This is a genomic window from Streptomyces sp. NPDC046915 (assembly GCF_040644935.1).
In the GTDB taxonomy this organism is placed as follows: Bacteria; Actinomycetota; Actinomycetes; order Streptomycetales; family Streptomycetaceae; genus Streptomyces.
The window spans coordinates 1-112,057 of sequence record NZ_JBEYXB010000009.1 but is presented as its reverse complement, the minus strand read 5'-3'; the positions used below and the strand labels follow the sequence as shown (position 1 = coordinate 112,057).

The window sequence follows — 112,057 nt, the reverse complement described above, 5'->3', positions numbered from 1 at the left end:
GCGGCATGGGCGTCCTGGACCTGCCCGTCGCCTGATCCGCCGGACCAGGCGGACCGGCACAGCCCGAAGAGGAAGGAAGACGGATGACCGACATCGAGCACGTGGGGATCGTCGGCTGCGGCCTGATGGGCGCCGGCATCGCCGAGGTCTGCGCCCGTGCCGACGTGCCGGTGACGGTCGTGGAACGCGACGCCGGGGCGGCCCGGGCGGGCCTGAGGCGCATCACCCGCTCGCTCGACCGGGCCGCCGCGCACGGCAGGCTCGGGGCCGAGCACCGGGAGGCCGCCGCGGCACTGATCACGGTCACCGACCAGATCGAGGCCCTGCGCGACAGCCCCCTGGTGATCGAGGCGGTGGCGGAGGAGGAACGCCTCAAGCTCGACGTCTTCACCCGCCTCGACTCCGTGATCACCGACGACCGCACCGTCATCGCGACCAACACCTCGTCCATCCCGGTCATCCGGCTCGCCACCGCGACCGCCCGGCCCGATTGCGTCGTCGGCGTGCACTTCTTCAATCCCGTACCGGTGCTGCGGCTGGTCGAACTCGTCCCGTCGCTGCTCACCTCGGCCGAGACCACGGCACGGGCCGAGGCCTTCGTGACCGGCAGGCTCGGCAAGGAGGTCGTCCGGACCCGGGACCGGGCCGGATTCGTCGTCAACGCGCTGCTCGTCCCCTACCTGCTGGCCGCCATCCGCATGGTCGAGTCGGGCAGCGCGACCGTCGAGGACATCGACCGGGGCATGGTCCTCGGCTGCGCCCACCCCCTCGGCCCGCTGGCCCTGACGGACCTGATCGGCCTGGACACCACGCGCGCCATCGCCGAATCGCTGTACGCGGAGTTCCGCGAGCCGCTGTACTCACCCCCGCCCCTGCTGTCCCGCATGGTGGAGGCGGGCCTGCTGGGACGGAAGTCGGGACGCGGCTTCCACACGTACGCACAGCCGCGCCACGAGGCGCCGGTCCCCGCGGAGCGGCCGTGAGGGAAGATGGGCACGACGTACGACCACCGAACGAGGGGAGCCGCAGGGTGTCGACCAAGGTGCGCACGGCAGACACGCGCGAGCGCATCCTGACCGCGGCGTGCGAGGTCATCGCCGAGATCGGCTTCGAGAAGATCCGGATGCGCATGGTGGCCGAGCGGGCCGGTGTGTCGACCGCGCTGCTGCACTACCACTTCGACACCCGGGAGAAGCTGTTCACGGAGGCGATGACCCACTCCTTCGCCAACACCGCCGTGGACGTCGACCGCGACGCGGAGACGGCGCCCGCGGCGGTCATCCTGGGCCGCATCATCCGCAACCTGCTGCCGACCGATCCCGTACTGCACCAGGACTGGCGGCTCTGGCAGGAACTGTGGGCCAGGGCGCTGCGTGACGAGACGACCCGCGCCTTCGCCGTGGACCTGTACGCGCAACTGCACGCCTGGGTGGCCGGCGCGGTGCGGCGGGGCATCGCCTCGGGCGAGTTCACCCCGACCGACGTGGACGACCTCAGCACCCTCGTGCTGTCCCTCAGCGACGGCTACGGCATCCGCCTGATGCTGCGCGACCCCACCGTCGACCTCGACACGGCGCTCACCTCGATCTGGCGACACGTGTCCACCGCGCTCGGCCTGCCGGGGACGATGCCGGCCGGGTGAGGTCACGGGGCCCGGGTTCGTTCGCCGACGACGGATCCCGCGCCACCGCTTCCGCGTCACCCAGCGGCAGCCCCCCCATGCGCCCGGTGGCGGAACTCTCGGCAGCCAGGCCCTCACCGAGGACTTCTTCGGTCTGATCACCGACGGTTGCAGAGACGACGACCTGTCCACGGTCCACTCCCAGGGCGTCGACACCGCGCCGGTCGTCACCGCGGCGAAGGCGTTCCTGCGAGATCCGAAGCCGTCTGGACCACACCCACGCTGCCTGGACAGGCTGCACCGGCGACGGCGACCCCGTCCATATGCGGGCCCCGCCGACGCACGCAGCACCACCCGGCACGACACGGCTGTCCTGAGGCTTTCACCCGTAAGGGTGATACGTATGTCCGGCCCGAACCACGGGGAGGAGAGCCACGTCATCGGTCACGACAGCCTGAGCCGGCGAATGGCGTCGGTTGCTTGTCCCGGGGGGAAGGGAACTGCATGTCGCGGTGGCAGGTGACGGGACCACAGTTCTTCGGTCGGGCTGACGAAATGGACCGTATGCGCGCACGCTGGGAGCGGGCCGCCGCCCGCTCCGAACCGCAGACCGTCCTGGTCGAGGGCCCCGCGGGCATCGGAAAGACGTCACTCGTACGGCATTTCGTCGGCGGTGTGGGCGCGGCCTGCAGCCTCCTCCAGGCCGGCGGTGAGGAGAGCGAGATCCACCTGCCGTACGGGGTCGTCGCGCAGTTGCTGTCCCATGCGCCGCTGCCTTGCGGATCACCGCTGAGGGAACTGGGCGGCTGCGGGCATCCCGGCGCCGTGCTGCCCGACCCCCTCTTCGTGGGCGCGTGCCTGATCGACGTCCTCGGCGACATGCAGGAGCGCACCCCGGTGCTCATGGTGATCGACGACGCCCACTGGGCCGACACTCCATCTCTGCACGCGCTGTCGTTCGCGCTGCGCCGCCTGAGCGTCGACCGCGTGCTGACGGTGATCGTCACCCGCGAGGCCGCCCACCCGCGGTTGCCTCCAGGACTGCGCCGGATCCTCGACGACGACGCCACCCTTCGGCTACCACTGGACGGCCTGGGCATAACGGAACTGAGCGCCCTCAACGCGGCGTTGGGGCCGGAGCCGCTGCCACGCGCGGCCCTGGCCCGGCTGAGGAGGCACACCCACGGCAACCCGCTGCACACCAAGGCGCTGCTCGAGCAGTATCCCGCCGACGTACTCGCGGCCGGTACCAACTCCCTGCCCGCGCCCCGCGGCTACGAGCGGCTGATCGCCGCACGGCTCCGCGAGTGCGCGCCGGACACACGGCGGCTCGTGGGCGCCGTCAGCATCATCGGCATGTCCAGTCCGCTCCATGTGGCCGCGCGGGTGGGGCCCGTACAGGAACCTCTGGAGGCGATGACGGAGGCGATCGGCCGGCAACTGCTGGAGGAGGGCCCGCCCGGTACGCTGCTACGAGCTGTCTTCCCGCACCCCCTGCTGCGTGCCGCTGTGTACCGCAGTGTGGAACCGGCCGAGCGCTCACGCATGCACACGCGTGCGGTAGCCCTTGCCGACAATGCGGGCACGGCACTGCAACACCGGGTACGCGCCGCCATCGGACCGGACGCGGGCCTGGCGCACGAACTCGCCGTCTTCGCAGCGCAGCAGGCGGACGAGGGGGCCTGGTCGGCGGCGGCCTCCGCCTCCCTGTCGGCGGCTCGGCTGTCCGTCGGAGGGGCAGAGCGCGCTCAGCACACACTGCGCACGGTGGAATGGCTGTTGCTCGCCGGAGACGTGAGCCAGGCGACGGAACTCGCCGAAGATGTCCGGCAGACGGCACCGACAGCCGAACAGCACTATGTGCTGGGCCACCTCGCCCTGGCCGCCGGTCGGCTGGACGAGGCGCGCCGGGAGCTCATCGCCTGCTGGGACACCGCCGACGTTGCGACCACGACGGAAACCCTCCGCTGTGCCGCGGAACAGTTGGCCTGGCTGGATCTCATTCAGGGAAACGCGAGAGGCATCGTCGACTGGGCCCGACGCGGGCTGGAGATGCCGCCTGGCAAGCGATCGTCCTTTCTGCGGGACTCCCTCGCGATCGGTCTGGCCCTCTCGGACGACCACGAGCAGGGCATGGCCTGCCTCGCGCACCTGCCCGACACGGGACCGCGTAAGACCCCCGAACAACTGGACGGCCTGCTCGGGCGTGGCATGCTGCGGTTGTGGAACGGCCAACTGGGCCAGGCCAGAAGTGACCTGCGTGACGCCGCAGCCTCCCACCGGCAAGGCGGACTGCCGTACGTAGCACTCGTAGCACTCGGGTTCCTCACCGACGCCGAGTACCGCGCCGGTCTGTGGGACGACGCCGTCGCTCACGGGACCCAGGCCGTGTCCCTGGCCGAGGACACCGACCAGGTGTCGATCCTTGCCGTGGTGCACGCCTGTGCGGCGTTCCCGCTGGCCGGCCGGGGCGACTTCCACATGGCACAGGTGCACGCCGCGGCCGCCGCCGAGCACGCCGGCGTCCTGGGTGATGTCAACGACATGGCGTTCGCCTTGACCGCGCTGGCCATGGTGCATGCGGCGCGCAGCGACCACGACGGCGTGATCTCCGCGCTGGACCCACTTCTCGCGAAGGACATCGCCTACCGCAGCGGTCTCGACGAGGTCACCGTCGTGCCGTGGCGTCCGCTGCTGGTCGAGGCACTGGCCCGCGCGGACCGGACGGAGGAGGCGGAAGAAGTCCTGGCGCCGTACGAGCGCCGGGCCACCGAGCGCGGCCGGTGGCTCGACCAGGCCGCGGCCGCCCGCTGCCGAGGGATCCTGGAAAGCGTCCGCGGCGACATACGGGCCGCCGAACAGGCCTTCCAGGAAGGGCTCGCCCACTGCGAGCGAGGCGAACCGTGCTGGGAGGAAGCCCTCTTGCGGCTCGCCCACGGAACCTTCCTGCGCCGCGTCAACAAGCGCGCACGAGCGGCGCCCGAACTGGAGGCCGCCCGGCGCGCCTGCCACCGATTGCGAGCCGCGCCGTACCTGGAGCGGTGTGAGGCGGAACTGGCTGCCTGCGGTCGCGTGTACGCGCGCCCGCAGGACGCCCGTCATCCGCAACTGACCGCCCAGGAGCTGACGGTGGCCACCTTCGCGGCCCAGGGCAGGACCAACCGCCAGATCGCGACGGAACTCGTCCTCAGCATCAAGACCATCGAGTACCACCTCCGAAACGTCTACACCAAGCTCGGAACCTCCAGGAGGGGCCTGAGGGACAAACTCGCCCCCGACCGTGACCGGCCACCCCAGGACTAGGGCCAACCCTGGGGCAGTTGTCGAGGCGGCGTTCCGGGATGCGTCCGTAGCGTGCCGAACACCAAAGGCAACGCCCGAACCGACCGGGCGGACCTCAACGGGAGGCATGCAGTGATCACCCACACCCGTAGGGAATCAGGCCCGCCGAGCACGCGGTGGGGCCGGGCTCGCGGCGCCCTGCGCGCGACACTTGTCTGCGTCCTGCTCATAGCGGCCGCCGGGGCCTGTTCACAGGACCTACCACCGGACCATGAAGTAACGAGCACCGCTCCGACTCCCGTTGACCCCGACTCTGGACCCGCTTCGTCACCTGGCACCCCGGACTCGCAGACGGACGCGGCCTCCACGACAGACTCGGTCATTCCGCAGGCCCTCGTCGGCACCTGGGAAAGCGACGCCCAGGGTGATGACGCCACCTTGGCCTACCGGTTCCTGCCGGACGGCCGCTACCGGTTCATGGGACTGCTGTCCTACTCCGGCCCGTCCGGAGTCGTCCAGTTCAGCCAACTCGCGGACGGGACCGCATCGGTCGACGGGAACGTGCTGTACCTGCGGCCGACCAGCGTGACCAGGACGCGCCAGGATCCCGGGGATCCGGCCGGCGACTACACCGACCAGCCGGGCGACCCGACGCCCGAGACCCGTGCCTGGGAGGTCCAGGGCGACACCCTCACACTCACCGGCGACGACGGGCTGAGCGTCACCTACCAGCGGCAGTCGACGTGAGCGGCACCAGCGTGCGGGTCAGCGTCCGCATCCGCGTGCAGCTTGTGCTGATCGCAGTGGTCGCCGCAGCGACCCTGCTGGCCACCTGGCAGTTCAGCGAGGCGTCCGGCAGCTACCAGGACGCGGTCCGGCAGGACGTCAAACGCCAGGCGGCCGTGCTGGAGGACATCAGATATGTGTACGGCGACGAGGCACCGACCGCGTTCCGGGTCGCCGTCGAGCAGGCACGCGCGGACGGGCTGCGAGCCGTGAAGGACCAGGGACGCATCGGCGCGTCCGAATACGCCCTCGCCGCACAGACCGCCTTCAGCCTGCGACGCGCCGCGGAACCCGGCAGTCTGCTCGCCACCGACAGCTACCGCCACCAGGACCTCGGCTACGACCTGCCGCGCAGGCTGGCCGACGTACAGCGACGCACGCCCGAGCTGTATGACATCGACCCCGGCGCGACACGGCGGGCCGGCGACCGTCAGGCGACCTGGGGACTGGCATGGGCCGCCGTCGCGCTCTTGGCTGTCCTGGTGGCCGTGGCCGCGGCCAACGTCGTTCGGCCCCGCAGCTGGCGCCGCAGCCCGGTGCCCTGCGGCCCCCGCGTACTGAGAGGGGCGGAGATCATCCCTCAACCCGCCGTCGCGACCCGCAATCGCTGGGCCGCTCGGCTCCACCTCGTCGTCTTCGCCCTGCTGATCCTGTTGCCCTTGGTGCAGATCTTCGTGGCGGGCATTGAACAGCGCGCCCAGGCGGAATCGGCGCGCCGGGCGGTCCAGCTCAGTACCTCGATCTCCGCGCACGGCCAGCGCACCGCGTTCCTCACGGAAGGCCTCCGTGCCGCTCAGACCGCGGCCCTACAGGCCACAGCGCGGGAATTCGCATCCTGGGAGACCGGGATCGCCCCGCGGGACGCCCGCCACGAGCGCCTGGTGGCCGGTGCGGAGAACATGATCGCGCAACAGATACGGAAGATCGTCGACTACATGGGCCGACCGCCCACCAGCGAGGACAGCGTTGACCCGGCGGCGGTCACGGCCCTGAACAAGCCGCCGGAGCGGTTGTCGGACGCGCAGGCACAACAGGTACACCAGGTGGAACTGGCGCAACAGGCCAGTCGACGGGGACTTCTCCTGACGGGTGCCACAGCTGTCGCCGTAGTGGCCGAAGCCCTCGCCGCCACAGCCCTCACGGTGAGGCGCCGCACATGGTGGGCGTGGCTCATCGGCACGTCCGGGGTGACGCTGCTCCTGATGGGTCTTGCCCTGATCTGACCCGGTGACGTACGAATGCGCGGTGTGCAGGCCGAGCGCGCGGGCCCGGCCGGCCGGCGTCAGGCCGGCCGGTCCGCTGTCGGAAGCGGTGGTGTGGCTGGATACGCCGCGTGATCACTCGTCCGGCGGAGGGTACAGCCACCGCCGTAGCAGACGGCTCAGCCGCGGCATCACCAGGTACGTCAGCGTCGGCAGCAGCACCACCGGGAACACGGCGGCCCGCAGCGGCAGGGGCCAGGCACCCGTGAGGGGCGTCACCAGCGCCTGGATCAGCAGCGTGAACGGATAGGCGCCGAGGAACGTGGTGAGCACCATCTTCCAGCGAGGCGGGGACTGCACGGTGGTGCCGGGCAAGCTGAACCAGGTCTCCATCCCGGTCGTCGACTGCCGCTCGCCGCCGATCTCCGTGGCGACCCCCTTGATCCGCGCGTGCCATGCCGCCCGTTCGTCCGACTCCAGCCACGCGGTGAGCCGCTGCGCATCGGACCAGCGCAGGACCGTGTGGAAGCGGTGCCCCTCCTCGGGGCGCAGCCACGAGACGCCCTCGTTGCCCGGGAACTGTCTGGCGCAGTGGGCGATCCCGTGCGTCCAGTCCTCGAACTCCTGCTCCCGGCCGGGGCGCACCTCCCAGGTGAGGACCGTGGTGACCGGCTCGCCCCGTACTTCGGTGGTGCTCATGCTCATCAGGTGTGCCACGTACGGCGCGAGTCATGCGCGACCGCCGTCATGCGGCGGACCCGGCGGTGGCGGCGTCTTCCCGTCGAGCCGGGCGCGTGCCCTTACGTGTGGCCCCGGCGCGGGTACCTGTACGGGACCAGACACGAAAGGGGCATGACGATGCAGATCGACCTGAAAGGCCGCACGGCACTGGTCACCGGCTCCACACAGGGCATCGGCGCGGCGATCGCCGCCGGTCTGGCGCGTGCCGGGGCCCGGGTGGGCGTCAACGGCCGCGCTCCGCAGCGCGTGGACGAGAGCGTCGGCCGACTGGCACGTGAGGTGCCCGGGGCCGACTTCGTCCCGGTCGCGGCGGACGTGACGAGCGAAGAGGGCGCCCGCCAGGCCGCCGAGGCACTGCCGGAGGTGGACATCCTCGTCAACAATCTGGGGATCTTCGGCGCCCAGGACCCCCTGCAGATCACCGACGAGGAGTGGCGGCGCTACTTCGAGGTGAACGTACTGGCCGCCGTACGGCTCACCCGTCTGTACCTGCCGGGCATGACCGAACGGGGCTGGGGGCGCATCCAGTACATCGCCAGCGACTCGGCGGTCGTCATCCCCGCAGAGATGATCCACTACGGCATGTCGAAGACCGCGCTGCTCGCGGTGAGCCGGGGTTTCGCCAAGCAGGCGGCCGGCACCGGCGTCACGGTGAACTCCGTGATCGCCGGCCCCACCCACACCGGAGGCGTCGAGGACTTCGTCTACGAACTCGTCGACCGCGACCTGCCCTGGGACGAAGCCCAGCGAGCCTTCATGCGCGAGCACCGGCCGCAGTCGCTGCTCCAGCGCCTGATCGAGCCGGAGGAGATCGCCAACATGGTGGTCTACCTCAGCTCCGACCAGGCGTCCGCCACCACCGGCGGCGCACTTCGGGTGGACGGCGGATACGTCGACTCCGTCCTGCCGTAGCCACTTTCCCTACGGATTTCCCTACGAAGGATGATGGTCATGACTTCTGTTGATCTGGCCGGACGTGTGGCGCTGGTGACAGGAGCCACCAGCGGTATCGGCGCCGCGACCGCGGCGCTGCTCGCCGAGCGGGGCGCGCACGTCCTGGTCGCGGGCCGCGACGCCGCCCGCGGTGCGCACGTCGTCGCGGCCATCCGGACCCGCGGCGGCAAGGCTGACTTCGTCGCCGCCGATCTGCGCACGGCGGACTCCGTACGGCAGCTGGCGCGAGAGGCCACCGGGCTGGGTGGCGGTCATGTGGACATCCTCGTCAACAACGCGGGCATCTACCCGCTCGGCCCTACCGAGCGGGCGTCGCGGAGCGACGTGGACACCGTCTACGACGTCAACGTGAAGGCCCCGTTCTACCTGGTCGCGGAGCTGGCTCCGGAGATGGCCGAGCGCGGCCGAGGGGCGATCGTGAACGTCAGCACCCAGGCCGCCCAGAAGGGGATGGCCGGGGCGGCCCTGTACGGATCGAGCAAGGCGGCCCTGGACCAGCTCACCCGGTCGTGGGTCGCCGAGTACGGTCCGCGCGGGGTGCGCGTCAACACCGTCTCCCCGGGGCCGACCCGGACCCAGGGCACCGCCGCCATGGGCGACGACCTCGATGCCCTGGCCGCGGAGGCCCCGGCCGGCAGACCCGCCGAGCCGGAGGAGATCGCCGAGGCCATCGCCTACCTGGCCGGCGACTCGGCGAGCTTCGTCCAGGGCGCGCTCCTGGCCGTCGACGGCGGACGCACGGCCATCTGACCCCTGCCCCCGAAGCTCCCGTATCCGGTTACCGGCCGACGGGGCCGAGGACTCCTGTCACGAGCCGACGGGCGTATGCGGCATCGAGTCCGTCCGGGCGGAAGAGAATGCGGTACATCAGGGGAGCGACGACGCCGTCCATGACCGTCTCGACGTCGGGTGCTCTCTCCCCGCGTTCGGCCGCGCGGGCGAGGATGACGTCGACCTGTTCGGCGGCGTAGGCGGAGCACTGGCCGGCGTTGCTGCCGTCCGGGTCGCCGAGGAGGGCGTCGCGGATGTAGGACCGGCCGGTGGGGGAGGCCATCTCGTCGAGGAACTGCTCGGCCCAGGCCGCCAGGTCGGACGGCAGGGCGCCATGGTCCCCGGGCGCGGTCTCGGGCCGCAGACGCTCGACCGCCACGTCCGACAACAGCTCTTGCAGGTCCCCCCAGCGGCGGTAGATCGTCGACGGCGTCACCCCCGCGCGTTGGGCGACCATCGGTACCGTCAGGGCGTCCCGGCCCACCTCCGAGGCGAGTTCGCGCACCGCCGCGTGCACCGATGCCTGGACCCGGGCGCTGCGCCCACCGGGACGCACCATCTGCCTGCTCATAAAGCCCAGCTTAAAGCAAAATCATTGCGTCTAGCGATCTCGTGCGGCGTGCGCGAGTTCGCGGGCGGGCTGGGGCTGCTCGCCGTGGCCGACCGGTACGGACAGGGGCGGCACTCCGGTGATCGTCTCCTGGCCGGCCTCGACGGCGGTCGCCGGGGTGGCGATCGCGTCGGCCTCCCGCGGTATCCGGGCCCATGATGGTCCCCGGCGGGCCGTGGCGCGGGCGAACTCGTGGGCGTGGGTCTTGCCGACTTCAAAAGCTAATTACTTGCCTTAAGGTGCCGTAGAACCTACGGTGACTTAAGGCAAATCTGTAGCGTTTAGTGCGCTTCGGCCTGACAAGCTCGAAGGGAAACTGATCGTGAGCACTCCACTGGCCACCGACCCGACGGCCCCCTCCTGGACCGTGGGCGACGTCGTCGTCCACCGCATCGACGAGGTCCTCCTGCCGCCCGCCACCGGACCGTGGCTGCTCCCCGACGCCACCCCGGAAGTCGTCACCGGCCAGGACTGGCTGCGGCCCCACTTCGCCGACGACGAGGGCATCCTGCACCTCCACAGCCACAGCTTCGCGTTCGCCCTCGGTGGCCTGCGCGTCCTGGTGGACACCGGCATCGGCAACGGCAAGGAGCGGGCCAACCCCGCCTGGCACAAGCTGAACACCGACTACCTCCAGCGCCTCACCGCCGCCGGATTCCCCCCGGACATGATCGACCTGGTGATCCTCACCCACCTGCACGCCGACCATGTCGGCTGGAACACCCGGGAGGTGAACGGTGAGTGGGTGCCCACCTTCCCCAACGCCCGCCATCTGACCTCACGCACCGAGAGGGAGTTCTGGGCCGGGTACGACATGGAGGAGGCGCGCAGGCAGATGTTCCGCGACTCCGTGATCCCGGTCGAGCAGGCGGGACTGCTCGACCTCGTCGACGTACCCGCCGAGGGCGTCGATGTCGTGCCGGGTCTGCGCCTGCTCCCCACCCCCGGCCATACTCCCGGCCACATCGCCGTCGAACTGGCCGACCGCGGACAGGCGGCGCTGATCACCGGCGACTGCATCCACCACCCCGTCCAGCTCGCTCACCCCTCCATCGGCGCCTGCGTCGACATCGACCCCGAACGGTCCGAGGCCTCGCGCCGCCACCTGCTCGACTCACTGGCCGACACGGACACCCTCGTCCTGGGCACCCACTTCGCACCGCCCACCGCCGGCCGCGTCATCACCCACGAGGGCGCCTACCGCCTCTCACCCGTCCCCGCCGACTCGCACTGACCCGAGGAATCCGTGCTGGGCGACAGAGGCGAAGGCCTTGTGGTGGACGGGCACAGGGTGATCCGGTCGTCGGTCGGCAGTGAGGGCAGGAGCAGCAGCAACGCGCAGAGTCTCACCCCCTCTCGTTGGGCCGATCGCGAGGCGTGCTTCATCGCCGTGCGGGTCCCATTAATCCCATTAGGATTCTTTTTGTGATCAGATCGGGACGGCTCCGGCGTCGCCGCCCTCCGTACGGCGGCCGACGGGAAGTCGTACTGCTGTCACCGGTGGTCCTCACCGTCCTCATCACCGGCCTGGCGTTCGCCACTCCCAGAGAGATCGCCTTCAGCCGCCTCCTGCCCGCGGCCCCCGCCCTCGCCGCCGCGATGTGGTCCGTCATCCCCACGATCATGCTGGGGGCGCTCTGCCTGGTGGTCATGATCGGGCTCAGCTTCGTGTACTCCGATCTGGGGACGCCGTACACGGCCGCCGCCATCATCGCGGTCACTCTGGCGGCGGCCTACGCCAGCCATCTGCGACTCCAGCGGGAGGAGATGCTCTTCCAGGTCCGGCTCGTCGCCGACGCGGCCCAGAAGGTGCTGCTCCGCCCGCTGCCGCGCCGCATCCAGGACGTCGAGATCGAATCGCTGTACCTGGCGGCCCAGGAGCAGGCCCGGATCGGTGGCGACTTCTACGAGGCGGCCGACACGCCGTACGGGGTACGGCTGCTCATCGGTGACGTGCGCGGCAAGGGACTTCCTGCGGTGGGAGCGGCCTCGGCGGTGATCAACTGCTTCCGGGAGAACGCGTACGACCAGCCCGATCTGAGGGGCGTGATCCATCGCCTGGAGACCAGTATGGCGCGCTTCAGCCTCGCGTCCCTCGCCACGGATCAGCTGGAGCACTTCGCGACCGCGCTGATCGTGGAGATCCCGTACGGCGGCGGGCAGGTCAGAATCCTCAACTGCGGGCACCCACCGCCACTGCTCGTGGAGCGCGGGGAGGTCCGCGTCCTCGAGTCCGCCGTGCCCTCGCCGCCCCTCAACCTGGGGACGCTCCTCGGAGACCAGTACACCGTCGACTACGTCACCTTCGGCGCGGGTGACCAGATGCTGCTCTACACCGACGGTGTGACGGAGACCCGGGACCGCGAGGGCACGTTCTTCCCGCTGCCGGACTGGATGCGGCAGCTCGGTCCGGCGCCGCCCCGTGAGCTGCTGGACAGGCTTCACCGGGACCTGCTCCGGTACAGCGGCGGAAGGCTCGAGGACGACATCGCGGCGCTCGCCGTCCGCTGCCGGGACTCGCCGGGTGAGGAGCGCTTCACGAAGTCGGTCGGCAAGCGCTGCGAATGACTTCGGTGCCAGGTCCGTCAGTGGCAGGCGTAGGTGAGGCGGACGGTCGCCGTGCGGGTGGCGGGGGAGAGGACGTGCAGCGTGGCCGTGGCGGGAAAGCGGCCTCGGCCCTGGAACGTCCACCGAAGATTCAGCCGTGCGAGCCGCTGTCCTGGGCTGACGGTGGCGTGCAGCAGACCGGAGGACGTGCCGTCGTTGCGTTCCCAGCGGTAGGCCAGCGTGCCCTTGCGCCCGTTGGTGCGCACGACACCGGCGATGTCCGCGGTCCGGCCGCACCCCAGCGCCCGGTCGGCGGAGCTGACGGTGACCCGGTCCACGGCCAGGTCCGGGGCCGTGTGCTCCTGCCACCAGAGAAACAGCAGCACGGCGCTCACGATGAGCGCGGGCAGGGCATGCCGGCGCAGCCGTCGGCCCCGTGGCGGGTGCGCGGCGGGCGCCGCGAGGGCGGACGGGGCCGGGCGCGGGCGATGGGCCAGAGCGGCGGTCACCCCGGGGCCGAAGCGCAGCACGGTCGGGTCGAGGCCGTCCGGCCGTGCGGGCGTCCCTGGTACGTCCACGAGCGTGGCCGCGGCGAGGGTCTCGGGCCCTTGGATCCAGTGGCTGCCCAGTACGGTCGCGCTGTAGTCGTCGCTGTCCTCGCCCCGGGAGGGGGACGGGTGCTCTTCGGGAGTGGTCATCGGATCTCGCACCGCCGGGTCAGGAGTTGCTGTGACGCGCCGCCGTCGGCGGCGGTGGGAGCGGTCGTGGCCTGCACGGTCCAGTAGCAGCCGGTGCCCTGGAAGGTGTGGTCGACGGTGAGCGTGTACTGCGTGGCGCCGCTGCGCTGGTACGACGTGGGCCGACCGTCCTGCGCGCCGGGCTGTCCGCCGGTGTCGCCCGAGAACCAGCCGACGGTGATGGTGAGGGGGCCGGTGCCGTCCGTGGTGACGGTGATGGTGGCCGTCGCCGTCGCCGGGCCCGTCTGCCGGAACTCGGACAGGGTGACGTCCTTGACCCCGGGTGCGGTCGGCGCGGAGGTGCTGGGCGTGGCGGTGGGGGAGTCCGATGGGGTGCTGGTCGTGGTCGTCGGACCGGTGCTCACCGTGGGCCCGGGGGAGTCCGCCGGGGTGGTACCGAGGGCCGTGGGCGACGCCGTGGCTCCGGTGCCCGAGGCGGAAGGGAAGGCGCCGGGCGTCGCGGAGTCCGTCGCGGTCGGGGGCGTGGCCGTGCCCGGCGGGTGCGGGCTCACGCCGGAGACCGCGGCGGCGCTCGAGGTGGCCAGGACCTGCGCCGCCTGCCCGGCGTCCGCCGCGGAGCCCTGGCCGATGCCCTGGGAGAGCAGGACCGCCGCCAGCAGGGCAGCCCCGGCCACGACGATCCCGGGCCACGAGGGCCGCCACTCGTGGAGTCGGCCCGTCCCCGGCGCCCGGCTGAGCACCGTACGGGCCGAGTCGGTGGCCGCGGAGGGCGGTTGGGGTACGGAGGGGCGAAGCAGCAGGGCGACGAGTGCGGCGAGCAGGCCGCGCCCGCGCTCCTCCCAGTCGTCCCCGTAGCCGGTGACGGCGCTCTGTTCGAGGTCGGCGACGAACGCCCTCGCGTCCGTGGGGCGGTCCGCCGCCGCCTTGGCCAGCCCCCGGCGGACCAGCGAACGCACCGCCTCGGGTACGTCCTCGACCGGGACGGGCCCCTCCACATGCTGCAACGCCAGCTCGGCCAGGCTGTCCCCCGTGTAGGGCTTGCGGCCCGTCAGACACTCGAAGAACGTGGCGGTGGCCGCGTACACGTCGCCGGCGAAAGAGGCGGGGGCCCCGGTCCACTGCTCCGGAGCCATGTAGGCGGGGGTGCCGGCGATGCCGGCGCTCACGCCGGCGTCCACCGCGATGCCGAAGTCGACGAGCTTGGACACTCCGTCCGGAGTGACCAGGACGTTCTCCGGCTTGTAGTCCCGGTGGACCACACCGACCCCGTGCGCGTCGGCCAGACCGAGCAGCGACCCCTTGAGCACGGTCAGCGCGGCCTCGGGGGCCAGGGGTCCCTGCCTGGCAAGCAGCGTCCGCAGAGAGACCCCGTCCACGAGTTCCATGACGATGGCGGCGCCCTCCGTCGCCTCGACGTACTCGTAGAGACAGGTGACGTACGGGCTCTCCAGCCCGCCGAGCAACTGCGCCTCGGCGCGGAACCCGTGCACGAAGCCCGGCCGGGTCCGCAGCGACTCGCTCAGGTACTTCACGGCGACCGGTACACCGGTCTCCTCGTGCACGGCGCAGACCACGCGCCCACTGGCTCCGGAGCCGAGTTCGAGCGACTCGGAGTACCCCGGTACCGCCCAAGCGTTCATCGCCATCCCCCCAGGGACCGTGGCACCCCCGCGGTTCCTGGGCGTCCCAGGAGCATCCGGCCACGCGCACAAAGACACGATTCCGGCCACTCTGGTTCCAGCCATCGGCTCCGGTTGCGCTGTCCGGTGCCGACGATCGCCTCTGTGGGCCTCAGTTGCCCGTCGCGCAGCAGTCGTCCGTGTCGGCGGCGTTCGACACGGCTTCCAGGCGGCAGAAGCAGGACGCCTCGACCGGTACGTCCGCCACGGCGGCGGCGATCTTGAGCTGCTGGGCCACGAGATGCGCCTCGCCGGTCTTTCCCAGGCGGAGGAGACATTCGTGGAGCCCGTGCAGGGACCAGACGTTCCCGGGGTGCTGCAACGGGCGGGCAAGCGTGTCGTCGAGTCCCAGATCGGCCCGGTAGACCGCTTCGGCCTCCGCGACGCGCCCCTGCTCCAGGAGCAGGGCTCCATAGGCGTGCCGGGTCGGCTGCATCCACCCCCACGGCTCGTCGTAGGGAAGGTTGTCGTCCAGCTCGATCGACCGCTCCAGCGCCGCGAAGGCGGCGTCGTGGTCACCCTTGCGGTACTCGAGTTCACCGTCGAGCATCGCCGACGCGACGGCGAGGATGTCGGTGCAGGTGTTGTTGAACAGCATGCGGGTCCCCTGGACCCGGGTGACCGCCGCACGGAACAGTCCGCGTTCGGTCTCGGCCTCGGCGATCCGGCCGGTCGCCGAAAGGGCGACGCCGCGCGCGTAGTGCAGCATGGCCGTGGTCACGCTGTAGAGCTCAGGGTCGGCGGGCATGGGCGTGCGCAGGATGTCGGCCCAGCGGCCGAAGCGGATCAGCGCGTGGACCCGCATCGCGAGGAAGCCCTCCAGCCAGTCGGCCATGGGCGGGCTCTGCACGCGCAGCAGTTCCTCCGGGACGGACGCCTCGAGCTGGGCGACGGTCTCCAGGGCTGTGCGGGCCTGCCCGAGGAACATCGCCCCGTAGATCTTGAAGTGGTAGTTGTGCGACCGGTACAGGGTGTAGAAGTTCATCGCCCCGGCCCGCGCATGGAACTTCTCGTCGGCGACGATGGCCGCGCTGTTGTCCGCCACCACGCGACGGTAGTCGCCGCAGAGCACCTCCAGGTGCGAGGGCATGTGCTGAAGGTGCCCGGCGTCCGGCACCAGGCCGCGCAGCCGGTCGGCGACGCGCAGTGCAGCCTCGGGCGTCGGGGACATCTCCATCAGATGCACGTACAGGTGCAGGAGGCCCGGGTGCGCCGCGCCACCGTCCATGGCGAGCGCACGGTCGAGGACGGCCTTGGCCTCGCGTGTGCGGGCGCCTTTCGCGGGCTCGCCGGTGCGCAGGTCCCACAGTTGCCAGGGCGTGAGGTTCATCAGCGCGTCGGCGTAGAGGGTGGCGACGTCCAGGTCGTCCGGGGCGAGCTCGTGGACGGCACGCATCCTGTCCGCGTACGGCGCGTTCCACACCGAGCAGTCCTCGACCGCCCGCGCCTTCGGGTAGCGGGCGCGCAGCGCGTCGATCAGGGCACGTTCGACGGCCGTGGCGGCGGCCGCCTTCTCCTGGGCCAGCTCGACGGCGGCGTGGGTGCGCTCGACGGTCCGCGCGAGATCCTGCTCGTCGAAGAAGTCCCACGGCTTGTTGTAGTTGGGGCCGAGCGCGTATGCGATGCCCCAGTACGCCATGGCGCAGTCGGGGTCTGCCGCGACGGCGGCCTCGTAGCAGGAGACGGCCTCCTCGTGGTTGAACGCGTACGTCCACACAAGTCCGCGGTCGAACCACGTCTGGGCCTCGGGGGACGAGGTCGTCACCGGACGCCCATGGGTGCCGAGGTCGTAGTACTCCATGGTGCCTCCCGGTTCCACGACCGCTCGGGTCCCCTGAGCGGCAGCCTAGCCGTGACCTCACGGGTGTGGGCATCCCCCGATCAGGGCTCATGGCCCCCGCTCAGCGGGTCGCCAGCAGGCTGTACAGCAGCGGGATCCGGGGCTCGGGCAGTCGCCACCAGCCGGACGGCGTACGGACCATCTGCGGCCAGCGCGGCCAGGGCAGTTCGTCGCACTCGCGCAGTCGCCGTACGGTCATCCCCGCTTCCGTCGCCGCGTTGACGACCTCGTCGATTCCGTGCATCCACTCGTAGCTGTCCGTCGCGCCCTCGACCGCCGGGCCGTCGGTGTACGTGTACGTCGCATCGCGGTGAACCGGTCCACGGCCGCCGAGATAGTCGTGGCGCAGCAGCAGCTCGGGACCCTCACCCGGAGCGGGCTTCGGGCCGAGGGCGTTGAGCAGCGGGTGGAATTCGACGACGTACAGCCGGCCGCCGGGACGCAGCAGGCGGCTCACGGTCCGCGCCCACCGCGGAAGATCGGGGAGGTAGCACAGGGCTCCCTTGCCGGTGTAGACGACGTCGAAACGCCGCTGGCCGAGGGCTTCGACGGCGTCGTACACATTCGCCCGTACATAGCTCACGTCGAGTCCCGCCCGGTCCGCGACGTCGCGGGCCGCCGCCACGGACGCGGCGGAGAAGTCGAGGCCCACGGCCCGCGCCCCGCGCTGGGCGAAAGCGATCGTCTCGGTGCCGAGATGACACTGGAGGTGCAGTACGTCGCGTCCGCCGAGGTCCCCGAGGTCGTCCCATTCGAAGGGGGCGAACCAGCGCGCGGGGTCGGGGGCCTGATCGAGCCCGTAGAACCGGCTGGCCACGTGCACCGGTGTGCGCGCGTCCCAGTTCTCCTGGTTGGTCCGCATCAGCCGCTCGTGCTCATCGATGCTCATGGACACCCATCCAAGCGTGAACAGGCGGTGGGCGACAGACCGCAGGCGTTCGTGTCGCGACCAAATTCCTATAGGATTCTAGCTCCAATCCCTGGTTTGCGTCTGGTGTCCGCAAGGGATTGACTGCAAGCGCCCCGTGGCTGAGCATCGCCCTACCCGATTTCCTATTTGATTCTGGGGAGTGGTGGAGATGCGTCCCCCGAGCCGTTCCATTCTGTCAGGAGTCGTCGCCGTCGCCGTGCTCATGGCGGGCTCGGCGGCCTGCACCATCAAGTCCTCCGGCGCGTCTTCCGGCGACCGGGCCCAGGCTCCCGCGTCCGGCAGGTCCGGCACGGGAACAGCCGACTTGACCGACGGGGCGGGCACGAAGGTGGCCCTCGTGCCCGGTGGCGCCCACCCGTATTTCCAGCCGTGGAAGGCGGCTGGGGCCGCGGCGAAGAGACAGTACGGCCTCGGCGACGTGACCTTCGACGAGACCTCCGAGTGGGACCAGCAGAAGCAGGACAACCTGGTCTCCACGCTGGCGGCTCGCGGTTACGACGCGTTCGGGATCTTCGGGGTGTCGCCCACCGACATCAACACCACCTTCGCGGACCTCAAGTCACAGGGCTTCGCCGTGGCTTCGCTCGCCTCCTGCCCGGCCGGCGGCACCGACAAGGCCGACTTCTGCCTGTCCACCGACGTGGAGGTCGCCGCCTACAAGGCGGCCAAGGCCGCGATCGGCGCAATGGGCGGCAAGGGCACGCTCGTTCACCTCACCGGCAACAACGTGGACGCCAACACACAGCTGAGTATCAGGGGTGTGGCCGAGGCGGTGAAGGAGTCCGGCGGGAAGGTGAAGCTGCTCCAGACCATCACCGACGTCGACAAGGACCTGCAGACCGCGCAGAAGGCGGTCTCCGACCTGCTCGCGGCCAAGGGCGACCGGATCCAGGGCATCGTCACCACCGCCTACAACCCCGCCGTCGCCGCCGCCGACGCGGTCGAGAGCTCCGGGTTTAAGGCCAAGGTCGTGGCCATCGACGACGACGCCAAGATCCTCGGTGCCATCAAGGACGGCTCGGTCGCCGCCACCGTGGTGCAGAATCCGGTGGGGCAGGCCGAGGTGGGGACCTGGGCGCTGGCACTGCTGGAGACGAAGCAGTGCGCCATGCGCCAACCGGGCCGGACCATCGACTCCGGTTCGTTCGTGGTCACCAAGGCGAACGCCGGCACCTACGACTCGGCCAGGAAGGCGAAGACCGAGCAGCTCAAGAAGCAGTTCGCGGACACGTACCTGGTCTGCAAGTGACCGCCGACGGCACTTCGGAAAGCGGGCCCCGCACGATGACCATCATCACGACCACCACGGCGCTGCTCGCCGACATCGCGGTGGAGAAGGACCGCACGGACGCGGTGCAGGCCTTCGTCAAGCAGGAGACGATCCTCGTCGACGTCACCACCGCGGACGGCCTCCACGGAACCGGCTACGCCTACACGATCGGCACCGGCGGGTCCTCCGTCCTGGCGCTGCTCCGGGAGCACCTGCTGCCTCTCCTCGTCGGAACGGATGCCCGCGACATCGAAGCGGTGTGGCAGCGGCCGTTCGCCGCGACGCGGGCCACCACCGGAGCCATCACCTCCCTCGCCCTCGCCGCCGTGGACACCGCCCTGTGGGACCTGCGGTGCAAGCGCGCCGGTGAACCGCGTCCGTGCTGGAGTCCGCACCGCTCACCGACCACACGCACGACGACATCGTGAACCTGATGGTGGGCCGTGCGCACACGGCGGCCGAGATGCGGCCGCGCACCCCGGACCGGGCGGCCGCCCCGGTCCTCGCACTCGACGGGATCTCCACCGCCGACGGCCACCAGGACGTCTCCCTCCAGGTGCGGCCCGGTGAGATCGTCGGTCTCTACGGGCTCGTCGGCGCCGGACGCAGCGAACTGGTCAGGGCGGTTCTGGGCCTGGACCGGGTCACGGGCGGCGAGATCAGGGTGCACGGCAAGCCGGTCCGGATCACCTCCCCCCGCCAGGCGCTGCACGAGTTCGGCATCGGCTACCTGACCGAGAACCGCAAGGAAGAGGGCGTCTTCCTCGAAAAGCCCATCCACCGCAACATCACGGTCACCGTGTGGAAGAAGCTGGCCAAGGCCCTCGGGTTCGTCTCCGCTTCCGAAGAGCGGAACGTGGCGCAGGATCTGGTCGACCGTCTCGGTATCCGCGTCGCGGGGCTCGAGCAGAGCGCCGGTGAACTGTCCGGCGGCAACCAGCAGAAGGTCAGTCTGGCGAAGTGGCTCGCGGCCGACACGCGGCTGCTGATCGTCGACGAGCCGACCGTGGGCGTGGATGTCCGTACCAAACACGGCTTCCACGAGCTTCTGTGGGAGCTGGCCCGCGAAGGTCTGCCGATCCTGCTGATCAGCAGCGACCTCACCGAGATGATCACGCTGGCGGACCGTGTCCTCGTCATGGCCGACCATCGTGTGCGCGGCGAGGTCGTCAACGACCGCGACTACGAAGGGATGAGCGGCCGGATCATCCGCATCATCCACGACCGTGCGCTCTCCGCGGTGACCGCCGAGGAGGGCCCGGAATGAAGCGCGTGGCACAGGTGGTCCGGGTCCGCCCGGAACAGCTGGAGAAGTACCGCGAGTTGCACCGCGAGGTGCCCCAGCCGGTGCTGGACACCCTGCGGGACTGCCACATCAGGAACTACTCGATCCACCTGCTCGGCGATCTGCTGCTCGGCTACTTCGAGTACCACGGTGACGATCTGGCCGCGGACACGGCCCGCATGGCCGCCGACGAGGCGACACAGGCCTGGTGGCGGCTCACCGCACCCTGCCAGCAGCCGGTGGCGGAGGCGGCACCGGGGGAGTGGTGGGCCTCGATGGAAGAGGTGTTCCTCATGCCGTGAGCCCCCGAGATGCTGGCGCAGGCGGCCCGCGACCCGCTGGGCGCCGGGGTGGTCGGATGGACCGACCTGGTGCTCGATACGGCCCGGACGCTGACACTCGGGCTCAGCGTGGACGAACGGGGTGACGTCCTCGGCGGCACGGTCCTGGACGCCTACCGGCGGCCGGTGCCCTCACCTCGGTAAACTGCTCCCGTGTCCGAGGGAAGAAGCCAGTCCGCCGGTCCTGGTCGCCAGGTCCTCTCGGACAGCGTCTACGAGCAGATCAAGGCCATGGTCATGGACCATGAGATCGCCCCCGGCGCACGCGTGGGGATCGAGGCGCTGTCGCGTGCTCTCGGTGTCTCGCCCACGCCCGTCCGCGAGGCACTGGCCAGGCTCGAGTCCGACGGGCTCGTGGTGAAGAGGTCGCTCTCCGGGTACCGGGCGACCGAGTTGCTGACCCGCGAGGGCCTCGAGGAACTCTTCGAAATGCGGCTCCTGCTGGAACCGAGAGCGGCGGCTCTCGCCGCCGTCAACGCCAGCGAGGAGCAACTCGACGTCATCGAACGGCTCGTGGAGGACATGCAGACCCATCCCGGGCCGACGGGGCGGTACGCGGACTACCGCGACTTCGCCGCTCTCGACCAGCGCTTTCACGACGCGATCGCGGTGGCCTCGCAACGTGCGCTGCTCGCCGACGCGGTGGAGCGGCTCCACTCCCATCTGCATGTGTTCCGGCTCAGAAGTGCCGGGAGCGCCGACGACCCGACGCTCACGGAACACGAACGTGTCGTACGCGCGATACTGCGCCGCAATCCCGACCGTGCCGCGGAAGCCATGGCGGACCACCTCACACGCAGCCTGCAGCGCCAGCTCGGTCAGAACCCCGGGGCGGCGGTCTGAGTCCTGACCGGCGTCCAGCAGGTCCGGCGCGCGGCCGGGGTCAGTCCGCGGCCGTCGTCGGCTGCTCCGGCCCGTCCAGCTTGAACCGTCGTCGGACGTCCGGACGCGCGAGCAGCTTGCCCGGGTAGCCGGGGCCGGGGCGCGCGGTCACGTCCTCCCAGGCCAGCGGCTCCTTGCAGTGCGAGCAGACCACCTCGCCGTGGGCGTCGTGGCCGCAGGTCTCGTGGCGGGTGACCACCGGCGGCCCGGCCTCGTCCGCCAGCCACCGGTCGCCCCAGCTGGTCATGGCGAGGATGACGCCGTAGAAGTCGCGCCCCGACTCGGTCAGCAGGTACTCGTGGCGGACCGGCTGCGTCTCGTACACGCGTTTCTCGATCAGCCCCGCCTCCAGCGCCAGCTCGGTCAGAACCCCGGGGCGGCGGTCTGAGTCCTGACCGGAGTCCAGCAGGTCCGGCGCGCGGCCGGGGTCAGTCCGCGGCCGTCGTCGCCTGCTCCGACTCGTCCAGCTTGAACCGTCGTCGGACGTCCGGACGCGCGAGCAGCTTGCCCGGGTAGCCGGGGCCGGGGCGCGCGGTCACGTCCTCCCAGGCCAGCGGCTCCTTGCAGTGCGAGCAGACCACCTCGCCGTGGGCGTCGTGGCCGCAGGTCTCGTGGCGGGTGACCACCGGCGGCCCGGCCTCGTCCGCCAGCCACCGGTCGCCCCAGCTGGTCATGGCGAGGATGACGCCGTAGAAGTCGCGCCCCGACTCGGTCAGCAGGTACTCGTGGCGGACCGGCTGCGTCTCGTACACGCGTTTCTCGATCAGCCCCGCCTCCACCAGCCTGCGCAGCCGTTCGGACAGTGTGTTGCGGGCGATGCCCAGTTCCTGCTGGAACTCGTCGAACCGGCGGATCCCGTAGAACGCCTCCCGCAGCACCAGGGGGGTCCACGAGTCGCCCAGCAGATCCATGGTCCGGGCCACCGAGCAGGGCCAGTTCGCGAACGACGTACGCCTCATACGTCGATGATACGAGTCTCTCGACGAAACTCAGCAGGCAGTGGAGCCGCTCGGTCTTGCGCGAGTGAGTCTTGTTACGCAACTATGCAGGTCATCGGCGGAGGGTCGAGAGAGGGGTAAGACGTCATGGAGTGGACGGGACAGGTGTACGCGGACACCCCGACGGTGTCCGCCAAGGCCTACATCGACGTGACCCCCGAGCGGTTGTGGGGGTACGTGAGCGACATCCATCTGATGCCCGAGCTCAGCGTCGAGTTGCAGGGCGTCGAATGGCTCGACGGGGTGACCGGTCCCCGTGTGGGCAACCGGTTCCGCGGGCGCAGCGCCCATCACGCCCTGGGCGAGTGGGAGACGGTCAGCACGATCGTCGACTGCGAGGAGCCGCGCCGGTTCGCCTGGGCGGTGGGCGACCCGGACCACCCGACGAGCGTGTGGCGGTTCACGCTGCGCCCGCGGGACGCCGGCACGGTGCTGGAGCAGTGGGCCCAGCTCGGACCGGCCCCGTCCGGGCTGAGCGCCGCGATCGAGGCCATGCCCGACAAGGAGCAGAAGATCGTGTTCGTCCGGCTGCGCGAGTTCGAGACCGGCATCAAGTCCAACCTCGCCGCCATCAAGAACCTCGCCGAACGGGAGAAGTGATGCGCACCGCGACCACCATCGAGGGCTCCGGCGGAAACTGGCGCGAGACCGCCGAGTTCGTCGTGGAAGCCGAGAAGCTCGGCCTGGACATGTGCTGGGTGGCCGAGGCCTGGGGGAGCGACGCCCCCTCGCCGCTGGGCTATCTGGCGGCCCGTACCGAGACACTCCTGCTCGGCTCCGGGGTCATCCAGCTCGGCACCCGCTCCCCGGTCACCATCGCGCAGACCGCGATGACCCTCGCGCATCTCTCCGACGGCCGGTTCCGCCTCGGCCTCGGCGCCTCCGGGCCGCAGGTCATCGAAGGCCTGCACGGCGTCCCCTTCGCGCGGCCGCTGACCCGGATGCGGGAGACCGTCGAGATCATCCGCTCGGCCTTCACCGGGGAGAAGATCACCTTTCAGGGCCGCCGGCACACCATCCCCCTGCCCGGGGGCGAGGGCCGCCCGATGCGGCTCAGCCTGAAGCCGGTACAGGTGCCGATCTATCTGGCCACCCTGTCGCCGAAGATGCTCGAACTCACCGGCGAGATCGCCGACGGCTGGCTGGGCACCAGCTTCGTCCCCGAAGGCGCCGACGCCTACTTCACCCACCTCGACACCGGGCTGGCCCGAAACGGCCGTACCCGCACCGACCTCGACATCTGCCAGGGCGCCGAGATCGACATCGTGCCGGACGAAGGCCGGCTGGCCGGCGTCGTCGGCAGCCGCAAGAAGGAACTGGCGTTCTCGCTGGGCGGGATGGGCTCCGGCTCGACCAACTTCTACAACAACGCCTACAGCCGCCAGGGCTGGGCCGATGTCGCCGCCCGGGTCCGCGAACGCTGGCAGGCCGGAGACCGCGACGGCGCCACCGGCCTCATCACCGACGAGATGGTCCTGGCCACCACCCTGATCGGGACGGAGGAGATGGTCCGCACCCGGCTCGCGGACTGGCGCGCCAAGGGCGTGGACACCGTCCGCCTCTACCCGGCGGGCGACACCCTCGCGGCGCGCCTGGACAACCTCGGACACGGCATCGACCTCGTCCGCGCCCTCGACCCCAGGTAGCGGCCCGGTTCCCGGCCGTCCCCGCCCGCCGGTCCGTCGAGCCGTCTCCCCCGGAAAACGTGCGTGCGTACGGGTTCTCGGCCGTGCCAGGATGGCGTCGGGAAGCGAGGTCTCGTGGACGAGTTGAGGCGATTCCGCCGGGCGCTGGTCGCGTGGGCGGCCGGCGGGGCGCGGGCGGGCGCGGCCGCCGCGGTGGCGCGGGAGCTGGCCGGCGGCGGTGTGCGGACGATCGTACTCGTCGAGGGAAGCAGCGATCAGATCGCGCTCGAAGCGCTGGCCACGCGCCACGGGCGTGACCTCGGTGCGGAGGGCGTCGCGGTGGTACCGCTCGGCGGCGCGACGAACATCGGGCGTTTCCTGGACGTGTGCGGCCCTCCGGGGCTCGGCCTGCCGCTGGCCGGTCTCTGCGACATCGGCGAGGAGCGGCATTTCCGGCGTCATCTGGAGCGGGTCGGGCTCGGGTCCGGCCTCACGCACACCGGACTGGAGACACTCGGGTTCCACATGTGCGTCGCCGACCTGGAGGACGAGCTGATCCGCGCCGTCGGCGCCGAGGGCGTGCAGCAGGTGATCGACGCCCAGGGCGAGACGCGCCCCTTCCACACCTTCCAGGGCCAGCCGGCACAGCGGGAACGGCCCGTGGAGCACCAGCTGCGGCGCTTCATGGGCACGCACAGCGGTCGCAAGGCGCTCTACGCACAGGCGCTGGTGGCGCACCTGGACCTCGGGCACGTTCCCCGGCCGCTGGAGCGCCTCCTCACGCACGTCTGACCCGGCCGACGCTCCCGGCTACTTGAGGCCGCTGAGCATGACGCCGCGGATGTAGTACTTCTGAAGCAGCAGGAAGAGGATCAGGACCGGCAGGACGCTCAGGACGAGGCCGGCCATCACGATGGGCATCGTGCGGGCCGGGTCGACGTAGTCCTGGAGCAGCTGGATGCCGACGGGCAGGGTCATCACGTCCGGGTCCGCGGTCGAGACGAGGAGCGCCCAGATGTACTCGTTCCAGGCGTCGACGAAGGTCAGCAGCCCGAGCGTCACCACGACCGGCTTGGTCTGCGGCACCACGATCCGCCACCACACGGCGAACTCGCCGGCCCCGTCGATGCGCGCGGCCTCCAGGACCTCGTCCGGGATCGAGACCATGAACTGCCGCATCAGGAAGATCCCGAAGCTGCTGACGAGGAACGGCATGGCGAGCGCCACGATGCTCACGGTCAGGCCGGCGCCGCCGCGCCCGAGCAGGTCGTTGCCGCCCGCCAGCGGCCAGTGCACCAGGATCAGGAAGTGCGGGACGAAGAAGAGGAACGGCGGGAACATCATCGTCGACAGCACGAGCCGGAAGATGAAGTCCCGTCCCGGGAACCGGAGTTTGGCGAGCGCGTAGCCGGCGAGCGACGAGGTGAGCAGCACCGATCCGGTGATCACGGCGGTGGCGACCACGCTGTTGCGGAAGAGCACCGGCAGGTCGAGCTGGTGGACCGCCGCCCGGTAGTTGGACAGGTCGAACGCCTCGGGCAGGAACCGGTACGGCAGCGTGCCGGACTCGCCGGGCCCCTTGAAGGACGTCATCACCATGTCGAGGAACGGCACCACCGTGAGCACGGCGCCGGTCACGACCACCGCATACGACAGCCACGGGAAACGGCGGCGGCTCATGCGTCCTCCCCCTTGCGCCGGAAGATCCACAACTGCGCCAGGGTGACCACGAGGACCACCACGAACAACACGAAGGCGGCGGCGCTCGCGGTGCCCCAGTCGCCGTACGAGAAGGCCTGCCGGTACATCTCCAGCGCGGCCACGTCGGTCGCGTCGCCCGGCCCGCCCCTGGTCATCACGATGATCAGCGCGAACGACTGAAGGCCGGTGAGGAACTGGGTGATGCACACGAACAGCAGGGACGGCCGCAGCAGCGGCAGAGTGATCCTCCAGAAGACGGTGACCGGCCCGGCGCCGTCGAGCGCGGCGGCCTCGTAGTACGACTCGGGAACGGACTTCAGTCCGGCGGTCAGGATGAGGATCGCCGAGCCGACCGACGCCCAGGCCTGTACGACCACGACCGAGGGCAGCGCGGTGTCCGGGTCCTGGAGGAACGCCACCGAGTCGAGTCCGAGGGCGTTGAGGACGCCGTTGACGAGGCCGCCCGGCTCGTACATGTACTTCCATACGTTGCCGACGGCGACGACCGTCGTGACGATCGGCAGGAAGTACAGGGTGCGCCACAGCCCCTGGTACCGCAGCTTGTCGATGCAGGTGGCGACGAGCACGGAGCCGGCGAGCGCGAGCGCCACGGTGCCCAGGGCGAACAGCAGCGTGTTGGTGAGGATCGGCGCCAGGAACGTCGATCCGTCCGCGAACAGGCGGGCGAAGTTGTCCACGCCGACCGGATCGATGTCGCCGAGGTCGAACCCGGTCCAGCGGGACATCGACAGCAGCAGCGCGAAGCCCAGCGGCAGGAGGAGGAAGACGGCGTGGAACAGCAGTGTCGGCGCCAGGAAGAGGTAGGCGACGACGGACTGACGGCGCCGGTGCCGATCACGGCCGCGGACGCCGACGGCGGGCTTGCCGTGCGCCGCACTCTCGGTCGTCTCCGGTGCGAGGGTGGCGTTCACCATGAGCGCGACACCTCCTGGTCGACCTGACGGCGGGTGGTGCGCAGCGCCTCGTCGACCGACTGCTGACCGGTCCACAGGGCCTCGATGTTCTTGCGCAGCAGCGACTTGGCCTGCTGCGCGCCCGGCACGTTCGGCTCCGGCACGGCGTACGCCAGCGCGTCCAGGAACGGCCGCAGATTCGGATCGCCGCCCGTGCCGAGGAGCGTGCGCATGTCGTCGGCACGGCCGGTCAGGGAGCCGACCGACACCTGTAGGGCGCTCATCCGGGTGGCACCGCTCACCTTCTCGGTGTTGAGCCAGCGCAGGAACTCCCAGGCCTCGCGCGGGCGTTCGCCGGCCGTGTTGACGCCGAGCATGAAGCCGGTGGAGAGGGTGGCGCGCCGGGCGTCCGCCTCGGGGAGCGGTACCGGCGCCACGCCGACATCGCGGTAGCCCTTGCCCATCAGTGCCTTCAGGTTCGCGGTCCACCAGCCGGCGCTGATCACCATGGCCACCCGTCCGGACGCGAACGCGCTGTAGACGTTGACCCCGGGGTCGCTGGCGCCCTTGGCGACCAGGCGGTGCTCCAGATCGAACACGGCCCGGCCGGCCGGCGAGTCGATGGCGGTGCTCCTGCCGTCCGCCGAGACGAACCGGCCGCCTGCGGCGTTGAGCAGTGCGAGGGTCTGGCCGACGGTGGTGGAGTCGTCGTAGGCCGACAGCCCGAACCCCTGGACCAGCGTGTTGCCGTACCGGTCCCGCTCGGCGGTGCGGTACGCCGTCTCCTCCAGTTCCCGCCAGGTGCGCGGAGGGCCGTCGATGCCGGCCTCGCGCAGCAGCCGCTTGTTGTAGTAGAGGGCGTACGTCTGCATCTCGGTGGGATAGCCGTACACCTTGCCGTCGACCGACGCGGCGCCGACCGCGGCCTCGCCGTAGCCGCGCCTGATCTCCTCGGCGTACTCGGGCGGAGCGGGCCGCAGGACGCCGGCCCGGACGAGCTGGCCGTTCCACAGGCAGTACGGGTGGAGGAGGTCGGCGCCCTGGCCCGCGGCCTGCCGGACCATGAACGTGGTCAGCAGGTCGGTGAACTCGACCGCCTTCGTCCGCACCTTGACCCGGTCGTGCGTGGCGTTCCATTCGTCGACCGGACCCTGTAGGGCCTTCTTGAGTTCCCCGCTCGCGTAGTGGGAGAGCAGGGTGAGGACGATCGGATCCCCGGGCCGCCCGGTGCCCCGGTGCGGCGCCGCACATCCGGAGGCGAGCAGCGCCGAGGGGAGCACGAGCGCGAAGTGACGGCGGCTCGGGCCGCGGGCGGGGTGAGCCGGTGTCATCGGGCGGCCTCCCGGCGCATCACCCGAAACACCCGGGTCGTGGTGAAACCGGCCTTGCGGTACAGGTGGCCCGCGGCGGACTGCTCACCGGTCCACAGGAACCACGCCGAGTGCGCGCCGCGCGCCCGCATCCGCTCCAGCACCAGATGGAGCAGGACCTTGCCGAGTCCGGTGCCGCGCATCTCCTCCAGCACACCGAACGGGCCGAACCGCTCGTCCACCGACTCGTACGCGCCGTGCATCGCCCAGCCGACCAGGCGGCCCGAAGGGTCCCGGGCGACGACGATCCGGTCGAGCGGCGTGCCCGCGGCAAGACACTCCCGGATCGCGCGCGCCCAGTCCGGATTGAAACGACTCCCCGCGAGCGCGACCAGATGCACCAGGTCGTCGTCGGACGGGGTGGCGAACCGGTAGCCCTGCGCCGTCAGTTCGCCCGAGCGGCAGCCGACATCCTCCGGGAAGCGATAGCCGACCAGACCGCGGTCCATCGCCGCCGCCTCGTACAGGGTGCGGAAGCCCAGGGACCCAAGGAGCCGGGCCGCTTCCGGGTACGCCTCGGCGTCCAGGCCGGGGAGGATGTAGTTCGGCGTGTACGAGGAGAAGTCCACCCGGGTGCGGCCGTGGCCGTGCAGCCAGTTGAGGGCGTCGGTCAGCAGCCGGCGGCCGAGTCCGTGCCCACGGGCGGCGGGGTCGACGAAGAAGAACGGGATCCACCCCTGCTCCGGCTCCAGGTCGGCGCCGGCCGGCGGCGTCAGACGGCGCACCGCGTAGGCCGCGCCGACGACACGGTCACCGTCGACGGCGACCCGCAGCCCCTCCGGATCGAAGTTGGCGTCGAGCAGCACCAGGGAACGGAAGCGGTCCGGGGCGATCGGGTCGGCCGGCGCACTTAGGCGCCACGCCTCCACCAGCCGCGGGCCGTCGCCCACGCGAAAGCCACGAATCCCGGCCCGGGATGTCGTCGTGCGATCGGTCATCGACGGGGTCGTCCTTCCATACGCGCACCACCTGGCGGGGTTGATGCCCAGTAAGTTCGTAATTGTCCACCAGTCGTTCGCGCCAAGGGCGGCCGCCGCGCTGGGCGCCGCGACGCAGGTCCTAGTACCGGCGAAGGGGGCGCATCTCGATCCCTGGCCCGATGGGGGCGGATCGGCGGGCGACTAGCGTCAGATGGCATGAACATCGACGGCACGCTCGACGAGGCGTACGAACGGCTGCATCGGACGGGACCGGAGTTCGAAGGCTGGTTTGAGCAACCACGGTCCCATGGCCGCGGAATCCATGGTCAGACGGGGACACGCGCGACAGGTCCACCGCTGGTTGGACCGGTACATGCGTCGACTGGACGACCGGCCACGCGGTACCTCGCCCATTGCCGCCGACGGATGGCGTACGGCGCTGGGGGACCCCCGTCGGCTCGGTGACTGGCTGGTGTTCTTCGAACGCGAGGTGACCGAACAGCCCTGGCGTGCGGTGCTGGAAACATGGTGGCCACGGCTTCTGCCCGGCATCGCGGCCGGCGCCACCCACGGCGTGATCCGCACCGGCCACGCGGTCCACGCCCTGCTGGACCACGAGGACGACCCGCGCCTGGCCGAGCTCGGCCAGGCTCTCGGTTACTGGGCGGCGCGCTGGCAGCAGGTCCCGTTCGCTCCTCCCTCCGGAACCGCCGGCCCGGCGTCCGCTCTCGCCGGCGTTCCGCGTGTGCCCGACCAGACCGCGGGCATCAACCACCGGCTCGACCAGCTCACCACCCTGACGGGCTGGCCGACCGCGCTGACCGCGCTGAGGCCCGCCACGGACGCCGGGCAGGCCCGGCAGCTGCTGGCCGATCTGACGACCGCGGCCGGCGCGCACTACCTCCCGAACGCGCACGGCTCGCCCGTGATGCTGGTCCACGCCGTGACCGCGCCCATGGCCGTGCTGCGCACCCTGCCCGCACTTCCCAGCGCCCAGTGGGTCATGAGCCTGAACGCGGCCTGGGCGGCCGGCGCCGCCGTGACCGCGGCCTACGCCCCTGCCGCACCGGCACCTCGGCACAGCCTTCCCTCCGCCCCCGGGCCGGCGGACGAGGTGTTCGCCTTTGCCGTCCGTCACCAGGACGAACACGTCATCAAGCTCGCCGACACCTGCCTCGACGTGCACCACCGCACGGGACACCCCGACGTGCTCGCGGCAGTGGTCCGGGCGGCCGACCTGATCGACGAGTTCTGACGACACGGGCGGCCCAGCGCCACCCGCGGCCGTGGTCCGGACGGGCAGAACGGCCAGGCCGGGTAGAACGGCTGGAGCCGGCGGCTGCCGCCGACGAGCATCGACGGACGACTACGGGTTGAATGTCTTGTGGGGCCACCCGGCCGCGGTCCGGCTCTCCGCACAGGCCGCCGCGCGCCCACTGCTACCGCCGTCGGCAGGAGGAACCCGACATGCCTGTAGCCAACGCCGAGGTGGAGGTACTGATCGTCGGTGGCGGGCCGGTCGGACTGACGGCCAGAGCGCTCCTGGAACGCTGGGGCGTGCGGACGTCACTGGTCGAGAAGCGCGACGAACTGTCACCCTTTCCGCGCTCCCGGCTGGTCAACGTACGCTCGATGGAGATCTTCCGTCGGCTCGGGCTGACCGCCACGATCACCGCCATGGCGTTCGCACCGGAGTACGGCCGCGTCCGCTTCCGGGACACCCTGTACGACCCCGACTTCGCCACGGCGGCGATGGTCGGGATCGACGCGCCGGTGCCCGAGAGCCCCGTGACCGGCGTGGTCACCTCGCAGGACCGGCTGGAACCCACTTTGCTCGCCGCGGCGGCCACACCCGTGCGGTTCGGGGTCGAACTCGTCGACCTGGCCGAGGAAGCCGAAGGTGTCGTGGCCCTGCTCGTCGACCACCGAAGCGGTGCGGAGGCTCGCGTCCGGGCCCGTCACGTACTCGCGGCCGACGGCGCGAACTCCACCGTCCGGCAGCGGTCGGGAACCGGCACCACCGGCCCCGGAGCGGTCGGACGTGTCACCACCGTCGTGTTCGACGCCGACCTCGACCACTGGCGCGCCCGGCAGCCCGCCGGCGTCTACTTCACGTCCGACGGGTATTTCCTCCCGCTGTACCCGGAAGGAGGCTGGGCCTGGATCGTTCCCACGCCCGACGACGTGCCGGGCACCGACTGGTCCGGCCTCGTCCAGCGCGCTCTCGGCTCCGGTGCCGACGTACGGGTCGACGTGTTGCGTGTTCAGCACTGGGTGGTGAACGCCTTCGTCGCCGAACGCTTCCGCCACGGCTCCATCCTGCTGGCCGGCGATGCCGCGCACGCGATCCCGCCCGCCGGCGGTATGGGCATGAACCTCGGTGTCGCCGATGTGCACAACCTCTGCTGGAAACTGGCGGGAGTCCTCCAAGGGTGGGCCGGACCCGGCCTCTTGGAGACCTACGAGACGGAACGGCAACCCGTCGCACACCAGACGCTCCGCGAAGCGGTGGTCAACACCGAGCTCATGTTCCGCGTACAGAACACTCGCCACGAACAGCTCCGAACCGGCGCCGCAGCGCCGGCCGAGGTCGAACTGCCCTGGTCCGAACGGTACTCCGCGCAGCTCGGTCTCGTCCTCGGCGTCACCTACGACTCCGGCGCCGTCCTCACCGACGGCAGTGCACCGGCCGAGCCGCCCGGCACCGGCACGGACTATGTCCCCACGGCACTGCCGGGCCACCGCATGCCACACCTCTGGCTGACCCACGACCGCTCCACGCTCGACGCCTTCGGCGAATGGTTCACCCTGCTCACCCCGGACCCCACCCGCTGGGAACAACGAACCGCCACACCCTGGCCGCTGCACATCGAGCGCCTTCCCCACGAGCACACCGACCTCTGCGGCCTGCGCCCCCACGGAGCACTGCTCATCCGGCCCGACGGCCATATCGCCGCCCGCTGGCCCGACCACCCACCCGGCGACTCTGCCCTCCACCACGCTCTCGCCGCGATCACCGGCTCCACACCCCCGAGCAACCCGCCCCCCAATGACCAACCGCTGCCGATTCCATGACACCCAGGAACACGCCAGATCCCGGACGTACGGACGCCACACATACGGCCCCCGCACATACGGACCCGCGACGCATCGACGTCCACCAGCACGTGATCCCGCCCGCCCGCGCCCGCGCCGTCACCGGCCGGGCCGCGGCCATCGGGTGGCCCGCCCCCGCGTGGGACGAGCGAAGCGCGATCGCCATGATGGACCGGCGGTCGATCGCCACCGGCGTGCTGTCCTACGCCGCGCCGCTCGCCGCCCCGGACGACCCCGGTGAAGCGCGTGAAGTGGCCCGGAGCGTCAACGAATTCACCGCCGAGCTGGTCAAGAACCGGCCGGACCGCTTCGGTCACTTCGCCGCCCTCCCACTGCCCGACGTGGACGGCGCTCTCGCCGAGGCGGCCCACGCGCTGGACCAACTGCACGCGGACGGCGTCATCGTCCTGTCCAACGCCCACGGCCGCTATCTCGGCGACCCGGCGTTCGAGCCGCTGTGGGCCGAGCTCGACGCCCGGTCCGCCGTCGTCCTCGTCCATCCGACCGCGCCCCCCGGCACCCCCGTCCCGGAGGTACCCGCTCCACTGGCGGACTTCCCCTACGACACGACCCGCACCGCCCTGCACATGACCGTACGGGGCGTTCCACGCCGGCACCGCCGGATGCGGCTGGTCCTCCCGCACGCGGGCGGCTTCCTGCCGTACGCCGCCCACCGCTTCGCCCTCGCCGCCCGCCTCCCCACCGGCGCGACCGCCGACGACCCCGGCGGAACCCCCGAGGACTTCATCGCCGACCTGCGGCGTTTCTACTTCGACACGGCCTTCTCCGCCGGTCCCGCCGCCCTGCCCTCGCTGCTCGCCTTCGCGGCGCCCGAGCGCATCCTGTACGGCAGCGACTTCCCGATGGTCCCCGCGGACTGGGGCACCGGCTTCGACACCGCACTGGACGAGTACCCGCACTGGGAACCCGGCCGGCTGCACGCCGTCAACCGCGGCAACGCCGAACTCCTCATCCCACGGCTCGGCACGCACCCGCGTACACCTCAGGAGATCGTGCGGCCTGATCGGTGATCGAGGTCCGCATACGAGGAGAGATCTCACTGACCCGCACGGACGAGGCCGCGGCGGTCCTCGCAGCGGCGGCCTACTCCGCCCCCACGATGCGGTCCACCGCGGCCGTCACCAGTTGTTCGCGCTCCGCCTCCGTGAAGACGTCCGGCAGCGTGAGCTGTTCGACGATCAGCCAGTTCAGCGCCAGGATGAGCAGTTTGACGGCCATGGCGTCGCCGGGCAGGCCCGAGGCCTCGTGGTACGCGACGTTGGCGTCGATGTCGGCCCGGACCCGCTCGGTGAGGACCTTGCGCAGTTCGGGGCGGCGGGTGGCCTCCAGGCGGAGTTCGAGCAGGGCCAGATAGCCGGTGCGGAAAGAGGCGACGCGGCCGACGAGTTCACGCATCAGCTCCGCGTAGGTCTCCCGGTCGCGGCCGGCCGTCCGCTGGCGGGCGATCGTGGCCTCGTCCGGCTGGAGCCGCTCATAGACACGGGCGCCGGCCTGGGTGAGCAGATCGTCGCGGCTGGTGAAGTAGTTGGACGCGGTCCCGGCGGGTACGCCGGCCTCGGCGTCCACCGCCCGGAACGTCAGGCCCCGTGCGCCTTCCCTGGCCAGCACCTCGATCGCGGCGTCGACGAGGGCGGCGCGTCGCTGGTCGTTTCGTCTCACCATTGACACCACTCCAACTGTAGTACTAAGTTCAAATCACTTCAGTCAGAGTACTACGTATGGAGTCATCAAAGATGCGAAGGCTCGTGTACTACGTCGGTGTCACGCTCGACGGCCGCATCGCCGGCCCCGGCGGCGAGTACGACTTCTTCCCCGGCGGCGACGAACAGCAGGCCGCCGCCTACTCCGCCTGGACCAACACACTCTTCCCCGAGACGGTCCCGACCGCCTACCGTGCCGCGGTCGGCCTGGCCGACACGCCCAACCGCCGCTTCGACACCGTCGTCATGGGCCTCGGCACCTACCGCCCCGCCCTCGACGCGGGGATCACCAACCCGTACGCGCACCTGCGCCAGTACGTGGTGTCCAGCACCCTCAAGCCCGACACCGACCCGTCCGTCACCGTCGTTCCGGGCGAACCGCTGGCGCTCGTTCGCGAACTCAAGGGGGAGGAGGGGGGACTGGACGTCTGGCTCTGCGGCGGCGGCAAGCTCGCGGGCGCCCTCCTGCCCGAGATCGACGAACTGGTGATCAAGAACTACCCCGTGGTCGCCGGCGCGGGAATCCCGGCCTTCGACGGCGCCTTCGACCCGACCGTCTTCGATGTCGCCGAGCGCACCGCCTTCCCCAACGGCGTCACCCTCACCCGCCTCACCCGCGGCTAGTCGCCCGCCCGCCCGGACATGGCCGGGCCCCGCCGAAGCCGGAACAGCTGAGCTTCGACGGGGCCTGACAGCAACGGGCCTACTGGTAGCGAGCGGCGAGACGACGCCTGGCGGGCGCGAAGGCGTCGATCGACCCGGCGCCCTCACCAGGCGTGTCGTTCCACCCCCGGATGCGGGCGGCGAGACGCTTCAGGCGCGGATCCCCGGGCTTGACGTCGATGTGGAAGTGGGACTGTTTGACCGGCTTCAGGTCCCCGCCCCACGCCACGACGCCTTCGCAGTCGGCGAGGATGTCCGCGACGACGATCCGTTCGCTCTCGCTCATGCCGGTGTACTTGACGTCGGCGCCGAGCGGGTAGTGCAGGGGACGGATCGCGATGGCAGTGCCCGACAGATGATTCGACTCGAACGAGGCACCGATCGCCCGATGGGTGGTGTGGCCGTGGAGGTCACCGGCCCTGAGCATGTCGATCTCGTACGCGAACCGGCGGGCCACGTGCAGCAGTACCGTCGCCGCGTCGCCCTTCGCCAGTGAGACCTCGACGTTCGTGCCCTCCACCTGGTACTTCGTGGCGTGGTCAAGCACGGGCCAGCCGTTCGCGGACCGCGGCTGCTGCCATGTGTGCCCACTGGCAGCGGGGGCGGCCTGCGCAGGTCCGGCAGTCGTCAGGGCTATTGCCGCCCCGGCCCCTATGCCGAGTCCGAGAGCCCGTCTACGCGTCAAGCTCGATGTCACGAGGAGCCTTTCTGTACTTGTGGCGGTTGATGAGGAGCAGGGCGCAGCAGACGATGAAGCAGGCCAGCCCTGCGTACAGCAGAGGCGGGGCCCAGAACCACACCTCTTCGGTGCTGTGGCCGCTGGTCCAGTGGCAGGTGATGGACGGAGGGAAGCTGTCCACGTTCACCGACGTCAGGCTGTAGTCCCGTCCGGCATCCATGTACACGCCGTCGCCGGTCTTGTCCCCGCATATGTCGAGCGGGTTGGTATAGGCGAGTCCGTAGACGGTTCCGGCCCCATAGGCGGCGATCGCCGCCGCGATCCCGATCACGGCCCAGCGGGCCGGCCGCGAGGGCTTCCTCCTGGCCACCCAGAACGCGTACGGGATCGCCCCGACGGCGAAGAGGAGGAGTGTGATCGCGGGAGGGCCGAACAATGTGAACAGAGACACCATGCACCCTGACGTTACTTCGAGCGGAGGAAGCGCTGCTGGTTCGCCCGGTACTCGGCTCGTCGGATCGTTTCCGTGGAGGCGTGCTGCACCAGGTTGTCGCCGAAGGCGTTGCACCAGTCGTCGAGCTGACTGCCGGGGAGAAGGTGCGGCATCAGAGTGCCGATGCCGCCGAACTTCTGGATCAGCAGGATGCGGCCACCCACCAGGATCGCTCCGTCAGTGGAGGTGGGAGTGTCGGTCAGGATCTTCTTCGCCTGCGCGGCCGCCTCGCTGATGGTGCCGCCGAACCGCTGCTTCACGTAGTCCCGGAACCGGGTCAGACCGCCGTTGCCCTGGTAGTGGTTGCGGACGGCCTCGACGATGGTCTTGCCACCGCGCACGGCCTGGGCGATGAGGTAGCCGTCGGCGTCTTCGACGAGGTCGGTGAATCCGAATGAGGACGCGACGCCGATCTTGCCCATCTTGTCGTTGATGTAGGTCACACCGGAGGCGTAGGTGTCGTGGTCGCGCCGCCATTCGCCGTACAGGGTCATCAGGTCACCGCCCCAGCCGGCGACGTCGCCGAGGCTGATGTCTCCCTTGGGGTTCGGCTTGACGTACTGGCCGTTCGCCGTGGCCATCATGTGCTCCGGCCCGAGGAACTGGCCGGTGAACGGGTCCTTGAACTCGGTCCAGACACTCATGTTGTGGCTGTTCGCATATGAGACGAAGCCGGCGTCCACCTTGCCGATCATGCCCCGCCACGTCGCGTCGTCGTAGCTGTCGCTACGGATGTACTCCATGACGAGCCGGTTCGGGTCGCCCTTGCCGTAGGCCTTCGCCAGGTCGTACAGCGACGCGATGTAGTTGACGAAGTCGTCCGCGGGCGATGCCGGCCTGTTGACGCTGTCCTGGCCGGGGTCGTAACCGAGGTGGTGGGCGTCACGGTCCAGTCCGAACGTGTCCGTTCCGTTCGTGACCTTGTATTCCTTGACCTGGTTGAACGACCAGTTCGGCGGCAGGGGATAGCCCAGGTTGCCGGAGAAACCCCAGGACATGCCGGACACGAACGAGTAGCGCGCGTAGGTCTCCTTGGTGACCTCGGCGCACACGTTCCGCGACCCGTACACGCCGTGCACGTACCGCTTCCCCTTGCTTCCGAGGCCCGACGCGACGCCCCGGAAGTACTCCAGGATCTGCGACATGTCGGCGTCGGTGGCGTCGTAGTCGACGGCGAAGTAGATGACCGTGCCGCGGTTGAACCCGAAGTGCACGGCTTGGTCGTGTGCCTTCTGGCCGTGCTTGTACCCGTTGCCCCAGTAGTACTCCGCCAGGGTCCTGCCGTTGTCCTGGAAGATCGGGAACACGCGCAGGCCGCCGGCGAAGATGTCGGCGAGTTCGCCTTCTTCGAGCATCTTCGAACCGCCGCCGGAGGAGGCCTCGTTGAGGTACCTGCCGACGTACCGGTAGCCGTCGCTGTACATCTTCTTCGCCCGCGACGGCGTGATGGTGTAGGCGGTGTCGGAGGCGGTGACCGGTCGGTCCGGGTCGCCCATCGACACCAGAAGCTGAGCCCACGTCGGGTAGTCGCCCTGACCGTTGGCAGTCAGCTCCGAGAATCGCTGGAAGGTGGTGACGAACGCCGCCAGATTGCTGTCGAACGTCGTCTTGAACACCGTGTTCGTCTGGATGGTGTCGCCGTCCGCATTGACGGTGACGACCGGCTGGTTGAAGACGCACGCGGCGGAGAACAGCTGGACGAAGATCCCGGAAGAGCCCTGGGACACGACGGCCTTGGACTTGATTCCGGCCTGCGTTCCGGAGCCGAAGTTGCCGGTGGCGTCGGCTTCGGCGATTCCGATCTCCAGCTGGACGGCCTTCATCAGGTTCTGCTGGACGTTGCGGGAGTAGTGCCCGTCGGCCGGGCCTATGTCGACCGTCTTCTTCGTCCAGTAACGCCCGTTCAACCACTGCTGGATGGAGCGGACCTCGTCCGACCCGCCGGCGGTGACCACGTAGGCATCCATGTTGAGGAGCGCCTTGAACACCTTCGCCTGGAGCGTGCCGGTCTGGGAGAGGCCCATGTCTCCCTGCATGTGCTTGACGGCCAGGGTGATGTCCGGGTCGAAGAAGCCGGTGTCGCTGTAGCCGCCGGTGTAGCCCTTGCAGAACAGACCGTACCGGATGATCTTGATGATGTTGTTGTTCTTCGCCCAGCCACTGCCGAGCTCACCGAGTGCGGCGAGCTTGGCGACGGTGCCGTCGCCGAAGTTCGCGACCACGGGGCTGATGCCGAGTTCCTTCTGCAAGCCCATCGTGAGGGCGTACATGGTGGACCAGCCGGTCTTGCCGTCCTCCGGGCACTTCTGGTAGCCGGGCACACTGCCGTAGGTCTGATTGACCCACTTCTGCCCTTCGAGGACTTTCGCGTCGGCCATGCCGAGACTCCTGAGCTGCTTGACGAGTGAGGGGAAAGAGGCAGGCTGCCCCAACTCGTCGTCAGCCGGGGCAGCCTGACCTGCCAGACCGGCACGCGCCGTGGCGGCGGGTGCCGTTGATCAGCCGGCGCGGTCCCGGGTTCGCGGGAGGCGTGTGGCCGGGGTCCCTCGCGGCCGACTCGGTCGGCCGCGAGGTTCCGGGACACAGGCCTACGAGCTCACCGAGGCGCTTGCGGCAGAAGGCGCGCTTGTTGCGCGCCTGGCCGCCTCCGGCCTGTCAGGCCCTGCCGGGGCAGCGGTCGGCGAGGTTGCGAAGCCGGCGGCGAAGACGGGGCCGCCGCGGCAGAGGGACAGGCGACGGTCGGTCGCGTCAGTCGCAGGCGGAGACGTGGGTCTGCCGGTCGATGATCGCGACATTGTCCGACCACATCAGGGCGTTCACCACGGCGCAGCCGGGGTCGAAGTTGCGGTCGCTGCTCTCGTACTTGACCGGACCCGCGTACTCCGAGTACGAGCCGTCATCGACCTTGCACGTGGTCCAGCACAGCTTCAGCTTCATGTGCTTCTTGACGCCGAGGTTGTTGTCGAAGACGGCACATGCCCCGTCCGTCCCGCCCGTCACGTACTTGGTGTACGTGAAGAGGGTTCCGAACCGGCGGGAATCCGGAAGCTGTTCTGCGAACGACAGCTTGTATCCGCTTCCGCACAGCGTGGCGGCGGCCTGTACCGCTTCGGGATGGGCCGCCGCGAGGGCACGCGTCTGCGCATCGTGTGCCGCGCTCGGTGCGAGCGTCACATGGGTGCCGGGCACCTTCTCGGAAACCGGCTTCGAGTCCTGGGCCAGGGCTTGCGGAGCCGCCAGGACCGAAGAGATGAAAGCAGTGGACAGGGCGAGAGTAGGCAGCCACTTGCGCATGGCAGTGATCCCCCGTGTTGAGGCACAGGGAGACCGGCCCGTGGCAGCACGCGCCTGAGGTCCCCGATGTGCTGAGTGTGTAGTGGTCGTCCGCTCCCGTCCCACCCGGACGTGACGGGTGGGCAGTTCCCCAACTGAACCGAGAGCAGGCGGTCACTCTAGTCACACGGTCAGCAGCAGACGCAAGGACATGACAATGCACATGGCGAAAAAACGATGTGCGTCTACGCGTAAGCGGAATCATCAGACATGCGCTGAACCATGCGTCTGCCGTGAGAAACGGAGTCAGAAGATGCCTGTATGAATCATGGCTGAAATGTGCCTCACCGTTCCATCGCTCCGCCCTTCCGAGGGTCAGGACAGGGGTAGCCGCATGATCGTCAGGTCGAGCCATCGGCCGAACTTGGTGCCGACCTCCGGCACCGTGCCGACGTGGTGGAACCCGAACCGTTCGTGCAGCCGGACCGAAGCGGTGTTCTCGGCTTCGATCCCGGCGATCACCACGTGGTGGCCGGCCTCGCGCGCCGAGGTGATCAGGGCGCCCAGCAGTGCGGAGCCCACGCCGAGCCCGTGCCGGCCCTCGCGGACGTAGACGGAGTCCTCCACCGTGTGCCGGTATCCGTCCAGCTCCCGCCACGGACCGTAGACCGCGAATCCGACCACCTCGCCTTCCACCTCCGCCACGAACGCCGATCCGCGCTCCAGGTGGGCGGCCAGCCAGGCCGTCCCCTCGGCGGGGGACTGCGGGGTCCGTGTCCACAGGGCCGTCGAGTGCTCGATCGCGTGGTTGCGGATCGCGCGGATGACGTCCGCGTCCTCGGAGCGTGCCGGGCGTACCGTCACAGCCTCGCTTCTCTCGTATATTGGATTCATGTCCAACATAGTAGATCCTCTGGTGGGGCAGATCGCGGCTCGGGTCCGTACCGAACGGGAGCGTCGCCGATGGACCCTGGCGCAGCTCGCGGACGCCTCCGGTGTCTCCCAGGCCATGATCAGCCGGATCGAGCGCGGCGAGAGCAGCCCCACCGCCGTCGTCCTCGGCAAGCTGTCCGCCGCGTTCCAGCTCAGCGTCGCCTCCCTGCTCGCCCTGGCCGAAGGCACACAGCAGGACACGGAAGCCACCGCGGGAGTGCGCCGCCGGGCCGACGCGGCCGAATGGCGCGACCCCGACACCGGCTACCGGCGCCGGCAGATCGCCGGCCCGGAGTTCCCCGCGGAAATCGCCGAGATCCATCTGCCGGCCGGAGCCCGTGTCCCGTATCCGGCCGCGGCCTTCGCGTTCATTCGGCAGATCGTCTGGGTCCTCGACGGCCGCCTGACCTTCCACGACGGCGACACGGTCCACCAACTCGACGCGGGCGACACCATCGAACTCGGCGAACCGGCCCCGCGGGTCTTCGTCAACGCCACCGACGCCGAATGCCGTTACGCCGTCATCCTCACCCGCGGCACACAACCATGAGCCGCCCCCTTCCCCGAAGCGGCACCTTGCTGCTGGCCTGCACGGCCGGGACGGCGATAGCGAACAACTACGCCATCCAGCCCGCGCTCACCTCGGTCGCCGCCGAACTGGACGTCCCCGTCTCCCTGATCGGCTTCATACCGACGGCCGCGCTCGCCGGCTGCATGACAGGCTTCGCGCTCCTGCTTCCCCTCGCCGACCGCCTCGCCCCCAACCGCCTGGTCGCCGTACAGCTCACCGCCCTGGCCGCCGCCCTCACGCTCGCCGCGGCCGCACCCGGCGCGAGCGTGCTGCTGGCGGCCTACCTGCTCATCGGCGCGGCCGCCAGTGTCGCCGGCCAGGCCGGCACCATCGCGGGCCGGCATGCCTCGCCCGGGCGCCGCGCGACCGGCGTCGCCACGGTGGCCGCAGGGATGTCGGCAGGCATCCTGCTCAGCCGCCTGGCTGGCGGAGCCCTCACCGACATCCTCGGCTGGCGGAGGATGCTCCTCGTCTTCGCCGCCCTGGCCCTGCTCGGCGCGGTCGCCGCCGGCACGCGCCTGCCCCGGCAGCGCCCGCACTCCGGCCACAGCTACCGCGCCGTCCTCACCTCCCTTCCTCCGCTGCTCCGCGAGTTCCCGCAACTGCGACGCGCGGTGGTCGTCGGCGGGTTGTGGTACTTCGCCTTCAACCTGATATGGGTCGCTCTCGCGCTCGCCCTGGCCGAACCGCCCCACTCCCTCGACCCGACCGCCATCGGCCTGTACAGCCTGGCCGGACTCCTCGGTCTCGCCGTACTCCCGCTCACCGGACGCCTCGCCGACCGGCACACCCCGGCCACGGTGATCACCACCTGTGTGCTGGCCGCCGCGGCCGGAACCATCCTGCTGGCCACCGGTATGAACACCCCGCCGGCCATCGTTCTCGGCCTCGCCCTCGTCGACGCCGGCTGCTTCGCCGCCCAAGCCGCCAACATGAGCCGGATCATCGCCCTCGACCCGCACCGCTCCGGCAGCCTCACCAGCGTCTACCTCGTGCTGTACTTCACCATCGGCGCCGTCGGCACCGCCCTCGCCGCACCCCTGCTCGACTCCTTCGGCTGGCAGGGCGTCACCCTCGCCGCCCTCGCCGCACTGCTCCTCGCCGTCCCTCTCGTCAGCAGGCCGAGTTGGTCTGGGTGAGCAGGCCAAGCCGCCACGGGAGGCTGTTGTAGTCGCCGCTCGCGTTGGGGTTCAGGCCCTGGTAGACGTACTGGAGCTTGCAGGAGGGGATCGTCAGGGTCTGGTCGTAGCCCGCGCGGAGCATCTCGCCGTGACTGATGTCCTTGGTCCAGGAACCGGCCGGGAAGCCGACGTTGTTCGCCCGCGCGAACGGGTTGCTCTCGGTGGCGGCCAGCGGTGTCCACGACCCGGCGATACCGCCTGAGGTCCAGGAGCGGAAGTAGCGCTTCCCGTCCGAGCCGATCGCCTCGACGATCAGCAGGTACTGATTGGTGCCCTGCACCTTGTAGACGTTGCTCGCCTCGAACAGGGCGTACTTGTTGGAGTCCTGGGCCGCGATGACCGTGTTGGTGAACCCGTTCGGGAACTGGGACACGGTCGTCTGCGAGCGGTACAGGTGTCCGTTGTCGTCGGAGGAGAACAGGTAGCAGTTGGCGCTGTCGCAGATCACCCACATGTCGACCCAGTAGCCGCTGCCGATGTTCTGCTTGATGACGTCCGGCATCGACGCGTAGAAGTTGCGGGGCGCGCTCCAGCCGTTCGGGTTGCTGATGTCGGTGTTGGTGGAGTACGAGGCGTTGCCGGTCTGGTAGACGAGGTACCACAGCTTCTGCGGCGCGTAGTAGAACACCTGCGGGGCGGCCCGGTATCCGGTGCCGATGGCGCTCCGGTCCAGGTAGTAGTGCGTGGCCGAGCCGGCCTGCGACCAGTCGCTGAAGCTCAGGTACACCAGTCCGTAGCCGGAGGAGCCGGCGACGCTGGCGAACACGTGGTACTTGCCGTTGTAGTAGACGACCGACGGGTCCTTGATCCCGGCGATGTTGTGCGTCGAGTCCGGTTTGGGAGCGATCAGCGTGCCGCTGGAGGTCCAGCTGTAGCTGGACGGAAGCGCGGCGGCGGACGCGCGGGCAGCCTTCGCCGGGGTGCCGCCTACAGTGCGGTCAGTACCGCGCTGTAGGCGGACTTCTTGTTGCCGCCTGCGTCGAACAGCAGCGGGTTCTGCCCGGTGCGCCAGGAGTCGCTGTCCCGGATGCCCCACACGGTGATGCCGGTGCAGCGTGACACGTTCATGCAGGCTTTGACGGTGTTCGCATACGCAGTCGTCGGCGCCTGGGCGATGTCCAGTTCCGTGATCTGTACGTCCACGCCGAGGGCGGCGAAGTTCGCCAGCGTGGTCTGGAAGCTCGCGGGCGGGCCGCTGGAGCCGAAGTGGGCCTGGAAGCCGACGCAGTCGATGGGCACGCCCCGGGACTTGAAGTCGCGCACCATGTTGTAGACGCCCTGCGTCTTCGCGTCGCTCCAGTTCTCGATGTTGTAGTCGTTGTAGCAGAGCTTCGCCGAGGCGTCGGCGGCCCGCGCGGTGCGGAACGCCTGCTCGATGAAGCCGTTGCCGAGCACGTTCTGGAAGACCGAACTGCGGTGCTGGCCGCTGCCGTCGGCGAACGCCTCGTTGACCACGTCCCAGGCGTAGATCTTGCCTTTGAAGTGGTTCATCTCCGTGGTGATGTGATTGTTCATCACGCTGCGCAGCGTGTTCGCGTCGGTGATGCCACTGACCCAGCCGGGCAGTTGGGAGTGCCAGACCAGCGTATGGCCGCGCACGCGCTGACCGTGTGCCGTGGCGTGGTTGACGATCTGGTCGGCGGGAGCGAAGTTGAACGAGCCGCGGGAACGCTCCGTGGTGTCCCACTTCATCTCGTTCTCGGGCGTGACCATGTTGAACTCGCGGTCCAGGATGGTCGCGTACGTGCCGTCACCGAGCTTGCCGGACGCGACGGCCGTGCCGAAGTAGCGTCCGGACTGTGCCGCTTGGGCGCCCAGAGTGGAGGCCTTCACGGCATCGGGCACCGCGGCAGCGGTACCGGGCACCGCCAGTACGGCGGCGGCCAGCAGGCTCAGCGCCGCGGCGTGGCGTCGCTTGGTGCGGGTGAGCTGATGCATGTGTCTCCTCGTACGGTCGGGTGCGGGTGAAGTCCCGTTCAAATGTCGTGGGAGCGCTCCCATTTCAACTCTGCCTGGATGATAGGAGCCTCAGAGGGCGCGTCAATCCCCTGCGTGGCACTCGGTTCTCGCCGTCGCACCGAACGCGCCAGGTCCCTCCTGCCGGCGGGAACACGAACGTTGCTTCACGAGAGCGCGAGCTGTCAGCGACGCCGGCGGGAGTTGAGCCGGGCGGCCTGGCGCGTCAGGTGGTCGCGCTCGGCGAGGTTGGATGCCTTCAGGGCCGCCTCGGCGTACAGCCGTGCCGCCGTCACCAGGTCGCCGTCGCGCTCGTGGAGGTATGCCGCCACCGCCGTGTGGCGGGGCAGCGAGTCGTCCAGTGCAGCGAGCGCGGCCAGGCCGGCGCGCGGTCCGTCGGCCTCGCCGACGGCGACCGCGCGGTTGAGCCGGACGACCGGGCTGTCGGTCAGGTGCGCGAGCTCGTCGTACCACTCGACGATCTGCACCCAGTCGGTCTCCTCGGCGGTGGGCGCGTCGGCGTGGAGTGCCGCGATGGCGGCCTGGGCCTGGAACTCGCCCAGCCGGTCGCGGGCGAGGGCCGCCTGGAGGATCGCGACGCCCTCGGCGATCGACTCGGTGTCCCACCGGCCGCGGTCCTGCTCGGCGAGCGGCACCAGGCTGCCGTCGGGCGCGGTCCGGGCGGCACGCCGGGCATGGTGGAGCAGCATGAGCGCGAGCAGCCCCGCCACCTCGGGGTGGTCGACCGAGGCCGCGAGCCGCCGGGTGAGCCGGATGGCCTCGGCGGCGAGGTCGACGTCGCCGGAGTAGCCCTCGTTGAACACCAGGTAGAGGACGCGCAGCACGGTGGCGACGTCGCCGGGCTGGTCGAACCGCACACCGGAGACGGTGCGCTTGGCCCGGCTGATCCGCTGCGCCATGGTCGCCTCGGGCACCAGACAGGCCTGGGCGATCTGACGGGTGGTCAGCCCGCCGACGGCGCGCAGCGTCAGCGCCACCGCGGACGCCGGCGTCAGCGACGGGTGGGCGCACAGGAAATAGAGCTGAAGCGTGTCGTCCACCGCGGTCGCGGGCCCCGGCGCCGGCTCCTCGTCCACGAGGTCCTCACGCCGGCGGCGGGCGGCGTCCGCCCGGGTCGCGTCGAGGAACCGGCGCCAGGCCACGGTGACCAGCCAGCCCTTCGGGTCACGCGGCGGGTCGGCCGGCCAGACGCGGACCGCCTCGACCAGCGCGTCCTGCACGGCGTCCTCGGCCGCCGCGAAGCCGGCTCCGCGGCGGACGAGGATCCCGAGCACGCTCGGTGTGAGGCTCCGGAGCAGGGCCTCGTTCATCGATGAGGGCACTCCGTGATGGTGGGCGACGCGGCCAGGAACGGGCGCAGCTCGAGCCACTCGTGGATCGGCTTCCCGCCCGCGCCCGGGGCGGCCGACAGCTCCCCGGCCAGCTCGACGGCGCGCTCGTAGCTGTCGACGTCGATCACCATCCAGCCGGCGATGAGGTCCTTGGTCTCGGCGAACGGGCCGTCGGTGACCGGCGGGCGCCCCTCACCGTCGTACCGGACGAACGTCCCCTCGAGGGCCAGCGCCTGACCGTCGACGAACTCGCCGGTCTTCTCGAGCCGGTCCGCGAAGTCCCGCATGTACTGCACGTGCGCCGAGATCTCCTCCGGCGTCCACTGGTCCATCGGCACGTCGTTCACCGCGGCCGGGGCGCCGCGGTAGTGCTTGAGCAGCAAGTACTTCGCCATCGTGTTTCTCCTCGGTGCTGGTGCGACCCATTGTCGTCGCGTTCACCTCGGGGACGGAGCCGGCCACGGGTTCTCGACATCGCCGTCCGATTTTCTTTGAGGCTCTCGGAAATCTACGAGATAGCGGCGGAAAGTCGCGATTCACTCACCGAGTGTGACGACTGCGCCGAGGGGGCGATCCATCTGTCAACTCCTCAGGACGCTCGGCGCACGAAACACTTTCGGAAGCGTGCCGGTGACACGGCGGTACCGCGTCCCAATACTGACTCCAGCCGCCTCAGGGCCCATTGAGCCGCCTTCGTATTCCCTGAGCAGCGGGGCGCGAAAGGGTTTCCGTATTCATGAACACATGGGCAAGAAAGGCTCTCGCCGCCGCGACAGCCGCAAGCATCGGCGTGGCATTCGCCATCGCCTCCGCATCGAACGCGTCGGCATATCAGCCGAGCCCGTCGAACCTGTATGCCGCCACCAATACGGCCGCCTGCAACAAAAGCCCGTGCGTCCTCTACCCCAAGTCCGCCCAGCTTCCGAGCGGCCGGATCGTGGCGACGTTCGAGGACAGTGAGAGCGCTCCGGTGGGGCAGACGCTGCCCCTCTACAAGAGCGACGACGACGGCACGACGTGGTCGAAGCTCGCCGCTGTCAAAGCTCCCGCCTACCTGTCGAGCGACTCCACGTACGCGAAGTACACGAGCAACTGGACGAACCCGTACCTCTACGTCCTCCCACAGGACGTCGGAAACCTGAGAGCCGGCACGTTCCTCCTCGCCAGTGTCGTCTCGGGCGACGACTCCTACTACGAGGAGCAGAAGGCCGCCGACCCCAACTGGACGCCGACCAGCGACGGCGACCGCAAGGACGTAGCGCTCGCCCTGTACGCCAGTGACGATGACGGCGCGACGTGGAACTTCGAGAACATCATCGCAGCCGGCGGCTGGCAGGGCGGCAGCGCGGGCAGTGTCGGCCGTGTCTCCAGCGCCAACACCCACAAGCAGGTCGACCCCGTCTGGGAACCGCACCTGCTCGCCCACGACGGCAAGCTCATCGCCTACTACTCCGACGAGAACGACTACACCGGTTACGACACCGGCACCGGCGCCCTGACCCTCGACCCTGACAACGGCACGGCGACGGACTCCGGCGGCCAGGTCCTGGTGCACCGGACCTGGGACGGCGGCAGCGGCACCTCCTGGAGCGCCCCGGTCGTCGACGTCCCGGGTGCCACTGTGAGCATGGGAGGCGGCAAGACGGAGATCGGCGGCGGCCGCCCGGGGATGACGACCATCGCGCCGACGACCGACGGCAAGTGGCTGCTGACGTACGAGTACTGGGGCGGCGGCACCAACGTCCGCTACCGCGTCTCCGACGACCCGGCGAAGTTCTTCTCGGCCGGTGACGCCCCGATCACCTCGCTGCCCGTGCCCTCGGGCGGGAACGCGCTGGCCACCGGCGGCAGCCCGGTCCTCCTGCCGATGCCGGACGGCCGGATCGTCTACAACGCCTCCGGCAGCGGCGACGTCTGGGTGAACGAGTCCGGGCTGAGCACCGGCACATGGAAGGAGTACAAGACGCCCGCCGCCGCCGGCTACAGCCGCAACCTCCAGTACGTCACCGGCACCGGACGCGTCCTGATCCTCCAGGCGTCCTGGAGCGGCGGAAGCGTCGGCCCCGTGAAGTACGCCGAGGTCGATCTCGGCCGCTCCGACGGCGCCTACTACAGCCTCGTCAACCGGCTGACCGGCCAGGTCCTCGCCACCGTTTCCGGGAAGACACAGGACGCGAACCTCACCGGGAACACCCCCGACCTCGTCCTGGGTGCGGCGTCCACCGCCGACACTCAGCGCTGGCACCTGACGTCCAGGGGCGCCGACATCACCCTGCTCAACAAGGCCGGGGGCCGCGCGGTCGCCATCTGGACCGGCAGCGCGACGGCCGGGCAGAAGCTGGCCCAGTGGGTCGACGACGGCGCCACCGACAAACAGTGGACCCTCGTCCCGTCGTCCAACGGGTACTACAAGCTGCGCTCGGTCCGTAACACCAGCCTGTACATGACCGGAGCGACCACGGACGGCTCCGTCACGGTGGCGGCGTCGACCGCCGACGGCTCACAGGACTGGCAGCTGGTCCATGACCCGCTGCCCACCGACTCGGCCTTCACCCTCAAGGGCACCTACTCCGGCCGCTGCCTCGACGTCCCGAACGGCCAGACAGGCGTCCAGGTCCAGATCTACGACTGCTCGGGCAACGCCAACCAGACGATCACCCAGACCGCGGCAGGCGAACTCCGCGTCTCGGGCAAGTGCCTGGCCGCCTACGGCGACGGGACCACCGCGACGGGGACAAGGAGGGTTAATTCGTCGGTTACGAAATATTTTCGCGACCTGTCGCGTCCCGCCGTGGTTCCCGCCGGCCGGCAGTCACGGGGCGGGGTGGGGCAGCGCACGGTGTGCCGAGTCCGGTGTTCGCTGGGCCATCAGGGTGAATCCGGGGCCGGAGTGGATATCCACAACGGGGTATGGATTTATACATAATGTGATATTCGGCCCCAATGGGAGAACGCTTACTCAGGAGTGGAGTTGCCATGCCCGACCACACGCGGCCGCGGCGGGCGACAGCCTGGATGGGGGCGACCGGCCTGGAGGAGGCCGATGCCGCCCGCGCACCCGGCCCCACAGCGCTGGAGCCGGGACGGCTGTACCGCGGGATCACCGGCAGGGACGACCGGGCGCGGCCCGTCACCGAGGAAGAGCTTGCGGCGCTGGGCGACCCCATGGCGGTCGAGTTCTTCCGCGCGGGCATGTTTCCCACCACCGTGCAGGACCTGCTGTCCGGACTCCCTCCGACAGCCGCCCCCTCCCGCAAGGTGTATCTGATCAGCGAGGCCGGGCAGATCCCGCCGGACGCCATCGGCGAACGCGACATGCGGTTCGCGATCACCACCGCCGTGGGAGGCGGCCAGGTGGACCTTCTGGTCAGCACCCAGGCTGGTGGCGACCCCGAGGAGGGATTCCTTCAGGTCGCGGCATGGGATCCCGGAGCGAAGGTCTTCAACTTCTATGCCCGGCTCGACTCCAGCTGGGTGTGGTCGGGCAACTCCTGGCACGCGTTGGAGCCGGAATCCCGCGGCAAGGGCTGCTTCGACAGCCACATCAACGGCGGCGTCGTGATGAAGGAGTTGAGGATTCCCTGGATCAACTGGCAGTCCGAGCGGGCCACGATCCGGCTCGCCGACGACGACCCGCTGCGCGATGACCAGCTGTTCCAGCAGGTCATCGGAGCCCAGCAGCTGGAACTGACCGTCAGGTCCCTCGTCACCCGCTGGACGGCGGCCCGCCTGGCCGCGGTCACCGCGAACGGCGTCGTGGACCATCCTGACCGGCTGCTGCGCCACCTGTTCACCAGCACCACGGTCAACCTGGCCAGCACCGACAGACAGAGCAGCAATGTCACGGCGGACAGTCCCGACCTGACGCTGCCCACGGGCTTCTGGCTGAACCAGGACGTCCTGTTCGACGACCTTCGCCTGTTCACGCAAGCCGTCCCGCCCAGGGCACCGGCCGCCCGGTACCTGGCCGCCCTGAGCCGGTTCGGGTTCCGGCTGGAGGAGAAGCTCAGCGCGTTCTCCCAGGCAGGCGACACGTTCTTCGCCTTCGTGGTGCCCGAGGCCGCCCACGAGGACAACGAAGTGGTCCGGCAGCTGGTCCGCAAGCAGCTTGTCTCGGCCAGGTTCGCCGCCTGCGTGCTGATGGTGGACTTTCCCAACCCGGTCTTCAGCCCGGCCCGCAGTCACCTCATGCGGTACGTGCCGACCACGCCCACCAAAGCGGTGGAGTTGTGCGACAAGGTCGCCCAGGCCGTCTCGGAGGCCGCGCGAACCCTGCCCGCCGACAGTCCCGAGGGCCGCTTCGCCGGGCACTGGCAGGTACCCGAGGACGACTGGCGGACGGTGTTCGGACAGCGGGTGGATGCCTATCTGCGCAAGGTCACCGAGCAGATCGGCACCGAATCCGGCTTCGACGACTACGTCCGGCTCGCCGAGTACCGCCGTCGGCAGTTCCGCCTCATGAAGCTGAACGAGTTCGAACTCACTCTGCCGGTCACCGATATCGCCCCCGGTGCCCCGCCGCTGGCGATGCGCGAGGACGCCACCGTCGCAGAGATGATCTGACGCCGCCCTCCGCCCTCACGAGCAAGGAGAACGCCATGGCCGGACTGGAAGCCTACGGACCTCCCGGCAACCTCGACGATCTGGACGACTTCGGCCGCAAGGCCTGGAACACGTTCATCTCCGACACGGTCGACGAGGCCATCAAGGGTCCCGACCCCCAACAGGTACGGAATGACAGTCCAAGACCGCAGTTCTACAACCTGACCAGCACCGACACGGCCGCGGACGTTCAGCGCGCCCCCATCAGATGGACCGCGTTCCCCCGCATCATCAAGATCACTTCCATTTCCGACCTCCAGCGATGGCAGCGCGCGGACGCCAGCCGTGACGTCCAGGACGAGTACTGCGAGTGGAGCGTCACCCGCGATGGCTCGGGGAAGATCACCCAGGTCACGTTCACCTGTGAAGGTCCCGAGTACTGGGAGATCCTGGCGCAGACGAACCCGGACAAGGCGCTGGAGCTCTACCAGGGATTCATCAGTCCGGACGTGCGCAAGGAGGATCTGTTCTCGCCGAGCGGCCGATACCAGCCGCGCAACAAGTGGAACAACTCCACCAGTCATGGCGCCATGCACCTGATTCAGCAGAACAACACACTGGGCGCAGAGATCGAGTTGGCCGCGGCGGCCACCATCCGGCGGGTCGTCAACGGCCAGGAACTGGCCACCGAGCAGGAGCTCATCGGATGCGGCAAGTATGGCGCGGCGGAGCGCAACAGTGATCCGCACATCGGCGCGGGAGTCAACGCCCTGGCCCGTCAGAAGGCCGACATCAGCCTCGCCGACCCGGTCGGCCTGTACTTCGACGACCTTTCCACGGACGGCTGGGAGACCCCGGACGGCTCCGATCCCAAGGGCTACTGGAATTACCTGAGAGGCGACTCGGAGCACCGTGTCCGCGCCGTCTACCAAGTGCCCCCGGACAAGGACTTCGGCGTCGGGGACATCACCATCGGCGGGAGGCCCATCGAATTCGGAGCCCAGATCGCGGACTTCATCACCATCAGGCTCACCGGACTCGCCTGCCGGTTCGGCGGGACCACGGCGCAGCCGCAGACCGCCTGCAAGGAGTTCCCCGCGATGGCCATGCGGGAAGAGGCTTTCAACGCAGCCGCGTTCTCCGCCTCCGGCCGCTTCCTCGACCCCCGTCCCACCCTCTCGCACCGCTCTTCCCGCGTCATCTGACAGGCACTGCCGACCATCAGGGGTGCGGGTTGCCGGCCGTCCGCGCCGGGCTCATATGACGGCTCGACCGCTTCGGTCATTCGTGGGTGTCGCCGTCCGCTCGCGCGGGTCGGCCGCCCGTGCGTCCGGACGGCCGGCCCGGACGCGGGTCCACAGGGATGTCCGGGAACCCAAGGGTATGGCGGTCACCTGGACCTCGGACTGGCCTGTGGCGCCCAGCACCTCGGGCAGGGAAAGGTCCAGCGCGTTCAGCAGGGCAAGCGTTTGGTTGCAGTTACCCCGCCACTGATTGAGGCGCTCGGCTTCCTCGTACTCGGCGACACCCATTCCGATGCTTTCGGCCAGCATGGTCACGGTGAACTGCCGGGCCAGCCGAAGCTCTGCCATACTTCGAGGCTTTTCGATGCCCATTAATTCAATGGTCCGACACCACAGAACATCGGCCAGTGCGAACAGCTCATGTTCGGTGGGACGGTAGGAACCGTTCTCCCAGGCGATTACCAGGTCCGGATCGACGGGGACCCGAAAGGCGCTCATCTGCCTCGCCACCTGCTCGTGTGACATGCCGATGCGCTGTCGTGCCGCTAACGCGCCGACTGCGGAGAATGGTGGTCGATTCACTACTTGGTTCTTTCTTACTTGTGCAGAAATGGCCCAGCGAGTGCCATGGTACGGCGGCCACCAGGGGCTTTTGAGTCGCCGGCCGCAGAAAGGTACGGAGGGGAAGGGAGATCGTCCCGTTCGGACATGACCGCAGGCATTCTGGGCACGGCGAAACTCGTATCGGGCTGCCCGGGATGGTGGATATACAGGTCTATCTGGGTATCAAAGAGCTTATGGGCGTGTATTTGATCACGGGTGCTGGTTCGGGTATCGGTGCGGCGTTGGCCGCCGTCCTCACGGCGCGGGGGGAAGAAGTATGGCTGTTGGCCCGGGACGAGGCGCGGGCGAGGGAGCTGCGCATACGTTTCCCGGGATGCCGGACCGTGGTGGCCGATCTGGCCGAACCGGGTTCGCTGCGTGGCAAGTTGGAGGCGCAGGAGCTGCCCGGACGGCTGGACGCGCTGCTGCACGTCGCCGGCGTGGCGGAGGCGGGACGGGTCGACGGGATGGGCGCGGAGGTCTGGCAGAGCACACTCGCGGTCAACCTGGCGGCCCCGGCGGAGCTCACGCGGTTGCTTCTTCCCGCGCTGCGGGCAGCGCGCGGACACGTCGTCTTCATGAACTCGGGCGCGGGGATGTACGCGCCGCCGCGCCTGAGCGCCTACGCGGCCTCCAAGTTCGGGCTGAAGGCGCTGGCCGAATCCCTGAGGGCGGAGGAGTACGAGCACGGGGTGCGTGTCACCACCGTCTTCCCCGGTGAGACCGACACGCCGATGCAGGTCCGGCTGCACGAACAGTTCGGCCTTCCCTACGACCCGGACGCCCACATGAGCGCGGCTTCGGTCGCCTCCGCTGTCGTCACGGCGCTGGATCTGCCGAGGGACGCGACGATGAGCGATCTGACGCTGCGCCCCGGACGGTGAGTTCCGCTCCGCCGGCGTCGGGCCGGGTGCCGCCGGGCGCGGCGGCACCGAGGTCCCAGTGGCCGACCAGATCGGCGTAGAGCGGCGCCTCGGCCAGCAGCGTGTCATGCGTGCCGGCCCACGGCCGGACGCCGTCCAGGAGCAGCACCCGGTCCGCACGGCGGGCCGGTGCGATGCGGTGCGCGATGGTCACCACCGTGCCGGGCCGCCGTCGGAACGCCTCCTCCACCCGCCGTTCGGCCGCCGCGTCGAGATGGCGGGTCGCCTCGTCGAGGATGACCAGCCGCGCGGAGGAGAGGTAGGCACGCCCCAGGGCGATGAATTCCTTCTCGCCGGACGAGAGTTGGGCGGGGTCGACACAGCCGTCCACCCCGCCCAGCCGCTCGACCAGGCTCTCCATGCCCAGTTCCGCGACGGCCACGGCGATGACGCCGTCCGCGGTGTCCGGGGCGAGATAGCAGAGGTTCTCTCTCAAGGACCCGGTGAAGACATAGGGATTCTGCGGCAGCAGGACCCTGGCACGGGTCAGATCGCGGTGTGCCACGTGGTCGAGAGGCACACCGCCGACAAGGACCTGACCGCTGTCGGGCCTGCGGATTCCGGCCAGCAGGTCCGCCATGGTGGACTTGCCGATGCCGGACGGGCCGACGACGACCAGGCCGTCGCCGTCGGCGAGCGCCAGATCGAGACCGTCCAGCACCGGCTCGGCCTCCGGGCCGTACGCGAAAGTGATCCCCGACAGTGCGGCCGATCCGTCGGCGGGCCGGAGCGAGGGCTGGGGATCCGGCTCCGGTTCCGGATGGCGCGTGGCCTCTGCGAGACGCTCGGCCGCCACGGCCAGTCGGAGCCAGGAGGCACCGACGCCCTGGACCAGCAGACGGATCGCCGGTTCCAGGGTGGCCAGCACATAGGCGAGCACGCCCAGGACAGCACCGGAGGTCATGCCGTCACGGGCGAGGCCGGGGGCGGCGACAACCACCAGCAGGAGAGGGCTGTGCCCGCCCAGCGCCACGATCAGCCGCCGCACCGCCGACACCCGCGCGAGAGCACGGGACGCGCGGAAGCAGGTATGCACGGCCTCGAGTGCCTCGCGCTCCGCCTGCTCGTACGCCCCGCACGCCACAAGATCACGCAGGGCTTCCACGGTCGAGACCGCGTTCCTGGCCAGCGTCTCCTCGGCCTCGAACGCCTCGCGCTGCCTGCGAACGGTGGCGGGGGCGAGGGCGGCGAACAGGGCGAGCGCCACGACGAGAGGTCCCGCGATGAGCGGCACGGCGGCCGGGGCTATGACGGCGGTGCCCGCGATGACCGCCGCGACCGTCAGGGCGAAATGCCACACGAGCATGAGCTGCCCGGCGAGTGCGTCCCGGACCGCTTCCACCTGTCGGGTGAGCCGAGCGACGGCGACGGCCGCGAAACCGTCGTCCCGCCGCGCCCCGTCGGCCACCGCACGGCGCAGCGTGCCGGTGACGACGTCACGCAGGAGGCTGTCGCGCAGCGGCTCCACGATCTCGGCGAGCCAGGGGTACGCCTGCCGGCTCGCCCACGCCCCGGCGAGCGCGCACAGGGCGAAGACACCCAGGCCCAGCACGGCCGCGCGGGGGCGGTGCGCCAGGAAGCCCTGGTCCACGGCGATGGCGAGAGCCTTGCCGGAGACGAGTGCCGGAGCGGTGGACAGCAGGGTCCAGAGCGTCAGCCGCCACGCCTGCCTGCGACTGCGCGAGAGGCTGCTTCGAACCAGGCGCACGGCTGCGCTGCCGGTGCCGGTGCCGGTGCCGGTGTTGGTGTTGGTGTCGACCATGCGTGCCTGTCCTTTCGTACGTGGCTCGTTCGGCCCTCAGTCGCCCGTGTCCCGGTCGTCCCCGGTGTCACGGAAGATGCCGCGGTAGGCGGGCTGCTTCCACAGCTCCTCGTGGGGAGCGACTGCCTGAACGCGACCCTCGTGCAGCCATGCCACGACGTCCGCGCGGGCGGCCGTCGATGTCCGACGGGTCACGACCAGCCGTGTGCGGGCCCCGTGAGTGACGTCCATGGCGCACAGGACCTGGGCCTCGGTGGTGGTGTCGAGACTGGATGTCGCGTCGTCGAGGACGAGGAGCCGGCAGTCGCGGCTCAAGGCGCGTGCGAGTCCGACCCGTTGGCGCTCTCCGCCGGAGAGGGGCGCTCCCGGCACGGCCGTGTGATAGCCGGAAGGGAGGCGGCGGATGAAGGCGTCCGCGTGCGCGGTGCGTGCGGCCTGGCGGGCTCGGGCTTCGGAGACCGGCCGCGCGGCGACACGGATGGCGTCGAGGACCGTGGCACCGGTCAGCACGGGGTCGCCGAAGGCGTAGGAAACGGCGGCACGCACCTCGGCGGGACGGATCTCGTCCAGGGGTACACCGTCCAGCAGCACGGTGCCCTCGTCCGGGGCCAGGAGCCCGCCGGCCACCGCTGCCAGCAAGGACGTACCCGCGCCGGAGCGGCCGACGAGCGCGACGCAGCACCGCTCGGGGACGACGAGCTCAAGTCGGTCGAGGACGGCGCTTCCCGCCCTCCGAACGGTGACCGCACGGATCTCGAGGCGTCCGGGGCCGGGCGGCAGGCCGCGCAGACCGGGTGGGTTCGGGGACGTACGGAGGGCTGCCAGGACCCGGGCCTGTCCGGCTCTGGCTCGGGCGAGGTCCAGGAGGCTCTGTACGGTGCCGAGACCGCCGAGACCGCCGAGGCCGAGCGTGGTGTAGGCGAGTGCCGCGACCAGGTCGCCCGGGGTGATCGCCCCGGTGGCGAGCTCGTACCCGGCGACGCCGAGCACGGCTATCTGCGTGGCCGGGGCAAGGAGACCGGTGGACCAGGCGACGCGGCGCTGGCTGTCCCACAGGGCGCGCCCGTGCCGTCCGAGTTCGGGTACCGGTCGCAGTACTCGCTCGATCTCCTGCTCGACGGTTCCCGCGGCGGCGATGGTACGGCTGCCGGCCAGCGCGTCCAGCAGTCGTGCGGCCACGTCGGCCTGGGCCCGCAGGTAGCCCGCACCTCGCTGGGCGGTGTTCGTGACCTGTCGGCGTACCAGCAGATAGCCCACGACCGCCATGATCAGGAATACGGCGGCGAGTTCCGGGGCGAGCAGCCCCAGAGCGACCACGGAGCCGAGCGCAATGCTGAGCTGGGCGACCGCGTAGACCGCGGCCTGGACGGTGAGCGCGGCCTCGGCGGTGCTCGCGGTGAGCCGGGCCACCAGGTCTCCCGTGGCCAGTCGCTCGGGTGGACAAGGACCGATGGCCAGGGTGTGCCGCAGCATGGCGGCGCGCAGCCGGGCGGTCGCCCCGGCGGTGGCTCGCGGACCCGCGTACTGCGCCGTGGCCTCGGCTGCCGTGAGCAGGCCGACGGCGCCGGCGACCGGCAGGAAACCGGCGCCGGTGCCGTCGGACAGGACCCGGTCGACGGCTCTGGCGAGGACGGTGGGCAGGACCAGTGCGGACACCGAGCTCATCGCCACCGACACCGCCAGGACGGTGGGCCACCACACCCCATGTGCGGCGGTCCGCCGGCCGCGCTCAGGTGCCCGGGTCCCCGGTCCGGGGAATGAAGAAGTCGTGCGGCCGTGAACCCCTTCGCGTCTCAGCTGTCCTCGGCGAACGTTTCCCATACGGAGTCCCTCCGGGAGATGGTGTGGCCGGTGGAAGCGGCGGACGTGGGGGACTGGCGGCACAAGGGCGCCGGCCCGAACTGCTGCGCAGTCCGGGCCGGCCGTGTGTTACCAGGTCAGCTGACGGCATGCCGTGCGGGTGGCCCGGTCGGCGCATCAGCTACAGGCAGAGCAGCGTGCTGACGGTGCTGTTGGTGCAGTTGACCGCGCTGAGCGAGCTGAGCACGGACATGTACTCGGTGCTCTCTTCGGGCGTCTCCAGGGCCTGCAGGCTGAGGATGGACATGATGCACTCCTGTCACTGTGGTTGGATTTCCTGCTTTCCCGGCGATCACCGGGAACTCGTGGACTGCGACTGCGGAGGTCGCAGTGGGGGTGATGCCGCACTCGCGCGGAGCGGCGGTCAGGGGACTCGCAGGACCGGGGCGGCGGGTGCCGTGGTACGTCCACCGCTCCAGAAGGGCAGCGCCGGGGTACCGGCGAGGGCCGATCCCAGGGCGAGCAGGACGCCGGCGGATCCGGTGGCGAGGTCCATCGACAGACGCAGGAGCTGCTCGCCGGGGAACGCCACGTGTCCCTGGTAGGGGATGAGATGCCAGGCCAGCCGCCGGATGTGCCGCCGGATGACGTGCTCGTGGACCGAAGCGCCGTCCTGGAGGTGATGCAGCAGCAGGACCAGTCCCGCCCGCCCGTTGAACAGACCGGGCTGGACGATGAACTCGGGCTCCGCGGCGCCGCGGATCTGATCGAGGCTCTGTTGCCGCCGTTCGTCCGGTCGATGGCGCAGCAGGTCGTGGAGTACGGCCGCGATGCCGGCGCTGCCCGACTCCAGGTAGGGCAACACCCTGCTGCCGTCGTCCACTTGGAGCGTGCCGTCCTCGCCCAGGACACACCGGGCGAGGTCCTCGTCGACGGCCTGTTCCGCCAGGTCGAGAAGGCCGGTGTCCGCCGTGGCGTCGTACAGGCGCAGGAAGAACAGTGCGGACCCGGAGCCGCCGTACATGAGTCCGGTGCGCCGCCGAGCTGCCTGACCGGCGTCGCCGGAGGCCTGTCGCAGGCGTGCGGCCAGGCGCTCGGCGGTGTCGAGAGCGGCCGCGTGCAGGGTGTGGTCGCCGGTCGTCTCGGCGAAGTGCAGGAAGGTCAGTCCGATGCCGGGCAGTCCTTCGGCGAGATCGGTGCCGTGGCCGTCGGGTGAGTCCTGCATGAGCCGGTCCAGGAGGTTGTGTGCCTGCTGGGTGTGGCCGAGACGGTTCAGGGCGAGGGCGACGCCGTGGGAGCCGATGTAGAGGCCGGGGCGGCAGGGTTCGCGTGGGACGGCGTCCAGGAGCCACTGGACGTGGTCGGCGTCGACGGACGCGCCTGTGGAGTGCAGCGCCCAGAGCACGCCTGCCGCGCCGTAGGCGAGTCCGAGTCCGTCATGGGTGAACTGGTTGGGGTCCCCCGGGAAGAGGCGGTCGTCGCGTAGCGGGGTGGCGCTCGCCGTGATCGCCGCCGCCATCGAGTCGCGCAGTGCCGGCCAGGTGGCGCGGTCACCGCTGAACAGCTCTGTCAGCGCCGCGCGTCGGGGATCCTGGGAGGCCTGGTCGGGGGGCGTGCGGGCGGGCAGGCCGAAGCGCCTGGTCGCGGCGCCGGACAGTTCGGCTCTCTTCTCCGGGTCCAGAGAGGTCAGTTGCATGAGCGGCATGAAGATCCACAGGCGGAGCGCGTCGAGCGCGTACTCGTCGATCGCGAATCCCCGTAGGCCGGCAGGGGCGGCGAAGCCGGCGGCACCCAGCCCGGGTCTGACGAACTCGGCGACGGGCGAGGCGAGTTCGAAGTCGATGAAGCACACCTGCCCGTCCGGGCGGACGATGAGGTTGCGCGGGTGGAGATCTCCGAAGACGACGCCTCGTTCGTGGATGGCGTGCAGGCCCTCCTCGATACTCGCCAGGACGGCCAGGGCCTCCTCGCGGTAGCGGGCGATGGTCTTGTCGTCCGGAGAGGGGTGGATGAGGGGATAGCGCCGCCCGAACCATTTGTTCAGCGGCTCGCCCTGTATGTACTCCTGCACCAGGAAGTGGTGTTCCCAGGCGATGAGATGGCCGAGTTCGGCGGGTACGGCACGCAGGCCGGCCAGCCGCCTCAGGATGTCGCGCTCTCTGCCGAGTCGCTCGACGGCGTCGTCCCCGCGCTGGTCGAGCCCGGCGTGCGGGCGGGCCTCCTTGAGGACGACCTCCTCGCCGCCGCCGATGGGCCGGCCGACGTAGATGCCTCCGCCGTTGGAGAAGTGCAGGGCCCGTTCCACGGTGTAGGGGAAGGCGGCCATGCTCGATCTGGCCTGGTCGGCGAGGGCCTGCTTGAGGACGGCCGGTACGGGGGCCCACTCGGGCACGTCGAACACCGCGCGCCGTACGTCCGGGCGGAGCCGCCCCGACGGCTCACGCAGTGCCAGGACGAGCTCGCCGGTCTCCGACCGGCAGAACTGCTCGGTGAAACCGCCGTAGCGCAGATACAGCGGGCCGTTGCGCCAGCGCAGGTCGCTGAGGATGTACGGTCCCTGCCGGCCGGCGAGCGCCTCGCCGAGGTCGTTGAGACAGCGCTCCAGCATCGGCTCGTCGACGGGGTACAGCGTCATGAACTTCCCGCTCGAGCCGCGTGAGGCGTACTTCGCGTTCTGTGTCTGCACCAGTGCCGGACTGCGCAGGAACTTGAACGCCACACGGTTCTCGAAGCAGTACCTGCTGACGACCGACAGGATGTGCTCCGCGTTGTCCAGGCAGGCGGACACGTGGATCTTCCAGCCCTGGTCGGGCAGTTCGACGTCCGCGGGCCGGCGGCCCACCCAGACGTCTCTGGTGTTGCCCAGCCAGCCGGCCGGTAAAGGCTCTGCGGTGGCAGCGAACTCGTCCTTGGTCGCCCACCGAACAGGCGAGTCATAGAACACGTGATCGGCGTACGAATAGGCCTCGTAGCGCATGTCCATAACGGCCCCCCTCAAGCGCGGCGACAAGCCTTTCCTGAACGGATGAATAGAGAACAGGCGTCCTGTTATTCACCCTCAAGGGCTGATATCTCAGCCCTTTTTGCGGCTTGTTATGTGAAGGTAAGATCAATCAGCCCCGGGTGGGCAGGGCGCATCAAGCGCGCGCATTGGGCGCGCGAAGCCATAACCGTCGAAAATGCGCCATATCGTGCGCTGGCATACCTGTTCGGCCGTCAGCCCGGGTGACCGTGCCGGGGATCAGCGTGGGCTGGCTATCAGCAGAGCGACGTCGTCGTCATCGTCGGGATTGCGCAATGCGTGCAGGAGGTGGTCACACATGTCTTCCAGTGAAGTGCCGGGAGTGTCGAGCAGACGGAGCAGGACCTGGAGGCGGCTGTCGATGTCCTCCCTGCGGCGTTCGATCAGGCCGTCGGTGTAGAGCACGAGCCGATCGCCCGTGTCGAGCGGAAGGGTGACCGCACGGTAGGAGGCGGTCCCGGTGCCCAGCGGCGCGCCGCTGGGCAGATCGATCAAGCGCGGAGCGCCGGCACGGACGACGACGGGAGGGAGGTGACCGGCCCGCGCCATGCAGCACTCCGCGCGGTACGGGTCGTACACGGCGTACACACAGGTGGCGATGAGGGAGTCCATCTCGGCGGTGATCTCGTCCAGGTGCGTGAGGACGTCCGCGGGGTCGAGGGCGAGTTTGGTGAGGGTCTGGGTCGCCGTGCGGAGGCGTCCCATCGTGGTGGCGGCACTGATGCCGCTGCCCTTGACGTCACCGACGACCAGGGCGGTGAGTTCGTCGCGGCGGGGAATGACGTCGAACCAGTCGCCTCCCACCTCGAAGCCGGTGCCGGCGGGCTGGTAGCGGGCGGCGAACTCCAGACCACGCTGGCTCGCCGGTGCGCGGGGGAGCATGCTGCGTTGCAGGGTCAGCGCGGTGTCGCGCTGTCGGCGGTACCAGCGGGCGTTGTCGATGCAGACGGCGGCGCGAGCCGCCAGTTCGGTGGCGAGCAGGACGTCCTCGTCGCTGAAGGGCCGCGGACTACGAGCCCGTTTGAGGTCGAGGACACCCAGGACCTCGCCGCGGGCGATCAGGGGTACGGCGAGATACGAGTGGACACCGGCCTCGGCAAGCTGTCCGGCGGCCCGGGCATCGCGGGCGATCACGGTGAGGTCGTCCGGCCTCACATGAGGCACGAACGCCGGGCGGGCGGTGCGCACGCATCGGGTGACGAGCCGATCGGCACCGTACTGAGCCAGGTCACCAGGACGGTCGGCCGCGTCCACCGCGACGGTGGGACAGGCGGACTCGACGGCCAGGGCCCGGAAGTCCGCCGCTCGCCCGGTGCCCGAGCGACCGGCGCCGCCGAGCACCGTGTCGAGCACGTCGACGGCGGCGATGTCGGCCAGCCGGGGAACGACGAACTCGGCCAGCTCTCGCGCGGTCCGCTCCAGATCCAGCGTGGTGCCGATGCGTACCGCGGCCTCGGCGACCATGGACAGGCGGTGGCGGGCCTGCTCCGCCTGGAGTGCGGCCCGGTGGCGGTCGGTGATGTCGATGACCGAGACCGCCACGCCCAGGACCTTGCCGCCAGCGGTGTCCAGCCGGAACAGAGAAACGGACCAGGCGTGATCGGTGTCGGGGTCGGCGGGGATGCGGCCGACTATCTCGCGGTTCAGGTTCGGTTCGCCGCTGTCGAGGACGCGCCGCAGAATCTCGGCCTCCTCGGCGTCGACGAACTCCAGGACCTCGCCGATCCTGCGGCCCAGACGCCGCTCGGCCGGGATCCCGTCGATGCGTTCCAGGGCGGCGTTCACCGCCACGTACCGCAAGTCGGGGTCGAGTACGGCCAGCCCGATCGGTGACTGTTCCACCAGCCGCATCGACAGGGCCACGTCCTGCTCGATCTTGCGCAGGGTCTCCTGCTCCGCGCACAGTCCGAGGGCGTAGTAGTCGCCCTCGTCGTTCTGCAGGCGCATGTTGCGGAACTCCAGCAGCCGCGTCCTGCCGTCCTTGTGCCGCATGGGGAAGGTTCCGGCCCAGCTCTCGCCCGTCCGCATGACCTCGTCGAACAGACGCAGGACGAGGCCGAAGTGCTCCTCGGCCACCAGCAGGCGACCGGCGTACTGGCCCAGTGCCTCGGCTGCCGTGTAGCCGAACAGCGACTCCGCCGGCGGACTCCACAACACGATCCGCCCGCGCGCGTCCAGCACGATGGCCGCCATGCGCAGCAGGTCCAGCAGGCCGCCCGGCTCCGCCGCACCGGTACCGGCGTCAGGAAACCCGGACGAGCGTTCGGTGTCAGACACACGGAACTCCTTCCGTCCGGTCCCCACGCGCGGGCGGCGGGCTTCCATCGTCCCTCGCGACGGCAGGAGGAGTTCAGGGCAATCACTGTGTGTAGCGCCTCGGGTCTGCTCGGTGTCCGGCTGCTCCCTCCAAAAATCGCCTGCGGTCACCTGGGTGCCGCGTCGTACGCTGGCGCCTGCTGTCTGCCGAAGGAGGGCGCATGGGGATGCGGAGCCTTACCCGTACCGAAGCCGAGCGACGGGCCACGTTGTTGACCGTGGAACGGTACGACGTGGACATCGATCTCACGGCCCTGCCCGAGGGACCCGAGGTTCGATGCGTGTCCACCGTGACCTTCATCTGTCACGAGCCGGGCGCGGACACCTTCGTGGACTGTGCGGCCCAGGTACTCAGCGCCACGCTGAACGGCAACCCCCTCACGCCCACCGATGACGGCCGTATCCCTCTGCCCGCTCTGGCCGAGCACAACGTGCTGCGAGTGGAGAGTGTCCAGGCCGACACGGCCATGGGCGAGGGTGTGCACAAGGCGATCGACCCGGCGGACGGCGAGGTCTACGTCTGGACGAGCTTCGAACCGGACGAGGCCCGGTTCGTCTGGGCGTGCTTCGACCAACCCGATCTCAAGGCCCCGCACGCGTTCACCGTCACGGCCCCGTCCGCGTGGACGGTCGCCAGTAACTCCGGTGACCCGCGCATCGACGAACTGGACTCGGCCCGCCGCTGGACCTTCCCGGACACCCCGCCCCTTTCCGTGTACAACACCGTCGTCAACGCGGGCCCCTTCCACGAGATCCGCCGCGAGGTCGACGGTCATGACCTGGGTCTCTACGCCCGCCGCTCACTCGCCGAGGTCCTCGCTCGTGACGCCGACGAGATCTTCACCCTCACCCGCCAGGGCCTCGCCTTCTTCGGCAAGACCTTCGCGATGCCGTTCCCGCAGCGCAGGTACGACCAGGTGTTCACGCCCGAGTTCGGCGGGGCGATGGAGAACTACGGCTGCGTGACCTGGTCGGACGTGTTCCTGCGGCGGGCCACGCCCACGCCGGCCGAGCGCGAGCACTTCGCCAAGGTGCTGCTGCACGAGATGGCGCACATGTGGTTCGGCAACATCGTCACCATGCGCTGGTGGGACGACCTCTGGCTGAACGAGGCGTTCGCGGAGTTCGCCTGCCACTGGGCCGCCGAGCGCGCCACCCGGTACACCGACGTGTGGGCGAGCCACCTCGTGGGCGGCAAGCTCAGGGCGTACCTGGCCGACCAGGGCCCCGCCTCCCACCCGATCCACCAGCCCATCCACGACGTCGCGCAGGCCGCGTCGATCTTCGACAGCATCACCTATCCCAAGGGTGCCTCCGTCCTCCAACAGCTCATGACGTACGTCGGCGAAGAGCGCTTCACGGCCGGCATGGCCGCCTACTTCGCCCGCCACGCGTGGGGCAACACCACCCTCCAGGAGCTGATCGACGCCCTCTCGGAGGTCAGTGGGCGTGATCTGGACGCCTGGCGCACGGCCTGGCTCGAGACCGCGGGCACCGACTGCTTCTCACTGGAGCGTGACGGCGAGAGCGTCACGCTGGTGGCCGCCGGAACCCCGCGTCCGCAGGTGCTGGCGGTGGGCGCGTACGGCAGGAACGGCGAAGCGCTGGACCGCAGGGCGCTGGTCCGGGTCGAGGTGACGCAGACCCGTACCGCGGTCACTGGCCTCCCACCCGCGGCGGACGTCCTGCTGATCAACGACGACGGCCTGACCTTCGCCACGACCCGCCCGGACCCCACGACGAGGGACGCCCTCTTCCGTACGGCGGCACAACTGCCCACAGCCGCCTCGCGGGCCGTGGCCGTGTCCACCGTGTGGGACATGCTGACCAACGGCAGGGCCACGGCGACGGAGGCCGGACGGTGTATCACGGCGGTCCTGACGGCCGAGACGTCCGACGCCGTCATCGAGCCGTACCTGACCCTCGCCGCGAACATCGCCGAACTGTGGGCGCCGCCCGGCGAACGCGACGGGTTGACGGCGCAGGTCGCGGCCGCCTGTCGGCGCCTCGCCGCGAATCCCGGCCGCCGTCAGGTCGCGCTGCGCGGTCTGGCCCGCACGGCGGCGAACGCGGACGACCTGGCATGGCTCCGCGAACAGGCGGGTGACGACGTCGACCTGCGCTGGCGCGCGCTGGTCCGGGAGGCGGAACTCGGCGGGGACGTCGCGTCCGAGGCCGCCCTCCTGCTGGAACGTGACCCGGACCCCGACGCCTGGATCCGCGCCCTCACCGTACGAGCGGCCCTGCCCGACCCCACCGCGAAGGCCGAGGTCTGGCAGAAGCTCGTCGTGGACCGCCAGGTTCCCGTCCAGTCGGTCGGCCAGGTGGCGGCTGCCTTCTGGCGGCCCTCCCAGGACGCGCTGCTGATGCCCTACACCCAGCGCTACCTGGACTCGGTCCCCCGTCTGCACCAGGGCGGAATGATCGCGGCCGCCGCCTTCACGAATCACCTCTTCCCTTCCCAGGCCATCGATCCCACGTACATCGAAAAGGCCCAGCTGGCGTCCCATGAAGCAGCGCCTGTGGTCCGCATGACCCTCCTGGAGCGCTCGGACTTGGTCAGCCGCATGCTCCACGCCCGAAAATGTGCCTCGTAGGAGAATATTTGGGCACGTGCCGGAATAGCCCGCGACATTTGGGGCGGCGCGGATGAGGGTGTAACACGGCAGCGCTCCCGAGGCGCAGAAGTAATCAGAAACGGGTCATTGGCCGGTGCTGAACTCTGCGCCTCGGGTGACCCTGTCGGCAGAACACCCGTCAGATCGGATTTTTTGTGAACAGCACCGACCCGGTTTCCGGATACCAGGCCTACGACCAGTCCCCGGGGCCCGGCCGCCGCGCCCGCAACCAGGCCGCTGGGCGGCGGACAGCCCTCGCGATCTGCACGATCGCCGACGCCGCGGCCGTTTTCCTGGGGCTGTGGATCGTGCTCTACCTGCTCGACGCGAACCAAGCGAATCCATTCGTCGAGTTCGTACGCGGAACGGCGGACTGGTTGTCCGGGTGGGCGCAGGACATTTTCACAATGGACACAGAAGGCCTACGGGTTGTCCTTAACTATGGTCTTCCGGCCGTAATTTATTTGCTGATCGGTCACGGGATAGCTGCCCGGCTCAATCGGGCCTGACAACGGAAGGGGCAGTGCCGTGGCACGTACTCCCAGCGAAATCGATCACATGCCGATCTATGAAGATCTGGTGCGGGAATGGGGCGACGTCGTGGCGGAGGCCCAGATAGCCGCCGAGCACACGCAGCACAAGGCAGCGCAACTGCTGGGCGGACAACATGCCGACCAGCCGCGCCTGCCGCAACGACATGCCGGCTGAGCGTCGGCAACACGGCCGCTCCGAGGGCGATGCCCGAGATGAGGACCGGCCCGTCGGCCGCGTCGGTCAGCGTGCCGGGCCCGTCGATCCGCGGATCACCAGGTGGGGGGCGAGGCTGAACTCCCGACTCTCGCCGTCCAGGCCCGTGTCCAGCCGTTCGACGGCGGCCTGGACGGCGAGCCGGGCCAGTTGCTCGGCGTCCTGGCGCACCGTGGTGAGGTCGATGTGCGCGAGTCGTGCGGACCGGATGTCGTCGTAGCCGACGATCGAGACCTGACCGGGGACGTCGACCCCACCGTGCCGAAGCTCGATCAGCAGTCCGATGGCGCACTGGTCGTTGCCCGCCACGACAGCCGTGGGGAGCTCACCGCCGTCCAGCAGGGCGAGAGCCGCCGCGGAGCCGGACAGTTCTGTGTAGTCCCCGGGGAGCACCCGCGCCCGGTCCTGGAGTCCGTGGCGGCGCATCGCGTCCAGATAGCCCGCTCGCCGCTCGGCGGCACCGGGCTGTTCGCCGCCGTCGACATGGACGATGTCGCGGTGCCCCAGTGAGACGAGGTGGTCCACCGCGAGGCGGGCGCCTTCGACGACGGCCGTGCCGCCCTGGCGCTGGCCGACGCGGCCGAGGAAAGCCTGCGCACCGGACGCGTCGTGACGGTCGGAGGTACGCGATGAAGCCGGTCCGCTGGGGCATGCTGTCCACCGCGGGCATCGGCAGAGTGGTGGCCGCCGCCCTGGAATCCTCGCCGCACGCGGACCTGGTCGCCGTCGGCGGACGAGACGCCGAACGCGCTCGGCGCTACGCCGACGACATCGGAGCGGCGATCAGCTTCGGCTCGTACGACGAACTGCTCGCCTGCGACGACATCGACGCCGTGTACGTCCCGTTGCCCGTCTCCATGCACACCGACTGGACGATCAAGGCCCTCGAGTCCGGCAAACGCGTGCTCTGCGAGAAGCCGTTCGCCCTCGACGCCGCCGACGCCACGCGCTGCTTCGACGCCGCCGAAGCAGCCGGGCGGCTGTGCGTCGAGGGCCTGATGTACCGGCACCACCCGCAGACCCAGCTCGTCCGCGAGCTCGTCGCCGACGGCGCGATCGGCCGCCCGGCCCATGTCCGCGCCGCCCTGACGGTCTCCGTCCCGCCCGGCGACATCCGGCGCACCACCGCCCTCGGTGGCGGCGCCTCGCTGGACCTCGGCTGCTACTGCGTCAGCGCCATCCGGCTGCTGGCCGGGCATCCCGAGCGCGTGCATGCCGCGCGCGTACTCGACCCGGCCCAGGGCGCGGAGGACGCGGACCTGCGGCTGGCCGCGACGCTGGACATGCCGGACGACGTACTGGCCCAGTTCGATGTCGCACTGGACTTCCCCAGACGCGACGAACTGGAGGTCATCGGCACCGAGGGGAAGATCACCGTCCCGGATCCGTGGCTGTGCCGCCGCGGATACGTCGAACTGGAGCGTGAGGGCGGCACACACCGTCTGCCTGTCGACCCGGACGGCGCCTTCGGACTGACCTTCGCCGACGATCCGGACAACGCCGATGCCTACCGGATCGAGTTCGAGGCCGCGACGCACGCCATCGCCCACGGCACGACCCCCGCGTTCGGCCGCGCCGACGCGATCGACCAGGCCGCCGTGGTGGACGCGATCCGCCGGGCCGCCGCCCTCGGCCGCCCCGTCGAACCGCCGCCCTCCGTCGCCGCCGACCGTCCGAATCTGCCGTAGACGCCTGTACGCCCTGGAGGAACCCCGCCATGACCGCACCCCTGCGCGTCGGCATCGTCGGATGCGGCAACGTCGCGCTGAACTTCCACGTACCCGCCTACCTGGCGGAGCCGGACCGCTTCGCCGTCACCGCCCTCGCCGATCCCACGCCTGAACGGCTCGAACTCGGCCGCACGATCACTGGTCTGTCGCCCGAGCAGGTCCACGGCGACGCGCTCGCGCTCCTCGCCCGCGACGACGTCGATGTCGTCGACGTGTGCACCCCGCAGCACCTGCACCGTGCCCTAGTCGTCGCCGCGGCGGCCGCGGGCAAGCACATCCTGTGCGAGAAGCCGCTGGCCGCCACTCCCGCCGCTGCCGCGGCCATGGTCGCGGCAGCGGAGCGGGCCCAGGTCGTGCTCGGCGTCGTACACAACTACCTCTTCTTCCCCGAGATCGTCGCCGCCCGCGAACTGATCGACGAGGGCGCGATCGGAGAGGTGCGCACCGTCACCGTCGACATGCTCGGTGTCGTGGACTCGCCCGGCGCCGCCGGCTACCGCCCGCAGTGGCGCCACGACCCCGCCGCGGCCGGAGGCGGTGTGCTGATGGACATGCTCCACGGGGTCTATCTCGCGGAACACCTCCTCGACGAACCCGTCCAGCGCGTATCGGCCTACGTCGACGCCGCGACGCCCGGTGACGCGGTCGAGGGGCTGGCCCTGTGCCGCCTCGAAACCGCCCGCCGCGCCGCGCTGGTCAACATCGGCTGGGGATTCGGCTCCGGAGGCATCCGGATCAACGGCGGCAAGGGGCGCATCGTGCTGCGCTACCGCGACGAGGGCACCATCCCCTGGGCCCCCTTCGAGGCACTGAGCCTCACGACCGAAGCCGGCACCGAGAACCTCGGTCTCCCCGCGGGACGGGAACTCGTGCCCCTGGTCGCGGAGGCGTTGCGGGCCACCGTCGCCGACTTCGCCGAAGCCGTCACCACCGGGCGGCCGCCCGCCGCCCCGGGACGCGCCGCCCTGCACACGCTGGAGGCCACCGTCGCCGCCTACACCTCCGCCGCCCTCGGCGAGAACGTCGACATCCCGCTGCCCGTCGACGGGCCCGTGCACCGCCGCGGCGTGACCGGGCTCGCCGAACTCGACGTCCCCGCCACATCGGGCGTCCGCACCCGCGGCCTGTTCGGACTGACCCCCCATGGGAGCTGACCGCATGGAACTGTGCCTCTACACCGACTCGGTGCCCGACCTCACCCTCGACGAAGCCCTCGACCTCACCGCCCGCATAGGCGGCACCGCCGTCGAGATCGCCGCCGGCGGGCAGTCCAGCGCCCCTCACATGGACGTCTTCACCCTCGTCGACGACGCCGGACAGCGCCGGCAGTTCGCCGACGCGATCGCCTCCCGGGGTCTGCGCATGGGAGCGGTGAACTGCTCGGCCTGGCCGATGCACCCCCGGGCCGGCGCACGCCATGTCGAGATCATGGAAGCCGCGGTACGGCTCGCCGAACAACTCGGCGTCAACAAGATCGTCACGATGACCGGCAACCCCGGCGAATCCGCCGACGCCCGGCTCACCAACTGGATCTTCTACCCCTGGCCACCGGAGAACACCGGACTGCTCCACCGCCAGTGGGACGAGACGATCGCCTTCTGGCAGAAGTTCGCTCCGTTCGCCGCCGACCACGGCATCGAGCGGATCGCCCTCGAACTGCACCCGCTGCACATGGTCTACAACGTGCCCACACTCCTGCGGCTCCGCGAGGCGGTCGGCCCGGTCATCGGCGCCAACGTCGACCCCAGTCACATGTTCTGGCAGCGCATGGACCCGGCCGCGGTCGTCCGCGCGCTCGGACCGGCGGTCCACCACGTCCACCTCAAGGACGTCGAACACCGGGCCGAGCAGCTGAGCCTGGCCGGGGTGCTCGACAACCGCCCCTTCACCGACCCCGCCGAGCGGGCCTGGACCTTCCGCACCGTCGGCCACGGACACGGCACCGAGTTCTGGGCCCCCTTCATCGACGCGCTGGCCGAGGCCGGCTACGACGACGTCGTCAGCATCGAGAACGAAGACCCCGTCCAGGACGCCGTCGAAGGCGTCACCGACGCCGCCCGGTTCATCGGACAGTTCCTGTGGCGGGCAGTGCGTTTCGCTGTCACAGGCACAATGGACGCATGCAACAGATCATGCGGGCGAGTTGGACTGACGCGTGAGTGACCACCCGGCCCGGCAGATGTGGCCGCTGTACGCCGCCGGGTTCACCACCGCCTTCGGCGCGCACGGCATCGCCGCCAGCCTCGGCAGCGACCCCGAGGGCGCGGTCAGCTCCCTCATGGTGCTCGGCGGACTGCTCGCCCTCTACGACGGCGCCGAAGTGCTCCTCAAGCCGCTCTTCGGCACCCTCGCCGACCGCATCGGCGCCCGCCCCGTGCTGCTCGGCGGGCTCGCCGCCTTCGCCGTCGCGTCCGCGGTGTATGTCGTCGCGGACAGCCCCGGCTGGCTGTGGGCCGCCCGGCTCGGGCAGGGAGCCGCGGCCTCCGCCTTCTCGCCGTCCGCCTCCGCACTGGTCGCCCGGCTCAACCCGGCGGCGAGACACGGGCGGGCCTTCGGCAGCTACGGCTTCTACAAATCCCTTGGCTACACCGCGGGTCCGCTGCTCGGCGGCGTCCTGGTGTGGGCCGGGGGCCTGAGGCTGCTGTTCGCCGTCCTCGCGGTGCTCGGCGCGGCCGTCGCCGTCTGGGCCGTACTCGTCGTTCCCGTCGTGCCCCCGCTGCCCAAGGCCCGGCAGACGGTGCTGGACCTGGCCCGGCGGCTGGCCGACCCGGTCTTCCTCGCCCCGACGGCCGCCCTCGCGGCGGCGACCGCGGCCCTGTCGGTCGGGGTCGGTTTCCTGCCGGTCTCCGGCCGCACCGCCGGACTGGGCACGGTCGCGACCGGGGCGGCGGTGTCGTTGCTCGCCGGCTGTGCCGCTGTCGTCCAGCCGAGGGCCGGACGCGCGCTGGACGACGGACGCCTCACCACTCGGACCGGCCTGGCCGCGGGACTGTCGGTCACCGCCGCGGGCCTGGCCTGCGCGATGCTGCCGGGCCTGACCGGCATCCTCGTCGCGGCCGCCCTCATCGGCGTCGGTACGGGCCTGATCACCCCGCTCGGCTTCGCCGCGCTGGCCGCGAGCACTCCCACGGAGCGACTGGGCCAGACCATGGGCGCCGCCGAACTCGGCCGCGAACTCGGCGACGCGGGCGGTCCCCTCCTCGTCGCCGCCGTCGCCTCACTCGCCACGCTCACCTACGGCTTCGCCGCGCTCGCGGCTCTGATCGGGACGGGCGCGGTGCTCGCGATCGTGCACCGTCGCTCGGAGCCGGCGGTGCCCCGGCCCGAGACGGGACGGTGAAGGGACGCATGTGCCGCGTCAGTGCTCGGCTCTCAGGAGTGTTCGGTCGCTGTCACGAGCCCTGATTCGTAGGCGCTGATGACCAGTTGCGCGCGGTCGCGCGCCCGCAGCTTGCTCAGTAGCCGACCGATGTGCGTCTTGACGGTGCCATGGCTGAGGCGCAGGTACTCGGCGATGTCGGTATTGGACAGGCCGCGGGCGACGAGGAGCAGAACCTCTCGCTCGCGGTCGGTGAGGTCCTCCAGCGAGGAGCCGGGCGCCGGGTGCGCACGGGGAAGACGAGCGAACTCGGAGATCAGGCGCCGGGTCACCGAGGGCGCGAGGAGGGACTCTCCGGCGGCGACCGTGCGGATGCCGGCCAGCAGGACCTCGGGCGAGGTGTCCTTGAGGAGGAACCCCGCTGCTCCGGCCCGTAGCGCGCCGTACACGTACTCGTCGAGGTCGAAGGTGGTGAGGATGAGGATGTGTGTATCGGCCGTCTCGGGAGATCGGGCTATGTGCCGTGTCGCCTCGATCCCGTCCATGCCGGGCATCCTGATGTCCATGAGCACCACGTCCGGGTGCAGCCGCTGCGCGCCCTCCACGGCTTCGGCGCCGGTACCGGCCTCACCCACCGCGGTCAGCCCGGGGGCGGTGTCGATGAGCACCCGGAAGCTGCCTCGGAGCAGGGGTTGGTCGTCGGCGACGAGTACCCGGATCGGTTCGGTCACGCGGTCGTCTCCCTTCGGCCCGGTGCGGTGCCATGCGCGGGTTCGGCAGGGAGACGGGCCGACACGGCGAACCCGCCGCCGGGCCGTGGGCCGGCCTGGAGCGTCCCCCCGTACATCATCGCGCGTTCCCGCATCCCCACGAGTCCGTGACCGCCCCCGAGACCCGCCCGGTCGGGCACGGCCACGTTCCCCGCGCCGTCGTCCACCACCTCGACGTGCACCTCTCCACGCGAGTCCCCGGCGATGGTGATCTCGCACCGCGTTCCGCCGCCGGCGTGCTTGACCACGTTGGTCAGAGCCTCCTGGACGATCCGGTAGACGGTCAGTGCCGTTCCCGCGGGGAGGTCCGTCGTCAGCCGGGTCCGGAGTCCGGTACGGACGCCCGCCTGCTCGGCGCGCTGGACGAGAGAAGCCAGGTCGTCCAGTCCGGGAGGGGGTGCCGTCTCCGCCGAGCCGACACCCTGGGTGTGCTGTCCGGCGGTGTCGCCGCGCAGTATGCCCAGGGCACGCCGCATCTCGGTGAGCGCCTCCCGGCCGGTCCGCTCGATCGCCTGGATGGCGTCGCGCGTCTCCTCGGGACGTTCCTCGGCCACATGGTTGGCGACCGCCGCCTTGACGACGATGACGCTGAGGCTGTGCGAGACGATGTCGTGCAACTCCCGTGCGATGCGCAGACGTTCCTCGGCCAGTGCCTCCTCGGCCAGCCGCCGGTCCCGCCGGGCCGTTCGCGCCCGCCGCTCACGAACGGCACGGCCCGCGGCCCATGCGGCGGCGGTCACCAGCCAGACGAGCGCCGCGGTCCCGGCGGCTTCCGGCCACGGGCCGGACGGGGTCCAGACCGCCTCACCGATGACGACCGCGGCTGCCGAGACGACCAGGGTCAGCGCCAGCGCCGCGGCGGCCCGGCGGGTCGGTGAGAGGAGCGCCACCGCGTAGAGGGCCAGGGCGGGGGAGACGTAGGGGTCGCGGGTGATGTCGAGAAGCGTCGCCGCTGCCGCGGCGCCCAGAACCACCGCGAGGGCAGGCAGGGGCCACAGCCGACGGACAGCCAGCGGCGCTCCCACACACAGGGCCACCAGCCAGCCCACCCACGCCGGGCCGGAGAACCGGGGCAGACCGTCGGACGCGCTCTGCCCGGCCAGCGCCTCGTACGCGGCCGTCAAGACGCCCGCCACACAGGCGTCGAGTACCAGCAGATGCGGCCCTGTTCGCGGGCGCCACCGCACTGTGCGCATCGCACGACGATACCGACGAGTACTCATCCGGCCTGCCCGAAAAGGAACATCGCGGTGCCCACCACGCCCACCAGCACAAGCCTGCCGACCATCACGGTCGGCCGTGCGACCGGGCCGGTACGCCATGCGTTCACGCCCAGCGGAACGAGCGCCACGCACAGCCCCGCGGCAGCAGCGACCGACCATGCGGTCGTCCCTTTCAGCACGCCCAGCGGCATCGCCGACACCAGAGCGAGGGCCGCCGCACGCAGCGGTCCGAGCTCTTGGGAACGGTAGGCGCCGATCGCCAGCAGGATCCAGCCGCCCATGATGGCGGCGTTCAGTGCGCTGAAGACATGGAATGCGCCGTAGGTTTCGCCCACCGTTCGTGTCGCCGCCGCCGCACCCCGGGCGGTCACCAACTGGAAGTCCGCGTGGTCCACGCCGGCGTGGAACGCCCGGGCGAACAGCCCGAGGACCGTGAGGACGCCGCCCCACACGCCCAGTTCCCCGACGGACGCACCGATCCGGGTGGCGAGGAGCGCGATGCCCGGCCAGAGCAGTACCCAGCCTGCGGAAAACAGGCTGTAGGAGGCTGTCATGAGGTCGGGATGATGCTCGTACGCCCTCAGTTGCGCGGGAAAGAAGAAGTCGAAGCGCACACGCAGCAGCACGCCGGCGAGCACCAGCAGGGGCCCGACGACGAGGGACGCGCCGCCCACCCAGCGTCCCGGGAAGGCAGCGTGCGGGGCAGCCAGTGATGGAGTAGTGACGGTCATGGGGCAACGATGCCGCCGCCGCACACACCGCGTCGTCGGACCACGGACCACACTTCCAGGTCGGACCGTGGTCGTACCGCCTGTCTCTGGTCTGCCTCTGGTCCGACCCGACGATCAGACGCCGGGACCCACGGCCCTGCCGGATTCACTTCCTCTCCGCCGCGCTGGTGCTGCTGCGCTCCAACTCCTCGCGGAGCCGGGCGAGTGCCCGGTGCAGGGTGCTCTTGACCGTCCCGACCGACATGCGGAGGGCCGCGGCGGTCTCCTGCGTGGACATCTGCTCCCAGTGCCGCAGCACGACGACGTTGCGCTGTCTGGGCGGGAGCACCTTCATGATGTCCATCAGCAGGGCGCGGTCGGCATGCCGTTCGGTGGAGTCTTCGACCGACGTGTCGGGCAGCAGCTCGGTGGGCACCGCCTTCAGCTTGCTGCATCGCCACCACTCCGTTCGCGTGTTGATCATCACGCGGCGTAAGTAGGCGTCGGCGAGTTGCTTGTTCGCGATGCCGTCCCAGTGACAGTAGGTCCGTGCGAGCGCGGTCTGTAGCAGGTCCTGGGCGTCGAGTGGATCGTCGACGAGGCGCCGGGCAGAGCGCAGCAGACTGGCGTGGCGTGTACGTACGTAGTCCTCGAAGTCCAGCGCCTGGTCATGGGCTTTGAGCGGATGCATGGGTCGGCTTCCTTTCCGAGGTGGCTGTCCGCGGTGTCCGACTTCGACTCTTCAGGCTGGGGGATTGAATGGGCAGCTGGTCCGGCCACCCGGATCAATGGCTCCTTCGCAGGTCACGCGCACAGCGGGGCGTCGGCCAAAGGCCTCAGAGGCTGGCCGGGCGGACCAGTCCCGTTCGCTTGACCCCGCTCAGGATGGGCGTGACCTCCATGGTGGAGATGTGCGTGAGGGCACCGACGGTGTCGCTCAGGAAGTGGTAGAGCGCGTCGAGGCCGGCCGCGGCGACGGCCACCAGGAGGTTGGCGGGGCCGGTGGTGGCGGAGGCGAAGCGGACCTGTGGGTGGCGGCTGAGCTGATGGCCCGTCTCCTCCAGGCGGCCGGGTGCGACGGTGATCCACAGGAGTGCCTCGGTGCGGACGCCCAGCCGGGCGAGGTCGACTTCGGTCGCGAGTCTGAGGACCTGGCCGCCCACCAGTGCCTCCAGCCGGTGGCGGGCGGTGAGCGGGGTGGTGTCGGCGCGGCGGGCGAGGTCGGTGTAGGAGGCTCGTCCGTCCTCGATCAGCGCGGTGATGAGCTGGTGGTCGAGGGGCAGGAGGGCGGAGCGGGTGGGTGCGGCGGGTACGTCCGGTCGCAGACTGGTCAGCTCGGCCTCCGACAGCAGGCCGCCGCTCCAGTCGAAGGCGGCGGGGAAGACCCGCAGGAGGACATGAGAGGTCCACGACTGGACCGCGGGTGTCGCGGGAAGATCCCGCAGCAGCAGCGTGTTGCGTGCGTCCGGCCCTTCCAGGAACAGGATGGTGCAGATTTCGTCGCCACCGCCGAGAACGTCCACCCAGATGGTGTCGGGGCGGCGGGCCAGGGTGGCGGCGATCGCGCTGATCCGGTTGGGCCGGCACCGGATGCGCAGGGCCAGCGGAATCAGATCGGGGAACCACACGGGGTTGCGCACGGCTGTGGCGCGCAGTGTTCCGTCGTGGAACAGCGGCGCCGCACGACGCACCACGGTGCGCTCCGAGATGCCCAGGACCCGGCCGACCGTACGCCACGAAGCGCGCGGGGCGGCCAGCATCGCGGCGGCGATCCGGCTGTCTGTTTCATTCAAGCTATGGCGCATTTTCTCTATATCGCTAGATCGAATAGCCATTATTCGCGTCTACAGTCGCACTTTCTGGCTCAGAATGGCTGGCTCCCGGGGCGCCTCGCGCGTCCGGGCAACGCTGCCCCGCACGCGGCGGCCACCGAGTGACTCTCCGCTCGGCGGCGTCCTCCCCGAAGGCTCCAATTCCGGCGAACCGCCATGACTGGTACGAACTTTGAGGCTATGGTCTCCTCGGATCACGGGTCGCGCCGCGTGCCGCGCACCCGCGCACCCGCGCACCGAGGGGGAGTGCCATGGGGTTTCTCGACCGGCGACTGACCGCGAACCGTACGGCTCCGCTGCGCGTGCCGGTCCAGCTGCCCCTGGACGCGGGGGCCGGGTGGCAGACCCAGGGCAAGGTCGTCACCGGCGCCGTGGTCCGCGACGCCGTGGTCAACGCCCGAGCGGAGCGCGCCGAATCGACGGCACTCCGCGGACAGCAGTCGTCCTTCACCGCCACCTTCTCCACCAAGCCCAGCACACTGTGGGCCGAGCAGAGCAACGGCCATGGCTGGACCCTGACACTGGGCGTGCTGCGGGCGGACGGCCTGCGCGCGGTGGACTGGACCGTCTCCGTGCAGGTCGTGCGGTCGCCCGAGGGCGCCGTGGCCGAGATCGACACGACGGAGGCGCTCACCTCCGAGGGCGCGCTGGTGAACGGCAAGATCCACGACCGGGTCCGCGACAGACTCGCGACACGCTTCGACGGCACGGCGCAAGACGGCTGGGACGCCGAGGACCGGATCAGCCGGCACAGCCTGAGCCCGGCGGCGCATCTGCTGGCCCATCCGGTCAGGGGCCACCTCTCGGCAGCCTTCGACGCGGTCACCACGGCGCCGCCGGCCGAAGTCCTGGCCGGCCTGGAGCGCATCGCGCTGCCCGTGGCCAAGGCTCCGCCGGGCGCACCGCCGGCGGCCCGCCACTGGCACCTCGGACTGCCCGGCTCTCCGGCAGGACGCGGGTACGCCGAGGTGCACGACGAGGGCGACCGGCGCCGGGTGCGCGGCGGTGCCCAGGTGCCCCGCACCCGGGACGAGGTCGGCGACGCCGTCGCCGCGCTCGCGGCCGACGTCCTCTTCGACCGCGTACGGGACCTCCTCCTCCGACTGGACCCGGCGGCGCGATGGACCGGTCCCGCGCAGCCCTTCACCTCGGCTTCGGAGGGATGACCGGTGGAAGCGTGGCGCGCTCCGGAGTCCCTGCTGGCACCGTTGATCGTGGGCTGTTCCGCCCATCGCATGGACCTGGAGTGGATCGCCGACGCATTCGACACCGCCTGCCGCTGCCTCCCGGACGTCGAGGCCCACCTGACCCAGGGCAACTTCAAGGGCAAGCGCAGCGCCGCGGTCCTGACCGCGCTCATGGTGACGTCGCCGGGCGGTGACGCCGCCTGCCTCCGGCGTGTCCGGTGGGCGCTGTGCGCCGAGGGAGAGGACCTCGCGCAGTCGGGCCGGCGCTGGTGGTGGGAGGTCGCGCTCATGGCGCTGCCGCACGGCGCGGTCCAGCCGGCGATCCCGGCGGACCGCGTGCCGGCCCTGTGCGAGGTGACCCGGTTCAGCCTGTACGAGGGGAAGGTGCGCGGCGCGCAGCAGTTGGCCCTCCTGCGTCATCTGTGGACCGGCACACTCCGGTCACGCGACCCGGAACTGATCGTGCTCGGAGGGCAGGACCGCTGGGATCCCGGCTGGTGGCCCACCGCGACGGCGGCTTTCAGCTCGTCCTCGCGGCACTGACCCACCGGCGGCCCCGCCCGGCAGCCGTGTCCCGTGACGCGAGGAGAGACACGCAGTGATCATCAACGGGCCGGTGGCCGTCGCCCTGATCGTCCTGGGGCTCGGCATCTGGGTGTTCGAGACCGTGCGGAAGGTGCAGGGCATCGCCGATCGACGCCGGCGGCACAGGCCCGCCTCACCGCCCGGACCGGAAACGGCGGCGCCGGCCGACTCCGCCGCGGAGCCCATGACCCCGCTGCCCTACGCCCTCAAGGCGCCGCAAACGGGCAGCGCACCACCCGGTTCCGGCACCGGCAACGACACCGCCGACGCCATCATGCTCATGGAGCGCTACGAACGCACGGGTGACCGCGACTGCCTGCGCGATGGAACGGAGTTGTTCCGTCGGGCTCTGGCCACCGCACCGGACGACGGCATCACCACGGCCGAACGCATGACCAACCTCGCCACGGCCCTTCGACAGCGTTTCCAGGCATTCGGCACGCCGCATGACGTGGACGAGTCGGTCGCGCTGGCCCGGCAGGCCCTCGACCGCCGATCGGACGGCAGCCAGGGCGCGCACTACGCCCTGCGCTGCCTGGCCGCGTCACTGCACGTCCGTTTCCGGGCCATGGGGGACCCGGCCGACCTCGAGGAGGCGACCGCCTGCGGTCTGCGGGCGCTGGACGACATGCCTCCGCACGATCCCGACCGTCCCGCTCTGCTCGCCGAAGCAGCCGACACGCTGCGGCAAAGGCACGCGGCGACCGGGAGCCTCGAGGACCTCGACGCCGCGGTACGAATGGCCCACGAGGCGGTCGAACTGGCCGCCGAGCACACCGGCCCCGACGCCGACGCCGTACGGCTCCAGTCGGACCACAACCTCGCCGTCGTCCTCGGCAGCCGAGTGGAGTCGGCCGGATCCGACCAGGACCGGCAGGCCGAGGACGAGGCAACGGCGATCGACCTGTTCGAGCGGGTCCTGCGGCAGATGGCCCCCGGCGACGTCCGCCGCCCGTCTGTGACGCTCAACCTGGTGACACTGCTGGGGCAACGCTACGAGCGGACCGGCGACCGGGACACCGCGGATCGTGCTGCCGCGCTGGTGGCGGACGTGCCAGAGGCACCTCCCCTGCACGAGGACGCCACGCGCCGGCACCATGTCGCCACGGCCATCGGCTTCCGCCGTTTCGGCGAGCGCGGTGAGCTCGCCGACATCGACGCCGCGGTCGACCACGCCCGAGCCGCAGTGGCCGACTCCGGTGGCGACGACCCGATCGCGTTGATCAACCTCTCCGTGACCCTGCTGACCCGATTCGACAGCCACGCTTCCGAGTCAGATCTGGACAACGGGGTGGAGGTCGCCTGGCAGGCCGTCGCGGCAGCCGCCCGCAGGGGCACGGACACGGGCAGCGCGCTGCACCACCTCGGGGTGGCGCTCTGGACGCGGCACGAGCACCGTCACACCCTGAGCGACATCGAAGCGGCCGTCGACACACTCCGCAGAGCCGCACCCCTGCTGCGGGAAGCCCCGGCCCGACACCGCTCCGTCACCAACCATCTCGCCGTCGCCCTGCTGGCCCGGTACACGCGCCGGCGTGATCCCGCCGACCTCGACGAGGCCACCGCCCATCTGGTCGCTCTGCTCGGCCGCGTCGAGGAGGGCGACCCCGAGCGCCCCGCCTACCTGAGCAACCTGGCCAGGATCGCCCACACCCACGCCGTACTGCACCGGCAGGCCGGACGGACGACGGAGGCGCTCCTCGGCCTGGACGCGGCGGTGGACCACACCCAGGAGGCGATCGACAGCCTGCCCACCGATCACCCGCAGCACGCCTGGTGTCGCGGCAATATCGCCTCCTACCTCATGGAGCGACACGAGATCACCGGGCGCGCCGACGATCTGGCGGCGGCCGAAGCGCACTTGGAGACCGCCCTGCGACGGGTGCCCGCGGGTCACGCGGACCGGTTGCGGTACCAGCTCAGCCTCGCGAGTGTGCTGTCCCGGCGTCCGCCACACGTAGAAGCAGAAGAGGGCACCACGGCCGAACAGTCGGCCACGACGCGTGCGTGCGCGCTGCTCGCCGAGGTCGCGGCCACGGCCGTCGCACCGTCCATGTACCGCCTGTGGGCGGCCCGGCAGCTCGGTTTCGTCCACGCCCGGCTCGGCGACTGGCCCGCCGCGCACGAGGCATACGCTCACGCCGTCGAGCTGATCCCCACCGTGGCCTGGCACGGTCTGGAGTACGCCGACCGGGAGCAACTGCTCGCCGAGGCGGCCACCCTGGCCAGTGACGCCGCCGCCGCGGCCCTGACGGCGGGCGCGGGCGCGGAACGCGCGCTGGAACTCCTGGAGCAGGGCCGGGGCGTGCTGCTGCACCAGGCCCTGGACACCCGCACCGACCGGACGGCTCTGCACGCCGTCGCCCCGGACCTGGAACGGCGGATGGCGGAGATCCGCGACGCCTTGGACAGCGCCGCGGCGGACCGGCACGGTGAGTACGCCGCCGGGGCCCGGCTCGGCCCCGCCCAGGCCCGAGCCCTCGACGAGCGGTACCGCCAGGAACTGGCGGCGGAGTGGGACGCGTTGGCGGAGGAGGCACGTCGGCGGGGACTGCCCGACTTCCTGCGGCCCCTGCCCTACGCAAGGCTCCGCGCGGCCGCGTCACAGGGCCCCGTGGTCGTGGTCAACGTCAGCAGGCACCGTTGCGATGCGTTGCTCATGACCGCGGACGGACTCGAGGTGCTGCCGCTGCCCCGAGTGTCGTTGCAGGCTCTGGTGCACCGGATGACCCAACTGGCCTGGGTGCTGGGGGACCAGGACGATGACGGTGCGCAGGACGGCCCCGACGCAGTGCGGCCGGACGGCGACGACAACCCGCCCGAGGATCTGCGGGACCTGCTGGTCGAGCAGTTGCGCTGGCTCTGGGACGAGATCGCCCTCCCCGTGCTCGACCGACTCGGCATCGGCGCTCCGGCGGACGATGCGGATGCCCTGCCACGCCTGTGGTGGTGCCCGACCGGTCCACTGGCGTTCCTGCCCCTGCACGCGGCCGGCCGCCGCCCGGCGCCCACCGCCCAGGGAGCGCCCGAAGCCCTCATGGACCGTGCCGTCAGCTCCTACACACCGACCTTGCGCTTCCTCCTGGACGCCCGTGCCCGTGGCCGCACCGCCGGCACCGGGCCGCTCACGCTGACCGCCGTCGCCCTGCCGGACACCCCCGGCCTCGCCCCCCTGCCGATGGCCGAACGGGAGATTCGCGCGGTCACCGCGTCGTTCCCCGACGCGCACGTGCTCATCGGCCCCGACGCGACCCGGGACGCGCTGCGCTCGCACCTCGCCGACCGGCCGTTCTTCCACTTCGCCGGGCACGGCACACAGGACGTCCTCGCGCCCGGCAGCGGCGCGCTGTACTGCCACGATCACGAGCGGACCGGACCGCTGACCGTCGCCGACATCGCCGGGCTGCACCTGCCCGGAGCTCAACTGGCCTTCCTGTCCGCCTGCGACACGGCCCGGGGCACAGCGCGCGTCGCCGACGAATCCGTACATCTGAGCGGGGCTTTGAACATCGCCGGATTCCGCCATGTGGTCGCCGCCCAGTGGCCGATCAGGGACGCCCGGGCCGTACGGATCGCCGCTGACTTCTACCGCCTGCTCGCGCCCGCCGGGGCTGCCGCGTCGGTGGCCGACCGCTCGGGGCTCGCGCTCCACCGTGCCGTGCGCGACCTGCGGGACCGCCGCCCCGACGCGCCCGAGCTCTGGGCACCCTACGTACACAGCGGCCCCTGAGCCGTCCCGTGAGGGAGCATGGTTCGGACGGGACCGTCATGTGGCGTCGGCGGAGAGCGTCTTCATGGTGACGTAGCTGGTCACCGCGGCCACGCCGGGCAGGCCGGCCAGCCGGTCGGGTCAGGGGCGCCGCCACCACCTAGATCCGCGGCACCGTCACCCTGTGACCGGCCCGCTGCCCGGCCTCCGGCAGACGCCGGCCGTAGTACGTCATCACCAGATGCTGAGCGCCCAGTGTGACACCGAGACCGAGCCACAGGGCGTCGCCGTTGAACGGCTCGCCGAACGCCACTTCCGCGATCGCGCCGAGCCCCAGTTTGACGACGACGGTGGCCAGCCACAGCACCAGTGTCACCCGACCGCCCTTGCGGTACAGCCGCCCTTCCGTGTCCCGCCACATCGGCATGGTGCGACCGCGCAGGACCCCGGCGACCACCGACACGACCAGCCCTACGACCAAGAACGCGACTCCTGCGGAAGTCGTACGGCTCGGTCCTGGTGGAAGACAGCCACGCACGAGCAGGAGAGCGACCCACAGATACGCCACCGGCCGCACCGGCCGCGCGGAGAACTGGCTCACCATGACAACGACGGTGATGCCGACGATTAACAGCAGACTATGTGTCATGGGGATGCAGACCTTTCGGCCAGGCAGGTGGCGAGCGCGGAAGGCAATGCGCCACGGAACGCGGTGTCATGCGTCGGGTCGGCGGGATCGTGCCCGAGCCTAATGCCGGCCTCGTCGGACCAGGCGGACAGACGCAAGTACCGCTCGTCGGCGAGCGTCTCGAACAGTACCCGGGTCATGCCGTCCGCGTACGGTACGTCCTGATCGGCACGTATCCCTTCGCGACCCGGCGCCACACTGCCCCCCTGATTGGCAACGCTGACAGTAGCCTATTGGCGCAGAGGCCTGACGTGATCCGCCAACTCATGCTGGAAATGGGCGCATTGGGTGAGGTTCTCCTCTTCACGCCGGACCCTCCGCCGCTCGACGGCATCGGCGGCGGTCAGCGAGCCAATGGTGTCGAGGGGACTAGGGAAACGGAACAGCCACACCAGTCGACCGACGACCTCCTCGCCCGGCTAGACGCGGCCGAGCGCCTGCCGGGCGCCAGTGAACTGCGGTCCCTGTCCTACGATCTGCTCGGCGTCAGCCCGGCCGTCGGTGTGGACCTTCGTATCGCGGGGCGTACGAACTGCCGCTGGCGGGCGCATCGATGAACGGCCACCGGGCCGACAAAGTGGTCCATGAACTGGCCTAGCCGGAGCGGGCGTTGGCCGAGGCCCGCAGGGTTCTCACGCCCGGGGAACGGATCGTGCTCGTCGGCCAGGACTGGGACAGCAGCGCGCACTAGCCGAGGCCGACCGTAGCTTCCTCGCCCTGCCGATGTTCATGGCAGCGGTCACCGCAAGGCGCGGGTGGTCGCGCGGGCGGCCTGTTCGATGACGTCGGCGACGAGGTGAGGGTGGGAGACGGCGACGGAGTGGGAGGCGGCGACCTCGGTGGTGCGGGCGTGGGCGCGCTTGGCCATGTAGCGCTGCACGGCGGCCGGAATGTTGAGGTCGCGGGTCGTGACGATGTCCCAGGTGGGCTTGGTCTTCCAGGCGGCGGTGGTGGCTTTCTCCTCCAGGGCGGACTGCGCGATGGGGCGCTGTCCGGCGGCCATGAGGGTGGCCTGGTCGGCGGGGACGTCGGCGGCGAACTGGTGGCGGAACTTGTCCTGCTGGATGTACAGGTCGGTGGCGGTCGAACCGTCGGCTTGCTGGTAGGTGACCGGGTCGAGGGCGTCCGGGAGGGTGGAGCCGGGGTACTTGTTGGTGAGCTCCACGGCGCTCTCGCCCGGGGCGGGCAGGAAGGCGGCCACGTAGACGAGTGCCTTGACCTGCGGGTCGTCGGTGGCGGCCTCGCTGATGACGTTGCCGCCGTAGGAGTGGCCGACGAGGATCTTGGGGCCCTTGACATGGTCGAGGACCGTGCGAAGGGCGGCGGCGTCGGAGGCGGGTCCGCGCAACGGGTTCGCGGCGGCGACGACCGGGTAGCCGTCGGCGCGCAGGTCGGCGACGACACCGTTCCAGCTGGAGCCGTCGGCGAAGGCGCCGTGCTCCAGGACGATGGTCGGCTTGGCGTGTCTGCCGGCTGCGGCGGCCTCGCTCGCGCCGTTGGCGGTGCCGCCGAGGGCGAACGCGCCGAGTGCGAGACCCGCTGTGAGTGTGGAAACCACACCTGTCACCAGCCGCTTGCGGCCACCCTTGATGCTCACCACGACAAACTCCTTTCAGGTATTTCGGCAATGGGACAGGCCGGCCTCGCCGGCATGGGATTTCCAGGTGCCCGGGGCTCAGAGGTGGTCGGCGTCGACGACGGCCTGCGCGAAGGTGGCGGGTGCTTCCTGCGGCAGGTTGTGGCCGATGTCCGCGATGGTGCGGTGCTCGTAGGGGCCGGTGAAGTGATTGCGGTAGACGGAGCCGTCACCGGCGGGGGTGAAGGGGTCTAGCGCCGGGTCGAGGGTGATGGTGGGGACGGCGATGGGAGGCTGGGCGGCGAGTTGCTTCTCGTAGCGGTCGTAGCGGCGTTCCCCGTCGACGAGGCCGATACGCCAGCGGTAGTTGTAGACGACCACGGCGGCGTAGTCGGGGTTCTCGAAGGCCTGGGCGGTGCGCTGGAAGGTGGCGTCGTCGAAGTTCCAGTTGGGGGAGACGAGGGTCCACACGTATCGGCACAGGGCGATGCGTTCGTCATGGTTCTGCATGGCCTTCTTGCCGCGTTCGGTGGCGAAGTACCACTGGTACCACCAGTTGTGCTCGACGGCGGGGGCCGCGGGTTGCAGCTGCGCCTTGCGGTCGGTTATCAGGTAACCGCTGGTGGAGACGACGGCCTTGACCCGCTCAGGCCACAGGGCGGCGATGATGTCGGCGGTGCGTGAGCCCCAGTCGAAGCCGGCGAGGACGGCCTTGTGGATGTCCAGGGCGTCCATCAGAGCGATGACGTCGAGGGCGATGGCGGACTGTTCGGCGCTGCGGGGAGTGTTGCGGGACAGGAAGTGGGTGCTGCCATGTCCGCGGAGGTAGGGAACGATGACGCGGTAGCCCAGGTCGGCGAGGAGTGGGGTGACGTCGACGAAGCTGTGGATGTCGTAGGGCCAGCCGTGCAGGCAGATGACGACCGGCCCGTGGGCGGGCCCGGCCTCGGCGTAACCGATGTCGAGGACGCCCGCCTTGACCTGCTTGAGCGTGCGGAAGCCCGTGTGGGTGCCGGGTGTGACGGCGGGCACGGTGGGAGCGGGTGTGCGGCCCGGTGTGTGCGCGGCGGTCGCGGCGGACGCGTTGGCCCGCGGGCCGGACAGCGAGAGCGTTGCCGCGCCGGTGCCCAGGCCGACGGCCCTGCTGAAGGTACGCCTGTTGATCACGTGAATCCCTCCGTCGTGTGTTTCCGGTGACCGGCCCGCGCCCGGGAAACCTTGCGCTCGGATCGTCGGTACGAGACCACCTCGACTCTTGGCTCGATGAGCCTCGCACCAAGAAGGATCACCTGTCAAACAGGTGACGAAGGGTTGCTTGTTCCGTATGGACCCCTGGGTGGCGCGGAGCGCAAGACCATCACTGTCCGACTCCGCCGCAGGAAACATGGAGCGCACCCCGATGTTCAGTCACCGTCTTGACCGGTGACGCATCGAAGGGCATGCTGATGTTCGTCCGTCCCGGGGGCAAGCGGGACGCGATCCACGATCGACGAAGTGGAGAATGGTCATGAGCAAGGAACTCGCCATGGATGTCGCCGCGGCAGTGCGGCGCGCGCGATACGGCAGGCTTCCCGAGCGCATCCGTTTCGAGGAGATGACCGAAGAGGTTGAGGCAGTACCGAGCGGCGTCGTGATTACGTCGTACGACCCCGAAGGCTCTTGGAAGTACTACTCCTGCCTGGCCCTCGACGTGGGGCTGTAGGTATCCCACGGGGCGCGACGATCCTCCGACGGCCTGCTCGAGACCAGCCTCGCCCTCCCCGAGGAGCTCGGCGGTGCCGGCACCGCGACCAACCCCGAGCAGCTCCTGGCCGCCGGCTGGGCCGCCTGCTTCCTCGGCGCTCTCCGGCGCGCGGCCACCTCCCGCAAGATCAGGCTCACCAGCACCACCATCACCGCGTTCTCCCTCTCCGCGGTCCTCACTCCCGTCCTCGGAGGCGTGGACCAGGCCACCGCCGAGGAACTCGCGTACGCCGCCCACCAGATCTGCCCGTATTCCAAGGCCATGCGCGACAACATCCCCGTCGCCATCGACGCTGCCGCGGCCTGACCGCCCCGGAGTCGACACAACACTGCCCAGCGGAGAGAGACAGGCGACCTTCAACTGACGTGAGGCCCGGCGGCCTTACTTCACGAGGGTGTACATGACGGAGCGCTGCTGCTTGTGGCGCCGGATGCGTCCCTTGGCGACCAGGGATTCGAGGGTGTTCCGCACCACCTGAGGTGTCGGGTTGCGGTCCGGATGTGTCTCCATGAGCTCGTCCCGCAGGTCTTTCGCCAGGCGCGGTTCGTCGTGCTTGCTGAGCAGGCCGGCCAGGAGGTCACCGAGCAGGGGCTGGCGCGACTTCCCCTTCGCGTCGGCCTTCGCCTGGTTGCCCGCCGGGGCGGTCCTGGTCGATGTCGAGCGCCGTGAAGCGGTTCGGTCGGCAGCGCGCTCCGCCTTCGCGACGACGGGCTCTTCCTGTGCCTGCTCGGGCAGATGTGACGTGTCCGCGAAACCCTCGTACCGCTCGGCGAGGCTCAGGATGTCCGTCAGGAGGGCCTCCTCCTGCTTCAACACCTCCATCCGCTGCGTCAGTTCCTGCTGTCGCCTGCGGTTCTCCTCCAGGTCCGACGCGGCTTGCTCCACGTACCGCGCTCGGAGCGTGGCGGCTGGTTGGCTGGTCACAACCGTTCACTCCCTCGATATGGGTGATGTCGCGCATGGTACCCACGCCGAGGGGCCCGTGCAGCCAATGTACGTGTGCAAGGCCTGGGTCAACACGTATGTGGCATTGGCGGGACGGGGGAGTCAGGAAATCCCTGGGCAGGGGATCAGTGTGCGGCCGTGGCGGGTGTGGTCTTCTTGCGGGCGCGGTAGGCGGCCGCCTTGATCTTGTTGCCGCAGGACTCCATGCCGCACCACTGCCGCCGGAAGCCCCGGGAACGGTCGATGTAGACCCGCGTGCACTCCGGGTTGCCGCACTCCTTCAGCAGGGGGACGTCGGGGCCGCTGAGCAGTTCGACGGCCTGCCGGGCGACGGTCGCCAGGGCTTGCTCGGGGGTCGCGTCGGTGTGTCGCCCGGCCATGGTGAGCTGCGGCGTCACGGGGGTCTTGCGCGCGGCGGCGTTGACCACGGCGAGCGCCTCCCGGTCGAACTCCTCGCCGAGGCGGCGGTCCGTGATGAGCCGGTAGACGGCCTCGCGCACGGTTGTCGCCGCCCGGACGTCGTCCTCCTCGCCGGGCGTGATCGTGTCCACGAGTCCGGATTCCAGGTACCAGGCGTTCAGCCGCTCCGGTGTCACGAACATTTCGAACCGCGTCGAGCGCCGGGCTCGGAGGGTGGCCGCGAAGTCGAGGGCCGGGTGCCCGCATACGAAGACATGGTCGAGGTTCACATCACCATTTTGACAGGTGACTGTCGCTCGGTGCAAGGAGCGTCACCGTTCCAAACGGTATTCCGTGGGGAGGTGTGATAAGGAGCGTGCGACGATCCGTCTTTCGTCACCGCTTTAACCGGTGATAGAGTCGCGATCGTTCTTCGGTGAGGCCGAGGCTGCCTCGGGTCGTACGCCGAGGCCGTGGACACACACATACGTGTGCCGCAATCCGCTGTGGACCCCTCGACCCACCCCACCCCACCCCACTTGTCCTGCTCGTAAGTCGGGCACATGTGTCGCCGCGGACTGACGGCGACGCACACCTAGTTCTTGGATGGGAAAGCGATGAAACGACTTCTGACCGCCCTCGCGGCCGGTGTGCCGCTGGCCGCGGTGGTGTACCTGCCGACCGCGTCGGCGGCGCCCGGGAACAGCTCCGCCTCCGCGTCCGTCGACTGCTCGGCGTTCTCGGTGAAGGCCCCGGCCGGCACCGAGGTGGAGTCCGTGACAGCGGTTCGCCAGGCGGGCGGCACCGTCCACGGGACCGGGATCCTGGGCGGCACGGTCACCGGCGTCCCGGCCTACTGCGAGTTGACGGTCACGCTCACCCACCCGGGCGACGGCGACCACGCCAAGGTGCGGACCTGGCTGCCGGTGAACGGCTGGAACGGCCGCTTCGAGGCACTCGGAGGCGCCGCCTACGCGGCCGGGGACAACGGTGTCGGACTGGCCACCGCGGTCAAGAACGGCTACGCCGCCGCCACCACCGACGCGGGCGTCGGTGACGTCCTCGACACCGGCTGGGCACTGAACGGCAAGGGGCAGGTCAACACCGCCCTGCTGAAGAACTTCGCCGACCGCTCCCAGCACGAGCTGGCGCTCATCGGCAAGCAGGCCGTCGACGAGGCCTACGGCAAGGCTGCCTCGTACTCCTACTGGAACGGCTGCTCCACCGGCGGACGGCAGGGCTACATGGAGGCCCAACGCCACCCCGCCGACTTCGACGGCATCCTCGCCGGCGCGCCCGCGATCAACTGGGACGAGTTCGAGGTCGCCACCCTGTGGCCGCAAGTGGTTATGAACAACGAGAAGACCTACCCGTCCCCCTGCGAGTTCAAGGCCTTCACCGACGCCGCCGTCAAGGCCTGCGACTCGCACGACGGCGTCGCGGACGGTCTGGTCGAAGACCCGGCGCGGTGCGACTTCGACCCCCGCCGCCTGATCGGAACCAAGGTGGTGTGCGACGGCAGGGAGCTGACCGTCACGGCCGCCGACGCGGCCGTCGTGCGCAAGATCTGGGACGGTCCGCGGACCACGTCGGGCAAGAAGCTGTGGCCCGGCGTGCCGGTCGGAGCCGACCTGTCGGGTCTGGCCGGCACCACTCCGCCCGACGTGAACGGCAACGTCAAGGGGGCGCCGTTCGGTGTGCCCGCCACCTGGGTCGCGACGTGGCTGGAGAAGCGGCCCGACTTCGACGTCTCGACGATCACCTACCGCCGATTCACGCAGTTGTTCAAGCAGTCCGAGGCCGAGTACGACAAGGTCATCGGCACGGACGCCCCCGACCTATCCGCCTTCCGCAAGACCGGTGGCAAGCTCCTGACCTGGCACGGCCAGGCCGACCAGTACATCCCCGCCCAGGGCACCGTGGAGTACCGCAGGCAGGTCGAGCGGGAGATGGGCGGCTCCAAGCGGGTCGACGACTTCTACCGCCTCTTCCTCGCCCCCGGCACCGCCCACTGCGGCCTCAACGGCACCGACGGCTCGACCGACGGCCTCGCCGCCCTGACCGCCTGGGTCGAGCACGGCAAGGCTCCCAGGACCCTGTCCGCCACCCTGGTCAACGCCTCCGGGCAGAACGCCGCCCGGGGCCTGTGCCGTTACCCCCAGGTGTCCCGCTACAAGGGCCACGGCGACCCGGCTGCCGCCTCCAGCTTCCGGTGCGTCTTTCCGCCCCGGCACTGACCGGACGGCGAAGGGCCGACAGCTCGCGCTGCCGGCCCTTTCCGGTTCGAGTGGCGCCGTATCCGCGCCCGCGAAGTCCGTCGTCGCGAGACGGATACTTGGCCTTCAGGGGTTCCGAAAAGGACTTGCGCAGGGCTGAAGGAGCGGCGACGCGCGCGGCAAGCGTTTCCGGCCTCGGTTACCGACCGCACGGGGTCGGCAGTTGTCACCCGGTCGGCAGGTCGACCAGGAAGCGTGCCCCGGAGGTGTACCCGGGCTCGTGGGACACCTCACCGCCGACGGCGCGGGCCAGGCGCCGGGCGAGCGGCAGTCCGAGGCCTGCGCCGTCGTGACCGTCGTCGGGGTCGGCGCGGCGGCCGGGCTGGAAGAGCGCGCCGACGAACGCCGCGGGCACGCCGGGACCGTCGTCGGTGACGTGGATCCGCACGCCGCCGGGCCCTTGCCACGAGGACACGGTCACCCTGGAGCGGGCATAGCGGATCGCGTTCGTGAGCAGCGGGCTGACGATGCGTTCGAGCAGAGCGGGCGCGATGCCGGCCGTCAGCTCGGGATCGGTCACCTCGACGACGGCCTTCACCCGCTCCGGTGCGCCGAGGTTGTCGACCAGCCGGCACAGTACGGGTACGACGGCCGTGGCGCCGGGGGCCGTGGAGGCGTCCTGCGCGCGATCGCGGGCGTCGTCCAGCAGCGTGTCGCAGATGGTGCGCATGGACTGGGCGGCCTCGGCGATCACCTCGTGGGTGGCGGTGGTCTCCGCGGCGGAGCGCGGGCGGGCCCGCCACCAGTCGAGCTCGATGATGATCCGGGTGAGCGGTGTGCGCAGTTCGTGGGACAACTCGCCGGTCAGCTGCTGCTCGTGGCGCAGTACGGTGCGTATGCGGTTCAGCAGCGCGTCCAACGAGCTGCCAAGGCGGGCCAGTTCGGCCGGATGGGCCTCGGCGCCGAAGCGCTGGTCGGAGCCGATGGCGCTCCACTGGGTGGCCTGGTCGGTCATGGTGCGCACGGGGCGCAGCGCACGGCCGACGGCCAGGCGGGTCAGCGCGTAGGTGCATACGAGCATGACCGCGTCCAGGATCACGGAACCCAGCAGCAGCATGGTCGCCGAGTTGCGGTAGGGGGCGAGGTCCAGGGCGGTCACGATGGTGGCGCTGCTGCGGTGACCGGGCACGGGCCGGGAACACAGGCGGACGGGGTGAGGGCTTTTGGCCTCGACGGTCATGCAGAGCCCGTGCGCTTGTGCGGCGAGCCGGTCGGCGGCCCAGGTCAGCCTGCCGTCCGCCGAGGCCGACGGCGGCTTCTCCAGCAGGTGGGTTCCGGCGTAGATCCACACGTTCGCGTCGAGGAGACGGTCGTTGACGGACTCCACGATCCGCACCCGGGGACCGCCGACGTCGACGGTCGTGGCGACGGCGGCGGAACGACTGCGCAGTTCGTCGTCCGCCAGATGCCGCAGGTGCCGGTCCACCACGGTGTTGAACACCACGGTCAGGACCGTCATCAGGAGTGCGGCGGTGGTCAGCGCCACGAGCGAGAGCCGGCCGCGCAGGGTACGCGGAGCCAGGCGCCGCAGGAGACGGTTCATGACAGCCGGTGGCCGATCCCGCGCGCCGTTCGCAGACTGAGGCCGCTGCCCGCCTCGCGCAGTTTGCGGCGCAGGCGGCTCAGGTACTGGTCCAGGGTGTTGTCGCTGACCTGTGCGCCGTCCGGCCAGGCGGCCCTGACCAGGTCGCGACGGGCCACGATGCCGCCGTCCGCGGCCACGAGCGTGGCCAGCAGACGGAACTCGGTCGGCGACAGGTCGACGTCGGCATCGCCGACACACGCGCTGTGCCGGGTCGCGTCCAGGACCAGATCTCCGGCCGTGGCCACGGCCGATGACGCGGCGCGTTTGAGTGTGGCCCGCAGCCGGGCGACGAGTTCGGCGAGATGGAACGGCTTGGGAAGGTAGTCGTCGCCCCCGGCGGAGAACCCGGACAGCCGGTCGGTGAGGTGGTGGCGGGCCGTCAGGAAGATGATCGGGGCGCCGAACCCGTTGGCGCGCATCGCCTGGCACACGTCCCGGCCGTCCGCGTCGGGCAGCCCGACGTCCAGGACGACCGCGCCGATGCCGTCGGCGACCAGCCGCAGGGCGGTGGCGCCGTCGGCGGCGAGCACGGGCTCGAAACCCTCCTCGGCGAGGCCACGGCGCAGCACGTCACGCAGGGCATGATCGTCCTCAACGACCAGGATCTTGTGACGCATGGTCCTCCGTCGGATCATCGGCCGTACGGGCCCTGCCTGAGAAGAACGACTCGGGCAGCCACCGGGCCATCGCCCACAGCCACACGCCGAGCCACCCGATGGCGAACAGCCAGCCCCCGACGACATCGGTGAACCAGTGCACGCCGAGATAGATCCGGGAGAGACCGACCAGCACGCCCCAGCACCCGATGACGACGCCGAGCCAGGCGCCGCCGCGCGGAGCGCGCACCGAGACCGCGACGATCAGCAGCCCGGCGGTGAGGGCCGCCGTGGTGGTGTGCCCCGACGGAAACGCCCACCCGCTGGCATGGGCTGCCCAGTCGGCGTGCACCGGACGTGGCCGGTGGACGAGTGTCATCACCCCGCGCCGCGCCGCCTGACCGGCTCCCAGACAGGCGAGGCTCAACGCGGCCGCCAGCAGCCGCTCCCGCGTGCTGCGTCCTGCCACCGCACCGGCCAGCGCCGCGAGAGCGTAGGGGACGACCCCGGTCCCGGTATCCGTCACCCCCCTGGCCAGAGCCAGGGCCACCACGGGGCGATGGCCGACCGACCAGGCCAGGAACCCGTTGTCCAGCCACAACGGAACACCATGTCGGCCCACCACGACCGCGCACAGCACCCCGAACGCCGTCCACGCGCCGAGAGCGATGCTGCCGGCCAGGTCGGCGGCGTAACGCCGGTTCATGAGACCGTCAGCAGCGGCCGCAGGCGTTCCGCCACCGGAGCCCCGAGGCCCGACCAGGCGATGATCACCCGCGTCCCCCCTCGGACCCGGCCGCCCGGCGGGCCCGGTACACCTCGGAAGCGACGGGGACCAGCGACACGACGACGATCAGCGCCACAAGCGGCAGAAGGTATCGGTCGACATTCGGGATCGACGAGCCCAGCGCATACCCCGCGAGGGTGAGGCCGACGCTCCACACGAGCCCGCCGACGACCTGCCAGAGCGTGAACGTCCGCAGGGGAACCTCCAGCGCGCCCGCCATCGGATTGAGTACCGTCCGCACCACCGGCACGAAGCGGGCCAGCACGATGGCCTTCGCATATCCGTACCGTTCGAGCAGTTCCTCGGCGCGCTTCATGCCCTCGTGCAGTCGCTGCGAGCGACCGCGTGCCAGCAGCGCTCCGCCCGCCTTCCGGCCGAGCACATATCCGCACTGCGCCCCGGCCAGCGCTCCTGCCGCAGCCGCCACGAGCAAGGGTCCCAGGGACAGGTGCACACTGCCTTCGGCCGTACTCGTGCACAGCAGGCCGGCCGTGAAGAGCAGGGAGTCCCCCGGGAGGAAGAACCCCACCAGCAGTCCCGTCTCGGCGAACATCACCACTCCTACGCCCAGCACGCCGAAGGCCGCCAGCAGTGAATGGGCGTCGAGCACGTTCACGGCCAGCTGCGAGGCGGCGTGGATCGGTGCGGTCATGGACGATGGCCCCTTCCGGTGGACAACTTCGACTTCACGCAAGTCACCAGTCGACTACAGTCCTGTAGACGTTGTCTGGAACTCTAGCCGATCGCACGGGGCCATCCGTTCCCGTCACCGCCTCGCCCTCGCCTATCACCCGCTCAAATGGCCTGACCAGGGATTTTGTCGAGGCGTTCAGATTGCTGTCAGGTCGGTCTCGCACATGTGAAACTCCTGCACCAGAAGCCCCAAAACAATCGCAAAGGCATCTGTGGCACCAGGAGTTCACCATGTCATCGTGCGGGCCATGACCACAGCGCGCCTCCTCGACGACCGCCCCCTTGCTTCCGTCCGTGCCATGGCGAACAAGGTGCCGGAAGTGACCGTCTACTTCTGGATCATCAAGGTGCTCACCACCGGAATGGGCGAGACCGCCTCTGACCTTCTGGCCCGTGTGCTCGGCCCGGTGCCGGCGGTCGCGCTCGGTGGTCTCGCTCTGGCGGCATCCCTCGTCGTGCAGTTCGCCGTCCGCCGTTACGTCGCCTGGGTGTACTGGACCGCCGTCGTCATGGTCAGCGTGTTCGGCACGATGGCCGCCGACGTCCTGCACGTCGGTCTCGGCGTGCCCTACACGGTGTCCACGCCGCTCTTCCTCGCCGCGCTGGCCGCCGTCTTCGCCCTCTGGTACGCCGTCGAGCGGACCCTGTCCATCCATGGCATCCGGACCCGCCGCCGCGAGGTCTTCTACTGGGCAGCCGTCCTCGCCACCTTCGCCCTCGGCACCGCGGCCGGCGACCTGACCGCCACCATCGGCTTCGGCTACCTCGGATCGGTCGTCCTCTTCGCCGTCGCGATCTGCGTACCCGCGGTCGCCCACCGCTTCGCCGCCCTGAACGCCGTGCCCGCCTTCTGGACGGCCTACGTCATCACCCGCCCCCTCGGCGCTTCCCTCGCCGACTGGATGGCGCTCGGGCACGCCCGGGGCGGGCTCGGGTTCGGGCTGGCACCGGTGACCCTCGCTTGGACGGCGGCCATCGTCTGTTTCGTGGGCTACCTGGCCTTCTCCCGCCGGGACCAGGCGCAGCCAGGTCATATGTGAAGCCCGCCCGGTGTCAGTGCCCCTGGTTACGCTTCGGGCGCTGACAGCCCGGCAGACGCCGGGCGCTCGTGACGAAGGGGGCGCCGTGAGTTTCCACATGCATCTGCGTGCCGTCCAGGACTCGGAGGTCAGGCTCGATCACGCCTGGCTGATGGAGTTCATGGGGGCTGCCTGGGACTGGGACGTCCGTCAGGCGGAGCACGACGCGGGGATCGCGGAGTTCATCGAGAAGGACTTCAGTTCGGTGCACGACCTCTGCGAGGCGGGCAGTGATCTGTCCCAGGGGCAAGGTGGCACATGGGAGCTGCCCGTATTCGGCGGTGACATCGTCCACGACCCTGACGACGTGCAACCGCCCTTCGTCCACCTGGCCCCGGACGCGGTGCGGCGAGCGTCAGCTTTCCTCGCCGACGTCCCCTTCGACGTCCTCTGGGCGGCGGCGGGCCCCAAGCTGCACGCGGCGTTCGGTCCCGGGTGGGCCGAAGGGGACGTCAGGGACATCTACGTACGGCACCATGCGGGCCTCCGCGACTTCTACCAGCGCGCCGCCACGGCTGGAAGGGCAGTGGTCAAGGCGTTCTGGTACTAGGGCCCGCCCTCGAACATCACCTCCCGATGGATCACGGTCGGTCAGGCGGCCGCCACCGCCTGCACCGCCGGTTTCCGTACGACCCGGCGGGCCGTCAGCAGGCTGGTGCCCAGGGTGGCCGCCGTGGCGACCGCCACCACCGCGAGCCAGATGCCGGGACCCGCGTGGGGCAGCACGTGTCCGGCGCGGACCATGGTGAAGGGGATGATCCCGGCCAGCGCGGTCAGGGTGCCCAGCAGAACCCCGGTCGCCGTCACCATCACACCCTCGGCCGCCACCGTCGCCAGCACCTGTCCCGGGGTCCCGCCCGCCAGCCGCTGCTGCCCGAACTCGCGTCCGCGGTACGACGTCGCGGCGTAGATCGAGTTGACCAGCATCACGCAGACGAACACCACGACGATGCCGACGACGGCGAGGTTGACGCTCTGAAGGGTCTTGGCGTCGATCGACCGGACCGTACCGGAGGCTGTGAGGGCGTCGGTCTCCACGGTCTGGGCGTAGAGGGTCACGGTGGCGACGGCCGTGAACAGGACGACCGAGGTCAGGATCCCGGCCAGGTGGTCGGCCCGCCGCCGCACGGTGCGCACGGCCAGCCAGCCGCTCGCGCCGTCGAGAGGCAGCCGCTTCAGCAGCCCCCTGAGCAGCAGGGGCGCCAGCAGGGCGCAGCCCACCGACAGCAGGATCGCCCCGTAAGCCGGCGTCGCCATCAGCCATTCGTCGGTCGCGGGGAACGTGTACGTGGAGAGCACCGACCCGGCACCGCCGGCCAGGGCCGCGCAGGCGAGGAGCGCACGCGCCCGGCGGTGCTCCGCGCCCGGCCGTGTCGCCCGCCGTACGGCGAGGAAGGCCGCCCCCGCTGCCGCGAGCAGGGTGACGCCGGTGCCGGAGAGCAAGGCGATGGGGCCGAAGCGGTAGGCGACGTCGTGCGGCACCTGCCCGTTGTCCTGGAACACGCCCAACAGCGCCCGCCCGCCGGCCATCGCCGGACCGATCGCCAGCAGGCTGCCCGCCAGCGCCACGGCCACCGCCTCACCCACGACCATCCCGGTCATCTGCCCCGGAGTGGCCCCCGAACAGCGCAGCAGCATGAGCTCGGCCGACCGCTGCCGCACGTTCACGGTCAGCGTCGAGGCGATGGCGAAGAACACCAGCAAGGCGCCGTAGCCGCCGACGACACTCGACGCGGTGCCCAGCGAATCGGCGCTCACCCGGTCGATGCCCGGCTGGGCGGCCGTGTCGTGCAGCGAGGCGAACACCATCACGACGGCCGCGCCGAGGAAGGCGGCCAGCAAGGTCGCGAGAAAGCGGCCCGGGCGGTGCCGGACGGACTTCACAGCCAGCGTCAGCATCGCTCACACCTCCGCCGGAACGTCGTCGCCCAGATGCGCCAGCCGCTCGGCGACCGCGTCCGCCGTGGGCTGCCGCAGCTCTCCTGCCACACGGCCGTCCGCCAGGAACACCACCGCGTCGGCGTAGGAGGCGGCCACCGGGTCGTGCGTCACCATCACCACGGTCCGTTCGTGCACCCGTACCGCCTCCTGGAGCAGCCGCAGCACCTCCCGCGCGCTCCGCGTGTCGAGCGCGCCGGTGGGCTCGTCCGCGAGGATCACCCGAGGCTCGGTCACCAGTGCCCGGGCGATCGCCACCCGCTGACGCTGACCGCCGGACAGCTGGTCGGGCCGGTGCCGCAACCGGTCACCGAGTCCGACCAGGTGCAGGACCTCCTGGACCCGCTCCGGGACGACGCTCCGTCCGGCGAGCTTCAGGGGCAGCACCGTGTTCTCGGCGACGGTCAGCGTCTCCAGCAGGTTGTAGTCCTGGAAGACGAAACCGATGCGATCCCGCCGGAACCGCGTCAGCTCCGCCTCGGTACCGCCGGTCATCTCCACGCCGTCGACCCGCACGATGCCCCGGTCGGGCCGGTCGAGACCGGCGGCGCACCGCAGCAGCGTGGACTTTCCGGAACCCGAGGGTCCCATCACCGCGGTGAACGTGCCGCGCCGCAGCCGTAGCGAGACCCCGTCCAGCGCGGTCACGGCACTGTCGCCGGTACCGTGCGTCTTGGTCACCTTCACCAGCCATAACGCGTCGGAAGCAGGTGCCGTGACCTGCCGGTGGCGTGAACCTGCGCGCAACATCGTCATCACTCTCCGTCCGGACGTCTTGTGCTCCGCGCACGACGCTACGGGCGCCTCGGCCGCCGCACACGGGTCCCAGAACCCGTCTACAAGGGTGTAGTCAGCACCACCACGGGCAAGTGTGCCGGACGGTCACCGGAGCGGCGGTCGCACGCGACTGGAGGCGGACTGGAGTCAAGTGGGTCACGAGGCCCGGAACGGGCGGGCTACTCGTGCTCCCGGCCGGCCATGCCGGCCATGAGCGCCTGGTGGCTGCGGCGGACGTGTTCGCGCATCGCGCGTTCCGCGCCGTCGCCGTCCTTGGCCAGGATGAGGTCTACGACGCGGTGGTGCTCGTGGTCGGACTCGGTCAGGCGGCCGGGCTGTGCCAGGGACGTGCGGACCAGGCGCGCGTACGCCAGCTGGTTCATGAGCGTGCGGTAGTGCGCCTCCAGCTTGGAGTTGTCGGCGCCGACGACGATCAGCTCGTGGAACTCGTGGACCGACCGCGCGTACCGCTCGGCGTCCCCCGCTCGGACGGCGTCGTCCGCCTCCCGCAGGGTGGCTTCCAGGCGGTCCACCTCGGGCACCCGGCCGCGGAGGGCGAGCAGCCGGGCCGCTGCCCCCTCCAGCAGCTCCTTCATCTGGAACAGTTCGGTGATCTCGCGCCGTGACGGGACGGCGACGAACGTGCCGACCCTGGGCCGTACCTCCACAAGGCCCTCGATCTGGAGCTGCTTGAGAGCCTCACGGATCGGTGTGCGGCTGACGCCGAAGGTCTCCGACAGGGTCATCTCGGAGAGACTGGAGCCCGGCCGCAGCTCACCGCTGATGATCATCTGGCGCAGCTCTTCGGCGACCCGGGCCTGCATGCTCTTCTGTTGCAGGCGCTTGGTGGCCCGCCCCGTGGGTTCTTGCATGGTACGTGACGCTAGTGGTGCTATACGTCGGCGTCAACCTGCCGTGCTCCAGCTCATGTGCCATGCAAGAGACGGTTCATGATCGCAGGACGAACGGATCGCCGACGGGTTCCTCACTGGTGTTGATCCACACGCTCTTGAGCCGCGTGTACTCCCGCATGACCTCGGTGCCGTGCTCGACGCCCGTGCCACTGCTGCGGAATCCCGAGCGCGGCGACATCGGCGACATCGACCGGTAGGTGTTGGCCCACACCGTGCCGGCTTCCAGGCGGGCCGCCATGCGGTGGACGCGGTTGACGTCGCGCGTCCACACGCCCGCCGCCAGCCCGTACACCGAGTCGTTGGCGATCGCCAGCGCCTCCTCCTCGGACGCGAACGGCATGACCGTGGCGACCGGCCCGAAGATCTCCTCCTGGCAGATGCGCATCGAGTTGTCCGTGCCGGTGAAGACCGTGGGGGAGTAGAACCAGCCGCCGAGGCCGCCGGTGTCGGGCCGGGCCCCGCCGACGGCCACCTTCCCGCCCTCGGCCAGCCCCAGCTTCACATACGACTCGACCTTCGCCAGCTGCTCCGCCAGAGCCAGCGGGCCCAGTTCCGTCGCCTCGTCGAGCGGGTCGCCGATGCGGATGGTCGCGGCGCGCGCGACGACCCGTTCCAGGATCTCGTCGTACACGTCCTCGTGGACCAGGACCCGGCTGCCCGCCACGCAGGTCTGGCCGGCGGCGGCGAAGACGCCCGCGACCACGCCCATGGCCGCGGAGGGCAGATCGGCGTCGGGGAAGACGATGTTCGGGGACTTGCCGCCGAGTTCGAGGGTGCAGCGCACGAAGCGGTCGGCGCAGGTGCGGGCGATACGGCGGCCGGTCTCGGTGGAGCCGGTGAAGGTCACCTTGGCCACGTCGGGGTGCTCGGTGAGCGGGGCGCCCGCGGTGGCGCCGAAGCCGGTGACGACGTTGACCACGCCCGGCGGGAAACCGGCCTTCTCGAAGAGCGGGGCGAGGGCCAGCAGGGACGCCGAGGTGTGCTCGGACGGCTTGACCACCACCGTGTTGCCGGCCGCCAGCGCGGGGGCGAGCTTCGTCGCGGTGAGCAGGAGCGGCGAGTTCCACGGAGTGATCGCGCCGACCACGCCGACCGGTTCGCGCAGGGTGTAGTTGAGCAGGTCACGGCTGGCGCCGGGGACGACCTCTCCGTGGATCTTGTCGGCGAGCCCGGCGTAGTAGTGGAAGTACTCGGGCAGGCCGGCCAGTTGGGCGCGCATCTCGCGCAACAGCTTGCCGTTGTCGAGGGTTTCGGTACGGGCCAGTTCCTCGGCGTGCTCGCCGATCAGGTCGGCGAGGTTGCGCAGCAGTCGGCCGCGGCGGGTCTGGCTGAGATCGCGCCACCGGGCGTCCTCGAAAGCGGTACGGGCGGCGGCGACGGCCCGGTCGACGTCCTCGGCGGTGCCGCTCGCGGCCTCGTACCAGGGTTCGGCGGTGGTGGGGTTGAGGCTCGCGAAGTACTCGCCGGAGGCGGGGGCGGACCACTCGCCGGAGATGTAGTGCTGGTGACGCGGCAGGGTGCTCATACGGGGTGACTCTCCTGTGCGGTCCGTGCGGCGGGCGATCCGATGTGCTGGAGGATCGCGTCGTTGAGGGCTTCGGGGCATTCCAGGGGCAGCAGATGGCGCGCACCGGGCACGACCATGGCACGGCCGTTCGGAATGCGCGAGGCCAGCCGGCGGGACATCTGCGGAGTCGAGCCCGGATCGTCGGAGCCCGTCACGGCGAGGGTGGGGGCGGTGATCCGGGGCAGCTCCGGCCACAGCGCGGCGTCGGCGGTGGCGAACACGTCGTAGCAGGCGAGGTACGAGGTCCGGTCGTTGCTCAGCAGCCGGTCCAGGACGGTCCCGGCGAGCGCCGGCTCGCGTTCCCGCCACTCGGGCGAGAACCACCGCTCGACCGCCGCCCGCGCCGAGCCGGCGAAGTCCTCGCGGGCCCGCGCGCGGCGCAGGGCCACCGCCGCGCGCTCCGTGTCCGACCGGCCGGCGACCGAGCTGACCAGCGTGAGGGAAGCGGTCGAGCGCGGCGCGGCGAGCGCCAGGTGCTGGGCGACCAGCGCGCCCAGGGAGAAGCCCACGAGGTGCGCGGGGCCGTCGAGCAGCGCCGCCACGTCCGCCGCGAGGTCGTCCAGCCGGACACCGAGGGCGGCGGGCGGCGAGCCGCCGTGCCCGCGCAGGTCGGCCACGGTCACCCGATGGTCCGCGGCCAGGGCGGGCACGCAGCGCTCCCACATCGTCCCGTCCAGGCCCACACCGTGCAGCAGCACGATGTGGGCACCGCGGCCGTACGTCGCGTGGCTCAGCGGTACGGGCGCCGGTGACAGCCGCATCGCCGTCACTTCTCCGTCGACAACGGGGCCAGCCGGGCCTGCGGGCGGCCCTGGGCGGCAGCGGCGAGTCCGATGACGATCTCGTCGGCGCGGGGACCGTCCGGGACGCGCGCCTCGATGCTCTGGTGGTGGGAGCGGACGGTCGCGTCGGTGACGTGCTTGAGGGGGATGTCGAAGACGGTGCCGGCTCCCGCCCGCTTCTCCACGGCGGGCAGCAGGGTCGTCGCGTTCGCCGCCTTGCGGAAGTGGTCGCCGAACTTCAGGGTGTGGATCAGTGCCGAGCCGTGCTCGACCTCCCCGTCCAGACCCACGATCGCGGCCTTGCCGTACGCCTCCACGGGCGCGCCGAGCGCCTCGACCACGCGCGGGGCGAGCAGCTCGCCCAGCTTCGGGGCGACCTCGTCGATGCCGGGCAGCAGGTCCGCCACGAAACCCCGTCCCGCCCAGGGGTTCTCGATCACGGCGAGGACCACCGCCGTACGGGCGGGCGGGTCGACGGGGCGGCCGCCCTCGGAGTGGATGTCCTCCGTGAAGGTGATGATCTTGCGGACGTTCATCGGGCGTTCTCCAGGTCGGCGAGGCGGACGACGGGGTCGGTACGGCGGTCCCCGATCCGGGCGTTGGGGCGGGGGCCGGACGAGGCGGCGGCGATCACCACGATCTCGTCGGGGCGGGGCGCGTCCGGGATCCGGATCTGGACGGTCTGGTAGTGCGAGCGGGTCGCGGCGGCCGTCTTGTGCCACAGCGGCACGGTGAGCGGCTCGCCGGCGGGCAGCCGGTCGTCGTTGAAGACGATGATCGAGGTGCCCTCGGTCAGCTCGCGCAGGACGTTGCCGAAGTACGGGGTGTGGATCAGCGCCCCGCCGTGTTCGATCTCCCCGTCCAGGCCGATCACGGCCGCCTTGCCGAAGGCCTCGATCCGCTCCTCGCCGCCCAAGGCCTCGAGCAGGCTGCCGGTCAGCAGCCGCGCCAACTCCGGAGCGACGGCCTCGACCTCGGGCTGGAGGTCGGCGACGAAGCCGCGCCCGGCCCACGGGTTGCGGATCACGGCGGCCGCGGCGACCCGCCGTACCGGAGTGGCCACCGGACGGCCGAGCTCCAGCAGCACCTCGTCGACGACGGTCACGATCTTCCGGATGCCCGCGCTCATACGGCGAACTCCGGCATGACCTTCTCCGCGAAGAGCTCCAGGCTGCGCATCGCCTTGCGGTGCTCGAGCCCGGGGTGCGTGGTCCACAGCAGCAGATGCTCCAGGCCCACCTCGTCGCGCAGCTCGGCCACCTTCTCGGCGACGTACTCCGGCGTGCCCACCAGCAGGTTCCTGCTCTGGAGGAAGTCGAAGGAGAGCTCGTGCGCGTCGGTGAGCTCCTCACCCGCCTCCATCAGGTTGGCGAGGCCACGCCAGTGCATGATCCACCGGTACGTCGTCATCAGCGCCTCCTCGAAGTCGGCGCGCGCCTGCTCCATGGTGTCGGCGACGTACACGTCCCGGACCAGGCCGATGCCCTCACCGAGCGCGTACTCCCGGCCGGAGGCCTCGCTCGCGGTGTCGCGGTACAGCTCGAAGCGCTCCTTCAGCGCGGAGACCGGCGGCAGCCAGAACATGCCCTGCACGCCGTCCGCGGCCGCGGCCTGGATGGAGCGGGGGCTGTCGATGACCTGCCACAGCGGCGGGTGCGGTCGCTGGAGCGGGAACGGCGTGACCTGCATCTTCGTGATCACGCCGTCGGTCGTGTAGGCGTCCGTGGCGGGGGAGAGCGGGTGGTTCCACTTCACGCCGGGGGCGGGGAACTCGTAGAAGCGGCCCTGGTGGGAGAAGAACTCGCCGCTCCAGGCCTTGCGCAGGATCTCCACCGTCTCGTCGTACAGCGCCCGGCTCTGCTCCTGGTCGCGCGGGTCGGCGAGGGCGTTCAGGTTGAGGGCCTCGCGGCCGTAGAGGCCGCGGCCGAGGCCCACCTCGACACGGCCGCCGGAGAGCTGGTCGAGCATCGCGATGTCCTCGGCGAGCCGCAGCGGATGCCAGAAGGTGGCGATGCTCGCGGCCTGGCCGATGCGGATGCGTTCGGTGCGGGCGGCGATGTCGGCGCCCATGAGAACCGGGTTCGGGGTGATCTCGATCGCCTCGTGCCCGAAGTGGTGCTCGGTGTACCAGGTGGACCAGAACCCGGCCCGCTCCGCCGCGATCGCGAACTCCCGGGCTTCGTCCATGACTTGGGCGTACTCGCCGAGCCGTCCGGGCGCTCCGAGGTTGTGGAATATCGAGAACCGCATCGAGTGTCCTTTCCGCAACGGCTGTGCCATGCAAGCGAGGCTAGGAGGGTGGGTGGGGCCCGTCAAGGGTCGACCCCGATAAGACGATGTCGACCTTCGTCTGACCTTCGTATTTGACCTCATCGCCAGGTAGCTCAAGCTTTTTCGGTGGGAGGTGTTGACACCGCCTTACCCCCTCCCTACCGTCCTCTGCCATACAAGAGCTGACCGATGGGACCGATATGACCCACACTCTTGGCCACGCCCCCGTCGACCGGACGTCCCGGATCCGCTCCATCTGGCGGGCCGCCTGGGACCAGGGGGAGGTGGACGCCCTCGACAACCTGCTCAGCCCCACCTACGTCCGCCGCCGGGGTCCCGCCGGCACGGCTCAGGACCGCGACCAGCTCAAGGACTCCATCCGGGCCGTGCGTGAGGCCTTTCCCGACCTGCACACCGACATCGAGGACGTCGTCGAGGACGGCGACCGGCTCGCGATCCGCTGGCGCAGCACCGGCCGGCACACCGGCACCTTCCTGGGCGTGCCGCCCACGGGGCGGCCCGTCGAGGTGTCCGGCGCGACCTTCGCACGCTTCGACGGAGCGGCGGTGGCCGAGGAATGGGTGACCTTCGACTCCCGGCAACTGCTGGAGGCGCTGGGGATCATCACCACCGCGCAGCGGGCCGCCGTCGATCCCGACCTGGTCCGCGGAGTGCACCGCAAGTTCATCACCGGTGTGACCGTGGTGACCACGGACGACGACGGCTCCCCGCGGGGGCTGGCCGTCAACGCCTTCTCCAGCATCTCCCTCGACCCGCCGATGGTCCTCGTCTGCGTCCAGCGCACTTCGTCCACCCATCCCGCGCTGCACCGGGCGAGCCACCTGGGCATCAGCATCCTGGCCGCCGACCAGCTCGACGTCGCCAAGACCTTCGCCTCCAAGGCGGACGACAAGTTCGCCCACCTGGCGTGGACACCGGGCGCGTACGGCTCACCGCTCATCGACGGATCCTGCGCCCAGCTGGAGGTGGAGATCGGGGAGCGGCTGGAAGCGGGCAGCCACACCGTCTTCACCGGCCGGGTCGTGTCCGCCCGTCACGACGACCTCGCCCCGCTGGTCTACAGCGGGGGCGGCTTCTTCGACATCTCGCGCACGGCACCATTGCCGTGGTGATCACAGACTCCCCGCACGGCACCACCGTTCGACGTCACGTCCCCAGGAGCACTCCATGAGCCATGAAGCACCGGTGCCCGTGTACGGCAGCGCGGTCGCCAAGGTCGAACCGTTCGGGGTCGACCACATCCCCGACAACGAGCGGCACGGCAAACCCAGTTCGCAGTTCTTCGTCTGGTTCGCCGCCGGTCTGAACTTCCCCATCATCCTGCTCGGCTTCAGCGCCGCCTGGTTCGGACTGAGCTTCGCCGCGGCCACCGTCGCCATCGTCGTCGGCGCCGCGCTCGGCTCGCTGCTGATGGCCGTCATGTCCCGCATGGGCGTACGACTCGGGGTTCCCCAGCAGATCCAGGCCCGCGGCCCGCTCGGGTTCTTCGGCAACTTCCTGCCCGTGGCCTACATCAACGTCTTCGCCGGCGTCGGCTGGGCCGCCGTCACGGTCATCCTCGGCGGCAAGGCGTTCGCCGGGCTGACCCATCTGCCGTACTGGCTGTGCGCCGGGGTGCTCACGCTGATCGAGCTGGTCGTGGCCGTCTACGGCTACAACATGATCAACTACCTCCAGAAGGTGCTGACCTACGTCCTCACCCCGCTGTTCCTGCTGATCACCGTCGTGGCCGTGGTGCGCGGCGGAAGCTTCTTCCACGCCAACGCCGGCGCCGACGGGTACATCGGCTCCACCGGCGGCCTGGTCACCTTCGGCGGCTGGTTCCTGTCCTTCCTCGTGGCCTGGGCGCCGTTCGCCTCGGACTACTCGCGCTACCTCCCGGACACCCCCGACGTCGTCACCCGCACCGCCTGGTACACGGGGCTCGGCAACTTCGTCACCATCTGCTGGCTGGGCATTCTGGGCGTGGTCGTCGGTGGCAGCGCGAGCAGCTCGGACTCGATCACCGCGCTGCACGAACTGGCCGGCCCCTTCGCCGTGCCCGCCCTGCTGGCCGTCGGCCTCTCCGCGCTGGCACAGAACTTCCTCAACGTCTACGGCGGCGCGATCTCCGTGCAGACCCTGAAGATCCCGGTCACCCGTTCCCAGGCGGTCGTCGCGATCTGCGTGCTGGCGTACGCGATCAGCCTGTGGGGCGAGTCGGGCACGGAGGCCAAGTTCAAGGTGTTCCTCAACCTGACCGCCTACTTCATCGCGCCGTTCGCCGCGGTGCTGCTGCTCGACTACTACCTGGGCGGCCGCTCCGACGCCAGCCGGATCACCGAGCTCTACGACCGCTCCCGGGTGCTGGACTGGGGCTTCGTGGCCTGGGCGGGCGGTGTCGCGGCGTCGGTGCCGTTCTGGCAGTCGAACTTCTACACCGGCCCGTTCTCGAAGGCGTTCCCGGGCGCCGGCGACCTGAGCATGTTCGTCGCCGCCGGGGCGGGCGTGATGATCTACCTGCTGACCTACCGCCTCAAGCCGCTGTGGGTGAGGGGTGACTCGGGCGGCGCGCGGAAGGGCCCTGCCAAACACGCGTCCGCCGTGGTTTCCTGACCGGTGACCAGCAGCCGGACGCCGTCTCTTCGGGGGCGGCGTCCGGCTTCGGGTGTCATCGCTCGGCGGACACGAGGGAAGATGGTTGTCGTTCGCAGTTGTGATCACGGAATCGCGGCGGCACCGGCACGGAACTAGGATCGGCCCCAGCGCCCGGATCACAGCGCCATGAGGGACTGCCCCAGCCGGACACCCCGCAGGAGGTCCGCGATGGCGACGTTGCTGTCCGTCAACGTGGGGATGCCCAAGGACGTCTCCTGGCAGGGACGGACCGTCCTCACCGGAGCCTGGAAGGCTCCTGTACAGGGCCCCCGCATGGTCCGGCGGCTGAACGTCGACGGAGACGGTCAGGGAGATCTGGCCGGGCACGGCGGTGAAATCCGTGCCGTCCTCGTCTATCAGGTGCAGTCCTACCAGTACTGGCGGAAGCACCTCGGCCGCGACGACCTGACCTTCGGGATCTTCGGGGAGAACTTCACCGTCGACGGCCTGCCCGACGACGAAGTGTGCATCGGCGACCGGTACCGCATCGGCGAAGCCGAATTCGAGGTCACCCAGCCCCGCGTCACCTGCTATCGAGTCGGCATGCGCCTGGGCGAACCCACCATGGCCTCCCTGCTGGTGGCCCACCACCGCCCCGGCTTCTACCTGCGTGTGATCACCGAGGGACGCGTCCAGGCCGGCGACGAGATCACCCTCACCCGCAAGGGCCCGCAAGAGCTCAGCGTCGCCGACACCGACGCACTGCTCTACCTCCCCGACCACGACCCCGCGAAGCTGCGCAGAGCGCTGAACATTCCCGCCCTCAGCCCCGGATGGCAGCAGTCCTTCCGCGAACTCGCCGGCGCTCAGCCGCCCCGACAGGAACCGGGATGGCCGGGTTTCAAGACCATGCGCGTCGCCCGTGTCGTCCCCGAGACCCCCACCGTCTCATCGATCTACCTCGACACCACCGACGGCACGCGCCTGCCCGAAGCCCGCCCCGGCCAGTACCTCTCCCTCCGCCTCGCCGTCGGTGAAGCCGCCCCGGCGGTGCGCAGCTACTCCCTGTCCTCCACCCCCACGGCCGGCACGTACCGCATCAGCGTCAAGCACGAGCCCCGCGGGAAGGTCAGCGGTTACCTCCACGCCACCGTACGTCCCGAGGATCTCGTGGACGTCGCCAGTCCCCGCGGAACATTCGTGCTCGAGGAATCCACCCGCCCGGTGGTCCTCATCTCCGCGGGGATCGGCGCCACACCCGTACTGGCCATGCTCCACCGACTCGCCGCCGTACGAGACCCACGCCCCGTCTGGTGGATCCACACCGCCCACGACCGCGCCCACCACGTCTTCGCGGACGAGGCCCATGACTTGCTGGCGCAACTCCCCGACGCGCACGAGCACATCTACTACACCGCCGAGGCCGCACCACATCCCGACGAGCCGCACATCACCCGGGGCCGCCCGACCGCCCGATCACTGAAGGCCATGGGCATCCCCACCGACGCCGACGCCTACCTCTGCGGACCATCCGCCTTCATGGACGACCTCGTCGGCTTCCTGCGCGATCTCGGCCTGAGCCCCGAGCACATCCACACCGAGCAGTTCAGCGCCCTGCCGGCCATCAACCCCGGCGTCACCACCACCGCGGCCGCCATCCGGCCACATCAACCCCCCGGTCCACCGGGGACCGGCCCCCTCGTCACCTTCGCCCGCAGCGGCATCACCACCCCGTGGTCACCCGCACACACGTCACTCCTCGATCTCGCCGAAGCCTGCGACATTCCCACGCGATGGTCCTGCCGCACCGGCGTCTGCCACACCTGCGTCACCCACCTCGTGGCAGGCGACATCACCTACACCACCCCACCCCTCGAACTCACCGAAGCCGGCACCGTCCTCATCTGTTGCAGCGCACCGACGACCGAAGTCGTCCTCGACCTCTAGCGACGAGCAACCGTACGGCGGGCTCGGCCGTCAGCGAGATCCGGCGGGTGGCCGCTGTACATTCGTCGAGGGCGAGGCGGGCCGATTCCGAGCCTTGCCCATACCTGAGGAGATGGTGGAGATAACCACGCAGGCGGGCGCCGCCGCGCGGTCCCGCGCACCCCTGAGCAAGGAGCGGGTTCTGAGCGCCGCCGTCGCGTTGGCCGACGAAGGCGGGGTCGACGCGCTCAGCATGCGCAAGATCGCGCAGGCGCTCGGTGTCGTGCCTATGGCGCTGTACAAGCACGTGGCCAACAAGAACGAGTTGCTGGACGGCATGATCGACGTCCTCGTGGGCGAGATCGACCCACCGGCAGCCGACACCGACTGGAAGACCGCCATCCGCCGGCGGGTGCTGTCCGCCCGCCGCATGCTGCTGCGCCACCCGTGGGCGCCCGGAGTCATCGAGTCGCGGATGAAGGCGCGGGCCACGCCGACCCCCGCGGTCATGGAGTACCTGGACTCGATGATCGGGATCTTCCGGGCCGGGGGGTTCTCGATCGACCTCGTCCATCACGCGATGCACGTCATGGGCAGCCGCCTGCTGGGCTTTTCCCAGGAGTTGTTCGAGGACGGCTCCGACCGTGAGCCGGATCCGGACGCGATGCCGCCCGAGGAGATGGCCGCGCGCTACCCGCACCTCACCGAACTGGCCATGGCGGTCGCCCACGACGGGGAGTCCGTCGTCGGTTCGGGCTGCGACGACCAGTTCGAGTTCGAGTTCGCTCTGGACCTGACCCTGGACGGCCTGGAGCGGCTCCGGGGCACGACCTGACCGACGGGCCGAGAACCCCGGCAACACCTGCTTGCGTTCTCCGGCTCCGCTCCTCCTCGCCCCTTGACGAGTGTACGCCGTACACCTACCGTGCCACTCACAGGTGTACGGCGTACACCTGTGTCCGCTGTGAGCGGCGATGGATCCCGAGGGGATGGGGGAGACCCGATGAAGGCAGTCGTTCAGGACCGGTTCGGACCGCCGGACAGCCTGGAGTTGACGGACACCGACCGGCCTGAGCCCGGGGCCGACCAGGTGCTGATACGGGTGCGTGCCGCCGCGCTGAACCCCTATGACTGGCACATGATGCGCGGCGATCCGTACGTGGCGCGGCTGATGGGAGGCGTGGGGCTGACCCGGCCCAAGATCCGGGTGGCCGGGATCGACGCGGCCGGCCAGGTGGAGGCGGTCGGCACCGACGTCCGAGGGCTCCGGCCCGGCGACGAGGTACTCGGCTTCTGCCCGGGCTCCTTCGCCGAGTACGCGTGCACCACCGCGGATCTGCTGGTGCCCAAGCCCGCGAGCCTGACCTTCGAGCAGGCCGCGGCCGTGCCGATGGGGGCGGTGACCGCCCTGCGCGGCATCCGGACCGTGGGCCGGGTGCAGGCCGGGCAGCGGGTGCTGATCAACGGAGCCGCCGGTGGCGTGGGCACGTTCGCCGTACAGATCGCCGCGGCCTTGGACGCGGAGGTCACCGCGGTGTGCAGCGCCCGCAACGCCGACCTGGTGCGGTCACTGGGCGCCGCGCGCGTCGTCGACTACAGCCGGGAGGATTTCACCGACCGGCGCACGCACTACGACGTGATCCTGGACAACGTGGGCAACCGCCCGCTGAAGCGGCTGCGCCGGGCGCTCACCCCGACAGGGACCCTGGTGGCCAACGGCGGCGGTTCGCCCGGCCGTGTATTCGGGGCGGTGGGTTCCATGCTGCGACTGGTGGCGGTCAACGCGTTCGTCCGGCAGCGACTGCGCCCGATCCTCCCGGCCGCCCCGGCCGGACCGACCCACGAGGATCTGCTCGCCGTCACCGCGCTCATCGAAACCGGCAAGCTCACCCCGGTCGTCGACCGGACCTACCCCCTGGCCGACGCGGCCGAGGGCGTACGCCATGTGGAGCACGGCCACGCCCGCGGCAAGGCGGTGATCGCCGTGTCGTGATCGGCACCGACCGTGCGGTGTCAGCCCTGTGAGGTCACCCTGGGGTCTTGTCACTGTCACTGTCACTGTCACGGCCCTCGGCCAGGCGCAGTGTGACCAGGGCCGCCAGCCCTGCCGTGATGCCGAAGGTGAGGGCGGCAGGGACGCCGTAGCCGAGGTTCGAGAACAGGTGCACGGGCCCCCAGATGCCGGAAGTGTCGTCCGTCGCCATGCGGAGCACTTGGCTCGCAAGCAGTCCCAGCACGGTGGCGCAGACCGCGCCCGCCGCCATCGCCGGCACCGTGGTCCGGGTGAGCAGTCCGGGCAGCAGCCGCAGCGTCCACCACACCACGGCCAGCATGAGCACGTCGGCGGCCCGGTACAGCAGCCAGTCGCCGAGCGGCGAGTTCGCCGGGCCCGCCCAGCCGCCGAGCAGCAGCCACTGGCGCAGCAGGTCGCCGGGCTCGGACAGCAGCCCTCCGCCGCCGAACGAGGTCTGGATCCAGGCCGCCACCGAATCGTACGAGAGGATCACCAGCGACACTGCGACCACCGCGGTACCGGCGCTCGCGGCCAGACGGGCGGCGCGCGGCGGCACACTCTGCCGGGGCAGCGGGTCCGCGCCCTTGGCGGTGACACGCGCCACGAGCACCGTGAGCGGGGCGGTCAACAGCGCTGCGAACACCGTGACCGGCCCACTCGACGCGATCACACCCGCCAGCTGCGGCAGCACCCGGTAACTGCCGTGCCCCCAGGACGCGATCAGCCACGGCGCGGAGACCGCCACGGCCAGTGTTCCGGCCACCGGGCCCCAGGCCCACAGCGCGAGCAGCGTGCCCGGCGTACGGCCCTGCGTCGGCGGAATCCTGCGGACCAGGAGCAGCGCGCCGGCCAGGAAGAACACGAAGACCGCCACGAATCTGATCTGCATCGCGGTGCTGTACAGATCGGCGTACTGGGTGCCTCCGCCGAAGGCCGTGTCCGCGCCCGTACCCGCGGGCCTTTCGGGCAGCAGCGTCGCTGGGGGGTCGTACGACCAGGGCGCGAGCCAGCGCCGGAGTTCGCTGACGGACTGAATGTCGAACACGCTCGTGCTGCCGGGCAGTCGCAGTGCCTGCGCGCTCGCCCCCGCCCACCACAGCAACAGCGTGATCAGCAGGCCGCCGACCAGTGCTGGTATCACCGCGCGCCGATATGTCATGTGCCTTCCCCCGCCTCGGTCCTGCATCCGTGAATGATCCGATCAGCGGAAGAGTAGGGGGTCATGATCGCGTGCGGCACGCTTAGGTGGTCATGGGTGTGCGATGTCGGTGATGACCTGGTCGTACCGTCGAACGTTCCCGGTGAATGTCATGCTCGGGTACTTCTGCCGCAGACGGGCCACGGCCGCGTCGACGTAGGCCCACATGTCACCGGGGTCGGAGTGGGCTTCGAAGGTGGCCTGAGCCACCCATTCGCCTTCGTCGGTGGCCACGTAGGCTTCGTACTTCTGCTCTTCGGTGGTGACGGCCATGGGTGTGTCGGTCTCCTGGTTCGTGGCCTGCCGGGTGTCTGCGCTCTTCTCGTCCGTGGTGTCGGCTGCCTGCGCTGTCCCTGCTCCGGTGAGCAGCGCTGCCGCCGCGGCCGTGCCGGCGGCGCCCAGAACGGTCCGCCGGGAAATCTCTGACACGGTTCCCCCTGCGTTGGCACCCTCCCGGTGAGGGTCCGCGGCCGACCATACAGTCAAGTCCCGTTAAAGGGGGCGCAGTTGGCAGATAAATGCTTCCTCTGTTGGATCAGCCGGTCCGGCGGGCGCCGGACGGTGGCGGTGTCAGTCCTGCGAACACGATGGTGAGCATGCGGGAGCGCACCTGGTCGTCCAGACTCGCGCGGGCGACGGCGCGCGATGCGCCGACCAACAGGGCGTAGACCTCGGGCAGTTCGACATCGTTTCGCACGGCGCCTGCCTTCTGGGCGCGGTGGAGGAGCTCTCCCACCGCTCGACGCAGAGCCTGCGAGGCTTCGGCGGCCTCGCCGTCGTCGGTGCCGCCCGCCTCCAACAAGGCTTCCGCTATGGCGATCTTCGTCTTGGCGTCCGCGACCAGATGGCGGAAGAACCCGAAGAACGCCTCGCCCGGGTCCTGGTCGCCCAGCCGCGCCTCGGCCTCGGCCCGCAGCCGGTCGAAGTGCCTGACGAGCACGGCCTCCAACAGGGCTGCCTTGGTGGGGAAGTTCCGGAAGACCGTGGCGATCCCGACCCCCGCAAGGCGCGCCACGTCCTCGGTCGAAGCCGACTTTCCGCCCTGGCCGAAGACGTCCTCGGCGACATCGAGGATGCGCTCACGGTTGGCCCGTGCGTCGGACCGCTGCGGCATGGGACCTCTTCTCCTCGTGTGCACACTGGCTACCGGAGTGGCGACTCCATATACTGCGGAGTCGTCACTCCGGATCGTAGCGGACCCGATGAGGGCTCCGCCGAGGAGGTTCCCCTTGACCGAGCACCGCAGCCCACGTGAAGTCTTCCTCGCCCTTGTCAACGGCGTGTCGGAAGGCCGCTGGGAGGAACTGCCCGAGCTCTACGCCGAGCACACCGACGTACTGCACCCTTTTGACCCGCTGCGCGCCCCGGCTCTGCGCACCCGCGAGGAACTGCGCGAGCACTTCGCCCCCACGGACACCGGCCACCACCTCATCCGCCGCCCGGCGAACATCACCGTCCACGAGACCCTCGACCCGGAGGTCATCGTCGCGGAGTTCGAGTACGAAGGCACTGTCGCCGAAACCGGCGAGGAGTTCGCTCTCCCCGGCATCTTCGTCATGCGGGTGCGCGACGGCCGGATCGTAAGCTCCCGCGACTACTTCGACCATCTCAGCGCGGCCAGGATCCGCGGTGGCCTGGACCCGCTGCTCGCCGCTTTCCGCGGCGACACCCGGTAACGAAGAACCCGGCGCCGGTTCCGTAGCCCCTGACAATTCAGCCGCCCACCGGTGTGTGAGGTCCGTCCCGTCACCTCACATTCCGAACGACTGCGTTGTCGTACAGGGCAGACGGAACGGAGGAAGCCGATGAGCGACTTTCAAGCGATTGCCGACCGCGTGGAGATCGAGGCGCTGCGGGGCGAGTTCACCGATGCGGCGATGATGCGCGACCGCGCCCGCCTCGCGTCGCTGTTCACACCGGACGGCGTGCTGCGGATGCCCAACATCCCCATCGAGTTGACGGGGCGGGAGGAGATCCGCACGGGGGGCGAGCGACTACAGGCGCAGTGGGACTTCTTCGTGCAGAACACGCATCCGGGCACGATCCAGATCGACGGCGACACCGCGACCGGCCGCGCGTACATGCAGGAGATCGCGCGTGCGCTGGACGGCCGTCAGGGGCTCAACTACGCCATCTACCACGACCGTTACCGGCGTACCCCGGACGGCTGGAGGTTCACCGAGCGGGTCTACGAGGTCAGATACCTCGACACCACCCCGCTGGCGGGCTCGGCGCCGCGCGCGGAGGGCGCGCCTGGCACACCACACGCGACCCAGGAGACTCGATGACCATCTCGACTTCGACGACACCGTTCACCGACCCGGCACCCGCGGACCGCTTGGAGCGGGCGGCCACCGCGCTGGCGGCGCACAACTTCACGGTCGAGATCCTCGATGACGCCGTAGCCGCGCGTGCCCGCGTCAAGGAGCTGATACCGGAGAACGCCGGCGTGTTCACCGCGGCCAGCGAGACTCTCCGGCTGTCCGGCATCGACGACGACATCAACACCAGCGGCCGGTACCGGGCCGTCAAGCCCCGCGCGATGGCCATGGACCGGGCCACCGAGGCGGACGGCATCCGGCGGTTGGTCGCCGGCCCGGACGTCGTCGTGGGGAGCGTCAACGCGCTCACCGAGACCGGCTCCCTCGTAATCGCCTCGGCCTCCGGAAGCCAGTTGCCCGCGTTCGCCGGCGGGGCCGGCCGCGCGATCTGGATCGTCGGGGCGCAGAAGGTCGTACCCGACCTGAGCACCGCGCTGCGACGCATCGAGGAGCACGCCCTCCCGCTGGAATCCGCCCGCGCCCAGGTGGCCTACGGTCAGCCCAGCGTCATCAACCAACTCCTGGTCCTCAACGCGGAAACCCGTCTCTGCCAGGGCATCGTTCTGCTGCTCCGCGAGGCCATCGGCTTCTGAGCAGGTGCGGCGACTTCGACGTGGTCCTCGCCGGCGGCGGCGTCAGCGAGGACCACGTCTGGGGCCGAGCTGATCAAATACCGTCGGTCAGGGTGATGAAGTCGTCGTCCGCTTGGCCGTCTCCGGCACGTAGAAGGGGCCTCTGCGGCGCCCGGGTCGGCTGAGCCACAGTTCCGCGTGCCTTCGTCAAGGGAGCTGTGATCCGATCGCCTCGGCGGCGTCTCAGCCCTCGAAGAGAGGATCGTAGGGTTCGCCCTCCGGCGTGAAGATGAGGACGAAGTCCTTTCCGACTCCGAGCGCCACCTCCCGCAAGCGGGCCAAGGCGTCTCCTTCGGCAGCCAGAGCGAGGCCCAGGGCAGCGGCGGCACGGTCCCGCTGGGCGAAGAGGTCCGGCATGTCCTCGAGGTACTCGGCCGCGAGCTCGCGGCTTTCCTCGACGGTGAACGTCTGGCAGTCGCGCCACCACGGGACGACCAGCAGGAGCCGCAGGAGTTCGGGCAGGCCGATCGCAACGAGCGCCGCACCTCCCTCAGAGTCCGCGTACAGCACGGGGCGTTCCTCACCGCCCTCTCCGCAGAAGAAGAAGGTGCCCCCGGCTCCGTCGCCGGCGAATCCCTCCAGCGCGGCACCCGACGCGAGATGGACTTCCTCGACATGGTCCCGTCGCTCCAGGTCGAAATCGCCCGGCCAAGCGAGGAATCGGGCGGCTTCGTCCTGCTCGCGGACGGCAGCGATCAACGATTTCATGCGCGGAACCTTACGCCCGCTTGTCATGTCGGCGTACGGCCGCGCATCCAGGTGTCAGCAGCCTCCACGAAGGAGTGGGGGCTGCGGAGTCACTTCTGGGCGGCCAGGTACTCGTTGATCTTTTCGCGCATGAACACGGAGGACTCCTTGGCGCGTTCCTCCCAGGCGAAGACGCAGGCGGTGAGGGTGCCGTCGAAGCCGTGGGTGTGCAGTGCGCGGAAGAGTTCGTCGAAGTCGACTTCGCCCTGGCCGATGTCGAGGTGCTGGTGGATGCGGGCGGGGGTGCCGGGTGGGTTGAGGATGTAGCGGTTGCCGGAGGAGGCGGTGTGGTCGAGGGCGTCGGCGAGGTGGACGTGGGTGAGGAGGTCGCCGGCGTGTTCGATGATGCCGGGGGCGTCGTCGCCGATGTGGAAGGTGTGGGGGGCGCAGTAGAGGAAGGTGACGTGGGGGTGGTTGATGCCCCGGATGAGGTTGACCGCGTCGTGGCCGTTCTCGATGAAGTCGTCGGGGTGCGG

At 70.3% G+C, this 112,057-nt stretch carries 105 protein-coding genes and 4 pseudogenes (1 of these 109 cut by a window edge); 53 read left to right on the top strand and 56 right to left on the bottom strand.

From position 1 onward, the window contains the following. From ABZ915_RS23990 to ABZ915_RS23965, 6 genes are all read left to right on the top strand, one after another. Positions 1-35, top strand: the final stretch of a protein-coding gene (locus ABZ915_RS23990) for an acyl-CoA dehydrogenase family protein (RefSeq protein WP_361806627.1). The gene continues 1,138 nt to the left of window position 1, outside the view; the window shows 35 of its 1,173 coding nt (coding positions 1,139-1,173); the start codon falls outside the window, past its left edge; it ends in the stop codon at positions 33-35. A gap of 48 nt (positions 36-83) precedes the next feature. Further along, positions 84-983: a 3-hydroxybutyryl-CoA dehydrogenase gene (locus tag ABZ915_RS23985; protein ID WP_361806624.1), complete on the top strand. Its 900-nt coding sequence runs from the start codon at positions 84-86 to the stop codon at positions 981-983. 47 nt (positions 984-1,030) lie between these two features. Beyond that, a complete protein-coding gene (locus ABZ915_RS23980) occupies positions 1,031-1,642 on the top strand; it encodes a TetR/AcrR family transcriptional regulator (protein ID WP_361806621.1) in 612 nt (203 codons plus the stop codon). Between the two features lie 483 nt (positions 1,643-2,125). Further along, entirely contained in the window at positions 2,126-4,924 is a 2,799-nt protein-coding gene (locus tag ABZ915_RS23975) for an AAA family ATPase (protein ID WP_361806618.1), read from the top strand. Positions 4,925-5,341: 417 nt separating this feature from the next. After that, positions 5,342-5,650, top strand: coding sequence for a hypothetical protein (locus ABZ915_RS23970; protein ID WP_361806615.1), 309 nt, complete (start codon positions 5,342-5,344; stop codon positions 5,648-5,650). Further along, a complete protein-coding gene (locus ABZ915_RS23965) occupies positions 5,647-6,912 on the top strand; it encodes a hypothetical protein (RefSeq protein ID WP_361806612.1) in 1,266 nt (421 codons plus the stop codon). The genes ABZ915_RS23970 and ABZ915_RS23965 overlap by 4 nt, the downstream gene beginning before the upstream one ends. Positions 6,913-7,026: 114 nt before the next feature. Here ABZ915_RS23965 and ABZ915_RS23960 read toward each other — a convergent pair whose 3' ends face one another. After that, on the bottom strand, positions 7,027-7,590 hold the full coding sequence (locus ABZ915_RS23960; protein ID WP_361806609.1) for an antibiotic biosynthesis monooxygenase: 564 nt from the start codon (positions 7,588-7,590) through the stop codon (positions 7,027-7,029). Between the two features lie 159 nt (positions 7,591-7,749). Here ABZ915_RS23960 and ABZ915_RS23955 point away from each other — a divergent pair, with 159 nt between their 5' ends. Together ABZ915_RS23955 and ABZ915_RS23950 are read left to right on the top strand one after the other, a co-directional pair. Next, positions 7,750-8,544 (top strand): SDR family oxidoreductase, encoded by a 795-nt coding sequence (locus ABZ915_RS23955; RefSeq protein ID WP_361807383.1) that lies wholly within the window; start codon positions 7,750-7,752, stop codon positions 8,542-8,544. 39 nt (positions 8,545-8,583) lie between these two features. Next, a complete protein-coding gene (locus ABZ915_RS23950) occupies positions 8,584-9,336 on the top strand; it encodes an SDR family oxidoreductase (protein ID WP_361806606.1) in 753 nt (250 codons plus the stop codon). Positions 9,337-9,364: 28 nt separating this feature from the next. On the opposite strand, the gene ABZ915_RS23945 is transcribed toward ABZ915_RS23950, so the two are convergent. Next, positions 9,365-9,928, bottom strand: a complete 564-nt coding sequence (locus ABZ915_RS23945) for a TetR/AcrR family transcriptional regulator (RefSeq protein WP_361806603.1) — start codon at positions 9,926-9,928, stop codon at positions 9,365-9,367. A 361-nt stretch (positions 9,929-10,289) separates the two neighbouring features. On the opposite strand from ABZ915_RS23945, the gene ABZ915_RS23940 reads away from it, so the two are divergent. Together ABZ915_RS23940 and ABZ915_RS23935 are read left to right on the top strand one after the other, a co-directional pair. Next, positions 10,290-11,201, top strand: a complete 912-nt coding sequence (locus ABZ915_RS23940) for an MBL fold metallo-hydrolase (RefSeq protein WP_361806600.1) — start codon at positions 10,290-10,292, stop codon at positions 11,199-11,201. A 191-nt stretch (positions 11,202-11,392) separates the two neighbouring features. Continuing rightward, entirely contained in the window at positions 11,393-12,535 is a 1,143-nt protein-coding gene (locus ABZ915_RS23935) for a PP2C family protein-serine/threonine phosphatase (RefSeq protein ID WP_361806597.1), read from the top strand. Positions 12,536-12,552: 17 nt separating this feature from the next. On the opposite strand, the gene ABZ915_RS23930 is transcribed toward ABZ915_RS23935, so the two are convergent. From ABZ915_RS23930 to ABZ915_RS23915, 4 genes are all read right to left on the bottom strand, one after another. Next, positions 12,553-13,212, bottom strand: a complete 660-nt coding sequence (locus ABZ915_RS23930; protein ID WP_361806594.1) for a hypothetical protein — start codon at positions 13,210-13,212, stop codon at positions 12,553-12,555. Further along, entirely contained in the window at positions 13,209-14,852 is a 1,644-nt protein-coding gene (locus ABZ915_RS23925) for a protein kinase (RefSeq protein ID WP_361806592.1), read from the bottom strand. The genes ABZ915_RS23930 and ABZ915_RS23925 overlap by 4 nt, the downstream gene beginning before the upstream one ends. A 151-nt stretch (positions 14,853-15,003) precedes the next feature. Beyond that, on the bottom strand, positions 15,004-16,692 hold the full coding sequence (locus tag ABZ915_RS23920; protein WP_361806589.1) for a hypothetical protein: 1,689 nt from the start codon (positions 16,690-16,692) through the stop codon (positions 15,004-15,006). A 100-nt stretch (positions 16,693-16,792) separates the two neighbouring features. Next, positions 16,793-17,620, bottom strand: coding sequence for a class I SAM-dependent methyltransferase (locus ABZ915_RS23915; protein ID WP_361806586.1), 828 nt, complete (start codon positions 17,618-17,620; stop codon positions 16,793-16,795). Positions 17,621-17,810: 190 nt separating this feature from the next. Here ABZ915_RS23915 and ABZ915_RS23910 point away from each other — a divergent pair, with 190 nt between their 5' ends. The 6 genes and pseudogenes from ABZ915_RS23910 (at position 17,811) to ABZ915_RS23885 (ending at position 21,401) form a co-directional block, all read left to right on the top strand. Next, positions 17,811-18,911 carry a substrate-binding domain-containing protein gene (locus ABZ915_RS23910; RefSeq protein WP_361806583.1) on the top strand — a complete coding sequence of 367 codons (1,101 nt, stop codon included), beginning with the start codon at positions 17,811-17,813 and terminating at the stop codon, positions 18,909-18,911. Between the two features lie 35 nt (positions 18,912-18,946). Next, positions 18,947-19,303, top strand: a pseudogene (locus ABZ915_RS23905) (mandelate racemase/muconate lactonizing enzyme family protein); the annotation flags it as partial. Positions 19,304-19,308: 5 nt separating this feature from the next. Further along, positions 19,309-20,199: pseudogene (locus ABZ915_RS23900) on the top strand (ATP-binding cassette domain-containing protein); the annotation flags it as partial. Next, positions 20,196-20,519 carry an L-rhamnose mutarotase gene (locus ABZ915_RS23895; protein WP_361806580.1) on the top strand — a complete coding sequence of 108 codons (324 nt, stop codon included), beginning with the start codon at positions 20,196-20,198 and terminating at the stop codon, positions 20,517-20,519. The pseudogene ABZ915_RS23900 and the gene ABZ915_RS23895, both read left to right, overlap by 4 nt. A 9-nt stretch (positions 20,520-20,528) precedes the next feature. Then, positions 20,529-20,702, top strand: a complete 174-nt coding sequence (locus ABZ915_RS23890; protein ID WP_361806578.1) for a hypothetical protein — start codon at positions 20,529-20,531, stop codon at positions 20,700-20,702. 9 nt (positions 20,703-20,711) lie between these two features. Then, entirely contained in the window at positions 20,712-21,401 is a 690-nt protein-coding gene (locus ABZ915_RS23885; RefSeq protein ID WP_361806576.1) for a GntR family transcriptional regulator, read from the top strand. A gap of 40 nt (positions 21,402-21,441) precedes the next feature. Here the strand turns inward: ABZ915_RS23885 and ABZ915_RS23880 are convergent, their stop codons facing one another. Together ABZ915_RS23880 and ABZ915_RS23875 are read right to left on the bottom strand one after the other, a co-directional pair. After that, positions 21,442-21,777, bottom strand: a complete 336-nt coding sequence (locus ABZ915_RS23880) for a winged helix-turn-helix transcriptional regulator (RefSeq protein WP_361807380.1) — start codon at positions 21,775-21,777, stop codon at positions 21,442-21,444. A gap of 91 nt (positions 21,778-21,868) precedes the next feature. Beyond that, the gene (locus ABZ915_RS23875; protein ID WP_361806573.1) at positions 21,869-22,399 is read right to left on the bottom strand and encodes a helix-turn-helix domain-containing protein; all 531 of its coding nucleotides are present in this window, start codon (positions 22,397-22,399) and stop codon (positions 21,869-21,871) included. A gap of 126 nt (positions 22,400-22,525) precedes the next feature. On the opposite strand from ABZ915_RS23875, the gene ABZ915_RS23870 reads away from it, so the two are divergent. The 3 genes from ABZ915_RS23870 (at position 22,526) to ABZ915_RS23860 (ending at position 24,855) form a co-directional block, all read left to right on the top strand. Next, positions 22,526-23,038: an SRPBCC family protein gene (locus ABZ915_RS23870; RefSeq protein WP_361806570.1), complete on the top strand. Its 513-nt coding sequence runs from the start codon at positions 22,526-22,528 to the stop codon at positions 23,036-23,038. Continuing rightward, complete coding sequence (locus tag ABZ915_RS23865; protein ID WP_361806567.1) at positions 23,038-24,084, top strand: LLM class flavin-dependent oxidoreductase; 1,047 nt, start codon at positions 23,038-23,040, stop codon at positions 24,082-24,084. Before ABZ915_RS23870 ends, ABZ915_RS23865 begins: the two co-directional genes overlap by 1 nt. A gap of 114 nt (positions 24,085-24,198) precedes the next feature. Then, complete coding sequence (locus ABZ915_RS23860) at positions 24,199-24,855, top strand: ATP-dependent endonuclease (RefSeq protein ID WP_361806564.1); 657 nt, start codon at positions 24,199-24,201, stop codon at positions 24,853-24,855. Positions 24,856-24,873: 18 nt separating this feature from the next. Here ABZ915_RS23860 and ABZ915_RS23855 read toward each other — a convergent pair whose 3' ends face one another. From ABZ915_RS23855 to ABZ915_RS23840, 4 genes are read right to left on the bottom strand one after another with little or no spacing between them, the layout of a single operon-like run. Beyond that, entirely contained in the window at positions 24,874-25,743 is an 870-nt protein-coding gene (locus tag ABZ915_RS23855) for a carbohydrate ABC transporter permease (protein WP_361806561.1), read from the bottom strand. Beyond that, entirely contained in the window at positions 25,740-26,699 is a 960-nt protein-coding gene (locus ABZ915_RS23850; protein WP_361806558.1) for a sugar ABC transporter permease, read from the bottom strand. The genes ABZ915_RS23855 and ABZ915_RS23850 overlap by 4 nt, the downstream gene beginning before the upstream one ends. Further along, positions 26,693-28,009, bottom strand: coding sequence for an ABC transporter substrate-binding protein (locus ABZ915_RS23845; protein ID WP_361806555.1), 1,317 nt, complete (start codon positions 28,007-28,009; stop codon positions 26,693-26,695). The genes ABZ915_RS23850 and ABZ915_RS23845 overlap by 7 nt, the downstream gene beginning before the upstream one ends. Continuing rightward, entirely contained in the window at positions 28,006-28,986 is a 981-nt protein-coding gene (locus tag ABZ915_RS23840; protein ID WP_361806552.1) for a GNAT family N-acetyltransferase, read from the bottom strand. The genes ABZ915_RS23845 and ABZ915_RS23840 overlap by 4 nt, the downstream gene beginning before the upstream one ends. Positions 28,987-29,341: 355 nt before the next feature. On the opposite strand from ABZ915_RS23840, the gene ABZ915_RS23835 reads away from it, so the two are divergent. From ABZ915_RS23835 to ABZ915_RS23825, 3 genes are all read left to right on the top strand, one after another. Next, positions 29,342-30,223, top strand: a complete 882-nt coding sequence (locus tag ABZ915_RS23835) for a questin oxidase family protein (protein WP_361806549.1) — start codon at positions 29,342-29,344, stop codon at positions 30,221-30,223. A gap of 212 nt (positions 30,224-30,435) precedes the next feature. After that, a complete protein-coding gene (locus tag ABZ915_RS23830; protein ID WP_361806546.1) occupies positions 30,436-32,043 on the top strand; it encodes an FAD-dependent monooxygenase in 1,608 nt (535 codons plus the stop codon). 74 nt (positions 32,044-32,117) lie between these two features. After that, positions 32,118-33,095, top strand: coding sequence for an amidohydrolase family protein (locus ABZ915_RS23825; RefSeq protein ID WP_361807377.1), 978 nt, complete (start codon positions 32,118-32,120; stop codon positions 33,093-33,095). 73 nt (positions 33,096-33,168) lie between these two features. Here ABZ915_RS23825 and ABZ915_RS23820 read toward each other — a convergent pair whose 3' ends face one another. After that, positions 33,169-33,747 (bottom strand): TetR family transcriptional regulator, encoded by a 579-nt coding sequence (locus ABZ915_RS23820; RefSeq protein ID WP_361806543.1) that lies wholly within the window; start codon positions 33,745-33,747, stop codon positions 33,169-33,171. Positions 33,748-33,818: 71 nt separating this feature from the next. Here ABZ915_RS23820 and ABZ915_RS23815 point away from each other — a divergent pair, with 71 nt between their 5' ends. Beyond that, entirely contained in the window at positions 33,819-34,409 is a 591-nt protein-coding gene (locus tag ABZ915_RS23815; RefSeq protein WP_361806540.1) for a dihydrofolate reductase family protein, read from the top strand. Positions 34,410-34,488: 79 nt separating this feature from the next. On the opposite strand, the gene ABZ915_RS23810 is transcribed toward ABZ915_RS23815, so the two are convergent. The 5 genes from ABZ915_RS23810 to ABZ915_RS23790 all read right to left on the bottom strand — a co-directional run bounded on the left by ABZ915_RS23810 (position 34,489) and on the right by ABZ915_RS23790 (position 39,787). Then, positions 34,489-34,995 (bottom strand): hypothetical protein, encoded by a 507-nt coding sequence (locus ABZ915_RS23810; protein WP_361806537.1) that lies wholly within the window; start codon positions 34,993-34,995, stop codon positions 34,489-34,491. A 127-nt stretch (positions 34,996-35,122) separates the two neighbouring features. Next, on the bottom strand, positions 35,123-35,581 hold the full coding sequence (locus ABZ915_RS23805; protein WP_361806534.1) for a hypothetical protein: 459 nt from the start codon (positions 35,579-35,581) through the stop codon (positions 35,123-35,125). 11 nt (positions 35,582-35,592) lie between these two features. Beyond that, positions 35,593-37,998: a glycoside hydrolase domain-containing protein gene (locus ABZ915_RS23800; RefSeq protein WP_361806531.1), complete on the bottom strand. Its 2,406-nt coding sequence runs from the start codon at positions 37,996-37,998 to the stop codon at positions 35,593-35,595. 370 nt (positions 37,999-38,368) lie between these two features. Next, positions 38,369-38,914, bottom strand: coding sequence for a hypothetical protein (locus ABZ915_RS23795; RefSeq protein WP_361806528.1), 546 nt, complete (start codon positions 38,912-38,914; stop codon positions 38,369-38,371). A gap of 354 nt (positions 38,915-39,268) precedes the next feature. Beyond that, positions 39,269-39,787 carry an N-acetyltransferase family protein gene (locus ABZ915_RS23790; RefSeq protein ID WP_361806525.1) on the bottom strand — a complete coding sequence of 173 codons (519 nt, stop codon included), beginning with the start codon at positions 39,785-39,787 and terminating at the stop codon, positions 39,269-39,271. Here ABZ915_RS23790 and ABZ915_RS23785 point away from each other — a divergent pair. Together ABZ915_RS23785 and ABZ915_RS23780 are read left to right on the top strand one after the other, a co-directional pair. Next, complete coding sequence (locus tag ABZ915_RS23785) at positions 39,786-40,376, top strand: XRE family transcriptional regulator (protein ID WP_361806522.1); 591 nt, start codon at positions 39,786-39,788, stop codon at positions 40,374-40,376. The genes ABZ915_RS23790 and ABZ915_RS23785 overlap by 2 nt on opposite strands. After that, positions 40,373-41,536 (top strand): MFS transporter, encoded by a 1,164-nt coding sequence (locus tag ABZ915_RS23780; RefSeq protein ID WP_361806519.1) that lies wholly within the window; start codon positions 40,373-40,375, stop codon positions 41,534-41,536. Before ABZ915_RS23785 ends, ABZ915_RS23780 begins: the two co-directional genes overlap by 4 nt. Here the strand turns inward: ABZ915_RS23780 and ABZ915_RS23775 are convergent. The 3 genes and pseudogenes from ABZ915_RS23775 to ABZ915_RS23765 all read right to left on the bottom strand — a co-directional run bounded on the left by ABZ915_RS23775 (position 41,511) and on the right by ABZ915_RS23765 (position 45,281). Beyond that, positions 41,511-43,516, bottom strand: a pseudogene (locus ABZ915_RS23775) (non-reducing end alpha-L-arabinofuranosidase family hydrolase). The gene ABZ915_RS23780 and the pseudogene ABZ915_RS23775 sit on opposite strands and share 26 nt — an antisense overlap. A 203-nt stretch (positions 43,517-43,719) precedes the next feature. After that, positions 43,720-44,865, bottom strand: coding sequence for a DUF6596 domain-containing protein (locus ABZ915_RS23770; protein ID WP_361806517.1), 1,146 nt, complete (start codon positions 44,863-44,865; stop codon positions 43,720-43,722). After that, positions 44,862-45,281 (bottom strand): YciI family protein, encoded by a 420-nt coding sequence (locus ABZ915_RS23765; RefSeq protein WP_361806514.1) that lies wholly within the window; start codon positions 45,279-45,281, stop codon positions 44,862-44,864. Before ABZ915_RS23765 ends, ABZ915_RS23770 begins: the two co-directional genes overlap by 4 nt. Positions 45,282-45,622: 341 nt before the next feature. On the opposite strand from ABZ915_RS23765, the gene ABZ915_RS23760 reads away from it, so the two are divergent. Genes ABZ915_RS23760 through ABZ915_RS23750 form a run of 3 tightly spaced genes read left to right on the top strand, consistent with a single transcriptional unit; the run spans position 45,623 to position 50,633 of the window. Then, complete coding sequence (locus ABZ915_RS23760; protein ID WP_361806511.1) at positions 45,623-47,812, top strand: RICIN domain-containing protein; 2,190 nt, start codon at positions 45,623-45,625, stop codon at positions 47,810-47,812. 50 nt (positions 47,813-47,862) lie between these two features. Continuing rightward, positions 47,863-49,449, top strand: a complete 1,587-nt coding sequence (locus ABZ915_RS23755; RefSeq protein ID WP_361806508.1) for a hypothetical protein — start codon at positions 47,863-47,865, stop codon at positions 49,447-49,449. A gap of 35 nt (positions 49,450-49,484) precedes the next feature. Further along, positions 49,485-50,633, top strand: coding sequence for a hypothetical protein (locus ABZ915_RS23750; protein WP_361806505.1), 1,149 nt, complete (start codon positions 49,485-49,487; stop codon positions 50,631-50,633). Positions 50,634-50,684: 51 nt separating this feature from the next. Here the strand turns inward: ABZ915_RS23750 and ABZ915_RS23745 are convergent, their stop codons facing one another. After that, complete coding sequence (locus tag ABZ915_RS23745) at positions 50,685-51,170, bottom strand: XRE family transcriptional regulator (RefSeq protein ID WP_361806502.1); 486 nt, start codon at positions 51,168-51,170, stop codon at positions 50,685-50,687. A gap of 299 nt (positions 51,171-51,469) precedes the next feature. Between ABZ915_RS23745 and ABZ915_RS23740 the strand changes: the two genes are divergently transcribed. Further along, positions 51,470-52,159: an SDR family oxidoreductase gene (locus ABZ915_RS23740; protein ID WP_361806499.1), complete on the top strand. Its 690-nt coding sequence runs from the start codon at positions 51,470-51,472 to the stop codon at positions 52,157-52,159. Here ABZ915_RS23740 and ABZ915_RS23735 read toward each other — a convergent pair. The 5 genes from ABZ915_RS23735 to ABZ915_RS23715 all read right to left on the bottom strand — a co-directional run bounded on the left by ABZ915_RS23735 (position 52,095) and on the right by ABZ915_RS23715 (position 61,059). Further along, a complete protein-coding gene (locus tag ABZ915_RS23735; RefSeq protein ID WP_361806496.1) occupies positions 52,095-53,960 on the bottom strand; it encodes an ABC transporter ATP-binding protein in 1,866 nt (621 codons plus the stop codon). The genes ABZ915_RS23740 and ABZ915_RS23735 overlap by 65 nt on opposite strands. A 36-nt stretch (positions 53,961-53,996) precedes the next feature. After that, positions 53,997-55,625: an ABC transporter ATP-binding protein gene (locus tag ABZ915_RS23730; protein ID WP_361806493.1), complete on the bottom strand. Its 1,629-nt coding sequence runs from the start codon at positions 55,623-55,625 to the stop codon at positions 53,997-53,999. A 316-nt stretch (positions 55,626-55,941) separates the two neighbouring features. Further along, positions 55,942-56,067: a SapB/AmfS family lanthipeptide gene (locus tag ABZ915_RS23725; RefSeq protein ID WP_361444525.1), complete on the bottom strand. Its 126-nt coding sequence runs from the start codon at positions 56,065-56,067 to the stop codon at positions 55,942-55,944. Positions 56,068-56,184: 117 nt separating this feature from the next. After that, positions 56,185-58,743: a class III lanthionine synthetase LanKC gene (gene lanKC / locus ABZ915_RS23720; protein WP_361806489.1), complete on the bottom strand. Its 2,559-nt coding sequence runs from the start codon at positions 58,741-58,743 to the stop codon at positions 56,185-56,187. Between the two features lie 258 nt (positions 58,744-59,001). Further along, a complete protein-coding gene (locus tag ABZ915_RS23715) occupies positions 59,002-61,059 on the bottom strand; it encodes a SpoIIE family protein phosphatase (RefSeq protein WP_361806486.1) in 2,058 nt (685 codons plus the stop codon). Positions 61,060-61,259: 200 nt separating this feature from the next. Here ABZ915_RS23715 and pepN point away from each other — a divergent pair, with 200 nt between their 5' ends. The 3 genes from pepN to ABZ915_RS23700 all read left to right on the top strand — a co-directional run bounded on the left by pepN (position 61,260) and on the right by ABZ915_RS23700 (position 64,424). Next, a complete protein-coding gene (gene pepN / locus ABZ915_RS23710) occupies positions 61,260-63,695 on the top strand; it encodes an aminopeptidase N (RefSeq protein ID WP_361806483.1) in 2,436 nt (811 codons plus the stop codon). Positions 63,696-63,871: 176 nt separating this feature from the next. Further along, complete coding sequence (locus ABZ915_RS23705) at positions 63,872-64,225, top strand: hypothetical protein (protein WP_361806480.1); 354 nt, start codon at positions 63,872-63,874, stop codon at positions 64,223-64,225. 19 nt (positions 64,226-64,244) lie between these two features. Further along, positions 64,245-64,424: a hypothetical protein gene (locus ABZ915_RS23700; RefSeq protein WP_361806478.1), complete on the top strand. Its 180-nt coding sequence runs from the start codon at positions 64,245-64,247 to the stop codon at positions 64,422-64,424. Between the two features lie 66 nt (positions 64,425-64,490). Here the strand turns inward: ABZ915_RS23700 and ABZ915_RS23695 are convergent, their stop codons facing one another. Continuing rightward, complete coding sequence (locus ABZ915_RS23695) at positions 64,491-64,988, bottom strand: substrate-binding domain-containing protein (protein ID WP_361806475.1); 498 nt, start codon at positions 64,986-64,988, stop codon at positions 64,491-64,493. Between the two features lie 104 nt (positions 64,989-65,092). On the opposite strand from ABZ915_RS23695, the gene ABZ915_RS23690 reads away from it, so the two are divergent. The 4 genes from ABZ915_RS23690 to ABZ915_RS23675 are packed head-to-tail and all read left to right on the top strand — an operon-like array spanning position 65,093 to position 69,533. After that, a complete protein-coding gene (locus tag ABZ915_RS23690; RefSeq protein WP_361806472.1) occupies positions 65,093-66,151 on the top strand; it encodes a Gfo/Idh/MocA family oxidoreductase in 1,059 nt (352 codons plus the stop codon). Between the two features lie 29 nt (positions 66,152-66,180). Beyond that, a complete protein-coding gene (locus tag ABZ915_RS23685; RefSeq protein ID WP_361806469.1) occupies positions 66,181-67,347 on the top strand; it encodes a Gfo/Idh/MocA family oxidoreductase in 1,167 nt (388 codons plus the stop codon). After that, positions 67,337-68,356: a sugar phosphate isomerase/epimerase gene (locus tag ABZ915_RS23680; protein WP_361806466.1), complete on the top strand. Its 1,020-nt coding sequence runs from the start codon at positions 67,337-67,339 to the stop codon at positions 68,354-68,356. Before ABZ915_RS23685 ends, ABZ915_RS23680 begins: the two co-directional genes overlap by 11 nt. Positions 68,357-68,372: 16 nt before the next feature. Further along, positions 68,373-69,533 carry an MFS transporter gene (locus ABZ915_RS23675; RefSeq protein ID WP_361807374.1) on the top strand — a complete coding sequence of 387 codons (1,161 nt, stop codon included), beginning with the start codon at positions 68,373-68,375 and terminating at the stop codon, positions 69,531-69,533. Between the two features lie 32 nt (positions 69,534-69,565). Here the strand turns inward: ABZ915_RS23675 and ABZ915_RS23670 are convergent, their stop codons facing one another. The 5 genes from ABZ915_RS23670 to ABZ915_RS23650 form a co-directional block, all read right to left on the bottom strand. Continuing rightward, positions 69,566-70,243, bottom strand: a complete 678-nt coding sequence (locus tag ABZ915_RS23670) for a response regulator transcription factor (RefSeq protein WP_361806463.1) — start codon at positions 70,241-70,243, stop codon at positions 69,566-69,568. Further along, positions 70,240-71,478 (bottom strand): sensor histidine kinase, encoded by a 1,239-nt coding sequence (locus tag ABZ915_RS23665; RefSeq protein WP_361806460.1) that lies wholly within the window; start codon positions 71,476-71,478, stop codon positions 70,240-70,242. The genes ABZ915_RS23670 and ABZ915_RS23665 overlap by 4 nt, the downstream gene beginning before the upstream one ends. A gap of 23 nt (positions 71,479-71,501) precedes the next feature. Then, positions 71,502-72,236, bottom strand: coding sequence for a hypothetical protein (locus tag ABZ915_RS23660; RefSeq protein WP_361806457.1), 735 nt, complete (start codon positions 72,234-72,236; stop codon positions 71,502-71,504). Between the two features lie 145 nt (positions 72,237-72,381). Continuing rightward, positions 72,382-72,906: a SigE family RNA polymerase sigma factor gene (locus ABZ915_RS23655; protein WP_361806454.1), complete on the bottom strand. Its 525-nt coding sequence runs from the start codon at positions 72,904-72,906 to the stop codon at positions 72,382-72,384. 145 nt (positions 72,907-73,051) lie between these two features. Beyond that, positions 73,052-74,008 carry an Lrp/AsnC family transcriptional regulator gene (locus tag ABZ915_RS23650; RefSeq protein WP_361806451.1) on the bottom strand — a complete coding sequence of 319 codons (957 nt, stop codon included), beginning with the start codon at positions 74,006-74,008 and terminating at the stop codon, positions 73,052-73,054. A 290-nt stretch (positions 74,009-74,298) separates the two neighbouring features. Here ABZ915_RS23650 and ABZ915_RS23645 point away from each other — a divergent pair, with 290 nt between their 5' ends. From ABZ915_RS23645 to ABZ915_RS23635, 3 genes are read left to right on the top strand one after another with little or no spacing between them, the layout of a single operon-like run. Beyond that, positions 74,299-75,213: a hypothetical protein gene (locus ABZ915_RS23645; RefSeq protein WP_361806448.1), complete on the top strand. Its 915-nt coding sequence runs from the start codon at positions 74,299-74,301 to the stop codon at positions 75,211-75,213. Positions 75,214-75,216: 3 nt separating this feature from the next. Beyond that, positions 75,217-75,777 carry a hypothetical protein gene (locus ABZ915_RS23640; RefSeq protein WP_361806445.1) on the top strand — a complete coding sequence of 187 codons (561 nt, stop codon included), beginning with the start codon at positions 75,217-75,219 and terminating at the stop codon, positions 75,775-75,777. A 55-nt stretch (positions 75,778-75,832) separates the two neighbouring features. Further along, entirely contained in the window at positions 75,833-79,549 is a 3,717-nt protein-coding gene (locus tag ABZ915_RS23635) for a CHAT domain-containing protein (RefSeq protein ID WP_361806442.1), read from the top strand. Between the two features lie 139 nt (positions 79,550-79,688). Here the strand turns inward: ABZ915_RS23635 and ABZ915_RS23630 are convergent, their stop codons facing one another. Then, positions 79,689-80,177 carry a hypothetical protein gene (locus tag ABZ915_RS23630; RefSeq protein ID WP_361806439.1) on the bottom strand — a complete coding sequence of 163 codons (489 nt, stop codon included), beginning with the start codon at positions 80,175-80,177 and terminating at the stop codon, positions 79,689-79,691. Then, positions 80,174-80,356: a hypothetical protein gene (locus ABZ915_RS23625; RefSeq protein ID WP_361806436.1), complete on the bottom strand. Its 183-nt coding sequence runs from the start codon at positions 80,354-80,356 to the stop codon at positions 80,174-80,176. The genes ABZ915_RS23630 and ABZ915_RS23625 overlap by 4 nt, the downstream gene beginning before the upstream one ends. Positions 80,357-80,467: 111 nt before the next feature. Here ABZ915_RS23625 and ABZ915_RS23620 point away from each other — a divergent pair, with 111 nt between their 5' ends. Then, positions 80,468-80,773 (top strand): hypothetical protein, encoded by a 306-nt coding sequence (locus ABZ915_RS23620; RefSeq protein WP_361806433.1) that lies wholly within the window; start codon positions 80,468-80,470, stop codon positions 80,771-80,773. A gap of 182 nt (positions 80,774-80,955) precedes the next feature. On the opposite strand, the gene ABZ915_RS23615 is transcribed toward ABZ915_RS23620, so the two are convergent. Both ABZ915_RS23615 and ABZ915_RS23610 read right to left on the bottom strand, forming a co-directional pair. Beyond that, the gene (locus tag ABZ915_RS23615) at positions 80,956-81,816 is read right to left on the bottom strand and encodes an alpha/beta hydrolase (RefSeq protein ID WP_361806430.1); all 861 of its coding nucleotides are present in this window, start codon (positions 81,814-81,816) and stop codon (positions 80,956-80,958) included. Positions 81,817-81,891: 75 nt separating this feature from the next. Next, positions 81,892-82,959, bottom strand: a complete 1,068-nt coding sequence (locus ABZ915_RS23610; protein WP_361806427.1) for an alpha/beta hydrolase — start codon at positions 82,957-82,959, stop codon at positions 81,892-81,894. Between the two features lie 340 nt (positions 82,960-83,299). Between ABZ915_RS23610 and ABZ915_RS23605 the strand changes: the two genes are divergently transcribed. Both ABZ915_RS23605 and ABZ915_RS23600 read left to right on the top strand, forming a co-directional pair. After that, positions 83,300-83,494, top strand: a complete 195-nt coding sequence (locus tag ABZ915_RS23605) for a hypothetical protein (protein WP_361806424.1) — start codon at positions 83,300-83,302, stop codon at positions 83,492-83,494. Positions 83,495-83,512: 18 nt separating this feature from the next. After that, a pseudogene (locus ABZ915_RS23600) lies at positions 83,513-83,842 on the top strand (Ohr family peroxiredoxin); the annotation flags it as partial. A 75-nt stretch (positions 83,843-83,917) separates the two neighbouring features. On the opposite strand, the gene ABZ915_RS23595 reads toward ABZ915_RS23600, so the two are convergent. Further along, complete coding sequence (locus ABZ915_RS23595) at positions 83,918-84,460, bottom strand: hypothetical protein (protein WP_361806421.1); 543 nt, start codon at positions 84,458-84,460, stop codon at positions 83,918-83,920. Positions 84,461-84,606: 146 nt separating this feature from the next. Continuing rightward, positions 84,607-85,170, bottom strand: a complete 564-nt coding sequence (locus ABZ915_RS23590; protein ID WP_361806418.1) for a CGNR zinc finger domain-containing protein — start codon at positions 85,168-85,170, stop codon at positions 84,607-84,609. Between the two features lie 327 nt (positions 85,171-85,497). Between ABZ915_RS23590 and ABZ915_RS23585 the strand changes: the two genes are divergently transcribed. Continuing rightward, complete coding sequence (locus ABZ915_RS23585; RefSeq protein ID WP_361806416.1) at positions 85,498-87,117, top strand: tannase/feruloyl esterase family alpha/beta hydrolase; 1,620 nt, start codon at positions 85,498-85,500, stop codon at positions 87,115-87,117. A gap of 205 nt (positions 87,118-87,322) precedes the next feature. On the opposite strand, the gene ABZ915_RS23580 is transcribed toward ABZ915_RS23585, so the two are convergent. The 4 genes from ABZ915_RS23580 to ABZ915_RS23565 all read right to left on the bottom strand — a co-directional run bounded on the left by ABZ915_RS23580 (position 87,323) and on the right by ABZ915_RS23565 (position 90,776). Further along, the gene (locus tag ABZ915_RS23580; RefSeq protein ID WP_361806413.1) at positions 87,323-88,699 is read right to left on the bottom strand and encodes a HAMP domain-containing sensor histidine kinase; all 1,377 of its coding nucleotides are present in this window, start codon (positions 88,697-88,699) and stop codon (positions 87,323-87,325) included. Next, complete coding sequence (locus ABZ915_RS23575; protein WP_361806410.1) at positions 88,696-89,358, bottom strand: response regulator transcription factor; 663 nt, start codon at positions 89,356-89,358, stop codon at positions 88,696-88,698. Before ABZ915_RS23575 ends, ABZ915_RS23580 begins: the two co-directional genes overlap by 4 nt. Next, positions 89,333-90,043: a phosphatase PAP2 family protein gene (locus tag ABZ915_RS23570; protein ID WP_361806407.1), complete on the bottom strand. Its 711-nt coding sequence runs from the start codon at positions 90,041-90,043 to the stop codon at positions 89,333-89,335. Before ABZ915_RS23570 ends, ABZ915_RS23575 begins: the two co-directional genes overlap by 26 nt. A gap of 64 nt (positions 90,044-90,107) precedes the next feature. Further along, the gene (locus tag ABZ915_RS23565; RefSeq protein ID WP_361806404.1) at positions 90,108-90,776 is read right to left on the bottom strand and encodes a DedA family protein; all 669 of its coding nucleotides are present in this window, start codon (positions 90,774-90,776) and stop codon (positions 90,108-90,110) included. Positions 90,777-91,065: 289 nt separating this feature from the next. Here ABZ915_RS23565 and ABZ915_RS23560 point away from each other — a divergent pair, with 289 nt between their 5' ends. Continuing rightward, a complete protein-coding gene (locus tag ABZ915_RS23560) occupies positions 91,066-91,857 on the top strand; it encodes a hypothetical protein (RefSeq protein WP_361806401.1) in 792 nt (263 codons plus the stop codon). Positions 91,858-91,942: 85 nt separating this feature from the next. Continuing rightward, positions 91,943-92,446, top strand: a complete 504-nt coding sequence (locus ABZ915_RS23555) for a DUF1877 family protein (RefSeq protein WP_361806398.1) — start codon at positions 91,943-91,945, stop codon at positions 92,444-92,446. Between the two features lie 41 nt (positions 92,447-92,487). On the opposite strand, the gene ABZ915_RS23550 is transcribed toward ABZ915_RS23555, so the two are convergent. The 8 genes from ABZ915_RS23550 to ABZ915_RS23515 all read right to left on the bottom strand — a co-directional run bounded on the left by ABZ915_RS23550 (position 92,488) and on the right by ABZ915_RS23515 (position 100,124). Continuing rightward, the gene (locus ABZ915_RS23550) at positions 92,488-93,795 is read right to left on the bottom strand and encodes an FtsX-like permease family protein (RefSeq protein WP_361806395.1); all 1,308 of its coding nucleotides are present in this window, start codon (positions 93,793-93,795) and stop codon (positions 92,488-92,490) included. A gap of 3 nt (positions 93,796-93,798) precedes the next feature. Then, positions 93,799-94,590, bottom strand: coding sequence for an ABC transporter ATP-binding protein (locus ABZ915_RS23545; RefSeq protein WP_361806392.1), 792 nt, complete (start codon positions 94,588-94,590; stop codon positions 93,799-93,801). 200 nt (positions 94,591-94,790) lie between these two features. Beyond that, entirely contained in the window at positions 94,791-95,483 is a 693-nt protein-coding gene (locus ABZ915_RS23540) for a GntR family transcriptional regulator (RefSeq protein WP_361806389.1), read from the bottom strand. A 76-nt stretch (positions 95,484-95,559) separates the two neighbouring features. Beyond that, positions 95,560-97,050 (bottom strand): aldehyde dehydrogenase, encoded by a 1,491-nt coding sequence (locus ABZ915_RS23535; protein ID WP_361806386.1) that lies wholly within the window; start codon positions 97,048-97,050, stop codon positions 95,560-95,562. After that, positions 97,047-97,853: an alpha/beta hydrolase gene (locus ABZ915_RS23530; protein WP_361806383.1), complete on the bottom strand. Its 807-nt coding sequence runs from the start codon at positions 97,851-97,853 to the stop codon at positions 97,047-97,049. The genes ABZ915_RS23535 and ABZ915_RS23530 overlap by 4 nt, the downstream gene beginning before the upstream one ends. 5 nt (positions 97,854-97,858) lie before the next feature. Next, complete coding sequence (locus ABZ915_RS23525; protein ID WP_361806380.1) at positions 97,859-98,410, bottom strand: amino acid synthesis family protein; 552 nt, start codon at positions 98,408-98,410, stop codon at positions 97,859-97,861. Continuing rightward, entirely contained in the window at positions 98,407-99,003 is a 597-nt protein-coding gene (locus ABZ915_RS23520) for an amino acid synthesis family protein (protein WP_361806377.1), read from the bottom strand. Before ABZ915_RS23520 ends, ABZ915_RS23525 begins: the two co-directional genes overlap by 4 nt. Then, on the bottom strand, positions 99,000-100,124 hold the full coding sequence (locus tag ABZ915_RS23515) for an LLM class flavin-dependent oxidoreductase (RefSeq protein WP_361806374.1): 1,125 nt from the start codon (positions 100,122-100,124) through the stop codon (positions 99,000-99,002). The genes ABZ915_RS23520 and ABZ915_RS23515 overlap by 4 nt, the downstream gene beginning before the upstream one ends. 221 nt (positions 100,125-100,345) lie before the next feature. Between ABZ915_RS23515 and ABZ915_RS23510 the strand changes: the two genes are divergently transcribed. The 5 genes from ABZ915_RS23510 (at position 100,346) to ABZ915_RS23490 (ending at position 106,662) form a co-directional block, all read left to right on the top strand. Beyond that, entirely contained in the window at positions 100,346-101,278 is a 933-nt protein-coding gene (locus ABZ915_RS23510; protein ID WP_361806371.1) for a flavin reductase, read from the top strand. A gap of 55 nt (positions 101,279-101,333) precedes the next feature. Beyond that, entirely contained in the window at positions 101,334-102,761 is a 1,428-nt protein-coding gene (locus ABZ915_RS23505; RefSeq protein ID WP_361806368.1) for a cytosine permease, read from the top strand. Between the two features lie 210 nt (positions 102,762-102,971). Further along, positions 102,972-104,690: an MOSC and FAD-binding oxidoreductase domain-containing protein gene (locus tag ABZ915_RS23500; RefSeq protein ID WP_361806365.1), complete on the top strand. Its 1,719-nt coding sequence runs from the start codon at positions 102,972-102,974 to the stop codon at positions 104,688-104,690. Between the two features lie 112 nt (positions 104,691-104,802). Continuing rightward, entirely contained in the window at positions 104,803-105,504 is a 702-nt protein-coding gene (locus tag ABZ915_RS23495; RefSeq protein ID WP_361806362.1) for a TetR/AcrR family transcriptional regulator C-terminal domain-containing protein, read from the top strand. A 168-nt stretch (positions 105,505-105,672) separates the two neighbouring features. Then, entirely contained in the window at positions 105,673-106,662 is a 990-nt protein-coding gene (locus ABZ915_RS23490; RefSeq protein ID WP_361806359.1) for an NAD(P)-dependent alcohol dehydrogenase, read from the top strand. Between the two features lie 34 nt (positions 106,663-106,696). Here ABZ915_RS23490 and ABZ915_RS23485 read toward each other — a convergent pair whose 3' ends face one another. From ABZ915_RS23485 to ABZ915_RS23475, 3 genes are all read right to left on the bottom strand, one after another. Next, positions 106,697-107,842: a hypothetical protein gene (locus ABZ915_RS23485; RefSeq protein WP_361806356.1), complete on the bottom strand. Its 1,146-nt coding sequence runs from the start codon at positions 107,840-107,842 to the stop codon at positions 106,697-106,699. A 90-nt stretch (positions 107,843-107,932) separates the two neighbouring features. Further along, complete coding sequence (locus ABZ915_RS23480) at positions 107,933-108,310, bottom strand: hypothetical protein (RefSeq protein WP_361806353.1); 378 nt, start codon at positions 108,308-108,310, stop codon at positions 107,933-107,935. Between the two features lie 106 nt (positions 108,311-108,416). Further along, positions 108,417-108,995, bottom strand: a complete 579-nt coding sequence (locus ABZ915_RS23475) for a TetR/AcrR family transcriptional regulator (RefSeq protein WP_361806350.1) — start codon at positions 108,993-108,995, stop codon at positions 108,417-108,419. 115 nt (positions 108,996-109,110) lie between these two features. Between ABZ915_RS23475 and ABZ915_RS23470 the strand changes: the two genes are divergently transcribed. The 3 genes from ABZ915_RS23470 to ABZ915_RS23460 all read left to right on the top strand — a co-directional run bounded on the left by ABZ915_RS23470 (position 109,111) and on the right by ABZ915_RS23460 (position 110,795). Continuing rightward, the gene (locus tag ABZ915_RS23470) at positions 109,111-109,557 is read left to right on the top strand and encodes a nuclear transport factor 2 family protein (protein ID WP_361806347.1); all 447 of its coding nucleotides are present in this window, start codon (positions 109,111-109,113) and stop codon (positions 109,555-109,557) included. Between the two features lie 129 nt (positions 109,558-109,686). Further along, positions 109,687-110,169, top strand: a complete 483-nt coding sequence (locus tag ABZ915_RS23465) for a nuclear transport factor 2 family protein (RefSeq protein ID WP_361806344.1) — start codon at positions 109,687-109,689, stop codon at positions 110,167-110,169. Beyond that, complete coding sequence (locus ABZ915_RS23460) at positions 110,166-110,795, top strand: LUD domain-containing protein (RefSeq protein WP_361806341.1); 630 nt, start codon at positions 110,166-110,168, stop codon at positions 110,793-110,795. The genes ABZ915_RS23465 and ABZ915_RS23460 overlap by 4 nt, the downstream gene beginning before the upstream one ends. Before the next feature lie 222 nt (positions 110,796-111,017). On the opposite strand, the gene ABZ915_RS23455 is transcribed toward ABZ915_RS23460, so the two are convergent. Together ABZ915_RS23455 and ABZ915_RS23450 are read right to left on the bottom strand one after the other, a co-directional pair. Further along, positions 111,018-111,542, bottom strand: a complete 525-nt coding sequence (locus ABZ915_RS23455) for a hypothetical protein (protein WP_361806338.1) — start codon at positions 111,540-111,542, stop codon at positions 111,018-111,020. A gap of 89 nt (positions 111,543-111,631) precedes the next feature. Continuing rightward, a partial coding sequence (locus tag ABZ915_RS23450) for a sugar phosphate isomerase/epimerase (protein ID WP_361806335.1) occupies positions 111,632-112,057 on the bottom strand: 426 nt, incomplete at its 5' end.

What these genes read in the sequence shown, in the direction of transcription:
- ABZ915_RS23795 (WP_361806528.1), bottom strand. Translation starts at nt 38,914, where the DNA reads ATGCGCAAGTGGCTGCCTACTCTCGCCCTGTCCACTGCTTTCATCTCT.
- ABZ915_RS23645 (WP_361806448.1), top strand. Translation starts at nt 74,299, where the DNA reads ATGGGGTTTCTCGACCGGCGACTGACCGCGAACCGTACGGCTCCGCTG.
- ABZ915_RS23815 (WP_361806540.1), top strand. Translation starts at nt 33,819, where the DNA reads ATGCGAAGGCTCGTGTACTACGTCGGTGTCACGCTCGACGGCCGCATC.
- pepN (WP_361806483.1), top strand. Translation starts at nt 61,260, where the DNA reads ATGGGGATGCGGAGCCTTACCCGTACCGAAGCCGAGCGACGGGCCACG.
- ABZ915_RS23725 (WP_361444525.1), bottom strand. Translation starts at nt 56,067, where the DNA reads ATGTCCATCCTCAGCCTGCAGGCCCTGGAGACGCCCGAAGAGAGCACC.
- ABZ915_RS23685 (WP_361806469.1), top strand. Translation starts at nt 66,181, where the DNA reads ATGACCGCACCCCTGCGCGTCGGCATCGTCGGATGCGGCAACGTCGCG.
- ABZ915_RS23510 (WP_361806371.1), top strand. Translation starts at nt 100,346, where the DNA reads ATGACCCACACTCTTGGCCACGCCCCCGTCGACCGGACGTCCCGGATC.
- ABZ915_RS23515 (WP_361806374.1), bottom strand. Translation starts at nt 100,124, where the DNA reads ATGCGGTTCTCGATATTCCACAACCTCGGAGCGCCCGGACGGCTCGGC.
- ABZ915_RS23675 (WP_361807374.1), top strand. Translation starts at nt 68,373, where the DNA reads ATGTGGCCGCTGTACGCCGCCGGGTTCACCACCGCCTTCGGCGCGCAC.
- ABZ915_RS23835 (WP_361806549.1), top strand. Translation starts at nt 29,342, where the DNA reads ATGCGTCGACTGGACGACCGGCCACGCGGTACCTCGCCCATTGCCGCC.
- ABZ915_RS23605 (WP_361806424.1), top strand. Translation starts at nt 83,300, where the DNA reads ATGAGCAAGGAACTCGCCATGGATGTCGCCGCGGCAGTGCGGCGCGCG.
- ABZ915_RS23845 (WP_361806555.1), bottom strand. Translation starts at nt 28,009, where the DNA reads ATGACACCGGCTCACCCCGCCCGCGGCCCGAGCCGCCGTCACTTCGCG.
- ABZ915_RS23655 (WP_361806454.1), bottom strand. Translation starts at nt 72,906, where the DNA reads ATGCATCCGCTCAAAGCCCATGACCAGGCGCTGGACTTCGAGGACTAC.
- ABZ915_RS23540 (WP_361806389.1), bottom strand. Translation starts at nt 95,483, where the DNA reads ATGCAAGAACCCACGGGGCGGGCCACCAAGCGCCTGCAACAGAAGAGC.
- ABZ915_RS23830 (WP_361806546.1), top strand. Translation starts at nt 30,436, where the DNA reads ATGCCTGTAGCCAACGCCGAGGTGGAGGTACTGATCGTCGGTGGCGGG.
- ABZ915_RS23520 (WP_361806377.1), bottom strand. Translation starts at nt 99,003, where the DNA reads ATGAGCGCGGGCATCCGGAAGATCGTGACCGTCGTCGACGAGGTGCTG.
- ABZ915_RS23465 (WP_361806344.1), top strand. Translation starts at nt 109,687, where the DNA reads ATGAGCGACTTTCAAGCGATTGCCGACCGCGTGGAGATCGAGGCGCTG.
- ABZ915_RS23455 (WP_361806338.1), bottom strand. Translation starts at nt 111,542, where the DNA reads ATGAAATCGTTGATCGCTGCCGTCCGCGAGCAGGACGAAGCCGCCCGA.
- ABZ915_RS23625 (WP_361806436.1), bottom strand. Translation starts at nt 80,356, where the DNA reads ATGACCCGGGTACTGTTCGAGACGCTCGCCGACGAGCGGTACTTGCGT.
- ABZ915_RS23630 (WP_361806439.1), bottom strand. Translation starts at nt 80,177, where the DNA reads ATGACACATAGTCTGCTGTTAATCGTCGGCATCACCGTCGTTGTCATG.
- ABZ915_RS23840 (WP_361806552.1), bottom strand. Translation starts at nt 28,986, where the DNA reads ATGACCGATCGCACGACGACATCCCGGGCCGGGATTCGTGGCTTTCGC.
- ABZ915_RS23680 (WP_361806466.1), top strand. Translation starts at nt 67,337, where the DNA reads ATGGGAGCTGACCGCATGGAACTGTGCCTCTACACCGACTCGGTGCCC.
- ABZ915_RS23765 (WP_361806514.1), bottom strand. Translation starts at nt 45,281, where the DNA reads ATGGCGAAGTACTTGCTGCTCAAGCACTACCGCGGCGCCCCGGCCGCG.
- ABZ915_RS23560 (WP_361806401.1), top strand. Translation starts at nt 91,066, where the DNA reads ATGACCACAGCGCGCCTCCTCGACGACCGCCCCCTTGCTTCCGTCCGT.
- ABZ915_RS23930 (WP_361806594.1), bottom strand. Translation starts at nt 13,212, where the DNA reads ATGACCACTCCCGAAGAGCACCCGTCCCCCTCCCGGGGCGAGGACAGC.
- ABZ915_RS23495 (WP_361806362.1), top strand. Translation starts at nt 104,803, where the DNA reads ATGGTGGAGATAACCACGCAGGCGGGCGCCGCCGCGCGGTCCCGCGCA.
- ABZ915_RS23570 (WP_361806407.1), bottom strand. Translation starts at nt 90,043, where the DNA reads ATGAACCGGCGTTACGCCGCCGACCTGGCCGGCAGCATCGCTCTCGGC.
- ABZ915_RS23500 (WP_361806365.1), top strand. Translation starts at nt 102,972, where the DNA reads ATGGCGACGTTGCTGTCCGTCAACGTGGGGATGCCCAAGGACGTCTCC.
- ABZ915_RS23850 (WP_361806558.1), bottom strand. Translation starts at nt 26,699, where the DNA reads ATGGTGAACGCCACCCTCGCACCGGAGACGACCGAGAGTGCGGCGCAC.
- ABZ915_RS23565 (WP_361806404.1), bottom strand. Translation starts at nt 90,776, where the DNA reads ATGACCGCACCGATCCACGCCGCCTCGCAGCTGGCCGTGAACGTGCTC.
- ABZ915_RS23485 (WP_361806356.1), bottom strand. Translation starts at nt 107,842, where the DNA reads ATGACATATCGGCGCGCGGTGATACCAGCACTGGTCGGCGGCCTGCTG.
- ABZ915_RS23985 (WP_361806624.1), top strand. Translation starts at nt 84, where the DNA reads ATGACCGACATCGAGCACGTGGGGATCGTCGGCTGCGGCCTGATGGGC.
- ABZ915_RS23580 (WP_361806413.1), bottom strand. Translation starts at nt 88,699, where the DNA reads ATGAACCGTCTCCTGCGGCGCCTGGCTCCGCGTACCCTGCGCGGCCGG.
- ABZ915_RS23755 (WP_361806508.1), top strand. Translation starts at nt 47,863, where the DNA reads ATGCCCGACCACACGCGGCCGCGGCGGGCGACAGCCTGGATGGGGGCG.
- ABZ915_RS23895 (WP_361806580.1), top strand. Translation starts at nt 20,196, where the DNA reads ATGAAGCGCGTGGCACAGGTGGTCCGGGTCCGCCCGGAACAGCTGGAG.
- ABZ915_RS23535 (WP_361806386.1), bottom strand. Translation starts at nt 97,050, where the DNA reads ATGAGCACCCTGCCGCGTCACCAGCACTACATCTCCGGCGAGTGGTCC.
- ABZ915_RS23945 (WP_361806603.1), bottom strand. Translation starts at nt 9,928, where the DNA reads ATGAGCAGGCAGATGGTGCGTCCCGGTGGGCGCAGCGCCCGGGTCCAG.
- ABZ915_RS23750 (WP_361806505.1), top strand. Translation starts at nt 49,485, where the DNA reads ATGGCCGGACTGGAAGCCTACGGACCTCCCGGCAACCTCGACGATCTG.
- ABZ915_RS23790 (WP_361806525.1), bottom strand. Translation starts at nt 39,787, where the DNA reads ATGAATCCAATATACGAGAGAAGCGAGGCTGTGACGGTACGCCCGGCA.
- ABZ915_RS23665 (WP_361806460.1), bottom strand. Translation starts at nt 71,478, where the DNA reads ATGCGCACAGTGCGGTGGCGCCCGCGAACAGGGCCGCATCTGCTGGTA.
- ABZ915_RS23760 (WP_361806511.1), top strand. Translation starts at nt 45,623, where the DNA reads ATGAACACATGGGCAAGAAAGGCTCTCGCCGCCGCGACAGCCGCAAGC.
- ABZ915_RS23800 (WP_361806531.1), bottom strand. Translation starts at nt 37,998, where the DNA reads ATGGCCGACGCGAAAGTCCTCGAAGGGCAGAAGTGGGTCAATCAGACC.
- ABZ915_RS23890 (WP_361806578.1), top strand. Translation starts at nt 20,529, where the DNA reads ATGCTGGCGCAGGCGGCCCGCGACCCGCTGGGCGCCGGGGTGGTCGGA.
- ABZ915_RS23805 (WP_361806534.1), bottom strand. Translation starts at nt 35,581, where the DNA reads ATGGTGTCTCTGTTCACATTGTTCGGCCCTCCCGCGATCACACTCCTC.
- ABZ915_RS23660 (WP_361806457.1), bottom strand. Translation starts at nt 72,236, where the DNA reads ATGACCGTCACTACTCCATCACTGGCTGCCCCGCACGCTGCCTTCCCG.
- ABZ915_RS23585 (WP_361806416.1), top strand. Translation starts at nt 85,498, where the DNA reads ATGAAACGACTTCTGACCGCCCTCGCGGCCGGTGTGCCGCTGGCCGCG.
- ABZ915_RS23475 (WP_361806350.1), bottom strand. Translation starts at nt 108,995, where the DNA reads ATGCCGCAGCGGTCCGACGCACGGGCCAACCGTGAGCGCATCCTCGAT.
- ABZ915_RS23740 (WP_361806499.1), top strand. Translation starts at nt 51,470, where the DNA reads ATGGGCGTGTATTTGATCACGGGTGCTGGTTCGGGTATCGGTGCGGCG.
- ABZ915_RS23690 (WP_361806472.1), top strand. Translation starts at nt 65,093, where the DNA reads ATGAAGCCGGTCCGCTGGGGCATGCTGTCCACCGCGGGCATCGGCAGA.
- ABZ915_RS23955 (WP_361807383.1), top strand. Translation starts at nt 7,750, where the DNA reads ATGCAGATCGACCTGAAAGGCCGCACGGCACTGGTCACCGGCTCCACA.
- ABZ915_RS23910 (WP_361806583.1), top strand. Translation starts at nt 17,811, where the DNA reads ATGCGTCCCCCGAGCCGTTCCATTCTGTCAGGAGTCGTCGCCGTCGCC.
- ABZ915_RS23975 (WP_361806618.1), top strand. Translation starts at nt 2,126, where the DNA reads ATGTCGCGGTGGCAGGTGACGGGACCACAGTTCTTCGGTCGGGCTGAC.
- ABZ915_RS23785 (WP_361806522.1), top strand. Translation starts at nt 39,786, where the DNA reads ATGTCCAACATAGTAGATCCTCTGGTGGGGCAGATCGCGGCTCGGGTC.
- ABZ915_RS23735 (WP_361806496.1), bottom strand. Translation starts at nt 53,960, where the DNA reads ATGGTCGACACCAACACCAACACCGGCACCGGCACCGGCACCGGCAGC.
- ABZ915_RS23865 (WP_361806567.1), top strand. Translation starts at nt 23,038, where the DNA reads ATGCGCACCGCGACCACCATCGAGGGCTCCGGCGGAAACTGGCGCGAG.
- ABZ915_RS23920 (WP_361806589.1), bottom strand. Translation starts at nt 16,692, where the DNA reads ATGGAGTACTACGACCTCGGCACCCATGGGCGTCCGGTGACGACCTCG.
- ABZ915_RS23490 (WP_361806359.1), top strand. Translation starts at nt 105,673, where the DNA reads ATGAAGGCAGTCGTTCAGGACCGGTTCGGACCGCCGGACAGCCTGGAG.
- ABZ915_RS23745 (WP_361806502.1), bottom strand. Translation starts at nt 51,170, where the DNA reads ATGAGCGCCTTTCGGGTCCCCGTCGATCCGGACCTGGTAATCGCCTGG.
- ABZ915_RS23460 (WP_361806341.1), top strand. Translation starts at nt 110,166, where the DNA reads ATGACCATCTCGACTTCGACGACACCGTTCACCGACCCGGCACCCGCG.
- ABZ915_RS23525 (WP_361806380.1), bottom strand. Translation starts at nt 98,410, where the DNA reads ATGAACGTCCGCAAGATCATCACCTTCACGGAGGACATCCACTCCGAG.
- ABZ915_RS23780 (WP_361806519.1), top strand. Translation starts at nt 40,373, where the DNA reads ATGAGCCGCCCCCTTCCCCGAAGCGGCACCTTGCTGCTGGCCTGCACG.
- ABZ915_RS23855 (WP_361806561.1), bottom strand. Translation starts at nt 25,743, where the DNA reads ATGAGCCGCCGCCGTTTCCCGTGGCTGTCGTATGCGGTGGTCGTGACC.
- ABZ915_RS23545 (WP_361806392.1), bottom strand. Translation starts at nt 94,590, where the DNA reads ATGACGATGTTGCGCGCAGGTTCACGCCACCGGCAGGTCACGGCACCT.
- ABZ915_RS23820 (WP_361806543.1), bottom strand. Translation starts at nt 33,747, where the DNA reads ATGGTGAGACGAAACGACCAGCGACGCGCCGCCCTCGTCGACGCCGCG.
- ABZ915_RS23505 (WP_361806368.1), top strand. Translation starts at nt 101,334, where the DNA reads ATGAGCCATGAAGCACCGGTGCCCGTGTACGGCAGCGCGGTCGCCAAG.
- ABZ915_RS23925 (WP_361806592.1), bottom strand. Translation starts at nt 14,852, where the DNA reads ATGAACGCTTGGGCGGTACCGGGGTACTCCGAGTCGCTCGAACTCGGC.
- ABZ915_RS23875 (WP_361806573.1), bottom strand. Translation starts at nt 22,399, where the DNA reads ATGAGGCGTACGTCGTTCGCGAACTGGCCCTGCTCGGTGGCCCGGACC.
- ABZ915_RS23550 (WP_361806395.1), bottom strand. Translation starts at nt 93,795, where the DNA reads ATGCTGACGCTGGCTGTGAAGTCCGTCCGGCACCGCCCGGGCCGCTTT.
- ABZ915_RS23915 (WP_361806586.1), bottom strand. Translation starts at nt 17,620, where the DNA reads ATGAGCATCGATGAGCACGAGCGGCTGATGCGGACCAACCAGGAGAAC.
- ABZ915_RS23530 (WP_361806383.1), bottom strand. Translation starts at nt 97,853, where the DNA reads ATGCGGCTGTCACCGGCGCCCGTACCGCTGAGCCACGCGACGTACGGC.
- lanKC (WP_361806489.1), bottom strand. Translation starts at nt 58,743, where the DNA reads ATGGACATGCGCTACGAGGCCTATTCGTACGCCGATCACGTGTTCTAT.
- ABZ915_RS23730 (WP_361806493.1), bottom strand. Translation starts at nt 55,625, where the DNA reads ATGAGCTCGGTGTCCGCACTGGTCCTGCCCACCGTCCTCGCCAGAGCC.
- ABZ915_RS23575 (WP_361806410.1), bottom strand. Translation starts at nt 89,358, where the DNA reads ATGCGTCACAAGATCCTGGTCGTTGAGGACGATCATGCCCTGCGTGAC.
- ABZ915_RS23870 (WP_361806570.1), top strand. Translation starts at nt 22,526, where the DNA reads ATGGAGTGGACGGGACAGGTGTACGCGGACACCCCGACGGTGTCCGCC.
- ABZ915_RS23770 (WP_361806517.1), bottom strand. Translation starts at nt 44,865, where the DNA reads ATGAACGAGGCCCTGCTCCGGAGCCTCACACCGAGCGTGCTCGGGATC.
- ABZ915_RS23960 (WP_361806609.1), bottom strand. Translation starts at nt 7,590, where the DNA reads ATGAGCACCACCGAAGTACGGGGCGAGCCGGTCACCACGGTCCTCACC.
- ABZ915_RS23950 (WP_361806606.1), top strand. Translation starts at nt 8,584, where the DNA reads ATGACTTCTGTTGATCTGGCCGGACGTGTGGCGCTGGTGACAGGAGCC.